The organism is Vibrio sp. 2096 (genome assembly GCF_033339595.1).
Classification (GTDB): domain Bacteria; phylum Pseudomonadota; class Gammaproteobacteria; order Enterobacterales; family Vibrionaceae; genus Vibrio; species Vibrio alginolyticus.
The window spans coordinates 114,210-229,552 of the sequence record NZ_JAWOUX010000001.1; the positions used below are offsets into that span (position 1 = coordinate 114,210).

Genomic DNA, 115,343 nt, shown 5'->3' on the forward strand with positions numbered 1-115,343 from the left:
CGGGAAAATTGAGAATAGCGGCGTCCGCTTCTTTCGGAGCTGCGTTACTCAGCCAAACATTGATCGAGTTTCGATTGCAACATCCACAAGTGAGTGTTGAAGTGATCTTCACAGAGACACCTCTCGACTTGATTGAGGCTGGGTTTGATATCGCATTCTACTTTACCGATACTCCCCCAGAGGGATACGTCGGCCATCAGCTACGCACTTTACACTGTAAACCGATCGCTCATCGCTCGTATTTAGCTGATAAACCAAATGTAAGTACGCCAGAGGAGCTTGGTGACTTAGAGCACATCCTTTATAAAAGTAGTGACTTGGTGTTAGACAAGTGGACGTTTACGCATAAGCAAACTCAACAGCAGTGCAGCATTGAGTTAGAAAGTACGCTGAGTTTTAATCTTGTCCAGTCCATGTTGGATGCTACTTTGACTGGCTGTGGTGTAGCCATGTTAGATGAATTTGCACTGGCTAAACTCGACCCTGCACAAAAAGAACAACTCGTGAGTTTGCTGCCAGAATGGCAAACGGATGCGATTTTGCCGCTTTATCTGCTTTACCCAAAACGTGAGCACTTACCAAGAAGAACGCGAGCGTTCATTGATCACTTTAGGAACATATATTCTGTCGGCGAATAGCGACAACAAACTTAGCAACAATTGAGGAAGCAAAGGAATGCGAAAACACTGTATTGCGATTGGCGGTGGGGGCTGGATGATGGGAGAGAATCCGAGCCCGCTCGATCAATACATTTTGTCTTTGTCTGGTAAGGAGAATCCAAACATTTGTTTTCTACCTACAGCCACGGGAGATGCCGATGAAGTGATTGAACGTTTTTACGATGCGAAGCTTAGTGAAAACGTGACCCATTTTCCGCTGTTTAAGTTTGAAGCTGGTTGGAAAGAAACGCTATTTGAACAAGACATCATTTACGTCGGTGGCGGTAATACGCGTTCGATGTTGGCCATTTGGCGCGAATGGGGAATCGATAGAATACTCAAGCAGTGTTATGAACAAGGCATCATCATTTGTGGCATGAGCGCTGGTGCAATTTGTTGGTTTGAGTTTGCGGTGACAGACAGTGATCCCGAAGCATACCAAGTTATGCGTTGTCTTGGATTTATTGACGGTTTGGCTGCGGCGCATTTTTCTCATGTAGGTGAGAAGTTCGAGGTTTTCCAAGCCTTTGCTCGTTCTCAACCGAGCATCACTTGTTATGGCATTCACGATTATGCGGCATTGCACTTTGTTGATGGAAAATTGTTAGCTACTGTCACCAGCTTCCCTGATGCAGGCGTGTTGGTTAAAACAGGTAACGAAGAAAACATATGGCGAGGGTGAGCTTCTTCAAATCAGCATTAAAGGCAATAACTACTGACCGGACACAGAAGAAGCTCATGGATTCAGCTAACTTACATTAAGTATCGTGCTTACAGCTCGTAACGTAGACCTAAGTGGTAGTAGCTTTCGTCTGCGTGCGCACCGCCAAACGAGACTTCTTGTCCATTGCTGTAGCCACGCGAGCCGTTACGATCAACGTAGTTTGTGTAGATAGAAGAACGAGGCGTCAGTTTGTATTGCACTTCTAGCGTTGTATCTTTCAGCTCTAGCTCGTCACCATCACTGTTTTCTAAAGAACGATAACCAGCACGCAGTACCCATTTGTCATTTACACTGTAAACCGCCGTTAGTTCCATCACTTTGTCGGTACTGGTTTGTGAGTAATAGCCCTCTAGTTCATCTTCCGAGTACAACGCACCCAACATCAAATCACCTAGGTAGTAACGCGTACCTGCACCCCAGAATGTGTAATCGGTGTCGTTGCTTTCACGTGCATCACCTTTATTCTTCTGCATCGCCACCACTGGTGCCAAGGTACCCAAATTTCCCATGTCTAGCGTATAACGCAGTGCAGTGTTGTAACCGTAGTCGAGCTCAGAAGTGTTGTTTCCTAAAATGTACGCGACAGAAAAATCGAAATTACCTAGGTTGTTTTGGTATTGCAGCGTGCCATCTTGACGGAAAACTTGCGTCGCGGTTTTGTCGACTTTATTCGCTTGGCGCGCCATAGAAACATCGGAAGAGGCGAATACATCACCAATGTCGGTAAACATAATCAATCCAGATGCCACGCGACCACCTGTAATGCGACCATAATTTTTCGCATCAATCCCCGCCCATACATAACGCGCGGTCAGAGACGGTTTGTCGTTTACTTGGTTTGCGTATTCAGCTGCACCCACTTGGTATTGCGCTTGGCCGATGATCGACGCGTACTCGTTGATGGTTTGTGAACCGTTTAAACCAATACGGCCATCAAACTCGCCATTTGCATCGCCGTGCTCGTCATTTTTACTGGTGACATTGAAACCAAGACGAGAGTAAATATTTAAAACTGACCCATCTTCTGCTTGATACAGCTGCGCTGCCATTGCGTTTGATGCCATCAATGTAGGGAGAAGTAGAGTCAAAATGTGCTTTTTCATGATTAACGACCTTTCATTTCTATTGTTTTAGATACGACAAAGCCCCTTCCGAGTAACGGAATAAGAAAAATTGTCGTGAAGTAGAGAGAGGGTGCGCCCTTGTTTGCCAAGGGCGCGAGCTAGTCCATTCCTATAGGGGAAGAATGATTTAGCTTAAATCGACGTCTTTGCAGCCAAAGAAGTAAGTCGCGAGGAAGCCGACGATGTAAGAGATAAGCAGGCCGGCAACAAACACCATCATGCCTGGGAAGATGCCATTTTCAGATGTCATGAGAGGAATCGCCACGATACCGGACGGGCCAAACACCGTATTAAGACCAACTGGTAAGCCAAGGTAAGAAACTAAACCGATAAAGAAGCCGCCCGCAGCACCACCAATACAAGCGGTAACGAATGGTTTTACGCGTGGTAATGTCACGCCGTAAATCAATGGTTCGCCAATGCCTAGAAGACCCGGAATAATAGCGCCTTTAACTTGGGTGCGCAGTAGAGCGTCTTTTTTGGCTTTGAAATACAGCGCCATTGACGCGCCAACCTGACCGCCACCTGCCATCGCCAGGATAGGGAATAGCGAGTTAAAGCCCTGTGCTTCCATCAATGCGAAGTACACTGGAACAAAACCCTGGTGGATGCCAAATACCACAGAAATTAAGAACAAACCTGCCAAGATTGCAGCGCCTAATGGGTTATCGTTCAAGTTGAGGAACAACCAAGACATCCCTTTAAACAGCTCGCCGCCGATCGGCATGATGATCAAGAAGGTTACCGCACCCATGATCAATAGAGTGATAACGGACGTTAAGATCATGTCCAGATCATCTGGCATGTATTGACGAACCTTACGCTCGACTTGTGCACCGATGATCGCTGCTAAAAGTACGCCGATAATGTTGCCGCGCGGATCAATCGCAAAGCCGAAAAACTCGTTCATGCCAGAGTAAATGCCGGATGTCGCCTCTGGGTTGTAACCCAGCACAAACAAAGAGGCGAGAATGGCACCATTAACACCAGAGCCGCCAAATGCTTGCTGCGCGTTGTAACCAATCAGAATACTTAGGAAAGCAAACAGACCCTTACCAAAGACTTTCATGTAGGCGATCAGATCCAACATAAACTGGCTTGGTGTCTGGTCGAGAACAAACATTTGTTCCAATAACGTCGCAAAACCTAGCAACAAACCAGCGGCAATAAAACCAGGGATCAACGGCGTAAAGATAGTGGCAAACTTGCTTAAAAAACGCTGAACCGCACTGGTTTGCTTACTCTTCATCTGTTTTTTCTGCTCGGCTGCGACGGCAGAAAGATCTTGTTGCGGCATATCTGCTTCTTCACTGTCACCAGAGGTTAAGCTGTCGATCAATTGATTCATCATCTCAGCCGCTTGTTGAGCTTTTCCGGGACCGAGAATGATCTGAAACTGCTCATCGCTTTCCACCACACCCATTACGCCGGGAATTTGCTTGATAACTGATTGATCAGCCAAGCCATTGTTGGCGAGCGATAAACGCAAACGCGTCATACAGTTACCACATTTGCTTACGTTGCTACTGCCACCCACTGCGGACAGCAACTGCGATACTGTGTTTGAAGTTATTTTTGCCATAGGGTCTATCCTTCAGAACTCGGATTATTTAGTTATTATTTAGTGCTGCGCGAATAAAGCCGTTGTGCGCGGCGAGGCGTGATTTGGCTTGTTCGGCATCCAAATCGGCCAAAATCATTAAGATGGCGGTTTTGCAGTGGCGACCGCAGGCATTTAATGCTCGCTCTGCTTCTTCTTTTGATGCGTCGGTTGCTTCCACAACAATGTTGGTTTGGCGTTGTATGAGCTTGGCGTTAGTGGCTTCTACATCCACCATTAAGTTGCCAAATACCTTACCGCTACGAATCATTGCGCCTGTCGTGAGCATGTTTAGCACCAGTTTTTGTGCGGTGCCGGCTTTCATGCGAGAAGATCCAGTGACAACCTCTGCGCCAACTATCGGCAGAATCGCGATGTCGGCCGCTTCTGCCATGGCACATTCTGGATTACAGGCGATAGATGCGGTCGTGGCTCCGATGGATTTAGCGTAGTCCAAACCACCTAGTACATAAGGTGTACGGCCACTCGCTGCAATGCCTACAACCACGTCATGCTTGGTGAGGTGAAGTGCTTTTAAGTCGTCTTGACCCATTTTCGCGTTGTCTTCTGCGTTTTCTACCGCTTTTAAAATCGCTTGATGTCCACCAGCAATTAAGCCAATCACCATATCTGGATGCGTGCCGTAGGTAGGAGGACACTCGCTTGCATCAAGAATTCCTAAGCGACCTGATGTACCAGCTCCCATGTAAATTAAACGGCCACCATTTGCAAAAGCTTGGGTAATTGCGTCAACTGTCTCTGCAATTTGTGGTAGCACCGCTTTTACCGCGAGCGGGACTTTTTGATCCTCTTCATTAATGACTTGCAGCATCTCGATGGTCGAAAGCGTATCGATCTCGGCACTGGCTGGGTTACGGCTTTCTGTCACCAATCTGCTTAAATCAATTTTCATGTTTTGCACTCTTCGTAATGTTCAATCTGAGGGCGATTTTATGGAATAAAATATTCAGGTTTGGTGATAAAAATCACACTTGAGGTTATTCTTTATGCAGGAGAAATTTGGAATAATGAGAGAAAATATACGTCTATTACATCCGGGATTAACTGTCTTGGTTAGAATAATCAGGGGGTTAAATCAAACGCCTATTATTTCTGTTTTGGAATAATTTATTTAAAGTTTTTGAGGTTTTTGTTGTGTCAGTTATCAATAGGATAGTCGCGAGGCGTACTCAGCTTTCGCAAAGCGGTCGTTTGGTTGGCGATTGGATTGTTGAAAACGCAGAAAAGGCGGCGCTGCTCACCAGCCAAGAACTTGCGGCGCAAGTAAAAGTGAGTCAATCGAGCATTGTGAAATTTACTCAGCGTATCGGCTTTAAAGGTTACAGCGAGTTTAAGTTAGCTCTGAATGAAGAGATTGGCCGTAAGCATGCGATGGGGTCGACACCGTTGCACAGTGATATTTTGGCAGATGATCCCATCGCGGTTATTTCACAGAAACTGGTGAAAGCAAAAACAGATGCTATGTTTCAAACCACCAATACGCTGTCTTACGAAGTGTGTCACCAAGCGGTGAAATGGTTGAGTGAAGCGCGTCGAGTGCAAGTGGTCGGGATTGGGGGCTCTGCACTGACCGCGAAGGATTTAAGCTTTAAACTGCTTAAACTTGGTATTACGGCGCTTTCTGAACAAGACAGCCACGTGCAGATTGCTGTTGCTCGTACCCTCTCTCCAGAAGATGTTCAGATCGCAATCTCGTTTTCGGGTGAGCGCAAAGAAATTCTCGTCGCGGCAGAAGCGGCAAAAGAGCAGGGCGCGAAGGTGATTGCGTTATCTGCGCCTGGAAGAAGTCGCTTGCGCGGTATTGCCGATATTACGTTTGATACGATTGCCAATGAAACGGAACATCGCAGCTCATCCATTGCTTCGCGTACCGCGCAAAACGTGATCACCGATTTGCTGTTTATCATCTTGGTTCAGCAAAGAGACGACAGTGCCCGTCAGTTGATCAGCGATATCAGTACCGACATCAAACAGATCCTCACATGATCGCTTGTTTAACAGCGGACTAGAGATCCGGATCGTGCCTCAGCAAAGCAATAAAAGCAGAGAGATGTTTTTCAATGGTGAGATCGGCAGAAATCGCGGGCAATTCCAACGTGATGCAAGGTAAATCACGTTCACTACACCAAGTGCCGAATGAGCCGGGTGTTTCGTAGTCGACATCGTCAACGATTGGCAGTTGGAACTGCTCGTGGAGCCATTTGGCAAGGTCGGAATGTTTGGGATCATCCACAAAAGCAAGCGGTTCATGAAACGACACCACAAACTTTGGCTTGCGCAGTTCAATCAAGTTAATTAATGCGCTAACTTCTGGCTCTAGCTGGTTTTTAGTGCCAGTTTTCACCTTTACGTCTCGAACGGGGGTGTGAGAACTCCATCGATACACTGTGCCATACTCAGTCCAATTTTGGGTTGGAAACGCGCGATTGAGATCCACTTGGTTTGCATTTGCACGTGTGCCTAGTTGGTTGCCGTCAGGATTCATTGACAGAATCACATCATGTCGTAAGTTATCAGCAGGCAAGCTTCTTAGCGCGCAGGACAAACCTGCAATCGAGGCCGTCTCGTCCCCGTGAGTGCCTGCCAAAATCAAACCTCGCGAAGCACTTTCGACTTGAGCCGGAAAATACAGTAATGGCGCACCAAGCACGGATTGACCGTATGATGTTGGCCGAATTAAAAATGCCGCTCTTTCCGTTCTTGGAATTAGACTCACCGTAATCTCCTGATTGATGAAGTAGTATCAATATCTAAGCTAATTACACCTAGCTAAACTGAACCGTTTAAACTCGTCAACGGTTGAAATGTTAATTGTGGCACTTGCTTCACAAGACGCGTTAGGAGAACGAAAAACGATATGGATTTTAAAAAACATTCAACGGCGTTGCTGATTTCCTCTTTATTCACCCCTTTTCTTGCTACATCAGTTGCTGCGGAGACCTTACCTAAAGGCATTCAACTTGCCACAGAACAGCATTTAGTACGTGCGAATGACGCAGAGGCGGCGACGCTTGACCCAGCGAAAGCCGAAGGTCTGCCAGAAATGCATGTGATTCGTGACTTATTTGAAGGGCTTGTGATTCAAGATCGTGACGGAAACATTATTCCCGGTGTGGCAGAATCATGGGAAACCAACGACAACCAAACCTTTACTTTTCACTTGCGCAAAGACGCGAAATGGTCGAATGGCGAGCCTGTGACAGCGGATGATTTTGTCTATTCACTGCGCCGAGCGGTAGATCCGAAAACCGCTTCTCCAAATGTTTGGTATCTCAAACTCACCAAGATCAAAAACATCACCGATGTAGCAGAGGGCAAAAAGCCTTTGGACGATCTCGGTATCAAGGCAGTGGATAAATACACCCTACGTTTTGAGTTGGACAGTCAAGTGCCGTACTTTGTTGCTATGACTGGGCACACGTCCATGATGCCAGTGCATCAAGCGACAGTGGAAAACCGCGACAAGCCGTGGAGCGATCCAGACCAATTTGTTAGCAACGGTGCATTCACATTGGATAAGTGGGTCGTGAATGAGCGCATTGAACTGGTTAAGAGTCCAAGTTACTGGGACAGCGCAGATACGCATCTAAACAGAGTGACTTACATTCCGTTTGAAAACCAAAACGCGTCGATCAATCGTTATGCGGCAGGAGAGTTGGATATCACGTCCGATGTGCCGACTCATATGGCGCAGAAGCTTAAACAAGATTACAAGCAGGCTTACACGGTGGTGCCATTACTGTGCACGTATTACTACGCGTTCAATACCACTCGTCCGCCATTTGATGATGCGCGAGTGCGTCAAGCGGTGTCGTACTCCATCATGCGCGATGTGATTACGAATGGTGTCACGCAAGTGGGCAACCTTCCTGCTTATACTTTTGCGCATCAGTACACCGCAGGGTTTGATGCGACGCCGCCTGAATACAGTAAGTGGAGTCAGCAACAACGTGACGAGAAAGCGCGTCAGTTGTTAAAAGAAGCGGGTTACAGCCAAGACAAGCCGCTCGATTTTAAATTGTTGTACAACACCAGTGAGGCAAACAAATCGATCGCGGTTGCGATAGCGTCGATGCTACAAAAAAATCTCGGTGCAAACGTGGAGTTAGAAAACCAAGAGTGGAAGTCATACTTAGTGGCGCGTAAACAAGGCAATTTCGATGTGATGCGCGCTTCCTGGTGTGGTGATTACAATGAAGCGTCTACTTTCCTGAGCTTACTTCGCTCAGGTTCCTCGGGTAACTTTGCACGTTACAGCAGTGAAGCGTACGACAACGCGATGAACAGTGCATTGGCTGCAACCAATGAGAAAGCGCGCCAAGGATTTTACGACCAAGCTGAACAGTTGCTGGCGACAGATATGCCCATCGCGCCAATCTATTATTACATGCAAGCACGTTTGGTTCGCCCTACGGTTGGCGGTTTTGCCAAGAACAACGTAGAAGGTCGTATCTACTCGAAAGACCTCTACATCAAGAAGTAGCGCTCAAAACAATCGATAAATATGAAGCCCCGAAGATGTATCTTACGGGGCTTCTTTTTATTGTTAGCGAGTGGAGAGCTTGTTCACGAGCATAGCGACTCGTTTGCCAAGATACTCCGCTGTTGCAACATCAGAAGCATGCAACTGACCACCTTCACCACCTTGTGCAACAATACCACCTTGTACACCATAACGATTCAGGTTTTGCTCCCCAGAATTGCTGATCTTATCCAACCCGACCCACATCATGCCGTGTTGGTTAGCGAGCGTTTGTAGATATTGTAATGTGCAAGATTGGTCGCCATTCATTGCCCCACCACTGGTAAAGCCAGCCGCGATTTTGCTCGCCCATTTTTGGTAATACCAAGATTCACTGCTTGCATCTGCAAATGCTTTAAACTGCGCTGCTACACCGCCCATATAGGTCGGTGAGCCAAAGATAATCGCATCACACTCAGCAAGTTCATCCATTAGTTTAGGGTTCACAAAACGTCCCTCAATAATCTCACTGCCTTCAATTCGGTGAGAGAGGATTTCACATTCATCTTGCTGCTTAATGCCTTGTTGTTCAACGCCTGCGGCAATCGCGCGAGCAAGCTGACCAGTAATGTCGGTTTTAGAGAAATAAATAATCGCAATTTTGGACACAATGGTTCCTTTTTTCATTGTTGATTTTTAATCGTGCGACTAAGGCTAAAACCTCAAGCTAAGTTGAGGTCAACACTAAAACTTAAAAAGAAGTGCATTAAAAAGCCGATGTAGATACATCGGCTTTTTAGTGGGTTATTTCTTTCTGCGAGTATAAATCCGAGATTTTACTTTACTTGGCTCTGGCTTGTTTTTCGCCAGCTTTAGCACTGCTTTTTGCAAAATCTGGTTGTTTGGGTAAGTGATTAAGTTTCCGTTGTCGTGCTTAATTAACACGTGAAACATACTGATTTCTTGAATCTCACCGCAGATGTCTTCATCTTTATCTACGACTTTAATTCGGTCACCCACTCGGTATGGGAAGACAAAAAAGATCAAAAAGCTGGCAGTGATGTTGCTCAGAATTGACCACTGCGCAATAAACGCCACACCTAATACGGCAAAAATGGACGATAGGAACAAAGACACATCGCCATAACCAATACCTGTGATAATGGCAAAAATAGAGGCGGTCAAAAATAGCAGCGCGACATTGAAACAGCGCTGAATAAAACTCAAACGAGCCTTTTTTACACCTTTCGTTGTTGCCAAATTTAGGATGGCTCTATTTACAATCCTCTTCAGGATGCGATACGCGATCAGGACAAAAATGCCCATCAATAGTTTGTAACCGAGGGAGCCCGTAGTGAAATACTGGCTCACTTGCTCTAATTGGATCCAATCATTCATTTCTTCATCTCGACGATATCTAGAAAGCGGCTTTTATAGCTGATTTTTTGCTGTAAGTAATCACAATTTTTCTTTACACCATTTGTCTCTGTGTTGAGGTACCACAGAGTACTATATAAGTTAATCAAAGACTTAGTGAGCATTACGAACTCTTTGGCTTCATTACTTATATTCAATCAAAGCTGACGTGATTTTGAAGAGAGCATTCTTTGAGCTGTATCCCATATCCGACATTCTATGATGCTAGTTCCTCATAAACGAGCTGAATATGACTTTTGTCCTGATAACCTAAGGTGTATTAATTGAAATAGCTTTTAGGGCGTTGAAAAATGGAAGAAGATGAAAAGGCGATTATGATTTTATTCGTGATTGTTGGCCTTGTACTCGTTTGGGTCGCGCTTGAAGAACTTAACTATCTCGGGCTCCCAATAAAATAAGCCCCGTTAAACATGAGTCAAACGGGGCCTTTGTCTTTTATCAATGTGAATTCAGGCTAGCTAACCGCACGCACTTTGCCTTGTTTCAAATCGTTCAGCACTTGCGCTTTAGGGCCATCTGCAATGATGCTGCCTTTTTCCATCACAATTACGCGATCAACGATGTCGAGCATAGACGTTTTATGCGTAATCAGAATCAGCGTTTCACTAGGTTTCAACTGTGCTAATTGATGCTTAATGTGCATCTCTGAGCGGTTATCCATCGCACTGGTTGGTTCATCCATGAGTAGAACAGGAGGACGACCCAAAAATGCACGAGCGATCGTGACTGCTTGACGTTGACCCCCCGAAAGCATTGCACCACCTTCACCAACTTGGCGTTCTAACCCCGCTGGGTCAGATTGCGTAAACGCAGTAACACCGGCACGATTCGCTGCGTCTAGTACGTCACGGTCATCGGTTAATGGGCGACCTAGCGTAATGTTGTCGCGGATAGAACCAAAGAACAGATTCGAATCTTGCGGCACACAACCAATATTACGGCGAATGTCGACATGATGCAGCTGTGCGATGTCGGTATCATCAATGCGAACATGACCTTCCGTCGGCTGATACAAGCCCATGATGAGACGCTCTAACGTGGTTTTACCCGAACCGATACGGCCTATGATCGCTACTTTTTCGCCTGGGTTAATGGTCAAGCTCAAATCTCGAATCGACGCCACCGGTGAATCTGGGTAGTGGAAGGTCACGCGTTCAAGTTCAATTTTGCCTTGTACTATTGGGCGGTGAATGTAACGTTTACCTTCTTCTTGTTCATCCGGCATTTCCATGACTTGATTGATAATTGTCATAGAAGACTTCGCTTGGTTGTAGCGCGTAGAGAGTAAGGATAACTGAACCAAAGGACCAATCGCGCGGCCGCTAAGCATGGTTGCGGCAATCAAACCGCCCATGGTTAAGTCGCCTTCTGCAATTAAGTAAACGCCTAGGATGATCATCCCTACGTTACTACTTTGCTGCACAAAACCTGCCGCGTTTTGAATGCTATCCGTAATTCGGCGGCTTTTTATATTCCAGTTCGCCATGTGCGCAACTGCCTCTTCCCAGCGGTATTGGAATTGGCTTTGCGCACTGAGCATTTTTACGGTTTCTAACCCAGCCAGGCTCTCTATCAAATTGGCATATTTTTGCGATGCTAGGCGTGAACCCTCCTCTATGGAGCGACGCAGCGGCCCTTGTATCAGTAGCGAGTGAATAATCAAAATGACCACGCCCACCATCGGTACATACACAAGATCGCCAGCCATTAGCCATATAATCACTAAGAACAGAATGGCAAAAGGCAAATCAATGAGAGCACTGACGGTCGCTGAAGTAAAAAACTCTCGAATAGATTCGAATTCTTGTAAATGGCGAGCGAAGGCACCGACCGAAGGCGGCTTCGATTCCATTCTAATCCCCATCACTTTGCTGAACAGTTTGGATGAAATCAGAATGTCAGACTTCTTGCCCGCCACATCAATGAAGTAATTTCTCAGCGACTTGAGAATGAAGTCGAACAGGAACACGACAAAGATGCCACTTGCTAGTACCCATAGGGTTTCAAACGCAAGATTCGGAACCACTTTGTCGTACACCAAGCGAGTGAATAGCGGAGCGGCAACCGCAAAGAGATTGATGAGAAGTGATGCGATTAAAACATCACGGTAGATGCGTTTTGACTGCCACAAGGTTGACCAGAACCAGTGGCCTTCGTTGGTTTTGAGCACTTCGGGAGAGCGCTCATCGAAACGGAATTGCTTTTTAACTAAAAAGTACCGACCAGTGTATTGCTCAAGTAGGTCTTCTAATGGAATAGAGATCGGCACCATTCCACTTTCTAGGGTGGTGACTTCGGCCTCGCGTTTCTCCATATTGATGCTGTTGAGAACGCAAGAGTCACCGCCTTTAAGAACTAAGATTGCCGGCAGAATTAGGCTAGAGATGCTCTCCAGCTCTGCGCGGTTTTCCTTGGCAACCAATCCGGCCCTTTCCGCTGCTCTTGGTAGCAAAAATGGGGTCAGTTTACCGTCAGATAGCGGTAGTCCGTTGACTAGCGCTTCTGGCGAGTTAGCTAACCCATAGTAACGGCTAACGTAGATGAGCGAATTCAGTAAAGGGTCTTTCATCGTTGATAAACCTTTTTATTCCTTGTCGACGATGAATCCTTGGAATACCTCAACAAAGTGTTCAGTGAGGAAATCCAACTGGATTTGAGTTTCGATACGCGATGCGATAGTCGTAATACCAAGGTTGTGGGCAGTACGAGAGATCGACGTTAGCGTGAATTTTTGTTTTTCGTCGTGCAAGTTGTGTGTGAATAGGTAATCGAGCTTCACATAGTTCGGGCGGAACTCTTGGATGTATTCCAAAGATTGGAAGTTACGTCCGTAGTTATCTACGCCGAACTCAGCACCTGATTGGCGAATGGCATTACATAACAGTGCTGTGTGGTGAGGCTGATCGATAAAGCATTCCTCTGGAATTTCAAAGTGTAGCTTAGAGGCCACTTTGGCGTGTTTTTCCAGCATGCTAGTTGTCCAGCGAATAAACGATGGTTGAGACAAGCTGCTTTGCGCGATGTTAATCGCGACTGGGTCATTAAGTTCACCACTTTCTAGCATCTTAATCATTGATTCAATGACATACTGGTCAAAGATGTTGGTGGCGTCTAACTGTTCTAGTGCGAATAGGTATTGATTCGCACGATACGTTTCACCATCTTTTTCGATGCTTGAAAATACTTCGTTGTGGAATACTTTACCCCATGTGTTTTTCGCAGCTTGGAAACGGAATTTAACCCAATCACTATGAATGGCTTCTTCAACCAACGCTTTCCATTGCTGTTTACCCATCAAACTAGAAGGTGTATCACTGCCAATGAAGCCGTATGGCTTGTCTGGTTGCGCTTTGGCTTTCGATAGTGCGTTGTCCACCATCGAGAGGATTTCAGAACGCGTTTTCTGATCTTTGCTGTGTGCAACCCCTAGTGACGCTTTAGGTTTTGCTAAGCCTGTTGGGTCAGTATTTAGGCCGTTCACACAATTGACGATGCTGTCCGATAAAATGCGTAACTCGCTCTCATCCATATGAGGGAAAAGCAAGCCGAACTCATCACTAGACAAGCGAGCAATAGTGGCACCCGGTACATCAATGGTGTTTTTCAAACGTTGAGACAGTTCTTTAACGTGGGCATCTGCGCGTTGGTAATCTTTGGTCTCGTAAATGTCCCCAATGTATTCAGCATGGAGTAGCGCGATACCCCCTTGCGTTTGCTCTGCAAGCCATTGGTCGATTTGGTTGATGTAGAATGAGCGGTTACCCAATTTAGATATAGGATCGAGGTAAGCCTGAGCACGCAGACGTTGCGCCTCTTTGGCTTGCTCTTTGAATGATAGCTCGATTTGAGCAGACATCATGTTAATGCCATCTACCACCGCGATAAGATCTTTGGTTCTTGGACGAGCAAGCGGTTCACCAAATTGGTTATTCGCGATTTCATGCATTTTATTTACGATGGCCGTTAATGGTTTTAGCGAGCGACGTAGGATGTATGAAATTGCCACTAAACCAGCTAGAAAAATAACACTGAATACAGACAGCAAGCCAATAAAACCTTGCCAGAGCTGCTCGTAAGCTGCGCCTGGGTGGCTAATGATTTCTACTTCGGCGAGCTGCATCCAACCACTGGTCACAACACGCTTATCGTGAATCGCTTTAAATAGATTCATGTCGATAAACCATTGTGGCACCGTACTTGGTTTAACTGGGTAGGTACGCACGATCTGGTAGTCAGAATCTAATGCTGTAAGACGAACAACGGAGTAGGTGCTGCCGTCAAACAGAGCATTAATCACGGACTCAACCGCGACTTTATCTTTGTCCTTTAGGTAAGGAGCCAATGCCAAACCTACGGTGTTAATAGTGTTGTTGACCTCTGAACGTTGCTGTTGCTCCAAGCTGTCTCGAGTCGTGTTGAATTGGATTACGAATACTGATGCCAACAAGAGTATAAAGACCGTAACCATCCCCACCACAAGCTTCTTATATAGGGTCATGTTTCTCACTCGTCATAGTTAATTTTAGGTTTATTTAACTGCAACTTACGTTCGCGCGAGCGTAAGTCATTCCAAAGGCTCAACCGTGATGCTTTCCCTGCCAGCTCTCCAGTGCTAGCAGATGACTTCATCAACCACAGGTTTGTACCATTAAAACTGTATATCGGTAGCAAGTCGCTACGCTTAGAGGCTCGGACAATGTCAGGATTGATATTATCGAGAATGAGCGGCTCAGAACTTGGGGTAGGGTAGTAAGCTAATACCATGTGAAACTGATTCAGTTCGATGGCTTTTACGTATATTAACCGCATCTTTGAATCTGGTATTCCTAGCTCGAGTAAAGAGAAGTACTTAGCAATAGTGAAATCTTCACAGTCTCCTGCGTTACTCCCTAAAAATTCGAGTGGCGTAGCCCAATAATCTGTCTTTCCCCACAGTTTTATGTCGTCAACGAAATACAGCTGATTAAAAAAGTCGTTAACGCCAGCGAGCTGTTCATGAGTCTCTAATTGTTTAAATAAGTCGAGGTTCTTTCGCCATGTATTTACGCGCAATCCCGCACGTTCGCCGTACACCGCTGTGACCGTATTGACCCATCGTTGTTCTTTACTGTTCAGCGCACCAAGTTGGAACGACAAACAACTTAAGCTGATTAATAATGTAACTTTACGCTGCAAATTGGATCGCATATTCGACTCGTATCACAAGTATACTCTTCTAGAGAGTTCGTCAGTGAGAAATAAGTGCTTTTTATTTAATCACTTATCGCTCAATACTCCCTATCGCGAGTACCTTAATGTGGTTTACTCCTTCAAGGCGTTCGTTTTGGCACTTAAAATCGGTTTAAGTAGATATTCCAAAACGGTTCGCTTCCCTGTGATGATATCGACCGATGCTGTCATTCCTGGAATGATTGGTAAATCTGCATCTTGACCAAAGTTTGTTTTTTCGGTGCGTACACGAACAATGTAGAAGCTGTTGCCTTCTTCATCTTGAGTGGTATCCGCGCTGATATGTTCCAACTCTCCCTCTAAACCGCCGTACTTTGTGAAGTCGTAAGCTGTAAATTTCACGATAGCATGAAGATCTGGGCGTAAAAATGCGATGTCTTTTGGCGCAATTTTCGCCTCTACCAATAGTGTGTCTTCTGTTGGTACGATCTCGACGATATCCATACCAGGTTGGATAACACCACCGACAGTATTGATGTTCAGTGTTTTGATTTTGCCTGTTACTGGCGAATTCACAACCGTTCGGTTTACTCTATCTTCCAAGCCCACCGCTGATTCAACCAAAGCAGATAACTGGTCTTGGGCGCTATTGAGTTTCTCTTGCTGTTCAGAGCGGAATTTGAGTGCAACATCAATACGGTTGAGCATGGATTCTCTAATCGCTGATTGCAATACGGGAATCTTGAGCTCACTGGACGTCATTTCACGACGGGTATCGTTGACTTGGCGCTGTAATTTGAGCAGTTCAATACGAGGAACAACGCCCTCGTCTGCCAAAGGTTTGGTGATATCGAGTTCTTTTTTCGCGTATTGGTAGCTTTGACGCAAGTTCCTTACTCGCGCTTGGATCTCTACCAAGTCCTGCTGCTTTTGCTGCACTTGTTGGTCAATAACAGAAAGTTGGTTGCGCAAATTATCTAGATCTTCGCGATATTCTGCTTTTTGACGCTGTGTGAGTTGAGGTCGAGTCTCTTCCAAGGTTGGTGGGAAGGTCAGTTTACCGTAATCAAGTAGTACACTTTGACGCCAGTTTTCCGTTTCAAAATCACGATTAACGGCAACACTGTTAATAGAAGCGGATAGTTGCAGCACAGATGCGGTAAGGTTGGCAACTTGTTGCTCACGTTCACGAAAATCTGAGCGAAAGCGGGTGTCATCGATAAGCAGTAACTGTTGGCCTTTTTCAACCAACTGACCTTCTTTGACCAAGATTTCTTTGACTAAGCCACCTTCTAAGTTTTGGACTACTTGTATCTGTGAGGAGGGAATCACTTTGCCTTGACCAACCGTGACTTTGTCGATTTCAGCCCAAGATGCCCAACCTATTGCTGCAATGAAAAATAGCACCATAACCCAGAGCATAAAACGCGCGCTGTTGGGGGTATTGAGGAGCAATGCTGCAGTTTTGTCATCAACAAAATCCAACTCTTCATCGTTGAGTTTGTTGTAGTTATCTCGGCTCATCACAGTCCCTGCTTATATAATTACGGATTATCTTTTTGATCTTATTATTATTAACCGATCGTGTCAGCATGCTCGGCTAATAAAATATGAGAAGAGGGTTATTCTCTCTTCAAATGAGCTTTCTTACACTTTCTAAATCAAACAAAAGCATAATTAGCGCCGGAGTATAGCTATTACGCCTTGAACTTGGCTTTATCCAACTGATGTTTTTTTAGTTTGTCGTACAAGGTTTTGCGTGATACCTGTAATTCTAGTTGAACCTCTTTGAGTCTGCCGCGATGTCTTTGCAATGCATCGAATAACAAGCAATATTCAAAGTATTCTGTGCGCTGAGTCATACTCTGAATTTCAAGACTTTTCTCACTGTTCCAATCTTCCATTCTAAAAGTATCTGGCTTGAGGGCACGAAGTTCAGCAAATTGGCGTAGCTGCTTAACGTTTTCTGGCCATTCGAGACTGGTGAGGTGTTTGACCTCTTCTAGGCTGATATGTGGCGGCTGTAACTGATATCGGCTCGCTGTGTGGCGCACAAAGTGCTTGTATAAAGGCCCTATATCTTCCTTTCTTTCATCGAGCGTCGGTAAGTGAATTAGAGTCGCCAGGGATTTTAGAGGTGGCTCGGCTTGGGTGGTCGCGCCAAAAACACGCTCAAGTTTTGGGTGCTTGAATAAGTATTCCCATTGCTCAAATGATACATGCTCTGCGCTATGTAAGTACAAACTGCAGTGGCGTTTTCCTTCACTTAAGCGGTGTATGGCTTTGTCGAGCGCTTCTAATGAAAGCTCATAGAGGTCTTCACCAGAAGCGGCGATTAGCTCACTGTCCGGTGTTGCATGTATGTCGTGGGCAAATTGTGCAGCGAGTCGCCGACCCGTACCATCTTGACCTACAAAAATGAGCGGCTGGCTTGTGGGCGCACTGATCAAGGCGCGACGAATGCTCACCATGGCCTTACTGTGACCAATCATTTTCGGACCAACATGAGTTTGCATGTCGAGCTCTTTCTTAAGCCAGATGTTTTCTTGCAACAAGTTCAGTTTATCGCTGGCATTGTTGAGCGATTTCATGAGCTGTTCCGTTGAAAACGGTTTTTCTAGAAAGTCGTACGCGCCGCTTTTCATCGCATCTACCGCGGTTTTCACATCTCCATGTCCAGTAAGTACGATGAATTGAAAGTGATCGTTTTTGCTTCGCAAAGTTCGCATAAACTCCAAGCCATCCATCACGGGCATATGGATATCGGTAATGATAATCGCAGGCATATTTGAGTCGATTACGCGTAAGGCTTCTACTGCGTTTGGTAAGCAGGTGACGTCTATCCCTTCAATCAGCAGGGCTTGAGACACGGCATCACGAATGTGTGGTTCGTCATCAACAAAGAAAACTGGGTTATTCATGGTCGTTTTCCACTTCTGGGGTACGTTTATTCTGATTGACTATTGGTAGCGTCACGATAAAGGTCATCCCTCCTGCTTGTTGTTCTGTGCTCTGATGTTTATAGGCACAGAGGGAGCCGTGATAGCTCTCTAAAATGCGTTTGGAGATGGTCAAACCTAATCCTAAGCCCTCTGGCTTAGTCGTAAAAAATGGATCAAAGATTTTTGCTAGGGCTTCGTCCGACATGCCAGGCCCGTTATCGGAAACAAGAATGTCGCAACTGTCATCATGACACTGAACAGCAATGGATATTTGCGGATCGATACAGTGGTTTTCCATCGCTTGTGCCGCGTTGTGGAAGAGGTTTATCAGCACTTGTTCTAATTCAACGCTGTGAATGGCCAGCTTCACATCATAGTCGATGGCCGGAACTTTTAGTGTTACTCCTTGCTTAATAAGCTTGTTGCTCAAAATGCTGGTGGCAGTATGTACCGCGTCGTGCAGTACTGAGATTTCATTGTGTGAATCGTGCGTGGCTTTCCGAGTAAAGACTTTTAAGCGGGCAATGACTTCCGAAATGGTGTCATTGAGTGTCAGCATTTTGCCCAAATTGTCAGCGACCATTGGGTATTTTTCCATTGCCAACAAACGCTGCGAGTTTTCGGTATAGGTTCTTAGTGCGGAAAGTGGCTGATTTATCTCATGATTAATACTGGCTGATAGCTCGCCCAACAGTGCCAATTTCGCGGCTTGCGTCAGTTCTTGTTGTGTTTGTTTAAGCTCTTGTTGGCTTTGCTCATATTGGCGGATGGTCTGTTGTAGTTTTTGGTTGGCTTCACTTAGCACTAGTGTCCGTTGCACTACTTTTTCTTCTAGGCTCACATTGAGATGGGCAAGGCGTGCTTTGTTAACTAGGGTTTGGAACCACGCTAACGCAATTAGAGCAATGAGCGCATATAAGATCAGGAAGACGATATCGGCCTGTAAAACGGCGGCAAGAACGCTGTTGTGGTTAATTAAGGCAACGACGCGAAACCCTTTATCCAATAAGTGTGTTGCGTATGCGAGGTAATTCGGTGATAGAAGCAATTGATTGTCATCAAACTCCGTGACACCAGTGTGTGCCGTTAACTCACCAAAATATTCGGGTAAGGTATCGCCATATTGACGCGTTTCGGTAAGTTCATTTATTGCACTCGATGACAGTGGGAAAAGTGCACGATAGCGCCAGTCTGGTAAATTGCTCATAAACACGACATTGTGTTTATCTGTAATGAGTACGTCAGTCGTGGTTTGCGAAAGGCGCTGTTCTAATTGCTCCAAGTTCACTTTTACTGTAATCACGCCAACGACTTCCTCATTTACCCACAGCGGAGATGAGAAGAAGTACCCACGTTTATTCGAGCGCACGCCTAATCCAACATATTGAGCGGGCTCACCGCGTCGCGCATTTTTAAAATAGGGGCGATAGCTAAAGCTAGAGCCAACAAACGTATCTTCTTGCTGAAAGTTACTTGAGGCTATGACTAACCCGGTGCGGTCATGAACGTAAATCGTATCGGCCAAACTTTGCTTCAACCAATCTGATAACAGTAGGTTGAGCTCTTGAGAGGGCGTTCCGCGCTCTACTGCTTTGAGTAGTCTTGGGTCGTGACTTAATAGGTTTGGTATCTGTTCAAACTTTGCCAGTTCGTAGTCCACTTCTTGTGACACTTGCGCGGCTTGTCTCTCTAGCTTTTGTTGCCATTGATCATGTTGGTATTGAGTTGCGTAATGATGAGTAAGCGCAAGCCCTGAAATGCCGCCGGCACACAGTAGCAGTAAAAAATGACGTAGGGCTTTGGGGTTGAGTAAGTTCACGATCGGCTCACTGGTTTTTTGTGTCATGGTATCAAATGACGCACTGTGATGCTGTGAGCGGCAACGATAACAAGCACAATGATGTCCTTGTATTTCCTCAGTATCGGGAGCACAATCGACAAAAACGAGTGAAGGAGTAAAGATGGAACTTGCTGATATTCGTCGTGAGTACACCAAAGGTGGGCTGCGTCGTAAAGATTTGAAAGCTGATCCTATTGATCAATTTAATCTGTGGCTAGAGCAAGCAGTTGAAGCGGGTTTAACGGACCCGACTGCGATGACAGTTGCAACGGTTGATGAAAATGGCATGCCGTTTCAACGCATTGTTCTATTGAAAAACGTCGACAAAGATGGTTTTGTGTTTTACACCAACCTAGGCAGTCGCAAGGCCCAGCAGCTAGAGCATAACAGCAATATTAGTTTGCACTTCCCTTGGCATCCGTTAGAGCGCCAAGTTCATATTACTGGTGTGGCTGAAAAGCTTACCGCCGTAGAGAATATGAAATACTTTACTTCTCGTCCTAAAGAGAGCCAGTTGGCCGCAATCGCGAGCAAACAAAGTAGCCGTATTTCTGCCAGAGGTGTGTTGGAAGGTAAGTTTTTAGAGCTAAAACAGAAGTTTGCTAAGGGTGAAATACCAGTACCAACCTTTTGGGGTGGCTTTCGCGTAAAACCAAAGAGCATCGAATTTTGGCAAGGTGGCGAACATCGCCTTCACGATCGTTTTCTTTTCTCCCAGCATGATGGAAGTTGGGACATTGATCGTTTAGCGCCATAGGCTTATGGTCCCTCATGAATAAACAAACACCGCCGAATTGGGGCGGTGTTTTTGTAGGTGGAAGCGATGTGAATTATCGCTCTCCATTCAACACAACCGATAATTGATGCTTAAGCAGCGTTTTGGGTACAACAGAGCCGTAGCCTGCTTCCATTGCTTTATCTATTAGCTCGTTCTTGCTGTTCGCTGCAAACTTATTACGTAAGCGTGCGACGTGACCTTCAACGGTTTTTGTTGATATGCCCATGACCTGAGAGATAAATTGAGGCTTTTTGCCATAGAGCAAGAGGAAAAGCGTTTCTTGCTCGCGGCATGTGAGCTTCTCTGGTTTTGGTTGTAAGTCAGAAAAACGAAAGATGGATTGTTGATTTGGGTTGGTACTGATAGCACGACAAACCCAATACCCGACTTCAATCACGGCAGTGTCGGTGAGTTCTCTTCCGTAGAAAATGGTGCCTACAATGTCGCCATTGTCATCTCGCCACGGTGTTTTAGTAAATATATGTGCTCGCCAGCGGCCATCTGGATAAGGGTGGATATCCAGAATTTTTAGTGACTCGCCAGTTTCGAGAACGTGTTTATCTTGGCGTTGAAATTCTTGCGCGCATTCAGTGGTTGGGCTGGCCATATCAAAATCAGTTTTACCCAAGCACTCCTCGGGCGATGTGTGCCCTAACAGTTCTGCGTATTCCTGGTTTACGTATAGGAATACCGAATCTTTATCTTTGCATCCCCAACAACCTGGTAGCTGTTTAAGGAGGGATTGTTCTATGGTATCGACTGAAATATTCACAAAAGGACTCACTACATACTGCTTATACCAATACAGAGACGTCCGTGTTATATGGCTCGTATTGATGTCGTTGCTAGAACACGTTCGTTGATTGGCGCTCAATCCAATTAAATTCATGGTGTTCGATGTTTTCGTCAGGTAGTCATTGACAACGACGAAATGGAACGAAGAGTTTAATTGGGAAAATGGTCTGTTTCATTACAGATATGTGCGCTCACGGATGTCCGCCTAATGTTCGGCTTACAACTCGTATCGTCCTTGATCATGCTTCCTACAACTCAGTTGTAATGTGGTTGACGTTCATATCACTTGTGAGTGAAAGAGCAGCACCTAAGCATATGAGAGGGACAGTGAGACAAAAGCTATGATATCAGCTTATGCCATTGTTTTCATTGTTGAGAAGCGAAAAAAAAGCCAGCCTGAAGACGGGCTGGCAACACAAGATATAATCTTGTCGACGTGTAGAAGAGGTTCTAAATTACCTAGCGAGGGTCTGCTAAGTAAGTTAGAGGTATCAATGAGATACCGAGAGCTTTAGATCGTATGTATCTTAAAGCTCGATAACTAATGTATTGAATCAGAGGCATATTAGTAAGGGGGGAAATCCCTCTATGTTGAGTTTAAGAGTGGGTTTCGATCCGTTTCAGGGACGAGTTATCTAATATGGAGCACGGTGTTTTACAAAATAACAGATTGTTCGGTAATAAGGATCTTTACATTGATTGATTATGTATACGTAAGGTATTGCCTATCTATCCGTTTTTGTTAATAAAATTGGTTGCTCACTGACCGTAAATTAACCTCGCATGATCATCGTTCCGGAACTATGATCATGTAAATGAACTTGATCATGCTGATTTGATCTTGTCGATTGAGTTGGGTAAAAGTTGCAACCCAACAAAGAAGGTATATGATGCGAAGACGTAAGCTGACCGTGTAAAGACGATTGTTTAAAATGAGTGACTCAGATAACCAAAAAATCCTTTCATATCAAGAGATTATGCTGCCAAAGCCGGCGGAGCTGATCACACTTCCGTCTTATATGGATTGCCACGATCATTCTTATACGCAGATCGTGATTGGTTTAAAAGGGCAAGCCGAATTTGAAGTGCGCGGGCGAGGTAATCTTGTCGGCCCTGGTCAAGGTTGTGTGGTCACCGCATGCTCTGATCATGCTTTCGGTGGCGTCATCAATCAATCGGATATTTTGGTGCTGAATATGCCCAAACCGACAAATGATGATCCTGAAATGCTTCAAAAAATCAATAACCTGGAGAGAGACCATGTCTACTTCCAGTTAGATAGTCAAATTCAGAAGCTGATACAGATGTTGGTTCAGGAAATGCGAAACCATCCGGATGACCTGCTGTTAAGTCGTGCGTGTAACGACACTGTGATTGCGTTAATGCAGCGCCATATCTCGGCATTTGAGACCAGTCGAAAAGAGTCGCGCTTTGATTTGGAGGCGATTGATCGTTACATTGAGCAGCACCTGAGTCATAAGATTAGTGTGGCTCAATTGGCCGGGCGAGTGTTTCTTGGGGAAAGTCAGTTCCATTGCTTGTTTAAAGAGCAGATGGGGATTACACCTCATCAATATGTTCTCGGAAAGCGAATCGACATGGCTCGTGAATTAATCGAGCAAGGTCACCTTTCTTTAGGGCAAATTGCCGAGTTTACTGGCTTCTCAAGCCAGAGTACTTTTACTCATACTTTTACTCGCTTACAGGGAATATCACCTTCCCGTTATAAAAAACAAGTTGGATAACAACGCGTTTTTTAGGTCAAATAATCATCAAATTAGAATAAAGCCATGCACTATGCATGGTTTTTTTATGTTTTATTCATGTGATCTATCTCTCGTTTTTTTAAATTCTCTGTTCTTTACAGTAGCTGATATGCCACTTGATCCTACATTTTCTCTTAGAACGAGCTCTTCACAAAAATCTTATTGATATTCTTGATATTTTGTTGTGAATGCAATGAAAAAATTAAAATTTACAACACAAAATATTACCTATTTGAATGTGACTATGTGGATGTTTTGTTATAAAAGCGAGTTTTTGGCAAAAATGTCGTAGTTTTTGACAAGTATTCTTATCGGCCTCAAAATACACTGCCAGCCATTGATAATCCTCGAAGCGGTTTTCGAGGAGTGAGATTGAGGAACACACATGTTTACAGCTACGAACGTGTTGACACCGGAATTTATCGGGCAGCCGCTTGATAAGTTGTGGTCACTGATCTCGCCATTATATATGGTGGACGAGTCTCAATGGCTAGAGCAACTATTGCCACTAGCGACGCCGACAGAGGATGAAAAATCGGCGATCACTACCCAAACGACCCACCTTATCGAAGCCATTCGTGCCGATAAGAAGTCAATCCAGATGATTGATGCTTTATTGCTGGAATACAGCTTAGATACTCAAGAAGGTATCTTGCTGATGTGTCTTGCAGAAGCATTAATGCGCATCCCAGATGCCGCGACAGCAGATTCTTTGATTAAAGATAAGTTGAGTGTCGCAGACTGGAAATCTCACCTGAAAAACTCTGACTCTGTGTTTGTTAACGCATCAACATGGGGCCTTATGCTAACAGGTAAAGTGGTTGGTCTTGGTGAGCAAGGCACCCAGAGCCCAGGTCAGGCTGTAAACCGTCTGGTAAATAAATTCTCTGAGCCCGTGATTCGTAAAGCCATGTATCAGGCAATGAAGATCATGGGTCACCAGTTTGTTCGTGGTCGTACGATCGAAGAAGCGCAGAAGAACGGTCGCCCAATGCGCGACAAAGGTTTCACCTACTCGTTTGATATGTTGGGTGAGGCGGCGTTAACTACAGCGGACGCGAACAAGTACTTCAAAGATTACCTAATGGCGATCGAAGCGGTGGGTCGCGAGACTTACGGTAGCGACACTAGTCCAGCGCCTTCGATTTCCATCAAGCTTTCTGCATTACACCCGCGCTACGAAGTCGCAAATGAAGAACGTGTAATGACAGAGTTGTATGACTCACTAATGCAGCTATTGAAACGTGCAATTGAAGTCGACGTTGCAATCACAATCGATGCAGAAGAAGCGGATCGCCTTGAGCTTTCCCTGAAGCTATTTGAGAAAGTGTACCGTAGCGATCTTGTGAAAGGTTGGGGCAAGTTTGGTTTGGTTATTCAAGCCTACTCAAAACGTGCGCTACCAGTCTTGGTGTGGCTAAATGCACTCGCAAAAGAGCAAGGTGACGTTATTCCTCTGCGTTTGGTTAAAGGCGCGTACTGGGACAGCGAAATCAAGTGGTCTCAACAAGCGGGTTATGCAAACTACCCAGTATACACTCGCAAAGAAGCGACGGACGTTGCATACCTAGCTTGTGCTCGTTTCCTACTTAGCGAAGGTGTTCGCGGTAATATCTACCCACAATTTGCAAGCCACAATGCTCACACAGTTACGGCAATTGCTGTCATGGCGGAGCACAAAGAATACGAGTTCCAGCGCCTGCATGGTATGGGTGATTCACTGTATAACCATGTTATGAAAATGTACGGTCAGCCAGTACGTATTTATGCTCCTGTCGGTAGCCATGCTGATCTTCTTCCGTACTTGGTTCGTCGTCTGCTTGAAAATGGTGCGAACAGCTCGTTTGTACACCGTCTAGTTGATGCGCGTTGTCCGATTTATGAGTTGACCCATCACCCTGTGGATGTGTTGACGGGTTTTGACACGCTACACAACGACAAAATTCCATTGCCTGCCGATATTTTCCCTGAGCGTAAGAACTCATATGGCGTCAACATCGACATCGACAGTGAAGCGAAGCCATTTGAAGCTCAGGTCGAAAGCTTCATGGACAACCAGTGGGTTGCAGGCCCGATGATCAATGGTGAACGCTTTGCCGAAAGTATGATCAAGGAAAATGCGGCTGAGATCATCACCGCACCATACGATCGCCGAATTGAAGTCGGCAAAGTGGCATTTGCAACTCTTGATCACGTTTCCGCTGCAATTGATGCGGCGCAAACTGCTTTCTCTGATTGGAAAACCGTTCCTGTTGAGCAAAAAGCGGCTTGTTTAGAAAAGCTTGCTGACTTAATGGAAGAAAACCTGGCTGAGCTGGTGGCGATTTGTCACAAAGAAGCGGGTAAAACGATTCACGATAGCATTGATGAAGTTCGTGAAGCGGTGGATTTCTGTCGTTATTACGCGAAACAAGCGCAAAACCTACAGCCATTTGAGCTAGAAGGCTTTGATGGTGTGAAACGCATTTCTAGCCGTGAAGGTCTTGGTGTGTTTGTGTGTATCAGCCCTTGGAACTTCCCGTTGGCTATCTTCCTTGGTCAGGTGACGGCAGCACTGATTGCGGGTAACACAGTGGTTGCAAAACCTGCTGAGCAAACAAGCTTAATTGCCGCTCGCGCTATTGAACTAATGCTTGATGCTGGCTTCCCTGCAGGTGTGATTCAGTTACTTACTGGTCGCGGCGCTGAGATTGGTCATGCACTGACTTCTCATGATGCTATTGCTGGTGTGGCATTCACTGGCTCAACGGCAACGGCGCAACGCATTAACGTTACGCTTGCGGAGCGCAGCGCGAAACCGGTTCCGTTTATTGCGGAAACAGGTGGCCAAAACGCAATGATTGTGGACAGTACTGCATTGCCAGAGCAGGTGGTGCGTGATGTGATTCGTTCGGCGTTTGCATCTGCTGGTCAGCGTTGTTCTGCCCTTCGTGTTCTATTTGTACAAGAAGATGTAGCAGACCGTATGATCAACCTGATTCAGGGTGCGATGAATGAACTGCATGTTGGTTTACCTTACCTACACAAAACAGATGTTGGTCCGGTTATCGACAGCAATGCAAAACAAAAACTCCTCGCTCACCTTGAGCAAATGAGCAAAACACAGACTAAAGTCGCTCAGCTACAGCTGGATGAATCGTGCCAGCATGGTGACTTTGTCTCACCAAGTGCGTTTGAAATCTCGGGCATCGATGTGCTGAAAGAAGAACAATTTGGTCCAATATTGCACATTGTTCGCTTTAAAGCGTCTGAATTACCGAACGTGGTTGCGCAGATCAACAAAACGGGTTTTGGCTTGACGATGGGTATCCATAGCCGTAACGAAACCACGTACCGTTGGATTGAGAAGCATGCTCGAGTAGGTAACTGCTACATCAACCGAGACCAAGTTGGCGCTGTGGTTGGTGTACAGCCGTTTGGTGGTCAAGGCTTGTCGGGTACTGGCCCAAAAGCTGGTGGTCCACACTACCTATTCCGCTTTACTCAACATCTTCTTGTTCAAGCAGAAAACGCATAAGGAGTCGCATTATGGTTCATCAGATCACCTATTTTAAAGATGCATTCTCTGCGTGGGAGCAGTGGAATCTGACTGATTTTGATTACAAATGCGAGCATGTTCTGGCATTTAAATCTGCACTAGAAGGGCAGCAGTCTACCGTTGCCAAAGTGGTTTCTTACCACTTGCAACAAGCATCAGCTCTTCTTGCAGAAACTCACCAGTTAGTTGGCCCTACAGGGGAAACTAACGAACTGTATGCCGCAGGACGCGGTGTGGCTTTGGTGATTTGTGAAAACAACATCGAGCCTGCTGATAATGCGTTATACAGTGCTTTTGCGATGATCACCTGTGCCTTAATTGCAGGCAACAGTGTGGTCGTTTGCAGTGACAATGCAGAGCTAAACCAATTGGTTAAGCAAGCTGTAGCGTTGGCAAACTTCCCATCTAACTTAGTCCAGGTTGTTGCGTACGATGCGTCTGCCCCGTTGCTTGAGAACGATGTACGTAGTGTGGGTTATGTTGGGCGTTCACAGGTTGAGCATGCGCTCAATCTTCAACTAGCTAAGCGTGACGGTGCAATCGTCGGCTTAGTTTCTGAAACGGATTTAGAGTCACCGAAATTGGCTCATGATCCTCATCTCTCGTTGCGTTTCATTACTGAGCGCACTCGAACGATAAATATTACCGCGGTGGGTGGTAACGCAACTCTACTCGAGTTGGGGAACGAAACTCACTAACCTGACTTGTAATGCCAATCTGGAGTAACTGGACTGAGAGCCGGTCCAGATTGGTTTTTTATACTCTGATGTATTGCTGAGACGGTAAAATATCAGGGCAGGCAAGGAAGGAAATAATTATAACGAGGACTATCTAATGATAGAAAATAGCTTTGCTATCACGTCCACTTTTGTGGCGTATTTACTGATTATGGTTGCTATTGGCGTTTACGCGTATAAGAGGACTTCCAATTCATCTGACTACTTCCTAGGTGGCCGTAGCCTAGGTCCGTGGCCTGCTGCATTATCTGCAGGTGCTTCAGACATGAGTGGTTGGCTGCTGCTAGGCTTGCCTGGCTATGCGTACGCTGCGGGTATCGAGGCCTTCTGGTTAGCCGGCGGTCTACTTCTTGGTACATGGGCAAACTGGCTCATCAGTGCAAAACGCCTTCGTACCTACAGTATCCAAACTGACGCGCTAACGTTGCCAGAGTTCCTGTCACGTCGCTTCAACGATAAGTCGAAGCTGATTCAGACAATCTCTGCGTTTTTCATTCTTCTATTTTTCCTTTTCTACACCAGCTCAGGTTTGGTCGCAGGGGGCAAACTGTTTGAGACGGTATTCGGTCTAGATTATACCTACGCTGTTATCATCGGTACGGTGTGTGTCGTTTCTTACACACTATTCGGTGGTTTCCTAGCGGTATCTTGGACTGACTTAGTGCAAGGTCTGCTAATGGCGGCTGCACTAATGATTGTTCCTATAGCAGTAATGGACGGTGGTTTAGGTCAGCTAAGTTCTGATCTACATGACATCAACCCAGAACTTGCAACGCTATGGAATGACGCGAAAGGCGAACCATTATCTGCGATTGCTATTATCTCTCTAGCGGCGTGGGGCCTTGGTTACTTTGGTCAGCCACACATCCTAGCGCGTTTTAAAGCGTCTCGTTCAAACAAAGATCTAACGACTGCACGTCGTATCGCAGTGATTTGGACGGCACTATCTATGGTCGGTGCAATGCTTGTTGGTCTTGTTGGTCTGGTTTGGGTTACGGGTCATCCGGGTACTCAACTAGAAGACGGTGAGAAGATCTTCATGCTATTGGTTAACGCAGTATTCCACCCTGTCGTTGCGGGTATGTTGTTAGCAGCAATCCTAGCGGCGGTAATGAGTACCGCTGACTCACAGCTCCTTGTTTCATCTTCAGCGCTTGCAGAAGACTTCTACAAGCAAGTATTCAAGCCAGAAGCGTCTTCTGAAGAAATCGTAATGATTGGTCGTATCGGTGTTATCGTTATTTCGCTTGTTGCGCTATTCCTAGCGATGACGCCTGATAGCTCAGTACTTGGTCTTGTATCTTACGCTTGGGCTGGTTTTGGTGCGGCATTTGGTCCTGCGGTTGTACTTAGCCTTTACTGGAGCGGTATGAACCGTAACGGCGCGTTAGCAGGTATTCTTGTTGGTGGTATCACTATCGTGGTTTGGAAGCAGCTAACTGGCGGTTGGTTTGATGTGTACGAAATCGTACCGGGCATCATCTTCTCTACGCTTGCTATCATTGTGGTAAGTAAAGCAACGGGCGGTGCTGCGCAAGACGTGTTAGACCAACACCAGTCGTTCGAGAAAAAACTGGTTGAACTAGACTAGTAACTTCCCGTATATGAACACAAAGCCCGCTATTTTAGCGGGCTTTGTTTTATCTGAAACTTAATTAACGTTAATGGTGGTAGCTTGAGATCAAAGCTTAGCATTGCTCGGTTAGATTGGAGTGTTAGTCGCGACGAATTTTGGCGTAAATAACGGTGTTACTCAACTCTCCCGATGTAGTCAGACGTTCGTTTCTGAGCTCTCCTTCGAACTCATAACCACAGCGTTCGGCTACAGCCCAGCTCTTTTGGTTGGTGCTATCAGCATGAATTGCGATTCTCTTGGCGCCCAAGTCATCAAACGCATAGCGCTCAACTTCGAGCACAGCCTCGGCAACATAACCATTGCCAACGGCAGCATTATCTAACCAATAACCTATCTCAAAGGATGGTACGTCGGGATCTCGAATCATCAAGCCGACCGCACCCAGTAAGCGATCGCTTTCCTTTTCAATGATGTAGTAACGCAGCTCTTCTTCGAAGTTTTCAAAGTTTGCGATGGCTTTCTCTGTCCCTTCTATCATCGCTTCTAATGTCAGCACATGAGGCACCCACGGCAGATAGACTTCGAGAGTCTTTTGGCTGCGAACGACAGCTTGATGCGCCTCTTCGGCTCGTTCTAAACAAGCAGGGATGAGTTTGAGACGTTTCGTTTCCATGCCGACTCTCCTATGGGTGAAAAATGAACGGAAAATCATTTAAACAGATGTACTTAGAATGATCTAGTCAACGCCGTCATATTATTCACTTGGTTTGCCAGAGAGAAACTGAGAGAATCGAACCGTTATCAAACCAACTAGGTTCATTATGAAACTTTTAGTAAGAAACTTGGCTCGTCACATGACCGAGCAAGATATCCGCAAATTATTCTCAGCGTACGGCAAAGTAGAACTGTGTTCGCTAGTGCTTGATCAAGACACGGGTTTGTCGAAAGGCTTCGGTTTTGTCATCATGCCGGACGAAGCAGAAGCCATTTCTGCTCTTGAAGCACTGAATTTGACGAACGTAGAAAAAAGCAAAATTCGCGTGAAAGTCGCACAAGACTAACACAGAGAAAAGCCAGCGTTATTGCTGGCTTTTTTGTCTTTCTATTTAGAGACCAAATTGGCAACATTCTAGAATGTCTTCTCTTTTCGTTTTAGCGAGATTGATCATCAATTCTCTCTTCAAGTTGTTTCATTAAATCCTTTAACTGTAGAGAATCGAAATTGTCTGAATTCGGCACTTGGTAAGCGTCGTTGACTGTGTAGAGCATCAAACTTTTGCTAGAGAAGAACTCTTTCTGTATTTGGACTTTGACAATGTCATCAAGAGGTAGACGGAAGTAAACCGTTGAGCCCTGGCGGTACTTCAAGGTGTTGGTGCTTGCATCGATAACTAGCGTTTTAGGATTGAACGCGCGGCGCGTGAAGTACGTTGAGAGCAGTTTCAATCCTATTATTGTGAGTGCTACGAGTCCAAACTCGACGATCTTGTCTGCTAGGTAGGAAAAATAGAACAGCGACAACAATACAGTTCCTAGCAAGAAAGGGTTGTTCTTGGGCAGATTTTGTGAAGTTTCATGGATGATCATCCGACATATTCCTCGACTTTATTCAGAAGCGACGAACGTGAGTTGGTAGACACAAACCTTTCGTTCTTTGCCTTGCATGCGCAATGTTTTGTCACCGATGTAAGGGATATTTAGTTTTTGGATCACCGATTTAGAACGCTGATTGTCCACCAAATGCATCACGGTTATTCCGTTTAACTCAAAGTGCATTCGAGCAAATTCGAGTAAGGCTTTGGAGGCCTCGAATGCATAGCCTTTCCCCCAATGTGGCACGCCAACCCAGTAGCCTAATGTACCGTAGCCCTCTTCGATACGCGGTAAACTCACTGCACCAAGTAACTCCCCGGTGTTTCGCAAGGTAATAGCGTACGCCACGCCTTGATGCTGCTGATACATCGGATCGTGCCTATCTATCCATGCTTGCGCCATCGGTCGCTCATAAGGATGAGGGATGTTTGCTGTCATGTCGGCAATTCGCTTATCTCCAGCGAGTAAAGCCACTTGTTGGCAGTCATCGATATTGAATGGTCGGAGGACGAGTCTTTCGGTAGTGAGAATCGGTTGTATCGTCATGCATTTCTTCCTTGATGAGACGGCTATAGCTGCTAGCAACTGGTTTGCGGGGTAAATCGAGATAACAAGGCGTCTCGAAAGCTCGATCTAGCCAGGCGTGTAGTTGTCATGCGCCTTACTAAATAATAAGCCCGAACAATTGCTTATGTGTAATGTGTCGTATTATTACACACATAAGCACGTTTGCTCATATTGATGGTACAAAAGTTGAGGTCTGACCAATGTCTCAGTTTTTTGATACTTTCGTTCAATTTTTTGAAGATAGGGCACAAAAAATTAAAGGAGCTTTTTAATTGTGGAATTATTTTGAACAAAATATGTCAATTGTCAGTAGGACGAAAAGTAGGGAGAAGAGAAATGCCGGATATATATTGCGCAGCTTGTAGAAAATCAACGCAACATAAAGTGATTATGAAGCGTTGCGAGCCTCAGTCTGTTGAGTCGTTAACAGGCAAAATGGTGAGTTTTACACAGCTGATGGCGAAATTTGTATCAGGTGAACATTATTACGAGATGGAGCCTCAATACTACTGCCGTTGTTGTAATCATCGTGCAATTGGAGAGGTTGTTCCACATCCTACACGGCATACATCGGCCGCACTCTAATTCTGAGTGATAGCCATGATTAATGGTTAAATAGGGCAGTGTTGCCCGAACGACATATCTATACAGGCGTGTCATGCGCTTTCAAATTTGCGACTCCGCGGGAGCCGCTAGGTTGCTTTTTCTCTTCATATCACGGTTACTAAGTGAGCGGCAATAATCATAGCTCTTTCCCTCCTTCGTTGTTTTCTGGTTATTCTCTGCTGAATTTCACATGCTGTGCATTTGATGGTTTGCAATTGTTTGAGCAACGATTAATGTGATGCTTTCTAAGTGGTTACAAGGAAGTGGGTTAATGAGTTATCAATTGGACCGGATTGATTTACATATTTTGAGAGTGCTTCATTCGAGAGGCAGAATTCCAGTTGTAGAACTAGCAAAGCTGATTAACTTAACGACTTCTCCATGTTCTGACCGTGTAAAGCGACTAGAAAAAGAAGGGTATATCAATGGTTACCATGCGGAGTTGAATGCGGAAAAGTTGGGGCTGGATGTGCAAGTATTCATCCATATTCGTTTAGACCAAACCAGTTTTTCTATTTTTGAAAAGTTTGCGAAAGCGGTGGAATTGATGCCTGAAATTGAAGAGTGCTACTCGCTCTCTGGAGATTTCGATACCATGATAAAAGTTCGTGTTAAGAGCATGAAAGCGTATCAGGAGTTTATGTCGAGCAAGTTAGGCACGCTTCCGGGCGTGATTCAAACTCGTAGTGAAGTGGTCATAGAAGAACATAAAACGGGATTTGGTGTTAATCCCGAGCTCCTTGGTTAGGCGAGGCATGTGTTGATCCTCCTTATTTAGCGTGGCTTGGTATATTACTTTTTTAATAAATCGGTGAGCGATTATGCCCCGATAAAGGTGCTGATAACGCCAATTAAACCACCAAAAACACCGCCCCAAACGACTAGCCAGCCAAGGTGTTGTTTGATCATCTTTTGCACCATTTCTTTAACTAATGCCGGTGTTAATTCGCTTAAACGTTGATCGATGATACCTTCAATGTTCTGCTTTATCTCATCCATCATTGCAGGAGATTCGAATTGCTCTTTCAGTGCTTCTTTGATGTTATCGCTCTTGCTCAACTCAATGATGGATTCTTGCATCTTTTCGACGAAAGGTTGGCGCATGGGTTGTAGCGCTTCCGAGCCGCCAAACATCGCTAGCATGCCACCAAACTGAGAGCCTTCAATTACTTCCACTAGGGAATCAAATGCTGGATTTAAATCTACTTTCTCAATTACTGGTTGAAGATCGATGTTCACACCGCCCGCCATTTCTTTATTCAAGAATCGGTCAATGTTCGCTTCAGTAAAAAACTGTTCCATCATCAGGTTTTTGATAGCCAGTTTAAACTCTTCAAATCGCGCGGGGATCACGCCAGAACCGTATAATCCAGGCACTTTCTCAAACAGCATATGGATGGCAAGCCAGTTGGTGATGGCGCCTGAGAACGCAAATAGCCCCGCATACCAAAGATAGTCGTTTTGTAATTGATGACCTCCAGCCATCAAAGCGATAGCGAGGACATTCGTTAGCAAACTTTTGTTCATAGTGACCAGTTATATGTGAATATCGGAAAGAATAAGTGGGCCTGATTCTATACCTAAGTCACATTGAGATGCTAGGTTTTGCCGTGATGAGTGACCGTGTTGCGAAGGGATAAAAATGGATGTACAGAAAAACAAAACCCGACAATCATTGTCGGGCCACTGCTTTTTCTTAGAAAAACTAAGATTCTATTTTTAATTTTAGATGCGGTAGATCTTACAACAAAGTTGGCATTTCCATCTTTCTGAGTAGCCGAATAGCTTGTCAGCCCAACTTGGTTTGAGTTGTACGATCTGCATTGAACCACATTTACACATAAGCTAATTACCTTATTGTTAATATAATAACTAAGCCATCTATTGAGTATAGCTGTTTCTCAAAAAGTGAAATGACAAATGAAGACGGCTCAATACTCTGTATTGTGTTCATTGCAATGGATACGCAACGAGGCGGTATATTAGCAGAAAAAGTGTGAGCTTTATCATGGAGAGTGTTTCATATATGAGAAACCACAATGGCTATATGAGCATCTAGCCATGGATTAAAATAAAAAACGGCGCTTAAAGCGCCGTTTTTATTGAGCTTATCACTCGTTAAGAAGCGTGTTGATTGTCTAGTTCTTCAGCGATAAATCCGCCAGTTTGATGCGCCCAAAGCTGGGCGTAAATGCCGTTATTCGCAATGAGTTCTTGATGAGAACCTTGTTCAACGATGCTGCCTTTATCTAGCACGATGAGGCGATCCATTTGTGCGATGGTCGATAATCGGTGAGCGATAGCAATAACCGTTTTCCCTTGCATTAATTCATTCAAGCTTTCCTGAATCGCCGCTTCGACTTCTGAATCCAGAGCCGATGTTGCTTCATCCAATACCAGCAATGGTGCGTCTTTGAGTAGCACACGAGATATTGCGATACGCTGACGTTGGCCGCCAGACAGTTTCACACCACGTTCACCAACTTGCGCATCGTATCCGACATTACCAAATGGGTCGGTCAGAGTTTCGATAAACTCATGGGCATGCGCTTGCTTAGTGGCTTTCAGCAAATCTTCTTCTGTCGCATCTGGATTGCCATACAAAATATTGTCACGAATTGAACGGTGTAGCAGAGAAGTATCTTGGGTCACCATACCGATCTTTGAACGCAAAGAGTCTTGTGTGACTTCTGAGATGTTCTGTCCATCGATCTTAATGCTGCCGTCTTCGACATCGTGGAAACGAAGTAACAAGTTCACCAAAGTCGATTTCCCGGCGCCGGAGCGCCCAACCAAGCCTACTTTCTCTCCTGGTTTGATGTTGAGATCGAGATGGCTAATTACGCCTTTGTTCTCGCCGTAATGGAAGCTTACGTTATCAAAGTGAATGCCTCCTTCAGTGACAACCAAGTCTTTTGCGCCTGGTTTATCTTTAATATCAATAGGCTTAGAAAGCGTTTTCATTCCATCGACAACGGTTCCCATGTTTTCAAAGAGGGCGCCAACTTCCCACATAATCCACATCGACATACCGTTTACGCGCAATGCAAGACTAACAGCAATCGCAATCGCGCCAACGCTGATGGCACTATCCAACCACAGGTAAATCGATAAAGCAGCAACGGAAAAGACCAAAATATAGTTTGAGATCTCTACAGCGACGTCGAAGCCGGTCACTAGGCGCATTTGACGATAGACCGTATTTAAAAATCCTTTCATGCCTTGCTCGGCATATTGGGTTTCGCGCTGGCTATGAGAAAACAGTTTGACGGTTTGAATATTGGTATAACTGTCGACGATACGCCCTGTCATTGTCGAACGTGCATCGGCCTGCGCTGAAGCGACGTCTTTGAGCTTAGGGACAAAATAGATTTGGATAGCGATGTAAGCGAGTAGCCAGACGATCATTGGGATCATCAAACGCCAGTCTGCCGTCGCTAACATAATGATCATACTGGTGAAGTAAACCGTAACATAAACAAATACATCCATAGCTTTCATCACGGTTTCGCGCACAGCTAATGAGGTTTGCATGACTTTAGTTGCAACTCGGCCTGCAAAATCATCTTGATAGAAGTTTAAGCTTTGATTGAGCAAATACCGGTGTGCAAGCCAGCGGATAGACATTGGATAGTTGCCCAATAATGTTTGGTGAACGAGCAACGAATACAAGATCACCAATATAGGCATGACAACCAGCAATAAGGCTCCGTAGAAAATCAAATCCGATTTGTTGTCTTGTAAGAACGTTTCTGGATTGCTGGTAGACAACCAATCAACCAATTGTCCCATGGCGCCAAACAACATTACCTCAACAACAGCCACAATTGTGGCCATCAAAGACATGATGATCAAAGGCTTTTCATAACCACGAGTGTAATAACGCAGAAAAGCGAACATCCCTGAAGGAGGCTGATCCGGTGTAGATTTGGGGAACGGCTCTGTAAAGCCTTCAAATCGTTTAAACATAACTCATCCTAAAGTTAAAACAGTGCCATTTGGGGTGGCTAAATCCATCGATTCACGCAGCTTTGGACGAAGCCGCGTGTATAAGGGTTTTTGGCTGCTCTCGAGAAAGCAGACGGATTGACGAGAGGGGCGAAAAAATAGTCTAACCGATTGTGTTTTAAATGTAACTAGTTGGTTATGGGTGTGGTTGTCTATGGTTCTGATTCTTATGATGAATTCTTATCATGTTCATCACGGTGCAATAAAAGCTTAAACCTGCAAAGTGACAATAAAATTTAGGGAAAAATGAACTTAATGCAGCAAAAATTACTTTTGGGCAATTAAATTAATTGTCAAAACAGCAAAACTGAAGTTAACAATAAATTTACAATCTCCTCATTCTAGTGATAAGGAATGTATTGGATGCTATTACACGAATCAGTGACCCAATTTGCTAATGGGAAAGAAGAAAGCACGCAAAGTGCTCAGCGCCAAACCGCAAACTGCGTAGTGATGGTGCCACCGAAAGAGTTTCGTTTTAATGAAGAAACCGCACAAGATAATGAGTTCCAACATAAAGTGTCACTCAGCCAAGAAGAAGTCTCACGTCGAGTAATGGCCGAGTTCGCGAGTATGGTTGCAACGCTGCGTCAAGAGGGCGTTCAAGTTGTTGAGTTTGATTATCCAACTTCAGATGTTGCGACGCCAGACGCGGTATTTCCAAACAATTGGTTTAGCACTACGCCAGATGGCACGTTGTACACCTTTCCAATGGCCTGTGAAAACCGTCAAAAAGAAGTACGTCCCGATGCGCTTGTAGCAGCACTAGCGCAAGCAGGGCGAGAAGTTCATCGACGCAGCAGTCTAACTGAATATCTTGACGAGCAAGCGTATTTAGAAAGCACGGGTGTGATGGTGTTTGACCACCTAAATAAAACGGTCTACGCCGCACTCTCACAACGTTGTGATCGTCTGGTTTTAGAAGATTACGCCGATCGTATTGGCTATGAACGAGTGATTTCTTTCCAAACTCGTTTGCCGTCTGGTGCGCCGATTTATCACACCAATGTGATGATGGCGGTTGGCGAACAGTTTTGCGTGATTTGTGACGAAGTGATCCCAGAATTTGAGCGTCGTTTTGTAATGAAGTCACTCGCCAAAGACAAGCAAGTCATCTCAATTTCGCTTGATCAGATGAACCAGTTCTGCGGTAACATTCTGCAACTGGAAACGATCAACGGCGACAAGGTGATTGCGATGTCGCAATCGGCGTACGATGCATTCTCACCTGCACAAAGAAAGCAATTGGCAACGCACGGTAAATTGCTGCCATTCGACGTTTCTACCATAGAATCTATTGGTGGTGGCTCGGTTCGTTGTATGTTGGGTGAGGTGTTCTTACCGAATCGTAAAGCTGTGCTTTAATAAACTGCACATTTCTTTTCAGCCGCAGTGAAAGGCTGACGAAGCGTTCTCTTCAAGGGTTTTTAGCCGTTAGCTCTGTGGCAGTACAGACTAACGGCTTTTTTGCGCTTTTTAGTTTTCTGACGATTTGCATAGGCGCCGCTTGGTTTAAGCGCCTAAAATAGGATGGTTCACCTAGCAGATTGTGGTAAAGTCCGCGCCTGCGTTTTACCGCATCTTCATTATTTTTATTGCTTCTTCAACCCAAAGTACAAGGTTTTCGTTAATGCCATTTTCTACTCTCTCATTGAGTTCTGAGCTGATTCACGCACTGCCAAAAGACTTCAAGAGACCGACCGATATTCAAGCGTTGGCCATTCCTGAGCTGTTGGCTGGTCAAGATCTATTGGCTTTGGCAAATACAGGCAGCGGCAAAACCCTTGCTTATGGTTTGCCTTTGTTGGAAAAGCTGAGTGTCAATCCAGAGCAAAAAGCGCTGATTCTTGTGCCAACGCGTGAGCTGGCAATGCAAGTGAGTGAAGCAATTAACCAAGTTGGTCAAGCTCTTGACCTCAACACAGTGTGTTTGTGTGGCGGCGTTGATAAAGAGCAACAACAGCAGGCGCTAGCGACAAATCCTCATATCCTTGTCGCGACGACAGGTCGTTTGGTTGATCTGGCAAACAACGGTTTAGACTTAAGCAATATCCATTACCTAGTGTTGGATGAAGCGGATCGTCTGTTGGATATGGGCTTTTGGCCTGACGTACAAAATATTGCGGGGCTTATTTCAAACCAGCGTCAAACCGCGATGTTCTCGGCAACGTTTTCAGATGAGTTGAAGGGTAAAGCGAAGCTGCTTATGCCGGCACCAAAGCAAGTTGCAGCGCATCAAGAAAACAGCACCAACCAAGATATTGCTGAAACGCTGTACCTCGTTAACAAAGGCAGTAAAACCAAGGCATTGATTGAACTGATTCAAAAAAACGCGTGGACTCAGGCATTAGTCTTTATTGGTGCGAAAGAGAACGCCGATGGCTTAGCGAAGAAGCTGAATAAAGCGGGCATCTCAACCAATGCGCTGCATGGCAATAAGAGTCAAGATGAGCGAGAAGAAGCACTGGCGCAGTTTAAATCTGGGCAAATTCAGGTGTTGATTGCCACCGATCTACTAGCGCGCGGCATTCACATTGAGCAATTGCCTGTAGTGATCAACTTTGAACTGCCAATGCATGCAGAAACCTATGTTCACCGGGTAGGACGCACCGCTCGCGCAGGCGAACAAGGTGTGGCGGTGTCATTGGTTTGTCATGGTGAAATGGACGCACTAAGCGCGATTCGTCACCTGACTCAACGTGCATTACCAGTGCAAGATATGGCAGGTTTTCCAGTAACGGATAAGCCATCAACTGGCGAGAGCAAACGCGCGCCACGTGATAAAAAAGCCAACCGTCGAACTCATGCTAAGAAGAGCATTAAGCAGTTTCAAGGTAAGTCGAAACGCCCAGCCCCGAGTGCGAAGTAAAACAAAAAACACGCTCTTGACGGCATAGTCGGTTCAGAGCGTGGCTTACAAATTTTACTTTTGAGTATTAACGGCAGTTGGGCCAATCAAGCGCATTTCCCAATCTTCGACTTCACCAGTTTCTAGACGGCGCTCGACCAGCTTGCCCCAAGACTCGACTAACGGCAGCTCAGACAGCTTAGTGAGTTCTTTTCTATCTAAACAGCCAGTGAAAACCGCGCCCATGATGCGAGCCAGTGGCCATTCTGGATAAGGTCTTTCGCACAGAATAATCTCGTCACCTGCACCGATATCGCCTTCTTCCAACACTCGGAAATACCAGCCTGTTCGAAGCGTATCTTGCAGTCTTCTCGCCATATCGTGTTGGTCAAAGCGTACGTTAAGTTTCCAACAAGGCATGCGACCTTGCGACACTTCCAGTAGTGTTGAGCCGATGCGAATTTTATCTTTCAAGCAAATCGTGGATTCGGTTACGCCTTCGGAGCTGATGTTTTCGCCAAAGCCGCCGGCGGATTGGAAAATGGTTCTTTCGCCTAATTCTTGTTGCCAGATTGGGTAGTGCTCGCTTGGGTAAATATGAAGCGCTTTTTGAATGCCACCATGAAAGCGTGGATCACCTTGCTCATCACTGATAAAACCGAGCTCTGTTGCATGCTGGCGCTCAGGCTGCACTTGTTTGTTGATTGCGCTTTGCGCTCCATGAGCATAAGGGACGGTTTTCCCTGCTAGCACAGCTTTTACGACGCCGATTTTCTTCATATAACCTCCTTATTATTTGAATGAGAGATAAAGTGTTTACCTTCATTCGCGATGCGGAGCATGATAGCCTAGTAAACTTGTGTCGGTATAGGGATGAAAAGACAACTAACAATGCTAACTCGCCAAATTGATTCGAAGTCAGGCGTCGTCACCTCCAATGAGATGATGGCCGCGAATTCCCATTCTCCTGTTTTAGTGAAAACCATCGACATGCCAAAAGGTTACATTGATGCGCTGCATCGACACACTTGGCATCAAATCATCTTTCCTATCAAAGGGTTATTGCAAACGCAAACGGAGCATTATCAGCATTTGGTTCCGCACACTTCTGCGTTATTTGTTCCTGCGGGTGTTCAACACGAGTCGATTGCTCTAAGCAACACGATATTTGTTGGCATTTACCTCAACCCTGAGTTTGGCGCAACGTACGAGCCACAAGTGAGAACCATTGCTTTAACGTCGTTTTTAAATGAGCTTTTACAAGAGATCCGCAGACAGTGTGAAGGTGAGACAAGCCACGAAGAAGTGCTGCATTTGCTGGCGGTGTTGCATGATCAAATTTTGAAAAGCAACGTGCAGACATTTCAGTTATTGCTGCCACAAGACAGACGACTAAAACTGATTTTCGAGCAATTGACTGACGAGCCCGCGTTAAGCTGTTCGCTAAAAGAGTGGGGGGAGAAAATTGGGGCATCGGAGCGTACTTTATCACGGTTGTTCGCCAAGGAATTCAACACTTCATTTCTGCTTTGGCGGCAACAAATTCGGCTAATTTACTCGCTTTCTTTGTTAGATGAATCGTTGTCAATCCAAGCCATTGCAGACCTAGTGGGTTATCAAAACGACTCATCCTACATCAAAGCATTTAAAGCCTATTTTGATATGACGCCACAACAGTTTAGAGTGAACGGCGCATCGCGCAGGTAGAAATACAGAGCTTCGACTTCACTTAATGTTTTTGAGTAGAAGTTACGAAACTTTCTTTTTTAATTTCAATTACATGGTATGAATAACAATGGCACCAACGATAAATACTCGAGTGAATCAATTCTGTTTTGGTCAACCCCAAACATCGCTGTCGTTGGAAAAAGAGCCCCTCAATCCGCTTGCTCAGGGCAAGGTTCGGGTGAGACTCGAAGCTACAAACATTAACCCAAGTGACTTGCTTTCCATTCATGGTGTTGGGCAATACCGCCGCGTTCACGTACCACCTCGCGTGCCGGGATTTGAAGCGGTTGGGCGTGTGGTGGAAGTCAGTGCAGTCGGTCAAACTGACCTTCAAGTTGGGCAAAAGGTGTTGGTGGCGATGAGTGGTACTTGGCAATACTACATAGATGCCTCGCCTGAGAATCTTTTTCCGCTACCTGAGAGTTTGGAGAACGGCTATGCCTGTCAGTTGTACATCAACGCGTTAACCGCGTGGGTGATCACCACTAAAGTAGCTAAGTTGAACAAAGACGATGTGGTGATCATCAATGCAGCAGGGTCAGCGATCGGTAAGATATTTGCCCAGCTCGCCCATTCACTGGGTTTTGCACTGATTGCTGTGACCTCAAAGCGAGACGAGTATCCGTACGATACCATTCCAGTGTTGGACGCGAAGAAAGACTTACAAGCGCAGCTGCAAACGCGCCAACTGCCACAACCAACGGTCGCTCTGGACGCGATAGGTGGTGAGGCTGGCACGGATCTCATTCGTGCCTTGAAAGAAAACGGCCAATACATCAACTACGGAACATTGTCGTTAACGCCTTATACGCCTGAGTTTTTTGAATCGATGAAGGCCAACAACATCGACTTTAGTACATTCTTTTTGCGGTATTGGGAAGAATCGGTAGGTAAAGGCGGGAGAAAGACGGTGTTCGCTGAAATGTTAGAACATTTTATTAGCAGCGACATAAAGTTAAACGTTGCATATGATCTGCCGTTAGAGGACTTTCAAACAGCGATTGAAATGGTTGAGCGACGCTCGTCAGCAGTGTCAGGAAAAATCATTTTGACGCTGTGAATTAAAGTGAGCCTGTTGAGAAAAGGGAGGATAAAATCCTCCCTTTTTTATGGGTTTACTTGTAATGATTGGGCTATTTTAGATGGAAGATTTGCTCTGTTTCGAGCGATGTCATCGCACGTACTTGACGCCAAATGTAATAAAAAATACCGAACATCATCAACATACTTGGGATGGCAATCATTGGGTAACTGTACAGCGTCATTTTCCCTAACTCTTCGTTAAAGGCAGCAGTACCAGAAGGGCTAGTCACAATCCAAGTCGCAAGGAAGTAGTTCATTGCAGATGAGAACGCAAAAGTACTTGCAAACAGGTAGTTAGAAGACATAAGGCAACGTTCGAACGCATCGGTTTTACCATTTTCTTTTAAACGTTGGTTAATCAACGCGAGATTCAACACTGTGTCATTCAGTACTAACTTCTGCATCAGTGGGTAGCGGGTAAACGTTGAGCCCAAAACCGCTAAACCGATCAGGCCAGGAATCAGGGCTTCTTTTAGTGCTAACCAGCGTATATCAAGCTCTAACAAGCCGATGCCACCAGTTAGTAGAACACTGATAAAGCCCAGAGCAGAAATAAAGTTAAATTTCTTGTTACGGACAAGGTCCATACCGCCATAAATGATAGGAAATAGCAAAGCGACAACCAGCGCCATTGCTGTCCCTAGATGCTCATCGCCACTAAACTTCATCAAAATGAAGGAAGGGATAAATACGTTGAAAAGGATTTCAAATAAGGGATTCGGCTTTTTCGCCGTCGTGTTACTCATAATGTTTTACTGACTCTACTCTATGTCGGCTGTTATTGTACTTTGACAAGAAGTGTTCATCTAGTCGCGCTTGATGTAAAGCGTTAAAGCGTCGAGTTGTGTAACGACTTATGAAATAGACCGGAGCATAGCCAGTTAGTTTACATGGTTGACTACTTTTTGTGTCTTAATGACTCTCCTTCTGTGCGATGATCTGATTACGCGCTCTGAATAATCGAGTCGCCACTGTGTTGTGGTTGAGCCTCAAGGCTTGGGCAATTTCATCATGATTCAACCCAGCCACTAAGCTCAAGAGCAACGGCTCTCGGTATTTGGGTTCGAGAATCATCATTTGTTTTTGAAGCCAATCTTGGGCCATGTCGTAGTCACTGCCAGGGTAGGTTTTTGTCTGTATTGCACACTCATCAATGTCGACAAAATCGTACTGTTTTCTATCAAAGCGCCGAGCATTCTCACGACGCAAAATAGTAATGAGCCAAGACTTCGCGGCGTTGGGGTCATTTAATTTATCAAAGAATCGCCACGCTTTCAGAAAGGTTTCTTGCGCTAAATCTTGAGCAAGGTGGTGATCTTTGCATAACCAATACGCGAGACGGTAGATCTCTTGGTATCGCTCTTTCGTCAGTGCTTCGTAACGTTTACGTTTTTCCATAGCATTAAGATAAAAAGTTTGGAGAGCACGTTGTGTCTGCCAGATGAACGACAACCCTTTTTATCGCTTTTACAGTGATAAAAAGGGTTGTTCGATTAGGAAGATAAATTCGAAGAGTTAACCTTCGAAATATCGAAGGGTGGCTCTGATTACTTTCTTACGCGCTTAAAATGGTTGGTTGGAAAAACGTGAGTACTGGATGGCATCTGCGACTTCCTGAGCTTTAGACTCTGAAGTCATAAGGTGAAGTAGCTTAAGAGCAGCTTGATAGCTAACTAGGCTACCGTTCGAAGTGATAACGCCATCATCAATGACAAAATTCTGGTCGACTTGTACTTTGACTGCAGGGTAATCTCTTTGAAAGCCGTTTTCACCTCCGGCCCAAGTTGTTGCTTTTTTGCCGTTTAAAAGGCCAGCTTCGGCTAACAAATACGCGCCAGAGCAATTACTTGCCATCCAATCTGCCGCCTTTGAGGTAGTTCTAATAAAGTGAATGAGATCTTTATTTTCGATTAGTGCATCCATGTCATAGCTGGATGTTAAAACCAATACGTCGAGTTCCGGCAGATCACCAATCCAAGCATCCACACCAATTTTTAATCCTTCTTCAGTGGTGATGGTTTTCTGATCGGAGACGGAAATGGTGAGCACGTCATAATCACTAAACCAAGTGAGACGACTTGCGACGCCAAAGACCTCTAAAGGCGCAGTAACATCAGAGGTCAGTACGCCATCGTAAACCAGAATACCAATTCGTTTATCTGCGGCATGTGCTGTTTGAAGCACCCCAAAGAATAGGACTAGTGTCGCTATCAATAGTTGTAGTGCATTCTTCAATCCGTTTTTACCCATGGTTTTTTCCTCGCTAACAGAGCATCAAGTTATTGAGGTCCATTATATTTAGGCTAATTAGTGATTGAAGAGCCACTTGGTCTTTACTAAAGTGAATAAAATTCATGAATAGAGTTCATTGGTTATATGGATAAGATACGGTCCCTACGATTTTTTATTGCCACTTTAGATGGCGGTAGTTTTGCTGCGGCTGCCAAAGTGTATGGCACTGACCCTTCGACCGTGAGTAAAGCCATACATCGTCTTGAAAGCGATTTGGGTATACAGCTTTTTCAACGTTCTACGCGACAGAGCCGCCTGACAGAAGCTGGTCGTAGGTACGCAAATACTGCTAGGTTTGTACTGGAGGAGCTGGCGGCATGTGAGGATTCATTAAAAAGTCACAATGATGCGCTTTCAGGGCAGCTTAAGATTAATGTGCCAGTCTCGTACGGTCGCCTCTATATTCGTCCTTTATTAAAAGAGTTTTGTCGCCGCTACCCTAACATCACTATCGATATTCATTACGATGACGCCTACGTTGATATTATTGAGCAAGGTATTGATGTGTCGATTCGCTCTGGTGTCGTTCACGATAGTCAATTGATTGTGCGTCAGCTCAGCCCTATCGATTTTATCATTTGTGCCAGTCAGGAGTACTTAGCGCGCCATGGTGTTCCGAGTGGCCCGGATGTATTCAATGACCATTCTTGGGTTCGTTTTCGTTTTAAACAAACGGGGAAACTGTTGCCGATTCGGATGCCAGAACCAGACGGTGCGAGTGAATATGACCCCGAAAGAAACTACATTGTAAATGATGGTGAATCCATGGCAGAGCTTTGCGCAGAAGGTTTAGGGTTAACTCAGATTCCTCACTTTATCGCGAGAGATTGGCTCAAAGCAGGGCGTTTAGTGCCGATATTTCCGAGCATGCGTCAAGCAGGAAATGGCGTGTATCTTCTCTATGCTAACCGGGAATATGTGCCTGCCCGAGTGAGGGTGTTCATCGATTTTATCACTCAAGCAATACAGGATATGGATGAAACGCCATTCCATACGTGGGCTGAAACGTTGCCGATTTACCAACCGAACCAAGGTGATTGAAAACTTCATGTGAGTCTTTGGTTAAAACACCCCAAGCCATATGGTGCTTTTATCGGTTTTTGTTAGGTTATTGTGCGTTATTATCGAAAAGCGCAGTTTGCTCTTCGTCACTCATAAAGGAAAGACAATGCCAACTAAGATCTTAGTGCCAGTTTTGGCTCTACTTCTCAGCGCATGTGGCGGCGACGGGGAGTCGTCAGCACCTGTAGAAAACGGCTCTCAAAACACAGGTTCCACATCGTCACAAGGTACATTTGCCGAGCAGATGCTCGCAGCGGTCAACAGTGCTCGCTCTACTACACAACAGTGTGGCGCAACCACCATGCCACCTGTTGGGACCCTGACTTGGAGCTACGATTTGGAAAGCGCCGCTTATCGACATTCAAGCGACATGGCGAACAGCGATTTCATGAGCCACACAGGCTCTGATGGCAGCAAGATGTCAGATCGAGTTAACGCAACGGGCTATGCTTGGAGCGCCATTGGTGAGAATGTCGCCGTAGGGCAAAGCACCATTAACGCCGTCGTTAATGCTTGGTTATCGAGTGAAGGTCACTGCCTTAATATCATGAGTGCGGATTTTGATCAGATGGGCGCGTCGCTTGTCGAAAATCACTCTGCACGTTACGGGTATTACTGGACTCAGGTTTTTGCCAAACAGCGCTAATGCGATAAAGAAGCCCGATAGATAAAAAATAAAACGCCAGCAGTCACTATCTGCTGGCGTTTTATTATTTACATCTCTTTTAGCTTGTCAGGTTACGAAGTTTTGGGTCATCCGCCAGGTATTCAACAAATTCAATCTCAAAACCTGCAGGGTCAACAAAATACACATTTTTGCGATATGGTTCATCAGCACCAGGTTGGGCAATCGGATAACCTGCATCGGTTAGTCTTTTGATGATTGCATCGACGTTGTTGGTCACATAAGCAAAATGCGCTAGCCCAACTTGGTGCCCGCTCAACTCGCGGTTTTCTCCTTCGCCATGGTCACTCATGGCTATGTATTGATACTCGTCGCCAAAATGTAGCCAGTTTCTTGGTTTGCCACTCCATTCGCCTTTACCTTCATCACGCACGTACCAATGTGGAAATGCAGTTTGGTAAAACTTCAGCATTTCAGGGATATCTTTCACGACTAAGTTAATATGTTCTAGTTGGATCATGATGTGCTCCTTTTTGTCATTTTCTAGCCAACGATGAATATGCTAATACCTCAAGTTAAGTTGAGGTAAAGGGCTTTTTTGATTTTATTTGTAGACGCCATTTATAAAGGTCAGGCAGCTGACACTGAAGAGTTGGCTCACACAGAAATCATTGAAACCTTGTGCAAGATTGGAAAGATGTTACATGATGGGGACTTCCAGTTAACCGTTTGATTTAAGTAAGCAAAAGATGAAAGTTTTTACACTTAATCATGATGTTGAGAATTTCCCTTTTTTACAAGAAACTCAACTAGAGATTTCTATACAATACTCGGATGGCGATTTGCGGGAGTTATGTGGTGAGCGTGTCGCTGATACTTGGATGATTATTGATTTGGAGTGGGTGAGTGATAACCACATGCTTACAACAAAACCTGATTTTGCAATCTGGCGTGCAGGCGAGTTTGCTTGTTCTGAGTCCGCATATAATCAAATAAACGAAGCTCTTGATTCCAGTTGTGAGTTTTTGCCATTACGCGTCGCTGGCGAGCGTTGGTATGCTATAAACATACTCAAAACTTGCGATGCCATTGATAAGGATCGCACTGTGTTAAATGTAAGAGCTAATGGTAAGCCAAGTCGTGTAAAGCGGTTTAAAAAATTAGTGTTGAGTAGTAAATCAATCAAATCCGGAGGCTTGTTCAGGATTGAAAATAACGGAAGCGGTGTTTACTGCAATGATGAATTAGGTGGTTTGTATGAAATTTACCATCGTTGTCAGCTAAAAGGCCTGATATTTGAAGCAGTAGAAACGAGTTAAAGCCCGCAATGTTTCACCCTAAGTGTATTTCGGCAGCTTTATTTTACGCTGTTATTTCTAGTAATAATTTGTTTCCCCCCCCCAAAAAAAAACAAAAAAGCCAGCAGTTAATACCTGCTGGCAAAGTCTTTGGGCTTCTAGGTTTTTTGATTTTATTTCTTGTTACTCATCGCTGTCACGGTGCCTCGATTGGTTTTCCGGGGAAGAAAACACAGCACCGTGCGCTTTGTGCTCAAGAAATTGGAGATTAACCTTGCTTACGGATTAGGTAGTCAAATGCGCCTAAGCTTGCTTTTGCACCTTCACCCATCGCAATGATGATCTGTTTGTAAGGAACGGTTGTTGCGTCACCTGCTGCGAACACACCTTCTAGGCTAGTATCGCCACGGCTGCCGACTTCGATTTCGCCGCGCTCAGATAGCGCTACTTCTGAATCTTTTAGCCATTCTGTGTTCGGTACTAGACCGATTTGAACAAAGATACCTGACAATTCAATCTCTTTGATTTCGTCTGTGTTGCGGTCTTTGTACTTCAAGCTTGTTACGCGAGTACCGTCGCCCACTACTTCTGTTGTTTGCGCCATCGTGATGATGTCTACGTTTGGTAGTGAGTTCGCTTTGTCGATAAGCACTTGGTCTGCACGAAGTACGTCTGCGAATTCAAGAACCGTTACGTGTTCTACGATACCAGCAAGGTCGATAGCTGCTTCGATGCCTGAGTTACCACCACCGATAACTGCAGTTTTCTTGCCTTTGAACAGTGGACCGTCACAGTGTGGGCAGTACGCGACACCTTTGTTACGGTACTCTTGCTCACCCGGAACGTTCATTTCACGCCAGCGTGCACCAGGGCTTAGGATGACACTCTTACTCTTCAGCGTTGCACCGCTTTCAAGTTGGATGTGAATCAAGCCATCTTCAGTGTGTGCTGCGCCCATTAGCTTCTCAGCTTGTTGCTCAGTCACGACGTCTACGTCGTATTCTTTTAGGTGTTCTGCTAGGTCTGTTGCCAGTTTTGGACCTTCAGTGCGTTTTACCGAAATGAAGTTCTCGATTGCCATGGTGTCCATAACCTGACCACCAAAACGCTTAGCAACAACGCCAGTACGAATACCTTTACGAGCAGCGTATAGTGCAGCTGCGCTACCACCAGGACCACCGCCGACAACAAGTACATCGTATGGGTCTTTTTCGCTCAGTGCTTTCGCGGCTTTCTCGCTCGCGCCGTCATCCACTTTGTTTAGGATTTCAGTCAGAGACATACGGCCTTGACCGAATAGCTCACCGTTCACGAATACGCTTGGTACGGCCATGATGTCGCGTTGTTTCACTTCATCTTGAAACAAACCACCGTCGATCATGGTTGCTTTTACTTTCGGGTTGATCGCCGCCATCATGTTGAACGCTTGAACCACGTCCGGACAGTTTTGACACGAAAGTGAAATGAAGATTTCTACGTCTAGATCTTTGTCTAGTGCTGCGATTTGCTCAATCACTTCTGGTTCTAGTTTGATTGGGTGACCGCCAGAATGAAGCAGTGCCAATACTAGAGAGGTAAATTCGTGACCCATTGGCAAGCCTGCAAAGCGTAGTGCTGTGCCTTTTGCTGGGTTAGTTACCGCCATCACTGGTTTACGTGCGCTTGCGTTGTCGTCACGTTCAACGGTGATTAGGTCGCTCATCTCTGCGATTTGGTTCGCTAGAGACAAAATGTCATTCGATGCTTTGCTTTCATCTAGACTAACCACTAAACGAACTTCTTCTTTTACATTAGCCAGATATTGTTTGAGTTGTTGTTGGATCGCTTGGTCTAACATAGTTGTTACTACCCTAAAAATATTAAAAGTGGTTACTGTAGATAAAACCTGAGGGGGAGAGAGCAAATCAGGCAGAAGGTCGTCAAGGTATCTAACCTGAAGTGCTCTCTAATTCAGTTCTAATCAGAAAAAGGAAATCGGAACTGATTAGAACTTAAATTTCAGTGGCTTAGATTTTGCCAACTAGGTCTAGTGATGGAGCTAGTGTCTCTTCACCTTCTTTCCATTTAGCTGGGCAAACTTCGCCTGGATGTGCTGCTACGTATTGAGCTGCTTTCACTTTGCGTAGTAGGTCTTCTGCGTCACGACCGATACCTTCAGCAGTGATTTCCATTGCTTGGATAGTACCTTCTGGGTCGATTAGGAACGTTGCACGGTCTGCAAGACCTTGACCTTCACGCATCACACCGAAGTTGTTTGTGATGTTGCCTGTTTGGTCGCCAAGCATGTAGTACTGAATCTTACCGATTGTGTCTGAGCTGTCGTGCCATGCTTTGTGAGTGAAGTGTGTGTCAGTTGATACTGAGTAAACTTCTACGCCACGTTTTTGTAGCTCTTCGTAGTGGTCTGCTAGGTCGCCCAGTTCTGTTGGACATACAAACGTAAAGTCTGCTGGGTAGAAGAAGAATACTGCCCATTTACCTAGAACGTCTTGTTCTGTTACTTCAACGAATTCGCCGTTTTTGTACGCTGTAGCTGCAAATGGTTTGATTTGAGTATTAATCATAATTTACTTTCCTTTGAATGTTTTAAGCTGAGCTGTTGTTGCTTTCGGAAAGTATATTCTCATCGGAGTGTGTTTAAGGAAAATCGCTTGTAACTATCCTATTGATAGCCATTTCCTATTTCACTTGATAGGGAAATCCGATGTAAGAGGGGTTCCTTTGATAGGTTTTATTGAAGATGAAGGCAGAGTAGCAATAGAGAATAGCGGTGATGACCTTAAGTGGATCGTCTGAATAAGATCGAAAGAGCCTGCATCTCGGCAGGCTCTTTCTAATAGGAAGTGGTGAAGCGGATGCTTCTATCTTGTTAGCTCAGATTGTCGAGCACTTTGCCACACAACTTCTTCAGCATGATCATTTCATCCAGCTCTAGGGTGATTTTACACATCATGGCGTTTGGCACCGACTTAGCTTGCTCTTTAAGGGCACGACCTTGCTCGGTTAGATTGAGTACGCGAACGCGCTCATCGGTTTCACTGCGACCACGCTCTACATAGCCTTTTGCTTCTAAACGTTTAAGCAGCGGTGTGAGTGTGCCTGAGTCCAAATGCAGTTGTGACCCCAATTCTTTCACACTGGCACCATCTTTCTCCCACAGCACCATCATCACTAAGTACTGCGAATAAGTCAGATCAAGCTCGTCCAGCAACGGGCGGTAAGCTCGGATCACTGCATTTGCTGCGCTGTAGAGCGGGAAGCAAACTTGGTTTTCAAGTAAGAGTTTATCGTCGTCGGTCATGGTGTTGTCGGTGTAACACTGGCTCATTGATGTTGCCTACCTGCTTACAGAGAAAGAGAGTTATAAAATAAATTGTGCACAATATAGTTGCAAACTATCTTTACTTCGATATAAGATTGCAAGCAATTAAATTGCGCACAACTTAAGTTAATAAGGACACTCGCATGACTACTCTATACAAAACTCAAGCTACCGCTTTGGCTGGTCGTAATGGTCAAGTAAAAACTGATGACGGTCTTCTCGATCTAGAGCTGTCATACCCGAAGGAAATGGGCGGCACAGGCGCAGCAACTAACCCAGAACAGCTTTTTGCGGCGGGCTATTCAGCGTGTTTTTCTAACGCGATTTTGCACGTAGCACGTGAAGGTAAAGTAAACCTGAAAAGCGCTCCTGTAACGGCAGAAGTGGGCATCGGTCCGAACGACAACGGCGGCTTTGCACTAACAGTGAGTCTAGCGGTAGAGCTAGACATGCCACAAGAACAAGCGCTAGAGCTAACGCGCATTGCACACCAAGTTTGCCCATATTCAAACGCAGTTCGTGGCAACATTGATGTGGCAGTAACGGTAAACGGCGAAGCAATTTAAGCGGTTCTTACCACGTTACAAAGACAAGAAAGCCTGCAAGTGCGCAGGCTTTGTTGATTGGTATGAGTCGAGAATACTTAACGCGACTCTAGCGGGTAAGAGCGGTAGCTCCGCATGCCGTAAGTACGCAGTGCATCGCGGTAGATACCAAGCAATTCGCCATCGCTGGCTTTGGCTAAGTCTTTCAGTGGCTTGTCTGGATAGCTCACTGTGTCAAAAGTGATGTCTTGCGGGCCAGTTTGCCAGCTTGCGATTTCAAACAAGGTTTGACCACGGCGCACGTGGCTCGCTGAGCTTATGATGGTCGCGTGTTTAATGTTATGACGCGCCAATGCGTAGCTGCTGAATAGGGCGTTGCCTACCGTGCTGGTGGCGTAGTTTTCTTCAATGATGCGATCTTTGCTGATGCCTTTTTCAATCAGCCAATCCGCCATTAATTTGCCTTCCGTTTTGTGGTTCTTCGGTACGCCTCCCGTTAATACGATCAACGCGTCTGGGTTTGCTTTTGCCATGGCTAGCGTGGTTTCCAAACGCTCAACCAAGATCTGGTGCATTGAACCATCTGGGTTCAGCGCGTATCCCAAAGTGACGATTGCGCCTTTGTCATCCAGTTTGCCTTTGTCGGCTTTTTCTTTCAGCGGCGTTGCAAGTACGCGGTCTACGGTGTCGAAGATGCGTTGGATGTCTGCGGCTTTACCTGCATTGAGCTTAGTGAGCGTCGCCATGTGTTTCGCTGATTCCGCTTGGTTGCCCTCAAAGCGTTGCCATACCGCTAAGTAAGCGTGCAAATCCACATCGTCTGGCGCAACAGAAAGGGCTTGTTCAAACAGTTCAATCGCGCGGTCTGCATTCTTGTTGTAGATCTGCGCGTTTGCTGCAGAAATCAGTAGGTCAGTACGGTACGGCTCAAGTTTGTAGGCTTCTAGTAAGCGGTCGGTAACAATCTCCATGTTGCTCGGCATTTTGGCGGTAAAACCCGCATGCGATATACGCGCAGGGGATTTGAATGCTTGTACCGCGTCGTTCAGTAGTTGGTCGACAACCTGACGTTTGGTGACGATCTGTGAGTAGTCGGCGGAAGATTGGACGGCAGCATCGTTAGCTGCGATAGAGTATGGGCCAGCAGTCAGCGCAATCACGCTACCAAGAGCAATGGCAAGTAAGTTCTTCTTCATGGAATGTCCTAGAGGTGCTGTAGTACCTAGTTTTTATAGTGCCTAGCGTTGTAGGTCGAATGGGGTCGATGGGATTTTTTCAGTCTAGGTTCGCTTCATGAATAATCTGTGAAATGAATCCCAACTCAGCCGAGCGAATGAACGCGCGTGGTCAAAACGCGAAGTAGGATCACGAAAATATTGAGGTATTCGTTCGTGTTCTAAGTAATTGGATTAAAAGATAAACAGCGTTTGGAAGAACGAATTTAAGCAACCAGAGTAAGAAATGACAAAGCCTGCAACGATGCAGGCTTTTGGTTTATTTGATGGCAGTGCAGAAGCTAACGTCTGCATGGTGCGTTTGTGGGTCGAAGCTGTGGTAAAGCTCAAAGCAAGGGCGGTCGTCGTTCTCAATACCGGATTCAATCACTTTGCTCATGACATCATCCCACGCTTTTGAGTATTGGCTCGGGTCAGTAATGTGTTGGCGCATCACCGCATATTGACCGCCGGGGAAGTCTTGCAGCTCAATGCCTTTCGGAACTTCGGTATCTTCCGGCACCATTAGACAGATGTCAGTACGGCACTTCTCGTCTGGCGTGATTTCTGGGTTGTCATGGTAGATGAAGATGCAGGTATTGCCTGCCAAACCTTTCATTCCTGCCCATTGATACAAGCGACCTGATGGCTCTTCATAGCCTTGGCCGTAAGGGCCGTTTACACGAATGTAAGCCAGTTTTGCTTTTTCAAAGTTCTGCGTTTCCATTGTCGTGCTCCATTTGGTGAGTTCAGAGCCAGTATATGAATCGCTTGGTGTTACTTCGTTTCCATTCTTGCGCAACGTGTGTCCAATCTTGCTGTTTCGTGCTAATTCAGAAAACTGCTGGTAGTTTTCGCAGTCACGAAAGGCCGTAGGTGTAACGCCATAATGTTGCTTGAAGGTTTTGGCTAAGCTCTGTGAGCTAGAAAATCCGTACTCTAGGGCAATGTTCAATACCGGTTGTTTGGATTTGAATAAGTCATCGGCGGCGGCTTCTAGACGTAAACGTCGAATGAAGTCAGCCAGTGTTTCGCCTTGCACGGCTTTGAAGGTGCGATGAAAGTGATAAGGGGAAAGGTTCGCCAGCGCGGCCACTTCTGGCAGGTTGAGTGGTTCATTAAAGTGTTGTTCTAAATAACGAATCACAGGAACCAGTCGTTGGTGGTAGTCGACGCGCATCGGGGGATTTCCTTGTTCTGTTCAGCTTGTATTCTCTGCTCAAAGCCTACCGCAATCCAACAAGCTTGCAAGGGAGCAGGGTGAGAAATGCGTGGCGAGATGAGCGTCAATCAGTCACACTCAACGAGCAGATGTTTAAGCAAAAACGTTGCGCTCATTATCTTTACTAATCGCTAGGACAATCATGATAGCTTGGAAACACACTCTGCCAGAGTACGAATGGCTCATTCATCAAGTTTGGTACTTGGAAGTGCCAGAGGGTGAAGTCATTGATCCCAAGCCGCACCTTATTCCAAACCCGCGTGCTCATTTACTCTTTACGCCACCAGAGCAAGGCTACAGCTACGACACGGGAGACACTAAGCTTGCTGGCAAAGGCTGCCACTTATTAATGGCTAACGAACATTTGCTGTTGTTGGAAGATGTGGCTCCCATCAAGCGTATCGGCATCACTTTTCGCCCTGAGGGTTTGTATGCCATTGAGTCACTTTTTAGTGATGCATCCCAAGTTAGTGCAATTAACCAATGCGAATGGTTTGAGTGGCTTAACGTGGCGTTTGATGAGCGCTTTCAACTGGGTCTATGGCAGTTAGAGTTGCAAGATTCACCACAATGTTTGCTGGACTATATCAAGGGACATTTAGATGCGTTAGATATCGAACCTTGTCGTACCAAACCGTTTTTGGCATCGCAAAAAGCGGTGTCCGTGATGGATGCTCAAGCGTTACGCTCACCTGAGTTAGCGATGGATATTGATGAGATAGCCAAACAGTGCGCTTGTTCTCGCAGAACGCTTGAGCGCAGTTTCAAGCAAGTGGTGGGGTTGAGCGTCAAGCAATACCAACAAATGGCACGTCTGGAGCAGATGATATTGACGCTCTACAAGCAACAAGAGGCGATTGATTGGGCGAGCTTCTCACAGCAATTTGGTTTCAGTGACCAATCGCATTTGATTCGTACCCTCAAACAGCAGCTAAGAAAAACGCCAAGCAAATACTTGAAAAAGCGTGACTTAACCATCGATATCTATGGCGATTTTGAGTCGTAATACATTGCTAATCAGCCCGAAAGTTGTCGCAAAAATCCAATTTTTCTCTTATCCGCTGGGCTACTATTTTCAGCAGATAACGAGGTAACACATGTCATATCAAAAACTAAAACAAGGCGAAGCCATCCCATTTAACGAATCGTTGACTATCCAGCTGATTCAAGGCTCTGATCTACAAGATATTATCGAGATGCTGAACGACGATAAGGTCAATCAATATCTGTTCTTCGCACCTGCTGACAACAGCCTATATGAAGGCTTCTTTGGCCCTATTATTGAAAATACGGCACAAGCGATCAAAGACGGTGTTTGGCCAGACAGTCCAACGTTCGTGATTCGTGACCAGCAAGGTCAGTACATGGGAATGTGTGCGGTGACCGCAGTGATGTTCTTAACTGGCAACTACGAAGTGGGTTATCAGTTACCTACTTGCGCATGGGGCAAAGGCGTTGCGACTCGCGCTTGCCAAATGATGACCGAGATTGGATTTACTGAGCTAAACGCCCATAAAGTCAGTGCGGATTGCTACGCTTCTAATGCTGGTTCTTACAAAACGTTAGAGAAAAATGGTTTTACTCAAGAAGGCCGTCAGAAAGACTACTACAAACGAGAGCAAGGCTTTGACGACAAGCTGTACTACGGCATGACAGCAGAGCAATTCGCGTCTTTAAATCGCTAATAATTAGCCAACAAAAAAGGCCGTTAACCCACATGCTCGGGTTAACGGCCTTTTCTATATTCAGCGCTAAATGGCTAACACTTAGTTGCCTTGGTTTTGGCTTTGAAGCTTCTCTTTTGCTTCTTCAACCTTTGAGAAATCCAATCCCAACTCGTCTACGGCTTCTTTGATTAGCGCAGGGTTTTGCATCACTTGCGCCATCAGCATTTGTAGCTTGTCTTGTGGCAAACCTAGTTGGCTGATGGTTGCCATTGCTGCGAGCGGGTTTTGCGTCAGAGTCTGGAAGATTTCGTTGATCTGTTCATCGCTGATGTTGTTCTCTTTCAGCAAGGCGATAATTGGGTTCATCATATTTCCTTTCAATCAGTGTATGACTTGGTTGCCAGTATTTGTTCTAGCAGAATAATTGGGGCTCCCGCGCAATATTTCAATACCCTGTTAGCTCCATGTAACCAGTCCCGGAATGAGAGCCATCAATACGCACTGGACCTTCCCAATAAGGCACAGAAAGTGGCATTTTCGCATTCGGGTTGAGTGCAGAAACCATAAGTTCGATTTGCTGGTTGGGAATCGACACTTGCCACTCGGTTGGATACTTTCGCCCTTGGATTTCGGTTTGCTTGGTTGCCTCTAACTGAATGTCTTTTTGTGGGATAGCAAGGCCGGAACCATCTTGCTGCATCAGCCTTGCGCTGGAGTAGCTGGCTGCTCCAGTTTTGGAATCACGCAATTGGAACACCACCAAGCTGGTTTCGCCACTCAATCTTAAGGCAAACCAGTCCCAGCCTTGTTGTGAGTCGAGTAAGAATTGCGAGCTCCACTCTCGGTCTATCCAACCTTTGCCGGATACTTGATGGTTTTTGCCGTCGATAGTGACCTCACCGGAGACTTCAATAAACGGTTGGCTGTAGTAATACGAAGCCACCTGACCATCGGCACTTTTGGTGCTGTAACCTTGCTCGCCTTGCTTTTGATAAGGTGCGCTGCTGGTCAGTTTTAGTGAGTAGCCAAACTGCTCTGAATTGGCATTTAGCGTGGCAGGGAAGAGGTCGTTGGTTGAAGAGGTCCACTGCCAATCATCGAGGTAAACACGAAATGGAGAGCTATCGACGCCGGCTAAGGACGCTTGAGCGCGTGACCATTTTTCATCTGCATAGTGTTTGTCGGTTGTCGTGACTGCGCTGTGCGCCATGTAGATTTGCTGAGTTTGCCACTCGGTTTTCTTCACGTCATCTTCGCCCGTTGGCGGCGCAGCAGCAAAGCGAAATTGTGTCCATTGAACGCCAAGTGGGTTGCCTTCTTCATCAATTAAGTTAGCGGTTAAGTACCACCATTCATGACGAAAGTTTGGGTGCGCTTGATGATCGGTAGGAAAGGTGAGTTCAACCCCTTTTTCTACGGGTGTGAATAGGTTGCTTTCGCTTTGCATATCTCCACTGCCCAGCAACGTGCCCATATTTTGCGTGCCCATATTTTTTTGTTGGGCATCTTCACAACCGAGTGGGAATAAGCTGCTTATGAGTAGAGTAAGTTTGCTTGCCAATCGAACCATCACAAGACCTCGCTTTGCAAACTGGAGACGACAGGCTTACTGACCAATCGCCACAGCGGAATCAAGGTTGCGATCACTGCCACCAAGATGGTGATTGCCGCAATGCTCAGCGCATCACTCCAATTCCACAGATAATTTAAGCTCCAACCAAAAGCTCGTAAGGTGACGATGTCTGTCAGTACATAACCCACCATCGCACCGAGGGGCAGGGCAATAACCAGCGTAAAACTGACCAAAGCGACGATCTGCCCGACCACCATGGTCATTAATTTACGACGGCTGACGCCAAGTGCATACAGCCTTGCAATGGCGGCTTTGCGCGCGTCGAGCAACATAAAACAAGCACTGAACAAACCAATCACCGCGACCATCAACGTCACGCCGTTGAGTGCGCGTGTAATGGCGAAGGTCTGCGAGAAAATATCCAACGCGATGGATTTGATTTGCGCCTGATCGTAGAGCTGACTTGGATGCAGATTCAATTGCTCGCGCAGTTGCTCGTATACGATTTGTGGGTCTCCTGATACTTTAATGCCAAGGCTTGTTGGCAGGTCGGTAAAGCCGCTCTCTTGCCATAATTTGGGTGCCAATAACACTTCACCGTTGGGTGAGCCGTAATCGTGGAATACCGCACCCACAAGCAGGTTCTTATTTGGAACGGCATCAAGCGTGAGCGCGCTACCCAGTGATAAACCCAGTTTGACCGCGGTTGGTTCACTGATAGCGACCAACTCACCTTGGTAAAAGCGTGACCAGAAGTTCTCCAAATGCGATTTGAACACCATGGTTTGTTCTAAGGTGTCTTTGTCTTTGGTACCAAGCAAAATCGGTAAGCCTTGCAGGTTATCGTCGACGTAGTATTGCTTGTGGACGGTCTCAACATTATTGAACTGCCCTAACGCGCGCTCTACATCAGCGATTTCTCCTTGGGCAGGGCTGACGTAAATATCGGCGTGTAGCCTTTGTTCTAACCACTGTTTTAAGGTGGATTCAAAACTGCCCACTAGCGTATTCATCCCCATATTGGCTGTAACGGCGAGTAGCAGTGCCATCATGGCGAGAGAAAGCGGAGAAATCAGCTCGCGCAACTCAGCAAAAAGATACTGCATCAAACCGGAATTGGTGCGTTTTTCACACCAATTGGCTAAGACGCTGAGTGTTTTGGGTAGATATAAAGGAATCGACACCACAAGCACGCCGAGCCACGCCATGGTGAAGCGGTGATGCTCACTCAACCATAACCCTGCGAGTGCGAGAGCCGTCAACGAAGCACCTATCACGAACAATTGGTTTTCGTTAGAGGCTTCCGGCGCTTGATAAAATCCGCCATGAGAGGAAAGCGGCTGGCGCACTCGCTGTTTAAAGTGCTGCCAACATGCCAATAGGGTGGCGGCTAACGTGAGCAGCAATGCTTGCGCCCACCATTGCCACTGCCAAGTGCCGGGCAGCAGTGTTGCGCCGTAAAGTTGTTCTAAAGTCAGTGCTACGGTCGGGTGCAGCCAATGGCTGAGCTGTATGCCCAACACAAAACCGAGGGAAGCGCCGATGGTAACGAGAAGAGTGAGCTCAACTAACAGCGCAGAGAACACAATGCTCGGCGCAACACCCGCTTGTTGAATTTGCACTAACAGCCGATTGCGTTTCAGCAAGCTGTACTTTACGCCGTTGTAAGCGATGAACAGCCCGACTAAAAACGCGAGTAAGCTCATTGCGGTGAGGTTGAGGTGAAAGCTGTCGGTCAGCGAACCAAGGTCTGTACTTTGGTTATTGGAAATCCATTGCCCTTGATCGCTAATCAGCTTCTGCCAATTTGCCTGCGTGTCTTTATCCCCTTTATCACCCGAATGGAAAACTGCAATGTAACTGAGCTGCCCTTGTTTATTGAGCAGTTGCTGGGCAAAGCCAATGTCCATCAACATTCGGCTACCTAACTGCCATTCGTCTGGTAGCACCACCACTTGGGTTGGAATGTCATCCAGAGTTAGGGTTTCTACTTCCCCTAAGTTTTGATGTTGAGATTGGCTCATCATCACGATCGGCTTACCGGCCAAAAGCTCAGGTAAAGGTAAAGCACTGTCGAACAAAGACACGTTTTGTTGGTTTTCTGACGAATAGCGCGAACGTGAGGAAATTGCGGCAATCAACTCACTACCTTGCACTGACCAGCGACGCCCTTGTTCGTCTCTCACTCGCCCTTCGATTACAGGTAGTGCTGCACTGAGCCCGTTTTGTCTAAGGGTGAAATAAAGAGACTCGGGCAGATAGTTTTGCCCTGCTGGTGGAATAATTAAGTTCTGAGCTTGTGCGCTAAGCTGCTCGGTAGATTCCGCATAACTTCGTTTGGCATTGAGGTTGATGGCTTGCACCGCAACGAATAAGGTCACAGCCAACACGATACCGATCAGAATCGCGGCGGCTTGCAGTGGCGCCTGCCGATAGTGCGCTGCAAACAGATTCAGGGCGAGTCGAGTATGAGTGAATCTGTTGTTTGATGGCTTAGTTTGCTTCATGGTGAAGCTCATGTTTGTTTACTTGATGGCTGTTCTGTAGCTGACTGTTATCCAATCGCAGCCGTGCTTTCATAAATTCAGCGCATTCATGGCTGTGGGTCACCAAGAGCACGGCGGTATTGCCTTGGGTGGTGATTTCACTGAGTAGTTTCATCACTTCTAACCCTGCTTTTTGGTCAAGGTTACCTGTGGGTTCATCAGCAAGTAGCAGTTTAGGTTTGTGTGCTAAGGCGCGCGCAATAGCGACTCGTTGTTGTTGACCACCGGAAAGGGTAGAAACATGTCTATCGAGCAGTTGGCTGATGCCCAGAGTCTCGACCAAATAATCGCACCAGTCGTTCCATTTCTGCTGATTCAAATGCAGAGGGAAGGCGATGTTTTGCTGCACGTTGAGCGGCGTTAATAGATTGAATTGCTGGAAGATAACACCGAGTTTTTGGTGTCGAAATTGGCTCCATTGTGGGTCTTTCCAAGCCGCTGTGTTATCGCCATCTAACCACAACTCACCTTCGGAAAGTGGCTCAAAGCCAGCGATGACATTGAGTAAAGTACTTTTGCCGCTACCACTTGCGCCCGTTAGCGCAACACTCGCTCCTGTGTTCAACGTGAAGTCGACGCCTTCTAACACGCGATGTGTTTCTTTGCCATCAACAAAGCTTTTGCTGGCGTGTTTGAGTGTGACAAGTGGGCTTTCCATTTCCTCTCCCTGTATTCAAAAGGTGTCGTTTCTTTTGGCAATCACTATTGCAGTTAGTTCTCTAGAAACTTTAGACAACAATTAGATAAAAACAGCGATTTACATCGAGTTTAAGGTCTGTTGACCTTTCGAGCTGATTTTTGCAGCGAATTGTTGGGTATTTGTGCAAGGCAGAAGCTTTGATGTGTAGTTAGCCTACATGAAAAAGCTGATAACGCAGGAGAAATGACCAACAAACGCTGCCCAAAGGGTTCGGCTAAAATCGTTCTATGCCTTGTTAAGGAGTATTTACTTAGGATGCTAGGCTACACACTCCTTGCCTCGCCTAAAACGATTTTACCTCGAACAAAACTTAATCTCGAAAGATAAACAGACCCTACTTTGTACTGAAAAGAAGAGGGAAGAGATTAAATGAGGAAGGGATATGACAGGCATTAAAAAAGCCCGAGTCAGACTCGAGCTTTCAAAGATATTAAGCGTGGTCAGCTTACACGTAGTACGCTTCAACTTCGCCTTTAAGCTTGATTAGCATTGGGTTACCGAAACGGTCTTTTGCTTTAGGAGAAGCAATTTTTACCCAACCTTCGCTGATGCAGTATTCTTCTACGTCAGTACGCTCTTGGCCGTTGATACGAATACCGATTTGGTGCTCGAAGCATTCTTTGATGAAGAATGGGCTACGTGGGTTACCCGCTAGGCGATCTGGTAGAGCTGGTTTAGCTGTATCTGTCATTTTGTGTGACCTAAATTCCGTAAAAAGTGCGCTATTGTAGTCAGTGCACTGTGTGTGTTCAAGATATGTTGAGAGTGGATGCGTTGTTTAACTTTCAAGTACCGCCTACAACCCTTTCAAATACTGCGCGTTGGCTGTTGGTTGAATCATGTCATTCAGCGTTTGGACGGCTTGTTCACTGTGATCTTCAAGTAGAGCTAAGAACGCGTCAATCAACTCAGGTTTGCTTGCTGAGACTTTCGTTTCTGTCTGGATATCACGCAGATCGATCAACACATCGGTAAACAATTGCGGCAGATCGTGCAGCACTTGCAGGTTTAAGACGTTGTGCTCGCTGTAGATTGAATTGTGGCTGCCTTTTTGTTTTTGTACCACGTAAGGATTGTCTTTTAAGTTGATGATAGACGTACGTTTATCACAGCGTTTCAAACAACCTTTGTTGACCTTAATCTTGCGGCATCCTTCGGTTTGTTGGAACAAACATTGGCGGCTCGTGAGTAGAGTATTTGGATGATAAATGCTGTAGAAGCAGCGCATGTTTTTCGGGCGCTTTATATGGCGCATCTGCTTCATATTCAGCTCATTAGAAACAAACGCGCCACTTGCCGCGAACTCGTCTTGAAGGCATTTAAACGCGTATGAGTTCACCGTGTTCAGTTGTGGGCCTGCCACCCAGCCTAAGCCGAGCTCTTTTGCGATCATGCCGACACCTGAGTTGTTGGTGATCAACAACTCAGGTTGGATGGTTTCCAAAAATACGCGCGCGGCGTGGTAGTCTTCGCCAATCAAAATGGCTGGGAACCAAGGTTTGAGCATTGGGTTGGCTTGGAACAATTCAATCATCGCGCTCAGTTCACCAGACAATCCCATTGGCAATTGATAGTAAACATCAACGTCGTGGTATTCGCACAGCATGGCTTCTTGTGCTGACGAGATCAGAACCGATAATTTTGGCGCACCTTGGCGAGGTTCTGGTTGAGGTAACGTTGGCAGAGTTGGCACATCAATCGACCCTTTCAAGCTGCTGCCGGATACTTGTGTTGAAGTGACATCGAACGACTTAGTTTGCTCTGCCACTTTCTCAATGATCGCGGTTTTGTCATCGTAGAGTTTCTTTTTCACCGCTTGTACATCATCAGCAGACTGGCATTGGTAAACCTTCGAAAAATGCTTTACAGCATGGTCGCGCGGGTTGTCGATGTACATCGCCTTGCCGAAATCACCTTGCAAAAATGCGTTGGAGAAATCACGGTTGAACACTGTGTATAACTCTGTGGTGTCTTCAGAGAGTTCCAAACCCTCGCACAAGCGATCAATCTGTTTACGCCAGTTATCGACCACGGTGTACACGTAGTGGGATTTCTTAATGCGGCCTTCCACTTTCAACGAATACACACCCGCATCAGCAAGCGCTTCCAAGTCCCCAAAGGCGGAGTTGTCTTTCATATTGAGTGGGTAGTTGTTGCCTGTTTTGGTCGTTTCGTACTGTTCGCGACAAGGTTGGCTACAGCGTCCACGGTTACCTGATGCGCCATTGCGAGCGGAACTGATGTAGCAAATTCCGGAGAATCCGATGCAGTATGAGCCGTGGACAAACACTTCCATCATTACGTTGTGCTCGCGACCAAATTGCGCCAGATGTTTTATCTCACTGATGTTAAGTTCGCGAGATAAGTTTACTCGGCTTGCGGTGAGCTGGTTGAGAAAGAGGATTTGGCCTTCGTTATGCGTGTTCAGTTGCGTTGAAGCGTGCACATCCAAATCGGGAAAGTGATGTTTGAGAATGTAGGCCAGACCGAGATCTTGTACGATCACGCCATCGATTTTGGTGGTGTTCAGTTGGCTGAGCAAGCGAACAATCGCTGGAATTTCACTTTCTAAAATCAGCACATTCAACGTTAGGAAAATCTTACAGCTGTGCTGATGGGCCAACGTTAACACGCCATTTAAGTTATCTAAAGTGAGGTTGGTCGCTCGGTTACGAGCATTGAAGCGGTCGAGCCCACAGTAAATTGCATCGGCGCCAGCGGCAATGGCGGCTTTGATGGAATCTAAATCACCACCGGGTGCTAATAACTCAAATTGATCGCGTGTCACTACTTTTCTCTTTCTTACTAAAATAGGCTGCAAATGTTACGTATTTCACGCTTTTGATGCTCAGCTAGTTAACGCTTTATTAATCTGAATCAATTAATCCGTGTTACACGGTCGACTCTTGAGTGGGTAGAGTGCAATTCGCGATAGCGGAATTTGACTTCTATAGTTTTCCTACACTTGGTTTTTCTATATCTAGTTTTCGACTCAGAGAGAGGAAGGGACGACAAATGAAAAAAGTAATCATTGGGTTGGTCGTGGCGTTGACGTCATTGAGTGCATTGGCTGGGGAGGGTGTGGTAACCGTTGCGAGCACGCATTCAGCAAAAAATACGGCGGATAAATTTGTCGCTATCGCGCAAGAAAAAGGGTTGAACGTCTTTGCGCGCATTAACCATCAAGAGAATGCCACGAAAGTCGATATGACGTTGCGACCAACCGAAGTTATCGTGTTTGGAAACCCTAAAGTAGGCACGCCACTGATGATCTGTGCGCAGGAAGTGGCGCTCGATTTACCCCAAAAAGTGTTGGTGTATGAAGATGCTGAAGGCAAAACGTGGTTAGCTTACAACGATCCGATGTATTTAAAACAGCGCCATCATATTGAAGGCTGCGACGAGGTATTGAACAAAATCAGCGGCGTGCTGGGCAATTTAACCAACGCGGCGGCGAAGTAGGGTGCAGTATTAGGGCTGCTTGTTATGTTGAAGAATAAAAAAGCCCCAATGATTGGGGCTTGAATGAAGCGAAGTATGCCGTTTAGAAATAGTGGAAGATCGGCGGTTCATGCATCAAGAAGTTTTGATGGGAAATGTTCCACGCATAGGCGCCCGCTAAGGTAAACACAACGTAATCACCAATATCGACGTGGGCGACGTGCTGATTGCGTGCCAGCACATCTTTGGGCGTACAAAGCTGGCCGACAAAGGTCGCTTGTGCATGCTGAATTGGGTGAGAAATCTCATGGTGTTGCTCGCTTTTCAGGATGACGAATGGATGGTCATGACTCTGCGCTGCTGGCGTGCGGAAGTGGTGAGTTCCCCCGCGTGCGATGACAAAGTTTTCGCCAAGATTTTGCTTAATATCCAGTACTTCCATCACGTAATAACCGCATGCCGCCGTGATGAAACGTCCGCATTCAAAACGCAGTGTCCAATCTTGCACTTGCTCTTTAGCGATGAGGAATTCCAACTTGTCGCAAAACTCCATCCACGGAAAGTGTTGCTCAGGGTTTTGGTAGTTGATGCCCATGCCGCCGCCCAAGTTGATCATCAGCTCACCGAGTTCAAACTCTTGTTGCCACGTTTTCACGACTTGGAAATAGCGCTGCATTAACGCTAAGTGACGTTCAACATCAAGCTGATGCGACATCAAGTGAAAATGGAAACCTTTCAGTGACACTTGCGGGAAATCGCGCAGCAACATTAAAGCATTACTCAGTTCGGACTCGTCCAAACCAAAAGGAGTTGGCTTGCCGCCCATCGCCAACTTGCTGAGCGTGATGTCGCCAATATCAATGTTCATACGCAAAAAGATCGAAGCAGGGCGGTTGAGGTGCTCGGTTAGTGCTCCAATGCGTTGTAGCTCGGTGAGGCTTTCGACATGAATTGCATCAACATCAAGCTCAATCGCTTTTTGCAATTCACTTGGCATTTTTCCTGGGCCACCGAAGATCAATGGCTTATCGAGTTGCTGCTGGTGGAGGTGTGTCAACTCCCCGCCAGACGCCGCTTCAAAACCATCGACATACGGCGCGAGCGTTTTGAGAATCGGGCCCGATGGATTGGCTTTGGCTGCGTAAAATAGCTCGACATTTTTCGGCAAAACGTGACGCAGTTGTTTGATGTGTTCTTCTAAGGCGTTTAGGTCATACACGTACGCGCACAAGGGGTGATTTTGCTGCTGTGCGAGCGTGTGAACTTGCTGGCTAACGTGTGTCGGTAGGGAGAGTGAATTAGACATGTTGCGCTCCTTTTTCGTGTTGCTGCCAAGGCGCGGCGACTTGGGTATAGCCCGACTCCTTATCGGCTTTTTGCATCAAACGCGTGGTGAAATTATTTTTGCTTGGGAAGTGACCGCCATTCAGCAACGCTTCTAGTTCCGGCTGTTTTCCATTCACTGATTGCCAACGCACAATGGCACTTTGCACCGCATTCCACAGCGTTTGCTCTAGTGGCTCATCACCTTCTGCGATGAAGAAAATCGCTTCGCTGATGTTGTTGATAAAGGTGCAGTATCCGATGCGATTCCAGCCTTGTTCGCGACTGTAGTAAACCGATTGTCGCGCGCGTTCAGACAAATCAGTTAATGTTTCTGCTGGCCAGAACTCTGGCAGTAATTTAGTGCCTTCCAAATCACGAATCCAAACACAACACGGCATCTCTTGCTCAAAGCCAATCAAGGTGTTTTGCAAATGCGGCTCAAACGCCACCCCGTGTTTGAAGTAGTAATTAAACACGCCCGGAATTAGGCAATGCAAATAGCGTTCAAACCACAGTGTCGCGATGTCGGAATAGCGATTTTGCGTAGTACGCGCTTTGTTTTTAAGGCGTTGAACAATGCAACTGTTGCCGTTTTTGTCGTAAGCAAACAGAGCGCCAGCGAGGGTTGGTTTTAAGATATCGACTTCGCTCAGCGAGAAATTTTCGCGATACAAAATCCCAAACGATTCGCGCGCTTTGGTGTTGTCATCCCAATTGCGCTCAGCGACACTTTCTAGATTCAACGTGGTGGCGTAAGGCTCCGTCATCACTTTAAATACGGGGTTGTGCAGCTGTTCGTTTTCTCGAATCGGTTTGAGAATCGACGTGAGCTGCACGGCGCTGTCGAGTTCGTACCACGCGTTTTTGCGCACGCAATTGGTTAATCGTACGTTGATGGAGAATTTCGCAAACCAGTCCATGTCTGGGTGGTAGAGGGTACGAACTGAAGAGGTCGGCTGCATCTTTTCACCACCTAAACCCAGTGGCGTGATCTTGCCTTGCTCAATGGCACGCTTCACGCTTGGGTTGCTCAAAATGGTGTAGCTTTCCCAAGGATGGCAAGGGTAGAGGGTCTTCTCATTGCTGGCGGTGTGTTGTGGCGCGAGCTGTTGTAGCATGCGCTGCGCAGGGTTAGCTTCTCCGTCTGAATTCAGCACATCAAGTAAGGACGTATCGACTTCAAACCAGTACAACGGGACTTGCGCGCCGACTTCTGGAGAAAACGCCAAGAGATCATCCATGGTGACGCCCGAACGACTTTTCGGGGTCGGATGGAAAGTATGCCCCCAAATCAGAGACTGTTCCGAAGCGATAAACTCGTTGTGATGCGATTTGGGCGCGACGTTGAGAAACTGCTCGGTAACCAGCACGCTATTTTCCAGTTGTTCGATCAGCTCATGGTTAAACGGGATCGCCAACACCTGCTTGAGATAGTTAAGCAAAAGCGTAAGAGTTTGCGTGGCATCCAATTTCGCCCAACCAGATCCCGGCATTTTCGCCCATGGCAGTTCTGCCAATTTGATTTTGCCCAGTTTGCTCGCGTAGTGAATCGGCAAAACCAGCACGCCATTTTGTTGAGAAAGATAAACGGCTACCCGCTGCTTGGCGGAATAGTTGCGTTTTAACGTTTGGGGTAGCGATGTCGATTGGTAGTGCCATTCCACTTGTTGATTCGGTAGCGCAAATTCACGTAAGTAACAATTAAGAACACCCATTATCGTGTTGAGTTGGGCTTTCTCACGGTTGAGCTGCACCTCATGTGCGCGCAACTCGCTAGTCTGAGAGGATTGAGTTTGTAACATGTTGATTTCCAAATTTTGAGTGGAGAACCAGCGCGATTAAGGTGATTACGCTGACTATCGCAGAAAGTAGGAAAGGAACCTCAAGTAGCCCCAAGCTAGAAATGAAAGAAGCGCAAAATCCCGCTGCCACGCCACCCCATTTGGACATGGCATCAAAGCGAGAAAATACTTTGCCACTGAGTTTGCGATCCAGATTGCTCGCAAGATGCTGATGCAATCCGTGATAACAACACACCATCGCGATGCCGAAGATAATTCTCGCAGCAATGAGTGCGGTTTCGGACGCAATCAAATGCAAGGCAGAGCTCACGGCAAGCAATGCAAACCCAAGCCATAACGTGCGCAGCGGTTGATGGCGATTCAACCCATCTGACAACACGTGAATTTTTCCTGCCAGCAACAGATAGACGCCATGCGGCAGTGCGTACAAAAAACCGATCCATGCGTGGTTAGTGATGCCATATTGCTGCACAAACGGCGAGAAGTAAGGAAAGGTCACCACCATAGAAAACGCAAACCCGAATTGAGCAAAGAAGATCCAACGAATGGCATGCATTGCGTTTTTCTGTGCAACCGGTTTTTCTTGCTGAGGTTCTGAGTTTGGCTTTTCGAGGTTTTGGTCGGCGGGTTTATCCGCTGGCAGTGTTAGCGTGATGCCCATAGCAATTAAAGGCAAAACGCATAACCACAGGTACGCGTTGAGCGGGTTGGTCTCTGACAAGCTCCAGCCGAGCCCAATGGGCGCAACGATCAGCGCCAAGCGAGCAGATAGTTGGGTTTTATTGAGTGACTTGCCGAGTGTTTTGGCTTCTTTAATTTGACTAGATAAGTAGCTGTTCGAGGCGGCCATGGTGCCGCCAAAGGTTCCTTGAACAATAAGACCAAACACAAACATGGCGAGGTTGTCTGCCAAGCCGCACAGCGCAAACCCTGCTGCAAGGCCAAGTTGCGCACGCAAGAGTGAGAGGCGGCGACCGTAGCGATCGGCAAAGTTGCCCCAAAATCGCGCCGCCAACGCAGTACAAAACGTAGGTAGGATAAACAATACCCCTGCCCAGTCCGCATCAATGCTTGCGCCTAACGTTGGCAACACGACGGGTAGAAATAGCGGCATACCTAACGCGGCAAACGCAGCGATAAAGTGGCACAACAACACACTGTAGATGAGTTTGGTCATAATCGTTTAACGTACGCTTTTTTTGATGGCTTCTAAGTAGGCGCGTTGCGCTTCTTCGTTAGAAAGCAGCAAGAAGTTCGGAGCCGACAAACCATAGAACTTATTGATGTCACTCGCGCCGGAGGCTTCTTTCGAGAGCAAACTGCCAGAGCTCAACAAGTACTTGGCGTACAAATCAGGCGCCTCTTGCAGTAACTCGCGTGCCAGTTTTGTCTCTAACCCTTCGCCTTCCAATCGGTTGAGTTGCTCTGCAATGCTTTTGGCCACGATGGCGTAAAGCGATGCTGAAGAGGCAATGCCCTTCGCTGCCATAGATTCTACAATCGCTGCGATATCCAGTTGCAGTGTGATGGTGGTAAACATCTGACCGAGCGCCAATTCATTGTCGACTTTGATGCGTTGGTCGAGCAGTTCATCGCAATCCACTGGAATTGTTTTTGCGCCGTGTTTTTCGGCAGCATGGTCTGTTGCAAAGCGGAAGCGCTCTGGCCAAACTCGCGCCGCGTCGTTGTCTTTCATCGCGAGCGTCATTCTGCCCTGTTGATCAAATGCAACGATGGCGTTTTGCTGGTTGGACTCCAATGCGATGCCATAACGAAGCCACAAGGTGAGGTGCACTTGGCATAATAGATCGACGTAATCTTGGAACCACGCCAGCGTATCTTGTTGATAGTAATGTTCTGCCAAATGTTCTAAGAACAAGCGGTCGTCAGGCATTGGGCTTGCTAGTGCTGCAACCGGAACTAACGCTTTGTCTTCGCAATGAGTAAGTGGGTACTCACGTACGATGTACGCGAAGGTTTTATCATCGCCGATGTGTCCACCGTGTTTTTCGTTGCAATGGAACAAGCGACTGTTTAAGTCGGCGTCCGTTTGTTCAAGGTGGCTGAGTAGGCGTTCAAACCAGTGGCCGTCATACAGTGTTGAAGGCTTGATTAAGCGAATATTTTTCGTGCCTAGCGATCGCATGATCAGCGGAACCTTGATGTGAATGTGCGGTGCCTCGTTGACGACCACAGTACGAACGGAAAGCGTCGGCGTCACGTCTAGATACGTTAAAGGCGTTTCTATCACACCTTCGGGTAAGGCTTCTAAAGATCGCAGGGTGAGCGGATGTGCAGGGAACAGAACGTGGCTCAGTGCAAAATCAGCAGGAAGCCCCACTTGCTCCATTGTTGGCCAGCAATCAGGTTGTCCGCTGGTTAATGTCACCAGTGATTTTTCAATCGCAATCCAATGCAGAGCAAAGCTTTGTGCGAACTCGGGCGCGTACTTAGCAAGGTCTTCATCGCTCAGGCCAAACTTCGCCCGCGCAGTTGGATAGTACGGGTGGTCAAGGTAAGAAGCGATCTGGTCGGCTAGCAGCAGTTTTTGATGCCAAGAACCAAGCTCGGATATTGGTTGAGAAATGTGGTCTGCATGATGATGAAACGCTTGGTCACACAGCGCTTTGTGTTTCTCTGCACATTCCAGTTCTTGAAGGTATCCCGCCAGCAACTCGTGAGAGCTCTCGTGCGCCAGTGTCGTTAGTAGCGCAATCCACTCTTTGTAATGCTGTTGATGCTCGACTTGGCCATTTTTCTCCACCCACCAACCTGGTGGTGTTTCGTCATTGGCGTGACCGTAGCGCCAGTGCTGCATGTAATACGTTGGCGCAACAGGTAAATACAACGTGAAATCAGAGTTGGCAAATATCAGCCAGACTTGCTCGTCTTGAGGAACAATTACCCCTTTTGGCGCGTCTCTACTGAACTTGGCCTTCGACAAAATGCCAAACATGTCTTCGCGCAAGCAAGTGTCGATCAATCGTTGCGTTAGATACAAAGCGTTGTCATTCATGCTGCCACCTCACGAGTCGGAGCTAGATCGAAATTGCTAAGCGCGTTCTGCAGCGCTTGGTCGAGGTTTCGCCCTGATGGTGAGACAATCGAAATTCGGGCGAGATAATCCTTATTGGAATAACTCTGTTGGAAGTGTTCTCCAGCGGTTTTTAGTACCTGTTGCTGGGTGATGATATCGTCATCGTGTTGGATGAACGACGTCGAACCTCCGTCAATCACACCACTGTGTTCCGCAACTACGTAGTGCACGTGCGCTGACCCATGAATTTGGTAATCGCCGTCCAATCTTCGACCCAGATGCAGACCCAAAATCGTGCTAAACCAACCGAAGGGAGCGAGATTGTTGAGCAAGAATTCGCGGCCATCTCCAATACTGCGGTAGTTAATTTCCACCAGAACCGGGCCATTTTCCGTAATAATAAATTCGCTGTGGCAAACTCCAAAACCAACGCCGAACGCTTTCAGTTGAGCCAAGCAAGCTTCTCGGTGAGCAATGCCGTTTGGTCCGTTCCAGTCTGCGGCGGTTTCGATAAAGTAAGGCGGCTCAGAGAGCGACACATCAAAACCGCCCACGGCGATAAGTTGGTTACCGTCTCCTAAAGTTTCGAGCGTAACCAACGGTCCTTGAAGAAACTGCTCCACCAGAATGGCGGCGTTTGGGTGCTTTTGCCAAAACGCCTCGCAGTAAGCATCGAGCTCGCTTTGGGAGTCACAGCGCTGTACATCTAAACTTGCCACGCCTTCTTTGGGTTTTGCTACGACAGGGAAGGCCATGCCTAATGCCACATTCGAATGGCGATGCAGCAAACAGCTTTGTGTGTTGGGTAAGGATTTTTCATTTAACACTTGTCGAGTTAAGTGTTTGTTTTTGGCCTTTAACGTGACAGACCAATCTTTGGATGGGAGGCCAAAAAATTGCGCGCAGATGGCGGTGGAAGTTTGTAAGTGATCACTATTGCTGAAAATAGCGTCTGGCTTTAATTCATGCTCCGTGATGGTTTCGATGAGTTCTAATGGGTTGAAGACATCACATTCTAGAATGGTATCCGGATTAAAGTGACTATCATGACTCGCCAACTCTAAATGGCTGAGCTTATGGTCGGTGATAAGAACGACGTGAAGGTCCATCGCTTTAGCTGCAGGCACAAAGCCGTGAGTGACTGCATCGTTAACGACATGACTTACGATAATCATCGTAGATTTCATGAGCTTTCCTAATTTTCTAACATTTTCTTCTAACGTTGATAAAGTCGCTCACGGTCGTCTTCCAATGTGCCTCTCTCGAGACGGAGGGCAGAAGTTTTAGTATTTATTGTTATGATATTTGGTTTTTTTTGTTGTTAGTTGTGTTTTTAGGGTAAATAAATATAGAGCATAAAATTAATATTGCAAATGGAAATAATATTTGTTCTTATTTCCATCCGTTGGCTTTATAACAACTAAACGGAATTATGGAATGAATAAATTATTGACCCTGACCCCCTTGGCGGTCGCGATTGGTTCTTCATTAGTAGCACCAAGCGCAGTGGCTTCAGAAGAGACGAACTCAACCCCATCAGCAACTGAAACGATTCAAGTCTTCGGTCATCAGTACGAAGGTTATGCTGAACACATGCCTCAATCAGGCACCAAAACCGATGTGGAATGGCTTGATGTGCCACAAGCGGTATCCGTAGTAACGAAAACAGAAATGCAAGACCGAGGCGCGGTGCGTTTAGTGGATGCGCTAGATGGGGTAGCCGGGGTCAATAACACCTTGGGCGAAGGCAGCCGCGATCAGTTCATGATCCGTGGTTTTGATTCACTCAACGATATGTACCGTGATGGCTTGCGAGATGACGGTACGTTGCAGTCTTACCGTAGCTTAGCGAACGTTGAACGCGTTGAAATTGTGAAAGGCCCTGCGGGATCTTTGTATGGCCGTGGTTCGGCTGGGGGCATCATCAACTTGGTGACGAAACGCGCTAACGGTGAGAATTTTACTCACGTAAACGGTAGTGTAGGCAGCAACAACCAATATGTTGGTCAGGTCGACAGCTCAATGGCGTTTACAGATAAGGTCAACGGGCGTATTAACTTGGAATACCGTCAAGCCGACTCGTACGTTGATCATGTTGATTCAAACGATTTCTTCATTGCACCGACCATTCGTGTGTTACCAGCGGATGGTCACACCATTGATGTTGACGTGGAATACGCCCATCAAGAATTAGTGCCATATCGTGGTGTGCCATCAAAAAATGGCAAGCCAGTTGATTTGCCAGTAAGCACTTACTTTGGCGGCACAAACGACTATCAGGAGTCAGACAGTCTCCGTATTGCGGTGGATTACGAATGGCGTCTGAATGATCAATGGGTATGGAACAACCGAGCGGCGTTCAACCATATCGAACTTGAGCAAAAAGGCACGCGTCAGGGCAAAGTGACGGGTAATGAAGTGTCTCAAACCGTCAACAACTTTGGTTACGATCCACGTACTACGACCACTTTACAATCTGAGTTGGTTTGGGAAACCAGGGACAATCAATTGATGGTGGGTGCAGATTTCAACCAGATCGATATCGACCTAACGTTGGCAAGTGACAAAACGCTTCCTCCGCAAAATATATACGACCCAGTCGTTGGTCCAACGCCTGATCCGGGCTTTAAGCCATTTCGTGACAATACCACCACCACAACAGGTTTGTATGTGCAAGACGTCTATACGTGGGGCGACCTTTCTTTGATCGGTAACGTGCGTTACGACTCGATGGAGCTCGAACAACAAAAAGCGGGCTCAGATAAGGAAAAGTTGGATGATGACAAAGTCAGCTACCGTGCTGGTTTGGTATACCGCATCAATTCCGACACATCCGTATACGCCAGTTTAGCGCGCTCTTGGCAGTTACCGTACGCTGGTATCTACATCAATCCAAAATTGGCGGAATTCTTCCACACCGACTTAAAAGAGGTGGGTGCGAAAGCGTACCTTTTGGATAACGCATTAATGTTGAATGCGGCACTGTTCCAGATTGATCAAGAGCAACCACAAACTAACGTGGACGGCGATGTGATCGATAAAATTGAAGTGCGTCACCAAGGCATTGAATTAGAGGCTCGCGGCCAAATCACCAAACAGTGGGACATCTCTGTTGGTTACAGCTACTTAGATGCGGAAGACAAAGCCACAGGCAAAAAGCCTAACGATGTATCAGACCACTTGTTCTCTCTTTGGAGCACTTACCAATTGGATGACAACTGGCGTTTAGGCGGTGGTGTGAAGTACGTGGGCGACCGTTACGCAGGTAACGACGAAGCCGTCGCACTTGGCGATTACACAACGGTGGATTTGATGGCGGCGTACACCACTGGTCGTCACAAAATCCAAGCGAACGCTTACAACATTTTGGATGAGAAATACATTCTTGGCGCAACAAACGGCACGTCTGGCTTAAACCAGATTGGCTACGGCGCACCAGCCGAGTTCATGCTCAGCTACGGATATCAGTTCTAGGCTTTTTGTGCGTAGTTAGCGCCTGTTAGCCGATTTTTTCCTCATATTGAGGATGTTTAGCCCCTAGAGCCTACGGGATGTATTCTGCCCGAGGCTCAATTTCTCGCAAAGGAGATCTTAATGTCTTACCAGAATTTGGATGGTAAAGTGCGTGTACGTGCTGGTTTGTCTACCACTTACAGTGTGCTTGCGATTGCAATCGCTTCTGCCACATCCATGAGCGCGGTTGCTGCTCCTGCTAAAAAAGAACAAACTACCACGATGGAAACCGTCGTTGTCACTGGTAGCGTGATTGGTAAATCTGAAATTGAAGACGTCAAAGAGTACCCAGGTGCTCGTACCGTCATTACCCGCGATCAAATCGAGAAAACCGCCGCAGGCTCGATTGATAACGCGCTACAGCGCGTGCCGGGTATTAAAGTTCAGGATGAAAGCGGAACGGGCGTATTGCCTAACATTTCCGTACGTGGTTTGAAAGCAAGCCGTAGTGGTCATGCTCAGTTCTTGATGGATGGTGTACCGCTAACACTTGCGCCATATGGTCACACTGGTCAGTCTATCTTCCCAGCAACACTGTCGATGCTTGATCGTATTGACATTGTACGCGGTGGTGCCGCAGTACAGTACGGCCCAAACAACGTCGGTGGTGTGATCAACTTAGTGACCAAACCGATTCCACACACGTGGCAAACTGAAATCAGTAACCGCCTTACCGTGTTTGATGGCGGTGATGCGCCGCTGAATGATTTTTACCTACGCACGGGCGGCTGGTTAAGCGACACATTTGCACTACAGTTGGAAGGTAACTTCCTAAAAGGTGAAAGCTTCCGTGAACATTCCGATACGGACGTGAAGAACTTCCAAGCCAAAGCACAGTGGCTACTGAGTGACACTCAAGAGATTCAAGCATTCCTGCAACGTTACGATGCTGAAACGCAAATGCCGGGCGCACTTTCGCCACAAGATTACGAGCAAGATCGTCACCAATCGAAATGTCCTTACGATGATTATGAAGGTAAGTCGACGCGCTGGAGTGTTAAGTACATCCACGATTTGCCATTTGCCGACAGTGCCGAGCTAGAAGTGCTAACGTTTGGCCATAAGTCAGAGCGTCTTTTCAAGTGGGGCTTTAACAGCGCGGGTGGCCATTGGGCGGATCCGGCTCTGCCAGCGACGGACGTTCGTACCTCTCCACGTGAATTTACCGTGTATGGTATAGAGCCAAAAATGGCGATGTACTTTGGCGAAGGTAAATCCGTTACTCAAAACTGGATCGTGGGTACCCGTTATGTTAATGAAGACATTGACTACAAACTCACTCAGACTCCAATCGCCGGTGGTGCAACCAGCGTTCCGCGTGATTGGCATCTAGATACGGACGCGTTTGCTGGATACGTTAGCAACGAAATTGGTTTGTTCAATGATACATTGAAGGTAACGCCTGGGTTGCGTGTTGAGTCGGTTCGAATGACGTTTACCGATCGTGGTAAAAAACAAACGGCAGACAACACCGTGACGGAATGGTTGCCAGGTTTGACGGTGGCATACAACTTAACTGACCAGTGGGTGACGTATGCGAACGCGCAAAAATCACTTCGTGCGCCACAAATTGCCTACATCCGAGGTTTGGGTGAAGAAGGTAGCGAACTGGCTTGGAACTACGAAGTCGGCGCGCGTTACACCCAAGATGCGACCAGCTTTAACGCTGCACTTTATCGCATCGACTTTGAAGATCAATTGCAATGGCAAAGCTCAACGCAGACCTTCGATAACATCGGAAAAACACTTCACCAAGGCATAGAGCTTTCTGCTCGTTACGTGCCTGAAGCACTACCTGCACTGAGTTTAGGCGCAAGCTACAACTATCTAGACGCTACGCTTGAAGAAGAAGGCGCGAATAAAGGTAATCAACTGCCTTACACCTCTAAGCATCAGCTTGGTTGGGATGCAACCTACGCATTTTACGGCATGGACACCACGCTATCGGGCTTCTACTTTAGTGATTCGTATACCGATAACGCCAACACCAGTGCCGAAGATGCAACTGGCGCAACGGGTAAAGTACCATCTTACATGGTGTGGAACTTCAACTTGGGGACGGATTTATACAAAGACGACAAAGGCAAGTTACGCATGAATGTTGCGGTGAACAACTTGTTTGACGAGGAGTATTACTTCCGCGGGATTGATACAAGCCCAGTTGGTCGGTACCCAGCTCCGGGACGCTCTTACACACTGGATCTGAACTATCAGTTTTAAGCGTTTCGTTCACCGAGTTTGAAAAGAAAAGTCGCCAATTTACCTTGGCGACTTTGCCGATCTTAGGTAATGGAAAACTCTTAGCACTGGAAAAAAGCAAGATGAAAAATAAAAAACAATTTACGATCAAACACTTTTCAACAGTTTTGCTGATGCTGTTGAGCTCAGCTTTGATGTCATTTAGCGCATTTTCTCAGGCGCGCAGCGTGCAAGATGAGCAAGGCACTTTTGAGCTAGAAGCGATACCTCAACGTATTGTGGTTTTAGAATTTTCGTTTGTCGATGCATTAGCGGCAGTCGATGTCTCACCTGTAGGCGTCGCCGATGACAACGATGCCACACGAGTCATTCCTGCTGTTCGTGCCAAGGTTGGTCCTTGGCAATCGGTCGGCATGCGCTCGCAACCGAGTTTAGAGGCGATTGCGGTGCTCAAGCCGGATTTGATCATTGCTGATGCAGAACGTCATCGCGCGATTTATCAAGATTTGCAGCGAATTGCGCCAACTTTGCTGTTAAAAAGCCGTGGTGAGACATATCAAGAAAATCTCGAATCCGCACACAAAATCGGCGTGGCAATTGGCAAACAAGCGAAAATGACACAACGAATTGAGCAGCACAAACAGACAATGGCGGAGTTCAAACAGCATTTTGCAACACAGGAAACCATTCAGTTTGGTGTGGTTTCTGACAAAGGGATGTGGTTGCATAGCCCGGTTTCTTACGCTGGGGGCGTTTTGAGTATGCTGGGCATCCAAAGCCCGCTGGCTCCATCTGAGCAAAAAGCGTATATCCCAACCAGTTTCGAACTTTTACTAAAAACCAACCCTGATTGGTTGTTAGTTGGACTTTACTCTCAACCAAATATTGTGGATGAGTGGCGCAAAAATCCATTGTTTAAGTTGCTAACTGCTGCGAAAAAACAGCAACTTGTTGAGGTTTCTCCTGAACTGTGGTCGTTAAATCGCGGCATGTTGGCTGCGGAAGAAATTGCCCGCAATCTTGAAGCGTTATTGGAGCGCTCATGAGTGCGGCGATAAGCTCGGAAAGCGCGTCTTCGGTTAGCAAATCGCATTGGAAAGCGAGCTTGTTTGTCTGTGCTATGGCGTTGTGTACGCTCTCAGGCTATGCAGCCTCAATGATTGGCTGGTCCAACTTTTCTTTGAGCGTTAATGATCTGACAAGCTATTGGTTTGCGTTTGATGAGGGCAATATGCTGCATCAAATCCTCGCGACGCTGCGTGCGCCTCGTGCCTATGCTGGGTTATTAATTGGCGCTTCGCTTGCGGTATCCGGAGTGCTGATGCAAGGATTAACTCGTAACCCTTTGGCGTCGCCATCCATTCTCGGCATTAATGCTGGTGCGGCTTGTTTTATGGCCTTGGCGTCCATCGGCGTACCATTCTTTAGTCAATTGAACTCAATCATCAACGCAGTACTCGGCGCGCTACTAAGTGGTGGTGCGGTCATGTTGTTGGGCGGTTTTTTTTCCGCGCGTTCTCACCCATTGCGTTTAGTGCTAGCGGGCATTGCCATCAGTGCACTGCTGATAGGGTTAACTCGTGCGTCGGTAATTTTGGCGGATGACATGGCTTACAGCGTGTTGCATTGGTTAACGGGTTCACTCTCTGCGGTAGATTCTGAGCAGTTGCAGCAACTGTGGCCTTTTGCGACTTTAGGTTTGGTGCTCGCCATGGGCTTAGCGCGAAACTTAAATTTACTCGCGTTGGGGGACGAAGTTGCTGTTGGGCTAGGTGGTAACATTCGTCTTACGCGATTTATCAGTGGATTATCGGTTGTGCTGTTGGCAGGAACTAGCGTAGCGATTTCTGGACCAATTGGCTTTGTCGGGTTGTTAGTGCCGCACTTGGTACGCCCGATTGTTGGTCACAACTATCACATTCTCATTCCGGTTTCCGCCTTGTGTGGCGCGGCATTGGTGACGTGGTCAGATGCTTTATCACGAGCGATTGCTTTTCCGGCTGAAACGCCAGTGGGCGTGATTACCGCGCTGTTGGGCACACCTTGCTTTATCGCGATTGCAATGAGGAAATCATCATGATGAATCAAACCAAACTGTTTGCATTAGTTGGATTGTTGCTGATTGCGTCTTCTCTCACGCTGTTTGTTGGTGCGGCGAACATGTCGGCTCAACAGGTTTTTGCATTACTGTTTTCTTTCTCTGACTCGGACTTTGTGATTCACCAATATCGATTACCGAGAATGTTGCTCGCCATTGGCGTGGGCACTGGGTTGGGGGTGTCAGGCGTTTTAGTTCAAGGCGTCATCCGTAATCCACTTGCCTCACCAGATTTAATGGGGATAAGCGCCGGAGCAGGACTGGCGGCTACCGCTTGTTTGGTGCTGTATCCGAATGCGCCAGTGGCAATGTTGCCGATGGTCGCCATGGCGGGAGGCTTGCTTGCTGCTGGCTTTATTGCTGTGCTGGCTTACTGGTCGAAACCAACACCAGCACGTTTGGCGCTGATTGGTGTTGCTGTCAGCGCATTTTTAGCTAGCGGTATCGATTTTCTTCTGATTGTGCACCCTATTGAAATCAACACGGCGATGGTATGGCTAACCGGCAGTTTGTGGGGACGAAACTGGCAACAAGTGCCGTTTATTTGGAGTGCTTTATTGCTGCTACTGTCATTGGCGTTTTGGCTGGCTTGGCGGCTAGATGTTATGGGACTGGGAGAAGAAAGCGCCACTACACTTGGCACGAAACCAAGACAGATCCAAATTCTTGCGCTGATTGCTGCCGTGCTATTGGCGAGCATCAGTGTGTCTGTGGCAGGCACGATCAGCTTTGTTGGCCTGCTTGCGCCGCATCTTGCGCGTTTGCTGTTTGGCCACAACCACAAGTTGTTGATTCCAGCCGCTGCAACCCTTGGCGCTTTGTTGGTGATTTGCGCCGATGGTTTAGCGAGAGGCTTACAGCCGCCAATTGAGCTACCAGCGGGAGTGCTAACATCTGTTATTGGCGCACCATATTTCATTTTTCTTTTGTATCGTTACAGAGGTTGGTAAGCATGTTACGAACGCAGAACTTATCCGTCGCGTACGGCAAACAGACCATCATTCCAGATCTCTCTTTGTCGATTCCTCAAGGTAAAATTACCGCACTAGTTGGTCCAAATGGTTGCGGTAAATCGACACTATTAAAAACCTTGGTACGCATCAATAAACCTGCTTCTGGCCAAGTGTTGTATGACGACAAACCACTAAGCAGCTACGGTGATAAACGCTTGGCGCGTTCGTTGTCTTTGCTGCCGCAGATTCTTGTCAGTCCTGAAGGTATTACCGTCAGAAAACTGGTCGAATATGGCCGCTCGCCTTATCTCTCTCATTGGGGCAGGTTAAGTCAACAAGACAAAGCCTTGGTCGAGCAAGCAATGCAAGATACTGGCGTGATTGAGTTTGCTGACAAGCCAGTTGAATCGTTGTCTGGCGGTCAAAGGCAAAGAGCGTGGATTGCGATGGTAATGGCGCAAGATACCGACGTAGTGATGCTTGATGAGCCAACCACTTACTTGGATCTCTCTCACCAAGTTGAGCTGATGAAACTCATGAGGCAGATGAACGACAAAGGCAAAACAGTGGTCGTAGTGCTGCACGATCTAAACCAAGCGTGCCGTTACTGCGATCATTTGGTGGTGTTGGAAAAAGGTCAGTTAGTCACGCAGGGAACACCGCAAGAGGTAATGACAGAAGGCATGTTGTCATCGGTGTTTGATTTACAAGCGAGAGTATTTAATGACCCAATCTCAGGCACGCCGATGTGTGTGGCGGTGTAGGTTTACGTCTTTGGAAAGCTATCTGCAATAAAAACGTCGATCCATAAAAACAAACCCCGCTAGTAACAAAGTTGCTAGCGGGGTTTGTTGTTTTTAAGAGCGTCCTTAATGTGGCGTTTAAGCCAGTTTAAACGTCGCCACTTTCGAGTTGAGATCCTCAGCTTGCGATTTCAGCTCAGCAGATTGATTCATCGATTCTTCGGCACCAACTACCAAGTGATCGGTCACATCTTTAATGGACGTGACGTTTTGCGTGATTTCATTGGTTACGTGCGTTTGCTCTTCGGCGGCGGTCGCGATTTGCGTTGCCATATCGCTGATCAGCGCAACGGCCGCGTTGATTTCATCCAGAGCCAGTGCTGCGCGATCAGCATCTTCCACCGAACCTTGCGCGAGCTGAGAGCTTGTATCCATGATGGCCACTGCGCGTTGTGTGGTTTGCTGCAAGGTCTCGATCGTCGAGCGAATCTCTTCGGTTGAGGTGTGTGTGCGTTGTGATAGCACGCGAACCTCGTCTGCAACAACGGCAAAACCGCGACCTTGTTCACCTGCACGCGCCGCTTCAATCGCCGCATTCAGAGCCAGTAAGTTGGTTTGCTCTGCGATGTCTCGAATCGTTGATAGCACGGTTGAGATGTCTTGCGCGTGCTGGTTGAGCTCACCGATGACAACGCTCGCTTGGTTGACTTCAGAAGACAAATTATTGATGGACGATTTGGAATTGATCACCAACTCATGACCGTTTTGTGTGCTTGCTGAAGAGTCTTGAGCGGCTTTAGCCGTCTGCTCTGCATGTGCTGCAATCTCTTGCGTTGCTGATGCCATTTCAGTCACAGCGGTCGCCACCATAGTGATTTCTTGTTGCTGATGGTTCAGATCGGAAACCGATTGATTCGCGCGAGTCGTGCTCAGCTCCGATTGTTGGCTCAGTTCTTCCGCTTGGTGACGAATGTGACCAATAAGTTGCTGCAAACTTTCAACGAACTGGTTGAAGTTTTCAGCCAGCTCACCAACTTCGTCACGGTTTTCTACTTTGATGCGTTGAGTCAGATCGCCGCTACCGTTGGCGATTTGCGCAAGCGCATTCGAAACATTGTAGAGCGGACGGAACAAGATGTTACATAGCAGGTTAAACAAAGCCACACAGATAACGACGACGATAGTGGTTGCGATGATTTGATCCCAAACTGCATCGTAAAGTGGGGCAACCAACGAGTTTTGATCTAACACTGTGACCGTTGTGAGTTTGGTACCCTCTATGTGGCGCGCGTAAATCACATATTCGGTGCCGTTAATAGAGACGCGACGCTCTGTACCTGAACGTGCGGCAGACGTAATGTCGTTGTTGTTGAGGCCCAGCTTGCTAACCGGTTGATTCAGCAGTTTACCGTTGTTATGAGTGAAAATATTGCCCTGTTCATTGGCAATAAACATATAACCTTCACCCGGTAGGATCACTTGGTTGAGACTGTTCAGGATATCACCGATCTCTACGTCAGCACCCAGAACGACGGTTTGACCATGCAATTGCAGGGCTTTACCGAGCGACACGACGTTAGCCCCCGTGGCAGCTGCGACGGTCGGGTTATCCATAAAGACTTTCGATGGGTTGGCGATTGCATTGGTATACCAACCCCACTTACGAGGATCGTTATTACCTGGTGGCAAAACCACCCCATTAGCGTTGTCTTGTGACCCGTCCGGGTAAGCGAGGAAAACGTTATCGAACGCGCCAGAGTCTCGGACTTGTTTCAAATGCGTAACCAGAGAACGTTTCTCTGAATCAGAAGAGAGTGAAGTTAGTGCGCGCTCTTTAGAGAGTAGCCAGTCCTTTACGTATTGATTGTAAGATGCGCTAGTGCTTTCTAGTCGCTGTGCGACTTCGACATCGAGCCTGTTTAATGAATCTCGAAAAGACAGCCCCTCTACCAGCACTCCCCCTAGAATGATGGCGGCACTGGCAGAGATTGCCAGTTTGTTTTTTAGTGATAGATTTTTGAACATAAAGCGAATAATAGATCTTTGAATAATAGTTGTTGTGTTTTTATTCTCATCAGTGCTCTCTGCGCTGTTGAATATGCAGCAGAAAGTCAGATTCGAATCTGTTCAATAATTATATTTTATTGCTCAAAATAAATACTGACTCCATGTCGCGAATTTGAGTTTTACATCAAATAAGCAAAAGGATTTGGAACGATATTATTTATGTATTTGTAAAGTAAGGATTTGTCGATTTTTGTAAATGAGAATTTATTTCAATAAATGGTGATCTTTATCACATTTGCGTGTCTGATAATCCATTAAAAATGTGAAGGTTATAGCACCGGATATATATTGATTAGCTTAATCATTGTTATGGGCAATCGTTATGCGCAGTATATTGTTAGTCCCCGCGTTATTAGTGTCAGGGTGTGCTCTGATACAACAGTCGACGCCGATTCAACCTGACGCCAACTGGCACGTGGACCAGTTATCGAACGGTATGAAATACCATCTTTATCCAACAGAAGACCAAGAAGTCTCGGTCCGTTTGGTGATGAATATCGGCTCATTCCAAGAAACATCTTCTCAAAAGGGTTACGCTCACTTTGTTGAGCATATGGCGTTTAATGGTAGTGAGCATTTTACCGGTAACGACGTTGTCAAACTTTTCGAGCAATCTGGTGGTAGCTTTGGCGCTGATATCAACGCTTTTACCAGTTATCAGCAAACGTCTTACCAACTTGACCTTGCGAATAATACGAAGCTAGAAGATGCCCTGAAGTGGATGAGAGATATCGGTAACGGACTTGAGTTTGCTCCTGAGCAAGTAGAGAAAGAAAAAGGGGTGATTCTCGGGGAATGGCGACGTGCCAATCCGGATGATAAGTCCTTTTCTATGCATGCTTACCAAGCCTCGATTGAAGGCACTATGTATGGTGAGCATGACCCAATTGGTACTCGCGAAGCGATTCAAAATGCTTCCTCAAGTAAGTTAAAGGCGTTTTACGACAAATGGTACCAGCCACAAAATGCCGAGTTGATTGTGACTGGTAATATCGACGTAGATTCACTGTCCAAGATTATCAAAAGCAAGTTCTCGAACTGGGAAAGTACCTCGGATACGGTAATAGAGAAGCGCCGTGATATTCGAGTGAACAACGAAAACAGAATCTTGCCAAGTAACACGATGGAATCACCAAGTCTTCATTTAGTGATTGAGCGTGGTCTAAGTGGCGGCACGACGATTGAGCAACAACATGAAGTGTGGCGTGATGAAGTCGCAACACAACTCATTCAACAGCGTTTGATCCGTGTACTCAGTGATGCCGCTGAACCTTTTCAATACGCTTATGCAGAGCCCTATTACTCTAACTATCAGCGTATGATGTCGGCAGGGATTTCGTTTGCACCAGATCGCCGCGAACAAATGCACCAGACTTTCATTCGTACCTTGGCGTCGTTGAGAGATTATGGTGCGACTCAATCCGAGTTAGATAGCGTTATGTCAAATTGGCAAGGTGAACTTGCAAATATTGATTCAGATTGGAGTCAGCGTAAGCCAAACAGTTACGCAGAAGCACGTGTTTTTCAAATTGGACAAGACAGTGTCAGCCAATCAAAAGAGAATTATGCCCAGAGTTTGGCAGAATTCATCAACAACGAGAATTTAGAGAGCATTAACACACAATTGGCGGCTTTGTTATCTCAGCAGCCAAGCTTTTTTATTGGTTTGGGGAAAAGCGAAACGTCAGAACAGTTCAATGGTGTATTTGCCGCTCTAAACAGTGCCTATCTTCAAACTGGCGAAAAACCGTTAGAGATGTATGACAAAGTGGATGGATTCTTAAAGCCTACCCAGGAAGGCAGCATCACGAGCATGCGTCAGGAAGCGGGTGGTTTTCAAGTCTATACGCTATCAAACGGTGTCGAAGTGTGGTTCCAAAAAGATACTAAAGCGGGTGGTCGAGCGTATATTTACTATGCGAGCCAAGGTGGTAAAGCCGCTGTTGATCCGACGTTGTATGCCGCTTATGAAATCGCAGCAACAACGGCAATACGCAGTGGGTTAGGGGCATTTTCTGGTTCAGAGCTAGATAGCTACTTACGCAAAAACAACATTGCGCTTGGCGCGATGCTTGATGCGACCAGTCACGGAGCACAAATTACGGCGCCAAATACGCACCTAACTGATGCTTTGAATGGACTATACAACCTAGCGACGGAGATTAAAGTCGACGAGCGCCAGATGGCAGCAGCGAAGCAAGAGTTTAAACAGCAGAGCGGCGCTTTTTTTGAATCACCGATGGGAAAACTGATTCAAAAAGCAAACGGCAATTCTTATTTGCCGGGTAGTCGTCATCGTATAGTGTCCAGTGATGATGTTGAACAAGTGACTTCCGAGCAGATACTAGCGGTGCATGAGCAACTTTTCAAAACCAATGATGGTTTTAAGATGGTTATTGTTGCAAACGTAGAGCCGGAAGAAATTACACCACTTTTGCGTAAATATGTGGCCTCTATCGAAATGAAACCGAGTCGTTCGATTGATTATCACGTTGCGTTTAACCCGGAAGTGCCGGAGCGAACTGTGGTTGCGGATGGGCATGAACCTTCATCGTTGTATGTAATGCGTTTGACTAATACGAGCGATTACCAACGTACGGCAAGAGACACGGTTATCGAAGATATTTTGCAACGTATTAGTAATGCACGTGTTTTGGATATTGTGCGAGAAGAGTCTAGCCTTGATTACAGCCCGAGCATTTACACCATGACACAAGATCGCGAACCCATCTCTGATTGGCTCTTGGAGTCTCAAGTTGAGCCCGAAGACGTGGCACTTTTAGAGAGTAAACTAGGCAAAGTGTTTGATGGTTTAGCGTCAAATATTACCCAAAAAGAAGTGGATACGGCCGCGAAACAACTGGCAGTCGCGATGCAAGGATTGGATGACAACCCAGCACAGAGATCATGGGCATATACTCGTTATTTGGTGCATGATTACGGCGTCGATGTGTTACTTGACGTTGAGAAAGTGGCTAAAAGTGTGACGTTAGATGAAGTGAAAGCGCATGCAAAATCAGCTTTTGGTCCACAGGCAAAACGCTCGGTGATGGTTTTAAATCCGGCCGAATAATCACGTAGTTTCTGACGAAAATCGTGGCAATAGTAATAAAAAAGACGGCGTGAAAGCCGTCTTTTTTAAGCACTTTAATCAGAGCGTTTTATGCTGATTTACGCGCAAGTCGCTTTTCATTGTTGGTGTTGTTTTCTTTTGTGTTCGCACTGTCTTGAGCCTTACCCTTTAACGTTACCACTTCCTTTTCAGGTAATTCGGCTGCTTCACCAAAGAATTTGCCACCAGGTTCAATGCTGAGGTTATTGCTCCAGATCCTACCGCTTACGCGTCCCTTGGCAAGCACTTGAATGTGTTCTGCGTGACAGTTTCCGTCCATCATGCCATTAATGATCAGCTGTTTAGCGTAGATTTCACCGTTTACTCGCCCGCTTTCTGCGACAACGAGAGTGCCTTCCACGTTAATTTGACCATCGACGATGCCATCAATCTGGACATCGTTTTCTACTTTGAGTTCTCCGCTAAGAGAACAGCCTTTGGCGATGAGAGTTGAAGCTGCTGAGCTACTCGTTGTTCCACTGTTTTGATTAAAGATTCCCATCGTATTCTTCGCTCCTTAGTAAAAATGTCTTCGAAATCATTAAGGCTCCAATCGACAAATGGTTTCGGATTCAGTGCTCGCCCAACAAATCGCACCTCGTAATGCAGGTGAGGGCCAGAAGAGAGCCCACTGTTGCCGGAAATTGCAATCAGCTGCCCTTTTTTGACGAACTGACCACTTTTTACTTTGAACGCTTTCAAGTGCGAATAAGAACTCGAAAAACCGAAAGAATGTTGCAGCCTGAGGAAGTTACCAGAGCCTTTATTACTGCGGCGGGTGACTTCCACTACCCCATCGGCAGGGGCATAAATTTTGGTGCCGATATTTACGGCAAAATCGAGCCCACGATGCATTTTGGCAACTTTTGTCACCGGATGGATACGCTTACCGAATCCGGAAGATAGCCGTACGTTGCCGACTGGAGAGCCACTTGGTATTTGGTTTAATAACACCATGCGAACGTTTGAGGTTATCGCCGCTGCATCGAGCCTAGCATCCAAGTTATTTGTCGAGGTATGTTCTCCAACCCCAAGCACTTTCTCTAATTCACCCAAACGTTCCGAAACAAGTTGTACCCGTTCTTCCCGTTCTGAAAGGTCATTTTCTAGCTCTGATTTAAGTGTTTTCAGTGTGCTGAGCTCTTCACCCATGGTGCGTGAATGCTCTGTCAATTCAGCTTGTTTTAACGCTGCATTATCAACGCGAGTGTACAAGTGATGAATTAAGATTACGGTCGCGGCCAGAGCAACAACAAAAAAAACGAAAAACGTTTTTATGTTGCGTTGCATCCTTTTACTGAAGTACCAATGTCTTGAGCCATTGATAGTTGATATAGAGATCGTCAACTGGTCTTTCATCGTCTTCTATTGCTCGTATTTGGTATACGTCTCGTCACTGAGTTAGTAGGAATGTAAGGAAAACGAGTAGGGACTGCCAGAGGCAAATTGGAAAGAAGTGTCAGGTCGTGAGGCGTTTTCAGATATTAGATAAAAGACTCAATAAAGATTTAATATTCTGCTGATTTTGGTCGTAATTACTCCAAATCGCTTCATTTAACTGAATATTATGATTTTTAAGGCGGTTATCCGAGAAATTGGATTGTGAATATTGCCAATAGCATCCGCACGCAATTCAACTTACTTCACGGTTTGCCTTATAAATGTTGGATAATTTATCAAACCGACATTCATTACATCGATAACTTGTTTATGATAGCGGTTGATATAAAGCACTATTCATTGGCTTTAAACCTAAGCGTTACATTTCGTTTAGGAACACATAACTATGACAACGGAGTTGGTCGTGAAAAAACTACTATTGGCTACAGCAGTGGTCGCAGCAGCAGGGGGCGCTGGCTACCTGTACCAAAACAATACTACCGCGAGTGATGCAGGCTCACTGTTAACGCAAGTTCCTGCAGATTCACTTATGGTGACGTATCAGACTGAACCTTTTAACCATTATAAATACATGAACGCATTCGGTACGGCGAATCAAGGCTCGATTGCAGAACTTTTTGCCGATGAACCACTGTCTCCACAACAGCAGTTTGCAGTTAACTTATTCGATGGATACCTAGAGAGTGCTGCGTCGCCAGAAACATTAAAAGCTTATTTGGGCACCGGGGAAAACATTAATCCTGTGTTGTACACAATTGGTATGGTACCGGTGTACAAAGTGGATATTGAAGACCCTGCCGCGTTATGGAAAACACTGGATCATGAAGAGCAGATGAGCGGCGCTAAGCATGAGTTGGTTAAGCTTGGTGAAGTCGAGTATCGTCGTTACGAGATGACTGATTCAATTGACCCGCAGGACGGTATTGGCTTGGTTGTAGCCGTGGTTGATAACGTGCTTACGTTAACGGTTGATGTTCCGCAACTGGGCGTTCAAAACCCGATTAAAATGGCATTAGGGCTTGAAGCACCAAGTCAAAATATTGCTGACAGTGGACGCCTTGAGGCGTTGCAAGCCAAATACGGTGAAAACAACAACTCTTTTGGTTACTTTGATCATCGCGAAGTGATTAAAGGTTTGACGACGAAAGATGGCAATATGTTTGCTCGTCAAATCAGCACGTTGGATGCAATAGATCCTGAACCAACTATTGAGGAAATGCGTTCACCAGCCTGCCATACTGAGCTTACTCAAGTTGCAGAAAACTGGCCTCAGTCCGTCGCGTTTGCAGAATACAAGATGAAAGGCGATCAGGCGTTCATTAAAGGTTCTTTTGTTGTTGAGTCCAACAATAAAGTGATTCTAGATGCGCTCAAGTCAATTCGTGGTGTATTGGCAGAGTCTAAAAGTGATAAGAGTTTCTTTAGTATGGCGCTTGGTTTAGACATTAATACGCTAGCGCCATCGATTGGTCAGATTTGGGCTGACTTGACCCAGCCTCAATATCAATGCTCTTTATTGACACAAATGCAGCAAGAGATGGGCGGCCAGAATCCAGCAGCCGCTGTAAGCATGGGGTCAGGCATGGTTAACGGCCTCAAAGGCTTAAGCCTGCAAATGTTTGATATCAAAGTAGATACTAATGCTCAGCATGGTGAAGTATTTAGCCAGCTAGATGGTATGTTGTCTCTTTCTGCCAATGATCCAATGATGCTTATTCAAACTGCGCAAATGTTCGTTCCTGAACTTGCTCAATTGCAAATTCAACCGGATAACCAACCTGTTAATGTCAGTGACCTATTAGAAATGCATACTGGCATGAAGGTGGACGTGTTTGCTCGTCTAAACGAAAACCATTTCACCCTTTACAGTGGTGATAGTGCTGCGGAAGCAAGCAAAGAAGTGATGGCGCAATCACTTTCTCCAAATGGCTTGTTCAGCTTTGATTTTGATTCAGAGCGTATTTTGGAAGTGTTAGAGAGTGCGTCGTCAATCACTGGGGAGCCGGTTCCGGATGATGTTGTCAAAAGCTTACAAGGCGAGCTTGTTGGTGGTATGACGATGGACGTGACAGACCAAGGTATTGGTTTTGAGTTTGATTACCGTGGTGCAACTAAACCTGTAACGGTTGCACAACAGTAACACATTGAGTAGAAAAAGGCGGCATATGCCGCCTTTTGTTATTATGTACCGCATTAAAAAGCGAGTGGGAAGAGCGACGCTTACTCATCTATTTGAGGATGAGAGTATTGCTGATATTCAGGTAACTCTTTTCTTAAGTTACCAAATGTCGCCCATGCACTTTCTTTTGAAAGTTTGTTGATCAGCCAGTTTGGCAATAGACCTCCGGGATCAGCAAACGCCTTGTATTCCACGAGTGTTGTATCGTTTGTGAGTTTTTGTAACTCCCAAGTCGCATCAACCGAGCGAATTCGAACATAACCATTTTGTTCAGCAAGATATGAGTCAGGTGCGCTTTTGATTTCTATGGTGAATCCCAGCTCATCGACCCAGTACTTTGAGTAGGTGACCATATCCCGATTTTTGGCAGGCCATGGTGCTTTAAACTGGGTGTAAACGATGTTCTCGGTGGCCGATATCTGATTTAAAACCCGGCTATGACTGGCATTGTCAATCCAGTTCGGGATGTTGTCACTGTCTTCCAGTAGCGTTAAAAATGCACCATAGCTGGTGGGTGTGAACATCCGGGCACGGATCTCAACTAAACCGTCACTATGTTCTCGGGAGTAAATTGTGATTCCATTCTTGTCACTCTCGAACTGCCAGTTCTCGTTGGCGCTCGCATCAGTACCAGCGGATATCAATGTGGCGAGTGTTACGGCGCCCATTCTTAAATGCAACATCATGTTAGTATCCGCCAACTTTTCCTAAATTTAAATTTATACGATTTGTTGTAGCTATAAGGACAATAGTATGTTTGTTGTTATTGTTCTGAAGGTTGCTCTGCACTAAAGCCACGTTGAATGTTGGTGAAGGTAAGCGATGCAAATATTACGATAACGATCGCTAGATGCCATGCTTGACTCAATCCAAGCTGCACCAGAGTTAAGCTGACCAATGAGGAGACGACCATTTGTCCACCACCAGACATTGCCGCTGCGGCACCTGCTTGCTTTTTATAAGGTTGCATTACCATCGCTTGTGCACAAGGTAGGGCAATACCATTACCCAAGATCATTAATAGCTGTCCTAGCATCAGAAATAGAGGCTCAACAGGGCAGAAAAATAACCATATTGCGGCAGCGAGGTGAAGAAATGGGGTGCAAAGCAGCATTTTTTTATTGCCAATAATTGGCCTTACTCGGTTACAAATCGTGGTACCACATAACATACCCAAAGCGGGAATGAGCGCCCACATCGCGTATTGAGCGGAGGTCATGCCAATTTGATCTTGCATGATAAATGGCATCACAGAGACTGTCGTAATCATTAAGCTGAAGTTTAACCAACTGATACTGGCGAAACTCATAAAGTAACGAGACGTAAGTAAGCTCTTGTATTGGAGTAACATTTTTCGGGGTGACGGAATGACAGAACGTTTTGTGATGGTTTCTGTGAACTTAAAGGCGATGATTACCCAGGCCAGCGAGACATAGCCCAATAGAGAAATAAACACCATACTCCAACCGAAGTGGAAGTTGATAAAGCCGCCAATCACAGGTGCAATAAGTGGCGTGATTGAAGCCGCCATGGCGATGTAAGACATTGCCACTGGGAGTTCATCCCCGCTAAATCTATCTCGAGTCGACGCCCTCGCGAGTACCGCGCAGCATCCTGTACCTAACCCTTGTAAAAAGCGCCCCATTACCATCCCTGTAAATGTGTCACTGAAGAAAATAATCATCAGCAGACCAGACATCGCGATGAGTAAACCGGTAAGTAATACTCTTTTTCGTCCTAAAGCATCTGACACTGGCCCGTAGATAAATTGAGAGGGGCCAAAGCCGAGCAAATAAATACTCACAAGTAGTTGAGCTTGGTCGAGGGAGATGGAAAAGTCTTTTGCTATCCATGGCAAAGAGGGCATGACTAGCCCCATGCTCAACTGGCCAACGCTAATAATAAGACAGGCGAGTAGTATAGTATGAAAGTTGATTGGGCGACTCATGACTGGTCTCCATTCAAACAACCTTTTTGGCGTCGTGATCTTAAGCCGCCTTCGTCATCCACTTCATTTAGCTTTGCTTTGACCCGCTTCACAGTCGATAGACTGACTTCGCATTGCTCTGCCACGTTTTGCAATGTGTAGCCTTCTAGCAGTAACGTTGCGATCTGTTGGTGTTTGGTTTTGTTTGCGGGGCGGCCGCGAAACTTCTGTTTCCATAATTCTGGCTGCTCTTTAATGGCCTGTCGCCCTTGCTCTGCGGCAAACAGGCGATGTTCAGTCTGCACTTTCCCATATCCAGATAACACTGTGAGTAGTGTTTGAGTTTGAACAGAACCTGGCTCAAAAGTTAGTGATTCACATACGGTTTTCAATGTTACCCCTTTATCGAGTAGCATTTTTATTGTGTTCAATGCTTGACTAAAGTCGCGACCAAATGCGGTCAGCCACCAGAGCACAATCGTATCCCCAGTTCTGACGGAATCGAGCAGTTGTAAGAATGCCTCTCTCTCGGTTGGAGGCATGCAACCACGAACCTTATCCTCAAAATGCTGAGCTTCGGGAGCAAAAGCTTTTAGAGTATTAAGGTGCTCTTGGTAAGCTCGATTTTTTGGCGAATAACGAGTGTAAAGATACGTGGTCATAAGGATTATGAGCCTTTTTTTGTTTGGTTCATATAGTGTAATAGCTCATAAATATACATGGGTTCATTAATGCTTACAACACTAAATGAGCCGTTTGGGAGTCAGAGGCAAATAAAAAAGCCAACCGAATGGCTGGCTATAGCTATTTAAGCTTTTGTTGTCTGGCGCTCGATTAACTTCACTGGCACCATCATTTTTACTAGGCTGCCGTTTTTCGTATTAATTTGATCAACAATGATCTTCACGCACTCGCGAGCGAGGCGACGGAAATCCTGGCGGAACGTGGTTAATTGATAGCTTAACCATTCTGTCTGAGGAATATTATCAAAACCAATGACTTGTAAGTCCTGAGGAATCCTCAACCCGCATTCTATACGGGCGATATCCATGACCGCCATCGCAAGGTTATCGGTTGCACAGAACACTGCTTCAGGCCGATTTTTGTCTGCCAGTATGGCACGGACTTTATCAAGTGAGCTCGCGTAGTCATAGCTGGCTTCAATGATGCGTGGCGTCTTGCCGGTTAGGTCTTCAAATTCAGAGCAGAAGCCGCTTTGGCGTTCGTCATTCGTAAAGGTTGGCACTTCTCCCGTCAAATAAACCGCGTTCTTCACGCCACTTTTGTGCAGAAGTTGCGCGGCTTGTTGGCCTGCTTCGTAGTTGTCACTGATAACGTAGCTACTCCTAGTACCTTCAACAACTCGTGCGTATTGAACAATTGGGATATTAAACTCTTCACATTCTTCATAAAGGGACTTATTGAAGGTTGCGGAAGCAGCAATGACACCATCGACGCGATACTGGAAGATATTTGGGATTGAGTGGCCCTCTTCTTCATCCACTTGCCATGGAATCAATACGGCAGAATAACCTTTTTTCTGTAACTCACTGGAAATTAATTGCAGTGTTTTCATATGGATAGGGTAATCCGCATCAGGAAACACCAAACCTATCAATTTCGATTCGTTTGTGGTCAGGCTACGTGCAAAGGCGTTAGGGCGGTAGTTAAGGGCTTTAGCCGCTTCAAAGACTTTTTGCTTGGTCTTTTCGGATACTGAGCTACCCGGAACAAACACGCGCGATACAGTAGATTGAGAGACGCCTGCCATCTTTGCCACATCTTTTGATGTGACTACGTGTTTAATTGATTTCATGAATAAAACTTAGTTGCCAGTAATTGAGGTCATAAGACTAGCATAAATAGGTACGTATTCATAAATGTTCTGACGGGGTATCCTAAGTAGAATAATGGCTTTGGAGTGTTAAAAAGCAAAATGTGGGTTAACCCATTTGGTTTGCTTTGAGCTAGCACTAGATCTAGAGCGTAGATACTGTCCGTTTGTTGGACGTACAGTATCTGCGTAAAGAACATTAATTTGCTTGTTTGACTGCAACTTTACGTTTTGGGGAGAGGAGTGAATACCCCATGTATCCGATGCAAGCGGTAGCGACAAGAATAGAGCAGCCACGCATAAAGTTAATCAGCATAGGAGCGTTGTCGGTAAACGCGTTGATCCCCCAAAGCATCACGATCGAGAATACAAACATCACTAGTAAGCCATAACATGGAGCATCGATTTTGCCGGGAACGACATACCAACCATCTTCCTTGATTGGTTTATTTAGACGAGCATATTCCGCTTGCTGGCCTTTCACTGTGTAAAGATGCATTTCATCTTGTTTACCCGTCAGGAGAAGGCTAGCAATGTAAGCGACAACGGCATTCACAAGGACGCCAATCACGCAATACCAAGGCCACGCAATATCGGTCGCAACGGCTACATACCAAATCACCAAGAAGCTAGCAGCAACGCCAATTAACAAGCCTTTTTCCGTAATGTGTTTTGAGTAGAAACCAAGGACGAACATACAGAAGCTCGCACCGACAAAGTAAGAGCCTGCCTTACTCAGCACTTCCAGTACCGAGCCTGTGCTGGTGGCAAACATGATCGCTGGAATGATGACCAAAATCGCCCACGCCACCGTGAAGAAACGCGATACCTTTAAGTAATGCTCTTCCGACTCGTTTTGCTTGTAGAAGCGTTTGTAAAAGTCAGCCACAGAAACGGTCGCCATTGAGTTAAATGCGGAATCGAGACTCGACATACTTGCCGCCAGAATCGCAGCGGCAATGATGCCCATCAAGCCTGGCATTCCATATTCACTCGCATAATGAAGAATGATGGTGTTGCCGTTTTCAAACTCTTTACCGTCGTAATAAGCGTTGAATAGGACGCCAAGCAAGATAAAGACAAAGTAAATAAAGAAGGCCACGTAGCCCATCATCAACATTGCCTTTTTCGCATCGCCCATGTTTTTCGCGGCCATACAACGTTGTACCATCATCTGGTTACCGCCATACACGGTGGTGTGGAACATCGTCATTGCGATAACGCCGGCCCATACAGTCGTTACTTGGCTTAGGTCAAAACTTGTTTGTAGGGCATCGGTCATTCCTTTCGCTTTGAGTTCTGCCATGACCTCCGTCATTGGAGCAGGCATGCCATTCCAAACGGCTTCAATGATGATGAATGCGCCAATAAATAAGATTACTGCTTGAATCACATCGGTCCAAATGACAGCCGCGATACCGCCCATTACGGTGTAGATAAGGGCAATTGCAGTGACGATCATGATGCAGTACATCACGTCGATACCAGTAATGAACTCTAAAATCATTGCTGTCGCGTAGAGTACGGCTGCCGAGCTCAATGCTTGTTTGATAAGGAAGATAAACGACAAAGTCAGTCGTGAAGCCTTGCCGAAGCGTCGTTCTTGATACTCGTAGATAGAGGTTAAACCGTTGTTGTAGAAAAACGGCATAAACACAGCCACGATGAAGAAGATCACCAGCGGATAATTGAGGTGAATCGCGATAACCGACAGGCCTTCTTTGTAAGACCAAGCTGGCCCACCAAGGAAAGACATGGCACTCACGTAAGTACAAACGACAGAAATACCGATCGCCCACCAAGGGATGCTCTTATCACCCAAAGCGAATTGGCTAGCTGAAGTTACTCGCTTACCAATCACCGCACCCAATACTAGCGTTAGGGCTATGTATCCCCCAAGGATGCTCCAGTTAAGTGCGCCAAACTCATGCATAATTAGGTCCTTCTAACTGTTCTTTCATTTGTGCAAACACGTCATAGCCAAGTTGCAGCAGGATATGAACGATGTCGATCGCCACCCAGTTTTCTTTCAGTAAATCGCCTTCGCGTCGCCAAATGTCCATAACGCGAAGTTCGATGTGTTTTCCTGTCGGGGCGAGACCGAGCCAGCCACTGTGACCAGTGTGAGTACCATGCATATGTGGCCAACCACCTGTGGATACGTAGTCATTTTTGGCCAAAAAATTGACCTCAATATCGACACTTCGGTCAGGGAAGGCAAACACAAATGGCGCTTGATGGTGGTTACGGAAACCTTTGATACCGCGCGTAGTACCAATACCAGCAGGGCCGTACCACATAAAGTCATTGTGCCAGTAGTTTTCTAAATCCATCGAGAAAAGATCTTTGCCATCAAAACGACCCAAGCAAGACAGCATATCTTCAACCAGCTGGGCGCTCTTTTCACTTTCTTCCAAAGACACAACAGATTGTTGAATACCGTTAGAAGTTGCAGGAGAAGGAACCAAGCCATCGTGACCTAAGCTTTTACGAAGAGGGTTGCAGCCTGCTTGATTCATCGCGTCGATGAAGTCTGGGATCATGTAAGATTCGGTGATTTGGTCGTTCTCCACACACACCATTTCGGTGTAACGCAAGTAGAGTGTTTTCCCTGTTGCTGGGATGCCAAACAGTGGTTGTTCAAATGTACCGATAAAGTAGCCGGTAGAGTTGTACCAAGTGCGGCCTTCGTATTCGCCGTGCATAACAATTATTGGTCGGCGCTCGGCGTCAGGCAAAGCATTAACAAGTGGTGAGAGGAAAGATTCGTGGGTTGCATCTGGGCCATTAAGATCGTTCACAGGGTGCGCCACGCACCATTTTACGTCAGGGTTCAAAGTTTGCAGAGCGGCCTGTTTTTGCTCGATGTCTGCGGCTTTGAAGTAGTTCTGGTAGAACTGTTCGATGATGTTGAGTGACATGTTGCTTCCTTACTGTCCGTGATTTTAATAAATAGTGTTTAGTCAGCCGTTAGCCTTGCTGAAGCAGGATTTGCTTCCAGATTGCGGTCTCGTCAAACAAAGTGAATTCGCGACGAAGACCCCAAGGGCCAAACTCAGCGTGGCTGATCCCCATGATGTAAACCTCTTTTCCTGAAGGCTTACCAAACATCCCATATCCCTCATGCTTACCGTGCAAAGACCATCGAATTGCCGCGCGTGGTGACATCATGTCGTCATCTCGGCCAATACGATGGTGAACGGTAAATTGAGCATTTGGGAAAGACGCACGAAGTGCCATCCAAAAATGATCGACTTCCGAGTGTGATAGGGCAGTTTGACCGCCAGTGTATTCGCCGATGCAAGCGCGGTCGTACTCTTTCGGTACTATTGAGAACTCGGCATTCATAAGGCTTCTGAGAATTGCTTCATATCGATGACCATATTCGTTGTCGTTGCCTACGCCCAAATAAGGTCCAGGAATGTCGACTTCAGGTGTGAACGGAAATGGGCTTGATTCCACGCCACCTTCAAATTCGATTTGTTGGCGTGCAAACTCTTCTGACGTCATGCCCAGTTGGTTCGCGATATCGGCTTGATCGCGAACCAACCATTCGTCATTGATTTGGTTATTGATAGCGTGGCAATCTGCGATAATACGGAAACGAAGTTTGCGGTTCGAGGCTTGCCCGTAGAAGCCGTTGCCACTGTGTGTTGCAGTAGAGATGATTCGATGAGAAGAAAGCATGCCTTGTTCCGGGGTGCCTGACCAAATGACGTCTTCGCCATATAGCGTGCGATCGGGAAACTCGGCCAGTGTCGCCATTGTTGCACTGATCACCCCTTCGTTTCCTTGAACGATAGAGAGTGGAGTACGCACAACAATGTCGGGAGAGTAGTAGTGTTCTAAGGTGTTTAAACCTCGGTCTTCCCAAATCTCTTTTGTGATACCAAGAATGTAGTCGGGAAAATCACGCCACTTTTCATCGAAGCCAACCATGGCCATAAATCACCTCCGTAATTGAATAATTATGTTTTGATTACGTATTCAAAATATATCATGTTGCCATTTTGTCAACGGATTGTTTTTTGATTGTTTAAATAGCGTGCTGATGATCAGACTTTTAACAATTGAGCGGAAAACAAACTAAAAAAGTACAGGAGAGATGGAAGCTATCTCTTATCGAGACGTGTTAATAAGAAAGGAGGTCAAAGTTTTTTGTATGAATTTCCTAATATCTTATTGTTTTTTAATCGCTTAATTTATTTTTATCTGTTTGAATGGAAACAAATGATTAAGCCAAAACTGATAATCATGCAGATCAAGGCACCCAAATAGACTTTATCGCTAATATTCAGCTATTTTGGTGTCAATTATCCTTATATCTTTCAAATTTTCCTTTTGCATACGAATGCTTAAAGGCTTTTTTATTAAATCGGAAGTAAATAACGAATAAGCCACTAGAAAGGTGTTTATCTAGTGGCTATAACAGTCATAAGCGCTCTATGAGTGCAACGATCAGGATAAAAGCGCAGGTAACGATAGCGAGATGGCAGGGATGAAGGTAATCAACATCAAGGCCACTATCATTGCCCCAATCCAGCCCATAATGGCTTTAGAGAGCGACTCTATCGGTACTTTGCCTACCTGACTTGCCATAAACAAGTTGGCACCTAAAGGAGGCGTAACAAAGCCAATGGCCAAGTTCACGATCATCACGATACCAAAATGAACGGGGTCCATGCCGAGTGCTGACGTTATGGGTAGCAGAATTGGCGTGAGAATAACAATGGCCGCCAGCGTTTCCATAAAGGTACCGACGAGCAACAACAGGACATTGATGCAAAGCAGTATCAGAAGTTTGTTTTCGGTAATCGATAGAATGAACTGAGCAATTTCAGTCGGCAGACGTTCTAGGGTCAATATGCGGCCAAACGTCACGGACGCACCCACAATGACGAGCACAGCGCCAACTAACAGTGACGACTCTAGAATGATTTTCACCACTTGCGCTGGTTTGAGTTCTTTATAAACAAACATGCCAAAGAATAAGCCATAGAGAACTCCGATGGCGGCTGATTCGGTAGGCGTGAAGATACCAGAATAGATACCGCCGAGAATGATCACGGGGAGTAGCATTGCCCAACTGGCTTCTTTTAGCGCATCAAGACGCTCTGCCCAGGTCGCTTTGCGCTCGTTACCTGTGTAGCCCCGCATTTTTGACACAATTAGACAATAGCCGATCAATACCATACCGACGACCAAGCCAGGAATGATTCCCGCCATGAACATCTTAGTGACGGAGACTTCAGCAGTGATCGCGTAGACGATCATCACCACAGAGGGTGGAATAATGACGCCAATTCCGCCGGAGGACGCGATTAAAGCACCTGCAAAGCTGCGGTCGTAGCCTTTCTTCACCATCGAAGGAATCATCGTCAGGCCGATAGCGGCAACAGTGGCAGACCCTGTACCAGAGATGGATGCGAAGAACATACACGCCACAATGGCCACGATACCAAGCCCGCCAGTAAAGTGGCCAAAGAAGACCTCCGCCACATGCAATAATCGTTTTGAGATCCCTCCTTGGCTCATAAGGTTACCTGCTAAGGTAAAAAGAACGACGGCGAGGAGAGGGAAGGAGTCGAGCCCTGTCACCAAGCCTTGTACTAAAAACTCGATGTTAAGGAATGGCAGGCTTAATATCGCGACCATACTGGCTGCCGCCAGAGCAATACCGACCGGAACGCCAATGAGCAGAAGCAGACCAAAGCTGCCAAACAAAAGTGCAGACGTCATGCGTTAAACTCCAATAGTCGGTTAGAAGTACGATACTTTGCTTTGATATGGCGATAGCGTTGGCGAGAAAAGCGAACTCGTTCATTGCTGGTGGAGCACGCGTTCACACGTTGATAAATGCTTGTCACTAGGCGCGCGCAGCTTAATAGTGCGCAAACTAAAACAGAGGCATACAAACACGCAATAGGAATTTCCATTGCGGGTGCAATCTGACCGAGTTGCAGGCTGCGGTTTATAACCTTAAATCCAAACCAGGCGACAGTGGCACTAAAGGCAAGGTAGATAAGATCAGAGACAATCAAACTGAATTGCGTCCAATTGCCCGGAAGTTTATCGATGAACACACGAATGCGGATGTGTCGATCATCTCGGATACAGTAGCTGATGCTCAGGTACATCGCCCATACGAATAAATAACGAGCCAGCTCTTCAGCCCACGCGATCGTTGCATCGAACAGGCGTAGGGCGATTTGCAAGCACAGTAAAGTTGTCATCGTTGAGATCGCGATAACGATAAGGGTTGGTTCTAGGTATTTGTCTAGTAAGCGAAACCACTTCATGTTCACCTCCAAAACGAGAAAGCACGACCTGTTGCCAGATCGTGCAAAAGAGTGGGAGTTATAGGCGTTCTATCTCGGCAATCACGTTGTCAAACAAGTCTTCACCTGTCTTGCTACGCAGATCTTGGTACACGGCTGCATTCATTTTTTCTTTCATGATGCTGCGTACCTCGTCTGGGACGATGTTAACCGTCATGCCTTTTGCTTCGAGCTCTTTGATTACTTCTTGGTTTTGCTTAGCGGCGAGCTCACGCTGTTTTGCGATGGTTTCTTTGCTTACTTCACTGATCAGCGCTTGTTGTGCGGCCGGCAGTGAATCCCAAAACGATTTGTTCATGAACAACACGTAGTTGGTGTATATATGGTTAGTTAAAGAGAGGTACTTTTGTGCCTCGTAAAAACGTTCGGCATAAATAGAGTAGATAGCACTTTCTTGAGCGTTAATCAGGCCTTGTTGTAACGAGGTGAAAATTTCTCCCCAAGACAGAGGTGTTGGCGCAGTACCAATAGATTTCCACGCGCTTATTTGAGTGGGGTTAGATGCCGAGCGAATCTTTAGCCCTTTCAGGTCCTCAATACTATCAATTGGCTGTTTGTTGTTGGTCACGCTACGAAAGCCGACCTCCATAAAGCCAAGTCCATGAAAGCCTTTTGATTCCATAGCATTCAACAATGGTTGTCCGATCTTCTCACTGTCGAGCGCTTTGTGTGCTTGCTCTTCGCTATCAAAAAGGTAGAACACGTCGAGCACGTTAAACTCTGGGACGTAGGGAGAGAGTAAAACTGACGCACCAAACGTCATTTGTAAGTTGCCTTGCTGTACGAGTTCAGTCGTCTCACGCACATCGCCTAGTTGTCTCGCCGGATAGATTTCAACTTCTATCTCACCGTTTGAGCGAGCTTCCACTTCTTGTTCGAAATAGAGCATTGCTTTGTGTACGGGAGAGGTTTCTTGACTGTCATGAGCAAGACGAATAACACTGGTTGCAAACGTATTCATACTGCTAAGTGCAAGCCCCAGTGCGGTAAGTGAAGTAAGGATTGCTTTCTTCATCGTTCTTCCTTGTTTCTGGTATGACCTGCCATGGGCATTCGTCGGCAAGTCACACAACTTTTTATGTTTTTATAAATTAGTTGAGCAATTCATATCCATTTTGCATACGAATCCAAAATAAAACATTAAAGCAACAAGTCAATAACAAGATTGATGAATTGATGAGGAATTAAATAACGATTGGTGAAAATTTAATCGTGATCACAGAAAATGCCTTACTCGAAAGCAAGACATTTTGTTTATGAAGAATGAATAAAAATGGATTTATTAAATGGTGCTACTACGTTCGATCAAGGTGCCTTGCTCGAAAAGGTATTCGCCAGTTGCATCCAGGTTGCCGTTGATTCGATTCATCAAGTCTTCAACCGCTCGTTTAACAATTTTGTCGACTGGTTGAGCAATGGTGGTCAAATCATAACTCGGCCATGCAGACATCGGAATGTTATCTACACCCATCACAGAGAAGTCTTGGGGGATCTTTGCTCCGGCTTGTCGCAAGCCATCCATCACACCCATGGCGAGGATGTCGTTTGCACAAAAAATTGCATCGGGTTTGCTAGTGTGCGACAAGATCGCTTTCGCTGCTTCTAAGCCTGCTTCAAAGCTGTACTTGGCTTGGATAAACGTTGGTGATGGAGCGCCGAGTTCTTGCAACTTTGAAGAGAAACCCAGCCAACGCTCTTCACTGGTCATGGAGCCAGCATCGCCACTGATGTAAGCACACTGTTTTGCGCCTTTCTGCGTTAAATACTCGGCTGCTTGTTGGCCCGCCAAGCGGTTATCAATACCAGAGCTGTTGGCATTAATGCCTTCGGCGTAGCGGTTGATCAAGCTTAAGTGAACGCCAAACTTTTCGCATTGGGCAAACGCGCGTGAAGTTAAACGGCTGGTGGCGATAACGAGTCCGTCCACTTGGTATTCAATGGCGCGTGAAATGGCGAGATCGAGGTCGTCCTTGTCGATAGGGCAAAGCACAACTTGTCCGCCTCGCTTTTGAATTTCGACAGCCAAAGCACGAGATTGCATGTCGTACATTGGGTTTGATTCGCTATCTAACGCAATCGCCACTAAGCCTGAACGATTCGAAATCAGACCTCGGGCGATGGCATTCGGTGTGTATCCGAGCTTAGCTGCGGCATCCATCACCATTTTGCGTTTCTTCTCGCTAATACTCGCAGTCGGGCTGAATGCTCTAGATACCGTCGATTGAGAGACGCCGAGCATCTTCGCGACGTCGATCGAAGTTACTTTCGCTTTAATGGTGATACTCCTTATTTAAGGCCATTGAACCTGCTCATACGTGCTGAGTGTATGGGCTAGGGGATTTCTGTGTCTAGAGCATTACATTGATAAGGCGTAAATATCAGAGAAAACTCAAGAATTCATCACATTTCTCTCTTGTTTGAAGCCATCAATGATCATTTTGTGTTCAGACCCAACACAAAAGAAGCTAACGCCGAGTTCACGCCATTCCCGAGCCTGTTGAGCCGTCGCGACAAACATGCCAACAGGTTTATTGGCGGCTCTGGCCGCTTCGATTACTCGCATACTTGCTTGTGCGACTTTCTCATCATGAACGCTATCAGCACCATAAGCGACAGTGAGATCAACTTGGCCAATGAAGAGCGCATCAATTCCTTCAACATTGGCAATCGCTTCAATATTTTCAACCCCTTGAGGGTCTTCAATTTGTGCAATGACAATCGTATTCGCACGGCTGTCTTTTAAGTGTTCAACCATGGGCTTAGTGGCGTATTGCGCTGCTCGACTGGAACCAGCATACCCTCGGCCACCTTCTCCGTAATGGCAGATTTTCGCCAGTTGCGTCGCTTGCTCAGCAGTACAAACATGGGGAATTTGTACACCCGCCGCGCCACAGTCAAGCGCGTTCAAAATGGTTGAAGGGGCGCTGTCTTGTACTCGTACCACGCACGCGAGGTCATTCGCTCTGGCCGCCATGATGCACAGATCAAGCGAGGAACGATCGAAAGGTGCGTGCTCTGCATCCAGTACCACAAAAGGCAACTCTGCCAGTGCCAATACTTCGATAATGTGAGGGTGAGGGGTTTTAACAAATGTACCTAATATCGTTTCTTGATTCAGACGTTGTTTAAAATTGCTCATGATTCTCTCCTTTGCAAAGGTATGCAAAAACTAACATGTAGAAATGTAAATGATGAGTAAAAATGATGTGATCTAAAACTCATTTTTGATTAAAAATTAAACTTAATTAAGGTCCTTATTACTTGCTTTTATTTGTTTAAACTAATAAATACAAAGGCTTAAGGAATGTTTTTGTGGTTTGTTGACTTAACTTGTCAAATGTTAATTAAGTGTTTAATCTGATTTTGCATTCGTATCCAAAAGCATAAAAATAACCGTTCGTCAGCCTCAATGTTCAAGGAGAAACCCAATGGCACGCATTTTAAAAAACGGAATCACTGAAGAAGCATCAGCATCAAACGACGCAAAAGTGCGTCAGATTGTTGAAAACATTCTTGCTGATATTGAATCGAAAGGTGATAGCGCTGTACGTGAGTTGTCTGAAAAGTTTGATAACTGGTCGCCGGAGCAATTCCGCCTGTCAGAAGAGCAAATCCAAGCCTGTGTGGATGCGCTTGATGAATCGACTCGTCATGATATCGAGTTCGCTCAGCAACAAGTTCGAAACTTTGCTCAAATTCAACGTGACTCAATGAAAGACGTCGAAGTAGAAACCATGCCTGGTGTGGTACTGGGGCATAAAAATATTCCAGTAAACAGCGTGGGTTGTTACATCCCTGGTGGAAAATACCCATTGGTTGCATCCGCTCACATGAGTGTACTGACGGCGAAAGTCGCGGGCGTAAAACGTGTTATTGCTTGTGCGCCACCGTTTAATGGCCAGCCGAATGTGGCGATTGTCGCTGCGATGGCAATGGCGGGTGCGGATGAAATCTATTGCTTTGGTGGTGTTCAGGCGGTAGGTGCAATGGCTCTTGGTACAGAGACTATTGCGCCAGTCGATATGATTGTAGGGCCGGGTAACGCATTTGTGGCAGAGGCAAAACGTCAGTTGTTTGGTCGCGTTGGTATCGATTTGTTTGCAGGGCCAACGGAAACCTTGGTCATTGCTGATGAGAAAGGCTGTGACCCGGAATTGGCAGCGGCAGACTTGCTTGGTCAGGCTGAGCATGGTTACAACTCTCCCGCTGTATTGTTGACCAATAGCGAAACATTTGCGCAAGAAACCATTAAAGAGATCGAACGTCAGTTAACCATTCTCCCAACGGCTGAAGTCGCGGGTAAAGCGTGGGCAGATTACGGACAAGTGATTGTGTGTGATAGCTACGAAGAAATGGTGGAAGTGGCAGACGATATCGCTTCTGAACACGTTCAAGTGATGACGGAAGATCCTAAATACTTCCTAGATAACATGACCAACTACGGTGCCTTGTTCCTAGGTCGTGAAACCAACGTTTCTTACGGCGATAAATGTATTGGTACCAACCATACACTGCCAACGAAGAAAGCGGCGCGATACACCGGTGGTCTTTGGGTAGGTAAATTTATCAAAACCTGTACTTACCAGCGTGTAACGGAAGCTGCGTCCCTCAAAGTCGGTGAGTATTGCTCTCGCTTGTGTGCACTCGAAGGTTTTGCTGGCCACAAAGAGCAAGCGGATATTCGTGTGCGCCGTTACAAAGGCAAAGTAGAAGAGGCGTAATATGTCGAAACTTGCCTTAGTCACAGGCGGCAGTGGCGGACTGGGTGCCGCCATTTGTCGCAAGCTAGCTGAATCGGGATATCGCGTAATTCTGACTTACAACAGTAATCATAAAGCGGCCGAGGATGTGCTTTCCTCGCTGCCACGTAACGAGCATCTAGCATTCAAATTGAACGTGGCAGATTCTAGTGCGATTGAACAGCTTAAACATCAAGTCAGTGAAATAAGCGACAAGCTGGATTTGTTGGTCAACTGTGCGGGGATGACGAAATTCGTCGCGCACTCTGATTTGCAAAGCTTAGATGACCAGCTGTTTGACCAAATATTCCAAGTGAATGTTCGTGCGCCTTTTGCCATGGTTCGAGCGTTTGAGCCTTGGCTTAAGCAAGCCAATGGTTGTGTGGTGAACATTACTTCTATCGCGGCACAGACTGCGATGGGGAGCAACATTGCTTACTGTGCAAGTAAATCTGCCGCGGAGAACATGACCCGTTCTTTAGCTCGCGCTCTGTCTCCCGAGGTTCGCGTTTTGGCTGTTGCTCCAGGGCTTGTCGACACTGAGTTTGTCAAAGGCTTGGATGACGCATGGCGTAATCAACAAGAACAATCCACACCGCTTAAGCGTTTAGCCAATGATGAAGAAGTCGCTCAAGCCGTGTACGCCGCGGCAGATCTTCTGACCTTCTCGACAGGCAATACCATCGCGGTTGATGGTGGGCGACCTTTAGGTCTGTAACACACTTTAGGTTTGTAACTAACTTTAGGTTTGTAACTAACAATTCAAAGGCTAGGTCCAAACAAGGACAACAAGGATTTACAATGACTCTACAATCTAAAATGAATAATAACCTGGTCCGCTACATGGAACTGATTCCGGGTACGAGTGCGTTTATTGATGCGCGCACGCCAGGCAGTGATCTCAAAGATAACTTTTGCATTATCGGTGCTGGGGTGGCAGAGAGCAGTCGTCAGCATGTTCATATTCGCGATACGGCGGGCTTTAACATTGGTGCCGCAGGCCAACCGCCGGGCATCAAAAATTCGTTGCACTCTCATCGTACCGCCGAGCTTTTCTTGGTGTTCAAAGGTCAGTTCCGTTTTTATTGGGGGAACGATGGAGAGCATGAGGCGGTGTTGTCTCACGGTGACGTCATCTCGATTCCAACCAATCTCTTCCGTGGATTTGAAGTGGTTGGCCGCGATTACGGCTTTATGTTCTCGGTACTTGGCGGCGACGATTCAGGTGGCGGCGTTATTTGGCATCCAAACGTTATTAAAGACAGTCAAGGTTATGGTTTATACCTCAAAGCCGATGGCACACTCGTGGACACCATTAATGGCGACCCGGTGCCACAAGAATCAGAATTGATGCCGCTGCTTACCGAAGAAGAGCTCGCGACCTTCGATACCTACACCGCAGAAGAGATGATGCCATTTGTCGCTCTGCAAAAAGATTATCGTGAAATCAAAGGCGATTTCGGCGGAAGCAACGTGAAACAATACGCCTTAACGGGTCATCCTTTGGCGAGTTATGACTTCCAAGTAAAGAGTGAAGATGAAGTGAGCATCATGGCTTATGAGCTTTCTGAAGGTGGCTCGATTCCTCAACACTGCCGAGAAGAAAAACAAGTGCTTATCAACTTTGATGGCGATACTGAAGTGGTCCTCACGCATCAAGGCGAACAAGCGAGTGTTGTTTTAACGCGCGGTGATGTGCTGAATGTTCCAGAAGGTGCGTCATACTCACTGACGAACTTGCGTGGTAATAGTTTGACGTATTGCATTCTTGGGTCTGATCAACCAAAGCCGCTGGCAGGAGAATAAAATGACGCAACCCACCTCGTTAGTTTGGCTACCCGGACTACTTTGTGATGGCACATTGTTTGAGGAAGTCAACCGAGCGTTGCCAAGTTGGGTTGAGCCTTCATGCCCGACGCTGGCCTCATTGCCGTCAATGGAACAGCTGGCGCAGAAAGTGTTGCAAGACGCACCGCAGGAGTTTGTCTTGGGTGGCCTATCAATGGGTGGGATTCTTGCCTTTGAGGTGTACCGTCAAGCGCCAAACAGAGTCAAAGGCTTGATCCTCATGGATACCAATGCAGCAGATGAAAAGCCAGAGGTGACACAAAAGCGTGATGCACTGGTTAGTCAGGCATTAAATGGTGAGTTTGAACGCATTACGCCTGACACTCTGATGCCTGTGCTGATTCATCCAAGCCGTTTGCAAGACAAAGCGTTAACTGAGCGTATAGAAGGCATGGCGGTCAATGTAGGTTTGGAGGCATTTGAAGCACATGCTAAAGCGTTAGCAACTCGCCCGGATGCTCGACCTTTATTGGCGGACATTCAAGCTCCTACGTTGGTGATAACAGGTAAAGAAGATAAGCTTTGTCCGCTAGACAATCATCTGCTTATGGAGAGATGCATCCCAAACGTCACGCTTCATGTTATCCCTGAGTGTGGGCATCTATCTACGCTTGAGCAGCCTTTAATTATTAGTGAAGTGATGACTACTTGGCTTCAAGATAACTTTGCTTAGTGTTGATAAGAACTTCATCACTCACCACCTTAAGGTTACTTGGGTATAGGTGGTGAGCGATGAGTATTATCAGAAGTAGTAGCGAATACCTGCCGCGAATTGATCATCACGGTTTTCGAATTTGCTGCCATCGTACTGATCTTTACCTAGGTCGAACTGGTATTCAGTCCAAACTAGGAATTTGTTCTTCTGGAAGTGGTATTCAAGACCAGGAATCAGCAAGTTACGCTCGTAGCCTTGTGTCTCGTCACCGCGATCTTCCATGTAGTTGTAGTTCAACGTTGGGCGTAGGCCGTTATCGAAGTGGTAGTAAGTGTAGATTTCGCCACCTAGGGTATCGAACATTACGTCCGTACCGCCTTGGCTCACTGCTTCCCAGTTTTCGCCAACGTGGAAAGTCGCACCCGCGTAGAAGCCACCGTTGCTGTAGTTTGCGCCCAATAGCATGATGCGCATGTTGTCGCCGTTTTCTACGCCAACCACGCTTGCGTCTAGATCCGCAACTTCATTCTGATGGTAAGCCGCACCAAGTGTTACGCCATCAACGGGTTTGTAAGTGATAGACGCACCCATGCCGTTGTTTAGTGAGGCTGTCGCATTGCCTGCTAGAGCAACATCTTCACGCGTGGTTTGGTAAGTAAAGCCGTAGCTCACTTTTTCATTGATTGAATTACGGTACGTAATTGAGTTTTCTGCACGACCAGCACCGGATGCGATACCCCAGTCAGCTAGGTTGTAAACACCTGAGCCACGAGTACCGAATACACGACCTAAATCGGTGTACCATGCTACGTCGTAGAAGGTAGACCACTGCTTAGTACCTGCAGCAATCTTGCCGTATTTTTCGTGATCAACACCTGCGTATAGCAAGCGGTCGTAAATGTTGTCGCCGTTCGCGCCAGAGTTGTAGCCCCATTCCGCGTGACCGAAACCAGTCCAGCCGTTATCCAGACCCATTTGGCCTTTCAAACCGAAACGTGAGCTGCCGCTGTTCCATTCGCCGTTGTCATCACCGCCACGGTCTTGGTAGCGAAGATCGAAACGGCCATCGATGGTTAGGCTGTCGCCAGCGTCATTAACAAAAGTGTGTGCAGCAAAGGCTGAGCTAGAAGTAAGCGCTGCTAAAATCACTGCAGAAAGGGTCGACTTTTTCATCATCAATCTCATTATTCAGGGCGCAGAAAGCCACCGTGCGTTCATGCCCGTTTTGAATAAGGGTTCTATCTTGAGGTTGTGCCCCATCCTTGAGGCACGAGTTGGGAGCATGTCACCTGAACCGAGAGGGGATTCAGGCAACATAAAGGCGGGTTGACAATCCGCCCCTAGGACTTCTTATAGAGAAGGGTTTAGGATCTGTTGAGTACGCTCGAACACGTCTAGACCTTGCTGTTTTAGCCAGTAAGGAAGGTCGATCAGTACCCAGTTCTCAGATAGCTTGTCGCCGTCACGGTAGTAAACGTCAACCACTTGCATGTCTGCACGTACTTCACCACCTGTCATACCTAGGAAACCACCGATTGGCGTGTTAGATAGGTTTGGCCAGCCGAAGAAACAAGAGAAGTTACCTTCTGCGAAACGACATACGTGGCCGTTAAACTTCTTGTCTTTTAGGTTGTTACGGAACGGCAATTGGTGCTGTTGTTGGTAACGAGGAATTGTGTAAGACGCACCGATACCACATGGACCGTACCAGATCATGTCTTTAGACCAGCTCTTCTCAAGAACTTCTGGTGGGCAACCCATAGCGCCGCTGTCGTTTAGTGCAGATAGGTCATCAACCATCTTGTTCACTAGTGCTAGTGTTGCTACGCCTTCTTCTGGTGCTGCGTCTTCGAACAGTAGACCGTCGTGGTTACGAGGACCAGGGTATACGAAGTGCTTACCTGTTGATGGTGGTAGTGGGTAACAACCCGCTTGGTCCATCGCGCCTAGAAGGTCTAGGAATAGGCCAGTCTTAGTGATCTTGCCGTTTTCAACACAGTTAAACTCTGCGTAACGGATGTTCATGATTTTGCCAGTTGGGCGCATGCCTAGGTATTCAGCGTCGAATAGACCCATGAAGTGACCCATGCTCATTACCCAGATTTCACCTGATGTTACTTCGTTCTCACCACCGATGAAGATGTCTTGACGACGCTGCATGCGAGTCATTGATTTCATCAAAGGAGCCCAGAAAACGTCAGCCGCTGCTTGAGCGCCTTGTTGCTCACGGAATGGGTAAACACCACGCCATAGGTAATCTTTTGAAGTATGTGCTTTTAGTACTTCTGCCACGTTCTCGTGAGTTGCGTTTTCCATTGCGCTGAAGTATTCACGTACAACGCGTTTTGCTTCTTGATATTTAGACATAATAAACTCTCTTATTTGCTGTCGAGTCGGCTTTGGGAACAGGACTCGAAATTAAGTTTTTTCATCCGGCCGGGGAGCCAGCCGGAGTTTTTGAAATTCAGTTACGCTTTTGCTGCTTCGGCTTTTTTGCTCTTATCGAACACGCCGCCTTTTAGTGTCTCTGGCAGTGATAGCCATAGAAGACCAGCAAGGATCCATACGATTGGTGAACCCCACATTGCGGTTTGTAGGTCGGTACGCTCTTGGATGAAGATAAGTACCATTGGTGCCCACATACCGAGGATACGACCACCGTGGAATAGCGCCGCGCCGTAGCTACGTAGGTGTGCTGGGAACAGTTCTGAGAAGTAACCACCCCATACCGCTGAAGAAGACAGGCCGAAGTTGTAAATCAGACCAAGTAGAGCCAGCATGTTTAGGCCGCCAATCACCATGTCGCCAGGTGCAACAAAGAAGATTGAAACCATGATGCCCGCGAGGATGAAGCCAAATGCGTTCACCTTACGACCGAACTTGTCAGCTACCCAACCCCAGAACCACGCACCAAACAGTGAACCAAATGCTGAGATAGAGAAGATGAGACCGATGGTTGCACCGTCGAACATACGTACATCACGTAGGTATGTGGTTACGAAGCCACCAAAGAATTGGAAACCGTAGAAGTTAAGGCCAGCCAGTAATAGACACGTTAATGTGATCTTACGGTAAGGCTTGCTTAGCATTTCGCCCCAAGAGCCTTTTTTCGCTGGTGCATCTGATTCTTCTGCTTTTGCTTGCTCTTCTTCACCGTAAGCGATCACTTTGCTGTCGCTAGGTAGTACAAAGATCATGACCACAGCGGCTGCCAATGGTGGGATACCACCAACAAGCATTAGGCTTTCCCATGGTGCATCAATGCTTGCAATAAATGCTGCATACGCACCCATTACCATCAGTGCTACAGAGAACATAGAAGACGCGAATGCCGTCAACTTACCACGTACTGTTGGCGTAAATAGGCCGATCATCAAGCTTACTGCCACGGTGAAGTAACCACCCAGTGACAAACCAATGATGAAACGCATTGCTGCCCATGTTGTGTAGTCGGTGAACATCATATTGATGATCGTTGCGCCACCGTTTAGGGCTGTGATGGTAATAAGAGTGGATTTCTTACCAAATTTTGTTGCGAACCAAGCACAGCTCAATGCACCGATAAGTGCACCAACCGACTGCCATGTATAGAACTGGGCAGTGTCTGACAGGCTAATACCATCATACGCTTCAACGATGTATGGGCGTACGTAGTCAATAATTACAAAGTTATAACAATAGAAAAAGTAACCAACCAGTATCGCTAGATAGGCAGCTACCCTTTGAATCATAGGAACTTCGCTCATGTGTCTTTTGGCATTCATGACCGATAAACCTCTATTTCACTTAGGATTTGTTGCTATTCAAACTTAAAGAACACGATCTTATTGGGATCATCTTCGATTTCGTGTCGTGGTGAATCATAGTTTTTTTAAGGTCATTAGATCCGTGATCAATATCAATTTTAAAATGAATGCGTACCCAATTGGTGGTTTTTAGTGATGGGAGTCTCATTAAATCGGTCTTTTTGGCATTTTTGAATATATAACCGTCTATATTGGTGATTATAGTCACATTTATGGCGGGATTATCGTTTAGATATGCTTTTTTAAAGTAATATCCAAGCACAAATAATTAGCACCCAGAATTATGGAAACCCTGAAATGGTTACGTACTCAAGTTTTGTGGTGATTGCGTTATACGTGTTAATCACCATATTAATCAGCTATTTAGTGAATGAGCGCTACAGCAATGGTGGCGATTTTTCTACGGGTGGAAAGCAATTTGGCTGGTTTACGGCAGGTGTTTCGATACTTGCGACTTACATTAGTGCGATGACGTTTGTAGGGATGCCTGGTTGGGTTTATAGCTCTGGTATGGAAGCGATGAGTATTCACCTTAACTATCCCATCGTTATCTTTTTCACTGTTATTTTCTTTGTGCCTGTCTTTTATAAGCTGGGTCTGACTTCGATTTATGAATATCTTGAGCACCGCTTTGGGGTGTATGCAAGAACCATCAACTCGATTGTGTTCATTGTGGTTCAATGTATATCTGCGGGTGTGATTCTGTATGCCGTGGCGCTGATCTTAGTGCAAGTTCTGCCTATCAGTATTTCTGAAGCCATTATCTACATCAGTATTTTCACCGCTTGCTATACCTATGCGGGCGGAATTTCCACGGTTATCTGGACCGATATGTTGCAATCTGCAGTATTGGTAGCAGGCAGCATCGCTATCTTTGCCATTCTAATGACAGAGATTAATGCGGCAGATTACCTTTCTCGTGATCACCTGAATATCATCAACTTAGACTTTGATTTGGGCGTGGATACCACACTCTGGGCTGGCGTGGTTGCCGTGAGCTTTTTGCATTTGAGTGTGTACGGCACCAACCAATTGATCATCCAACGTACGTTAGCGACGAGATGTGAAAAGACGGCGCAGAAGTCGATGCTGTTGTGTGGTTACGGTGCGTTTTTCGGGTACTTGTTCTTCGCGGTACTCGGTGTTCTTTTGAGTGTTTTCTATCAAGAGCAATCGTTTGAAAACAGCAATGAAGTGATTTTGGATTTTGTATTCAACCACACTAACCCTATTGTGGTTGGTTTGATCATTTCCGCATTGGCGGCGGCCGCAATGTCGACGCTGGACTCGACCTACAACTCAATGGCGACCGTCGCAACGTTCGATATCTACAAGCGTTTCGTTCGCAAAAGTGCCGATGATGAGCACTACGAAAAAGTCGCAAGAAAGATGAGTTTGCTCGCTGCGGCTATGGTGGTAGTGCCAGCTCTTCTGGCTGTATCGAATGAATCGGTACTCAAAACCATCGCTAGTCTGACTTCTATCTTTGTTGGTATCCGTCTGGGTTCATTCGTGCTTGGTTTATTCTGGGCGAAAGCCAATGAGAAAGGCGTGATCGTTGGCAGTATCATGAGTGTGATTGCGGTGTTTACTGCAATGTATCTCGACGTGGCTTGGCCGTGGTTCGCGCCAATTGGTACGTTCGTCTTCCTTTTGTTTGGTGTGTTAGTGAGCCGTCGTTGGGGCGCTGTGACTGCCGAGCAACAAATTTTTATCAATAATCAAAAACATCTTTTTGCAAAGCCAACCGCAAGCCATTATGGGCTGTTGGTGTTCGCCGTGGCGACCATCGCTGCTTGTATGGTTCTCCCTGATTGGCTTTATGCTGCATTGTCGTAATAGGTGAGTTTATGCTGTCCATCTTTGATATTTACAAGATTGGTGTGGGCCCTTCTAGCTCTCACACCAATGGTCCAATGATCGCGGGTTACCACTTCACTCGTTTGATTGAATCGAACTTGGCAAAAGTGGTTCGTATTCAAGTCGATTTATACGGCTCACTCTCGTTAACGGGGATTGGTCACCATACTGACCGTGCAACCATTTTGGGTCTGTTGGGTAACAAACCAGATACCATCAAAATCGCTTCTGCGAACAAAGCGATGCGCAAGGCGATTGAAGAGGGCATGATGTCTGTCGATGGCCGTCATGAAATCGAATTCAACTACAAAACGGACATGTTGTTCCATGAAGAGAACCTTCCTCTGCATGAGAATGGCATGACGATTACTGCGTTAGATGCGCACGGCAATCAGGTTGGGTTTGAAACTTACTACTCTATCGGTGGTGGTTTCATCGCAACGGCGGATGAACTGCAAAATGGCAGTGCGACTGCTCCCGTAGAAGTTGAGTTCCCATTCTCCAGTGCAGACGAAATGTTGGCACAGGCAGAGAAGAATGGCATGAGCCTTGGCGGCATGATTCTGAAAAACGAACAAGCGTTTCAGGATATGGAAGCCATCAATCAACGTGCAGAACAGATCTGGCGTGTGATGACGCGTTGCATGGAGCGCGGTTTCGAGACAGAAGGTATCTTGGATGGCGGCTTGAACGTGACCCGCCGTGCGCCTAACTTGCTGAAGAAGCTTGAAGCAAATGCAGCAATTGAAAACGATCCAATGGAAATCATGGATTGGATTAACCTGTTTGCTTTTTCTGTGAGTGAAGAAAACGCGGCTGGTGGACAAGTCGTAACGTCGCCAACCAATGGTGCGGCGGGTGTGATTCCGGCGGTATTGATGTATTACCATCGCTTCATCAAAGAGCTCGATACCAAACAGCTTAAAGACTTCCTTGCTGTATCTGGTGCGATTGGCATCTTGTACAAAACCAATGCGTCTATCTCGGGTGCCGAAGTGGGTTGTCAGGGCGAAGTTGGCGTGTCTTCTTCCATGGCGGCAGCTGGCTTGACCGCGCTACGTGGTGGCAGCAATGAGCAAATTTGTATTGCGGCTGAGATTGCCATGGAGCACTCACTAGGCATGACTTGTGACCCAATTGGTGGCTTAGTGCAAGTACCGTGTATTGAGCGTAATGCAATGGGTGCAATGAAAGCGATCAATGCATCTCGCATGGCATTAAAGCGTAATAGTAAATGTCTGATCTCGTTGGATAAGGTAATTGAAACCATGTACCAAACGGGCAAAGACATGAACAAGAAATACCGTGAGACGTCACTGGGTGGGTTAGCTTTGATTCACCTAGCGCCGCCTTGCGAATAATGAGTTAGGCACATCTAACCAACAAAAAAGCCGAAGCACTGAGATGCATCGGCTTTCCTTTTTTGGAGCGTTTATAACTTAGCTATGCGTTTGCTCACCTTTTGGTGTGCTTTGGTTTGGTTGATAGTGCAAAATCACCATCGAGGTGGGTGACAGCAAGACTTCGCCTTCAGCATGTCCTGGGTTGAGATTACGTACGTTTGTATCACAGATCGTCACCCATTCTTGCTTTCGCTCATTGGGGAGCTTAAAGCGCGCTGTGGCGTTAGTTTGGTTGATGAGGTAGACCAGCTCTTGCCCTTCTTTACCGATACCAAGGTGAAGTGCGACGGAGCTTAAACGGTTCCAATCATCGTGCTCCATTAAGCGACCGTCTGTACGGCGCCAGAAAATACGGTTGTTATTGCGGTTTTCGCCACTGAAAGCTCGGATAAATGGCACCATGTATTGATTTCGGTTGGCGACCATTTGTGACATCCATGCTTTGAAATGTTGCTTACGTTCTGTCTCTTCCCAGTTCAGCCAACTGGTTTCGTTATCTTGGCAATAGGCATTATTGTTACCGCCTTGGGTGTGAGACAGAACATCAGCAGTGAGAATGTGTGGGATACCGAAGGCAAACAGCAAGCTAGCAATAAGGTTGCGTTTTTGCTTTTCACGCGTGGCGATAATCATCAGATTTTCCGTCTCGCCTTCAACACCGTAGTTTTCTGAACGATTGTCACCGTGACCGTCGCGATTTTCTTCGCCATTGGCTTCGTTATGTTTGTGCTTGTAAGACACTAAATCTTGCAGTGTGAAGCCATCGTGATACGTGATGTAATTTACGGTGAGTTTGTATGGCCAGTTCGCTGCACTATAAATGTCACGAGAGCCCATTAATCGAGTGGCAAACTCTTTTAAATAGCCTTGATCACCGCGCCAAAAACTGCGGGAAATATCACGTAGTTTGTCATTACATTCGTTCCAACCAAATGGAAAGTTACCCACTTGGTAGCCATTTGGACCAATATCCCAAGGCTCGGCAATCAATTTGGTTTCACGCAAAATTGGGTCTTGCGCAACGGCTTTAAAGAAAGCTGCTTCTGGGGTGTAATCATCGCCCTGTCGACCTAACGTTGCAGCCAAGTCAAAACGGAAGCCATCGACTTTAAATTCGCTAACCCAGTAGCGCAATGTATCCATCACAAGGTTTAAGGCTGGTTGGTAGGTGAGATCCACTGTATTTCCGCAGCCAGTGTAATTGGCGAAGTGGTTGCCATGTTTGATGTAAAAACAGGAGTCGAGGGCTTTCAGGTTGAAAATTGTAGGCCCTTCACCACCTTCAGCAGTGTGGTTGTAAACCACGTCGAGAATCACTTCGATGCCGTTTTTATGCAATTCGCGAATTGTTGTTTTTAATTCCGTAACGGCGTCTTGTTCTGCGTAGCGCGGATCGGGCACCATAAAGAGATAAGGGTTGTATCCCCAATAATTGACCTTTTCCATCTCTAGTAGGTGAGGCTCATGCATGCATGCTGCGACAGGTAGCAATTGCAGCGTGTTGATGTTTTGCTGTTTGTAAAAGGCCAGCATTTCAGGTGATGCAAGACCTAAATAGCGCCCCTTCAGCTTGTCCTCAACCTCAGGGTGGCGTTGGGTAAGCCCTTTGACGTGCGTCTCAAACAACACCATCTCTTCTCTGGGTATACGCGGGTGATCCGTGTTTTGCCAGTCAAAATCATCTTCGATAACGACGCACTTCGGCATATCGAAACTTTTGGCTGGAGAGTAGGGAGGGTGATAGTGGAGGGCTTTATCTATTGATTTTGCGTACGGATCAGAAATTAACAGTGGCTCGTCCTTGTGGGAGACAAGATAACCGTATTTTTGCCCTGGCTTAATATCTGGAATAAAAGTATGACGTATGCCAGCGTATTCATTCGGTAAACCGTGAAGCTCGTAGCTGCCATCGTCTGCAAACAATGCCAGTTGAATGTCTTTTACGCCCGGAGCATGAATAGAGAAGTTACAGCCTTCTTTATTCAATGTTGCGCCCAGGGGGTAGGGGCGAGAGAGAAGTCGTGTCATCGGAGATACTTTATTTAATATTTATTGCTACCTTTAGGAAACTATAAGTTAAAAACTTTGTCTTACTAAGGTCAACCACCCTAAATATAAAAATATTCGTGTAATTTAATTACTTTATGTGACGGCTTAGAGTCAAAAATATGAAATGGCTATCACTTTGTAGCGGCTCAAAACCGAACAAACTTACTAATTCCTCCCTAGATTGGTGATCTGACTCGAAAAAACACCATTCGGTAAATTTTCTACTCCCTTCTCATCCCCCTTAAATTAGTTTAGGGCGGAGGAAGTCATCCTTGTACGCCTCGGGTAATCTCACAACTGTTGAAACAAACGGGGATTCGTTCCCATCTTACCTCTCTTTCTTTAGGTGTGTTTTTACTGCCTATATTCACCTAAAAGAGTGAGCAGGGAAGACAGAATTATAAATACCCTTAATGGAGTTAAGAATGAAAAAAGTAAGTGCAATTGCTGCTGCTGTAGCTGCAACTTTAGCTGCTGGTTCTGCATTCGCAGTGGATTTCCACGGTTACATGCGTGCTGGCGTTGGCGTGAACGCTGACGGTGGTCAACAATTAACATTCGAAAAGAACAAGATCGGTCGTCTAGGTAATGAAAGCGATATCTACGGCGAGATTCAACTAGGTAAAGAAGTTTACAACAACAACGGCAAAACGTTCTACGTAGACTCTATGGTTGCAATGACTTCTAACGGTTCAAACGACTGGGAAAGCACTTCTGCTAACTGTGGTTTGGATAACGGCGAAGTGAAATGTGTAGACGATGCACAATTCGCACTACGTCAGTTCAACGTTCAAGCTAAAGGCCTACTAAACTTTGCTCCTGAAGCAACGCTTTGGGCAGGTAAACGCTACTACCAACGTCACGACATTCATATCTCTGACTTCTACTACTGGAACATCTCTGGCGCGGGCGCTGGTGTTGAAGGTATCGAAGCTGGTCCTGGTAAAGTTTCTTTCGCTTGGGTTCGTAACGACCGCGGCGATATCGCAGACCCAGGCAACGATGGTGGCGCAACAAACGTAAACACTCTAGACGTACGTTACGCAGGTCTTCCTCTATGGGACAACGGCTCTCTAGAAATGGGCTTGAACTACGCAATTCTTAACGAAACTGACGCTGCGCCAAACGGCACTAAAGATGCGAAAAACGGCGTAATGTTCACAGCAGAATTGACTCAAGGTCTAGACGCTGGTTTCAACAAAACAGTGCTTCAGTACGGTACTGAAGGTTACTCTAAAACAATGGCATTCTACGGCGACGGTAGCTGGTACGGCGCAGAAGCTGACAACGGTGCATCTGGTTACCGCCTAATCAACTGGGGTGTAATCGGCATGGGCGACAGCTGG

The 115,343-nt window shown here is 46.3% G+C and carries 97 protein-coding genes (2 of these 97 cut by a window edge); 39 read left to right on the forward strand and 58 right to left on the reverse strand.

The window, feature by feature from the left end:
• Both R7Q41_RS00575 and R7Q41_RS00580 read left to right on the forward strand, forming a co-directional pair.
• On the forward strand, positions 1-638 hold the 3' portion of the coding sequence (locus R7Q41_RS00575) for a LysR family transcriptional regulator (protein ID WP_054729736.1). It extends 274 nt beyond the left edge of the window; the window shows 638 of its 912 coding nt (coding positions 275-912); its start codon lies beyond the left edge, outside the window; it ends in the stop codon at positions 636-638.
• Positions 639-675: 37 nt separating this feature from the next.
• The gene (locus R7Q41_RS00580) at positions 676-1,341 is read left to right on the forward strand and encodes a peptidase E (protein ID WP_042522286.1); all 666 of its coding nucleotides are present in this window, start codon (positions 676-678) and stop codon (positions 1,339-1,341) included.
• An 89-nt stretch (positions 1,342-1,430) separates the two neighbouring features.
• Here R7Q41_RS00580 and R7Q41_RS00585 read toward each other — a convergent pair whose 3' ends face one another.
• The 3 genes from R7Q41_RS00585 to murQ form a co-directional block, all read right to left on the reverse strand.
• Positions 1,431-2,486: a porin gene (locus R7Q41_RS00585; protein ID WP_054729733.1), complete on the reverse strand. Its 1,056-nt coding sequence runs from the start codon at positions 2,484-2,486 to the stop codon at positions 1,431-1,433.
• Positions 2,487-2,634: 148 nt separating this feature from the next.
• Positions 2,635-4,089, reverse strand: coding sequence for a PTS N-acetylmuramic acid transporter subunit IIBC (murP, locus tag R7Q41_RS00590; protein ID WP_025500819.1), 1,455 nt, complete (start codon positions 4,087-4,089; stop codon positions 2,635-2,637).
• Positions 4,090-4,117: 28 nt separating this feature from the next.
• Positions 4,118-5,020, reverse strand: a complete 903-nt coding sequence (gene murQ / locus R7Q41_RS00595; protein ID WP_017635657.1) for an N-acetylmuramic acid 6-phosphate etherase — start codon at positions 5,018-5,020, stop codon at positions 4,118-4,120.
• A gap of 242 nt (positions 5,021-5,262) precedes the next feature.
• Here murQ and R7Q41_RS00600 point away from each other — a divergent pair, with 242 nt between their 5' ends.
• Entirely contained in the window at positions 5,263-6,114 is an 852-nt protein-coding gene (locus R7Q41_RS00600; protein ID WP_258472187.1) for an SIS domain-containing protein, read from the forward strand.
• 19 nt (positions 6,115-6,133) lie between these two features.
• Here R7Q41_RS00600 and mpaA read toward each other — a convergent pair whose 3' ends face one another.
• Entirely contained in the window at positions 6,134-6,844 is a 711-nt protein-coding gene (gene mpaA / locus R7Q41_RS00605; RefSeq protein ID WP_318144295.1) for a murein tripeptide amidase MpaA, read from the reverse strand.
• 141 nt (positions 6,845-6,985) lie between these two features.
• On the opposite strand from mpaA, the gene R7Q41_RS00610 reads away from it, so the two are divergent.
• Positions 6,986-8,611, forward strand: coding sequence for an ABC transporter substrate-binding protein (locus tag R7Q41_RS00610; protein WP_213961652.1), 1,626 nt, complete (start codon positions 6,986-6,988; stop codon positions 8,609-8,611).
• 63 nt (positions 8,612-8,674) lie between these two features.
• Here the strand turns inward: R7Q41_RS00610 and R7Q41_RS00615 are convergent, their stop codons facing one another.
• From R7Q41_RS00615 to R7Q41_RS00650, 8 genes are all read right to left on the reverse strand, one after another.
• Complete coding sequence (locus R7Q41_RS00615; protein ID WP_318144296.1) at positions 8,675-9,259, reverse strand: flavodoxin family protein; 585 nt, start codon at positions 9,257-9,259, stop codon at positions 8,675-8,677.
• Between the two features lie 135 nt (positions 9,260-9,394).
• Complete coding sequence (locus tag R7Q41_RS00620; protein ID WP_042522270.1) at positions 9,395-9,988, reverse strand: mechanosensitive ion channel family protein; 594 nt, start codon at positions 9,986-9,988, stop codon at positions 9,395-9,397.
• 493 nt (positions 9,989-10,481) lie between these two features.
• Entirely contained in the window at positions 10,482-12,596 is a 2,115-nt protein-coding gene (locus R7Q41_RS00625) for a type I secretion system permease/ATPase (protein WP_005374556.1), read from the reverse strand.
• 15 nt (positions 12,597-12,611) lie between these two features.
• Positions 12,612-14,525, reverse strand: coding sequence for an EAL domain-containing protein (locus R7Q41_RS00630; protein WP_005383568.1), 1,914 nt, complete (start codon positions 14,523-14,525; stop codon positions 12,612-12,614).
• A 5-nt stretch (positions 14,526-14,530) separates the two neighbouring features.
• Complete coding sequence (locus R7Q41_RS00635) at positions 14,531-15,214, reverse strand: transglutaminase-like cysteine peptidase (protein ID WP_005374561.1); 684 nt, start codon at positions 15,212-15,214, stop codon at positions 14,531-14,533.
• A gap of 114 nt (positions 15,215-15,328) precedes the next feature.
• The gene (locus R7Q41_RS00640) at positions 15,329-16,720 is read right to left on the reverse strand and encodes an HlyD family type I secretion periplasmic adaptor subunit (protein ID WP_005374562.1); all 1,392 of its coding nucleotides are present in this window, start codon (positions 16,718-16,720) and stop codon (positions 15,329-15,331) included.
• Between the two features lie 173 nt (positions 16,721-16,893).
• Entirely contained in the window at positions 16,894-18,117 is a 1,224-nt protein-coding gene (locus tag R7Q41_RS00645) for a sigma-54-dependent transcriptional regulator (protein ID WP_053308003.1), read from the reverse strand.
• Positions 18,110-19,984, reverse strand: a complete 1,875-nt coding sequence (locus R7Q41_RS00650) for an ATP-binding protein (RefSeq protein WP_318144297.1) — start codon at positions 19,982-19,984, stop codon at positions 18,110-18,112. The genes R7Q41_RS00645 and R7Q41_RS00650 overlap by 8 nt, the downstream gene beginning before the upstream one ends.
• Positions 19,985-20,099: 115 nt before the next feature.
• On the opposite strand from R7Q41_RS00650, the gene pdxH reads away from it, so the two are divergent.
• The gene (gene pdxH, locus R7Q41_RS00655; protein ID WP_005374570.1) at positions 20,100-20,735 is read left to right on the forward strand and encodes a pyridoxamine 5'-phosphate oxidase; all 636 of its coding nucleotides are present in this window, start codon (positions 20,100-20,102) and stop codon (positions 20,733-20,735) included.
• 73 nt (positions 20,736-20,808) lie between these two features.
• Here pdxH and R7Q41_RS00660 read toward each other — a convergent pair whose 3' ends face one another.
• Positions 20,809-21,528 (reverse strand): PAS domain-containing protein, encoded by a 720-nt coding sequence (locus R7Q41_RS00660; protein WP_082240199.1) that lies wholly within the window; start codon positions 21,526-21,528, stop codon positions 20,809-20,811.
• A gap of 955 nt (positions 21,529-22,483) precedes the next feature.
• Between R7Q41_RS00660 and R7Q41_RS00665 the strand changes: the two genes are divergently transcribed.
• The 4 genes from R7Q41_RS00665 to putP all read left to right on the forward strand — a co-directional run bounded on the left by R7Q41_RS00665 (position 22,484) and on the right by putP (position 29,183).
• Positions 22,484-23,296, forward strand: a complete 813-nt coding sequence (locus R7Q41_RS00665; protein WP_025768702.1) for an AraC family transcriptional regulator — start codon at positions 22,484-22,486, stop codon at positions 23,294-23,296.
• 406 nt (positions 23,297-23,702) lie between these two features.
• Positions 23,703-26,834, forward strand: coding sequence for a bifunctional proline dehydrogenase/L-glutamate gamma-semialdehyde dehydrogenase PutA (gene putA, locus R7Q41_RS00670; protein ID WP_318144298.1), 3,132 nt, complete (start codon positions 23,703-23,705; stop codon positions 26,832-26,834).
• A gap of 11 nt (positions 26,835-26,845) precedes the next feature.
• Positions 26,846-27,553 carry a 1-pyrroline-5-carboxylate dehydrogenase gene (locus R7Q41_RS00675; RefSeq protein ID WP_262645781.1) on the forward strand — a complete coding sequence of 236 codons (708 nt, stop codon included), beginning with the start codon at positions 26,846-26,848 and terminating at the stop codon, positions 27,551-27,553.
• Between the two features lie 136 nt (positions 27,554-27,689).
• Positions 27,690-29,183 (forward strand): sodium/proline symporter PutP, encoded by a 1,494-nt coding sequence (gene putP / locus R7Q41_RS00680; protein WP_005374582.1) that lies wholly within the window; start codon positions 27,690-27,692, stop codon positions 29,181-29,183.
• 124 nt (positions 29,184-29,307) lie between these two features.
• Here putP and R7Q41_RS00685 read toward each other — a convergent pair whose 3' ends face one another.
• Positions 29,308-29,841: a GNAT family N-acetyltransferase gene (locus R7Q41_RS00685; RefSeq protein ID WP_170889920.1), complete on the reverse strand. Its 534-nt coding sequence runs from the start codon at positions 29,839-29,841 to the stop codon at positions 29,308-29,310.
• A 148-nt stretch (positions 29,842-29,989) separates the two neighbouring features.
• Here R7Q41_RS00685 and R7Q41_RS00690 point away from each other — a divergent pair, with 148 nt between their 5' ends.
• Positions 29,990-30,229, forward strand: a complete 240-nt coding sequence (locus R7Q41_RS00690; RefSeq protein ID WP_005374587.1) for an RNA recognition motif domain-containing protein — start codon at positions 29,990-29,992, stop codon at positions 30,227-30,229.
• Between the two features lie 91 nt (positions 30,230-30,320).
• Here the strand turns inward: R7Q41_RS00690 and R7Q41_RS00695 are convergent, their stop codons facing one another.
• A complete protein-coding gene (locus R7Q41_RS00695; RefSeq protein ID WP_318144299.1) occupies positions 30,321-30,755 on the reverse strand; it encodes a hypothetical protein in 435 nt (144 codons plus the stop codon).
• Positions 30,756-30,773: 18 nt separating this feature from the next.
• A complete protein-coding gene (locus R7Q41_RS00700) occupies positions 30,774-31,307 on the reverse strand; it encodes a GNAT family N-acetyltransferase (protein ID WP_085569453.1) in 534 nt (177 codons plus the stop codon).
• A 357-nt stretch (positions 31,308-31,664) separates the two neighbouring features.
• On the opposite strand from R7Q41_RS00700, the gene R7Q41_RS00705 reads away from it, so the two are divergent.
• Complete coding sequence (locus tag R7Q41_RS00705; protein ID WP_130545664.1) at positions 31,665-31,913, forward strand: hypothetical protein; 249 nt, start codon at positions 31,665-31,667, stop codon at positions 31,911-31,913.
• A 292-nt stretch (positions 31,914-32,205) separates the two neighbouring features.
• Positions 32,206-32,682, forward strand: a complete 477-nt coding sequence (locus tag R7Q41_RS00710; protein ID WP_005374595.1) for an Lrp/AsnC family transcriptional regulator — start codon at positions 32,206-32,208, stop codon at positions 32,680-32,682.
• Positions 32,683-32,753: 71 nt separating this feature from the next.
• Here R7Q41_RS00710 and R7Q41_RS00715 read toward each other — a convergent pair whose 3' ends face one another.
• Both R7Q41_RS00715 and R7Q41_RS00720 read right to left on the reverse strand, forming a co-directional pair.
• Positions 32,754-33,461 (reverse strand): DUF445 domain-containing protein, encoded by a 708-nt coding sequence (locus tag R7Q41_RS00715; RefSeq protein ID WP_005383549.1) that lies wholly within the window; start codon positions 33,459-33,461, stop codon positions 32,754-32,756.
• A 591-nt stretch (positions 33,462-34,052) separates the two neighbouring features.
• Positions 34,053-35,903 carry an ABC transporter ATP-binding protein gene (locus R7Q41_RS00720; protein ID WP_005374597.1) on the reverse strand — a complete coding sequence of 617 codons (1,851 nt, stop codon included), beginning with the start codon at positions 35,901-35,903 and terminating at the stop codon, positions 34,053-34,055.
• A 402-nt stretch (positions 35,904-36,305) separates the two neighbouring features.
• On the opposite strand from R7Q41_RS00720, the gene R7Q41_RS00725 reads away from it, so the two are divergent.
• Both R7Q41_RS00725 and R7Q41_RS00730 read left to right on the forward strand, forming a co-directional pair.
• Positions 36,306-37,307: an arginine deiminase-related protein gene (locus R7Q41_RS00725; RefSeq protein ID WP_033906610.1), complete on the forward strand. Its 1,002-nt coding sequence runs from the start codon at positions 36,306-36,308 to the stop codon at positions 37,305-37,307.
• 265 nt (positions 37,308-37,572) lie between these two features.
• On the forward strand, positions 37,573-38,811 hold the full coding sequence (locus R7Q41_RS00730) for a DEAD/DEAH box helicase (RefSeq protein WP_064355017.1): 1,239 nt from the start codon (positions 37,573-37,575) through the stop codon (positions 38,809-38,811).
• Positions 38,812-38,865: 54 nt separating this feature from the next.
• Here R7Q41_RS00730 and R7Q41_RS00735 read toward each other — a convergent pair whose 3' ends face one another.
• The gene (locus R7Q41_RS00735) at positions 38,866-39,570 is read right to left on the reverse strand and encodes an MOSC domain-containing protein (RefSeq protein WP_064355016.1); all 705 of its coding nucleotides are present in this window, start codon (positions 39,568-39,570) and stop codon (positions 38,866-38,868) included.
• A gap of 111 nt (positions 39,571-39,681) precedes the next feature.
• Between R7Q41_RS00735 and R7Q41_RS00740 the strand changes: the two genes are divergently transcribed.
• Complete coding sequence (locus R7Q41_RS00740; protein ID WP_171053537.1) at positions 39,682-40,497, forward strand: AraC family transcriptional regulator; 816 nt, start codon at positions 39,682-39,684, stop codon at positions 40,495-40,497.
• An 88-nt stretch (positions 40,498-40,585) separates the two neighbouring features.
• The gene (locus R7Q41_RS00745) at positions 40,586-41,578 is read left to right on the forward strand and encodes a zinc-dependent alcohol dehydrogenase family protein (RefSeq protein WP_318144300.1); all 993 of its coding nucleotides are present in this window, start codon (positions 40,586-40,588) and stop codon (positions 41,576-41,578) included.
• Between the two features lie 73 nt (positions 41,579-41,651).
• Here the strand turns inward: R7Q41_RS00745 and R7Q41_RS00750 are convergent, their stop codons facing one another.
• The 3 genes from R7Q41_RS00750 to R7Q41_RS00760 form a co-directional block, all read right to left on the reverse strand.
• Positions 41,652-42,347 carry a VC0807 family protein gene (locus R7Q41_RS00750; RefSeq protein WP_318144301.1) on the reverse strand — a complete coding sequence of 232 codons (696 nt, stop codon included), beginning with the start codon at positions 42,345-42,347 and terminating at the stop codon, positions 41,652-41,654.
• A 166-nt stretch (positions 42,348-42,513) separates the two neighbouring features.
• On the reverse strand, positions 42,514-43,044 hold the full coding sequence (locus R7Q41_RS00755; RefSeq protein ID WP_254901941.1) for a sigma-70 family RNA polymerase sigma factor: 531 nt from the start codon (positions 43,042-43,044) through the stop codon (positions 42,514-42,516).
• Between the two features lie 120 nt (positions 43,045-43,164).
• Entirely contained in the window at positions 43,165-43,851 is a 687-nt protein-coding gene (locus tag R7Q41_RS00760) for a DJ-1/PfpI family protein (protein WP_053350144.1), read from the reverse strand.
• A gap of 126 nt (positions 43,852-43,977) precedes the next feature.
• On the opposite strand from R7Q41_RS00760, the gene R7Q41_RS00765 reads away from it, so the two are divergent.
• On the forward strand, positions 43,978-44,934 hold the full coding sequence (locus tag R7Q41_RS00765; RefSeq protein ID WP_138939510.1) for a LysR family transcriptional regulator: 957 nt from the start codon (positions 43,978-43,980) through the stop codon (positions 44,932-44,934).
• 127 nt (positions 44,935-45,061) lie between these two features.
• Positions 45,062-45,601, forward strand: coding sequence for a CAP domain-containing protein (locus R7Q41_RS00770; RefSeq protein ID WP_169628474.1), 540 nt, complete (start codon positions 45,062-45,064; stop codon positions 45,599-45,601).
• 79 nt (positions 45,602-45,680) lie between these two features.
• Here the strand turns inward: R7Q41_RS00770 and R7Q41_RS00775 are convergent, their stop codons facing one another.
• A complete protein-coding gene (locus R7Q41_RS00775) occupies positions 45,681-46,100 on the reverse strand; it encodes a VOC family protein (RefSeq protein ID WP_005374615.1) in 420 nt (139 codons plus the stop codon).
• Between the two features lie 229 nt (positions 46,101-46,329).
• Between R7Q41_RS00775 and R7Q41_RS00780 the strand changes: the two genes are divergently transcribed.
• Positions 46,330-46,899, forward strand: coding sequence for an imm11 family protein (locus tag R7Q41_RS00780; protein ID WP_053350147.1), 570 nt, complete (start codon positions 46,330-46,332; stop codon positions 46,897-46,899).
• Positions 46,900-46,907: 8 nt separating this feature from the next.
• Positions 46,908-47,150 (forward strand): hypothetical protein, encoded by a 243-nt coding sequence (locus tag R7Q41_RS00785; RefSeq protein ID WP_318144302.1) that lies wholly within the window; start codon positions 46,908-46,910, stop codon positions 47,148-47,150.
• Here R7Q41_RS00785 and ahpF read toward each other — a convergent pair.
• The 3 genes from ahpF to R7Q41_RS00800 all read right to left on the reverse strand — a co-directional run bounded on the left by ahpF (position 47,147) and on the right by R7Q41_RS00800 (position 50,206).
• Entirely contained in the window at positions 47,147-48,715 is a 1,569-nt protein-coding gene (gene ahpF, locus R7Q41_RS00790; protein ID WP_005374617.1) for an alkyl hydroperoxide reductase subunit F, read from the reverse strand. The two genes, R7Q41_RS00785 and ahpF, sit on opposite strands and share 4 nt — an antisense overlap.
• 169 nt (positions 48,716-48,884) lie before the next feature.
• A complete protein-coding gene (gene ahpC, locus R7Q41_RS00795; protein WP_005374632.1) occupies positions 48,885-49,442 on the reverse strand; it encodes an alkyl hydroperoxide reductase subunit C in 558 nt (185 codons plus the stop codon).
• Positions 49,443-49,747: 305 nt separating this feature from the next.
• A complete protein-coding gene (locus R7Q41_RS00800; protein ID WP_045484297.1) occupies positions 49,748-50,206 on the reverse strand; it encodes a MarR family winged helix-turn-helix transcriptional regulator in 459 nt (152 codons plus the stop codon).
• A 137-nt stretch (positions 50,207-50,343) separates the two neighbouring features.
• Here R7Q41_RS00800 and R7Q41_RS00805 point away from each other — a divergent pair, with 137 nt between their 5' ends.
• Positions 50,344-50,766 carry an organic hydroperoxide resistance protein gene (locus R7Q41_RS00805; RefSeq protein ID WP_005374640.1) on the forward strand — a complete coding sequence of 141 codons (423 nt, stop codon included), beginning with the start codon at positions 50,344-50,346 and terminating at the stop codon, positions 50,764-50,766.
• 77 nt (positions 50,767-50,843) lie between these two features.
• Here the strand turns inward: R7Q41_RS00805 and R7Q41_RS00810 are convergent, their stop codons facing one another.
• Complete coding sequence (locus tag R7Q41_RS00810; protein ID WP_318144303.1) at positions 50,844-51,941, reverse strand: ElyC/SanA/YdcF family protein; 1,098 nt, start codon at positions 51,939-51,941, stop codon at positions 50,844-50,846.
• Between the two features lie 298 nt (positions 51,942-52,239).
• Positions 52,240-53,139: an AraC family transcriptional regulator gene (locus tag R7Q41_RS00815; protein ID WP_318144304.1), complete on the reverse strand. Its 900-nt coding sequence runs from the start codon at positions 53,137-53,139 to the stop codon at positions 52,240-52,242.
• Between the two features lie 184 nt (positions 53,140-53,323).
• Between R7Q41_RS00815 and R7Q41_RS00820 the strand changes: the two genes are divergently transcribed.
• Entirely contained in the window at positions 53,324-54,187 is an 864-nt protein-coding gene (locus R7Q41_RS00820; RefSeq protein WP_318144305.1) for a helix-turn-helix transcriptional regulator, read from the forward strand.
• A gap of 91 nt (positions 54,188-54,278) precedes the next feature.
• Entirely contained in the window at positions 54,279-54,866 is a 588-nt protein-coding gene (locus R7Q41_RS00825; protein WP_061035109.1) for a GNAT family N-acetyltransferase, read from the forward strand.
• Positions 54,867-54,947: 81 nt separating this feature from the next.
• Here R7Q41_RS00825 and R7Q41_RS00830 read toward each other — a convergent pair whose 3' ends face one another.
• The 6 genes from R7Q41_RS00830 to R7Q41_RS00855 all read right to left on the reverse strand — a co-directional run bounded on the left by R7Q41_RS00830 (position 54,948) and on the right by R7Q41_RS00855 (position 62,455).
• The gene (locus tag R7Q41_RS00830; protein WP_004746427.1) at positions 54,948-55,214 is read right to left on the reverse strand and encodes a DUF2999 family protein; all 267 of its coding nucleotides are present in this window, start codon (positions 55,212-55,214) and stop codon (positions 54,948-54,950) included.
• A gap of 79 nt (positions 55,215-55,293) precedes the next feature.
• A complete protein-coding gene (locus tag R7Q41_RS00835) occupies positions 55,294-56,418 on the reverse strand; it encodes a lipocalin-like domain-containing protein (protein WP_318144306.1) in 1,125 nt (374 codons plus the stop codon).
• Complete coding sequence (locus tag R7Q41_RS00840; RefSeq protein WP_318144307.1) at positions 56,418-58,928, reverse strand: ABC transporter permease; 2,511 nt, start codon at positions 58,926-58,928, stop codon at positions 56,418-56,420. Before R7Q41_RS00840 ends, R7Q41_RS00835 begins: the two co-directional genes overlap by 1 nt.
• The gene (locus R7Q41_RS00845; RefSeq protein ID WP_130545675.1) at positions 58,915-59,625 is read right to left on the reverse strand and encodes an ABC transporter ATP-binding protein; all 711 of its coding nucleotides are present in this window, start codon (positions 59,623-59,625) and stop codon (positions 58,915-58,917) included. Before R7Q41_RS00845 ends, R7Q41_RS00840 begins: the two co-directional genes overlap by 14 nt.
• A 487-nt stretch (positions 59,626-60,112) precedes the next feature.
• Positions 60,113-60,358 (reverse strand): DUF3297 family protein, encoded by a 246-nt coding sequence (locus tag R7Q41_RS00850; RefSeq protein WP_005374689.1) that lies wholly within the window; start codon positions 60,356-60,358, stop codon positions 60,113-60,115.
• 105 nt (positions 60,359-60,463) lie between these two features.
• Positions 60,464-62,455 carry a U32 family peptidase gene (locus R7Q41_RS00855; protein WP_318144308.1) on the reverse strand — a complete coding sequence of 664 codons (1,992 nt, stop codon included), beginning with the start codon at positions 62,453-62,455 and terminating at the stop codon, positions 60,464-60,466.
• A gap of 227 nt (positions 62,456-62,682) precedes the next feature.
• Here R7Q41_RS00855 and R7Q41_RS00860 point away from each other — a divergent pair, with 227 nt between their 5' ends.
• On the forward strand, positions 62,683-63,129 hold the full coding sequence (locus R7Q41_RS00860) for a DUF302 domain-containing protein (RefSeq protein ID WP_029796349.1): 447 nt from the start codon (positions 62,683-62,685) through the stop codon (positions 63,127-63,129).
• Positions 63,130-63,211: 82 nt separating this feature from the next.
• Here R7Q41_RS00860 and R7Q41_RS00865 read toward each other — a convergent pair whose 3' ends face one another.
• From R7Q41_RS00865 to R7Q41_RS00885, 5 genes are read right to left on the reverse strand one after another with little or no spacing between them, the layout of a single operon-like run.
• Positions 63,212-64,414: a type III PLP-dependent enzyme gene (locus tag R7Q41_RS00865; RefSeq protein ID WP_318108592.1), complete on the reverse strand. Its 1,203-nt coding sequence runs from the start codon at positions 64,412-64,414 to the stop codon at positions 63,212-63,214.
• A complete protein-coding gene (locus tag R7Q41_RS00870) occupies positions 64,407-66,236 on the reverse strand; it encodes an IucA/IucC family protein (RefSeq protein ID WP_318108594.1) in 1,830 nt (609 codons plus the stop codon). Before R7Q41_RS00870 ends, R7Q41_RS00865 begins: the two co-directional genes overlap by 8 nt.
• On the reverse strand, positions 66,208-67,413 hold the full coding sequence (locus R7Q41_RS00875; protein ID WP_005374702.1) for an MFS transporter: 1,206 nt from the start codon (positions 67,411-67,413) through the stop codon (positions 66,208-66,210). The genes R7Q41_RS00870 and R7Q41_RS00875 overlap by 29 nt, the downstream gene beginning before the upstream one ends.
• A gap of 6 nt (positions 67,414-67,419) precedes the next feature.
• Entirely contained in the window at positions 67,420-69,252 is a 1,833-nt protein-coding gene (locus R7Q41_RS00880) for an IucA/IucC family protein (RefSeq protein ID WP_318108596.1), read from the reverse strand.
• Positions 69,249-70,460 (reverse strand): ATP-grasp domain-containing protein, encoded by a 1,212-nt coding sequence (locus R7Q41_RS00885; RefSeq protein ID WP_005383468.1) that lies wholly within the window; start codon positions 70,458-70,460, stop codon positions 69,249-69,251. The genes R7Q41_RS00880 and R7Q41_RS00885 overlap by 4 nt, the downstream gene beginning before the upstream one ends.
• A 250-nt stretch (positions 70,461-70,710) precedes the next feature.
• Here R7Q41_RS00885 and R7Q41_RS00890 point away from each other — a divergent pair, with 250 nt between their 5' ends.
• The 6 genes from R7Q41_RS00890 (at position 70,711) to fecE (ending at position 78,800) form a co-directional block, all read left to right on the forward strand.
• Complete coding sequence (locus tag R7Q41_RS00890; RefSeq protein ID WP_206959515.1) at positions 70,711-72,747, forward strand: TonB-dependent receptor; 2,037 nt, start codon at positions 70,711-70,713, stop codon at positions 72,745-72,747.
• Between the two features lie 120 nt (positions 72,748-72,867).
• The gene (gene pvuA / locus R7Q41_RS00895) at positions 72,868-75,006 is read left to right on the forward strand and encodes a TonB-dependent siderophore vibrioferrin receptor PvuA (RefSeq protein ID WP_318144309.1); all 2,139 of its coding nucleotides are present in this window, start codon (positions 72,868-72,870) and stop codon (positions 75,004-75,006) included.
• A gap of 101 nt (positions 75,007-75,107) precedes the next feature.
• Positions 75,108-76,031, forward strand: a complete 924-nt coding sequence (locus R7Q41_RS00900) for a Fe(3+) dicitrate ABC transporter substrate-binding protein FecB (RefSeq protein WP_025768676.1) — start codon at positions 75,108-75,110, stop codon at positions 76,029-76,031.
• Between the two features lie 74 nt (positions 76,032-76,105).
• On the forward strand, positions 76,106-77,065 hold the full coding sequence (locus R7Q41_RS00905) for a FecCD family ABC transporter permease (protein WP_411978722.1): 960 nt from the start codon (positions 76,106-76,108) through the stop codon (positions 77,063-77,065).
• On the forward strand, positions 77,062-78,033 hold the full coding sequence (locus tag R7Q41_RS00910) for a FecCD family ABC transporter permease (protein ID WP_318108601.1): 972 nt from the start codon (positions 77,062-77,064) through the stop codon (positions 78,031-78,033). The genes R7Q41_RS00905 and R7Q41_RS00910 overlap by 4 nt, the downstream gene beginning before the upstream one ends.
• Positions 78,034-78,035: 2 nt before the next feature.
• Positions 78,036-78,800: a Fe(3+) dicitrate ABC transporter ATP-binding protein FecE gene (fecE, locus tag R7Q41_RS00915; protein WP_054700603.1), complete on the forward strand. Its 765-nt coding sequence runs from the start codon at positions 78,036-78,038 to the stop codon at positions 78,798-78,800.
• Between the two features lie 117 nt (positions 78,801-78,917).
• Here fecE and R7Q41_RS00920 read toward each other — a convergent pair whose 3' ends face one another.
• Positions 78,918-80,804, reverse strand: a complete 1,887-nt coding sequence (locus R7Q41_RS00920; protein WP_054575394.1) for a methyl-accepting chemotaxis protein — start codon at positions 80,802-80,804, stop codon at positions 78,918-78,920.
• 364 nt (positions 80,805-81,168) lie between these two features.
• On the opposite strand from R7Q41_RS00920, the gene R7Q41_RS00925 reads away from it, so the two are divergent.
• Positions 81,169-83,919 (forward strand): M16 family metallopeptidase, encoded by a 2,751-nt coding sequence (locus R7Q41_RS00925; RefSeq protein WP_213973068.1) that lies wholly within the window; start codon positions 81,169-81,171, stop codon positions 83,917-83,919.
• 88 nt (positions 83,920-84,007) lie between these two features.
• Here the strand turns inward: R7Q41_RS00925 and R7Q41_RS00930 are convergent, their stop codons facing one another.
• Complete coding sequence (locus R7Q41_RS00930; protein ID WP_080659230.1) at positions 84,008-84,460, reverse strand: bactofilin family protein; 453 nt, start codon at positions 84,458-84,460, stop codon at positions 84,008-84,010.
• Positions 84,364-85,317 carry a M23 family metallopeptidase gene (locus R7Q41_RS00935; protein ID WP_005374721.1) on the reverse strand — a complete coding sequence of 318 codons (954 nt, stop codon included), beginning with the start codon at positions 85,315-85,317 and terminating at the stop codon, positions 84,364-84,366. Before R7Q41_RS00935 ends, R7Q41_RS00930 begins: the two co-directional genes overlap by 97 nt.
• A 427-nt stretch (positions 85,318-85,744) precedes the next feature.
• Between R7Q41_RS00935 and R7Q41_RS00940 the strand changes: the two genes are divergently transcribed.
• Positions 85,745-87,499: a hypothetical protein gene (locus R7Q41_RS00940; RefSeq protein WP_017634495.1), complete on the forward strand. Its 1,755-nt coding sequence runs from the start codon at positions 85,745-85,747 to the stop codon at positions 87,497-87,499.
• 80 nt (positions 87,500-87,579) lie between these two features.
• Here the strand turns inward: R7Q41_RS00940 and R7Q41_RS00945 are convergent, their stop codons facing one another.
• From R7Q41_RS00945 to R7Q41_RS01000, 12 genes are all read right to left on the reverse strand, one after another.
• A complete protein-coding gene (locus tag R7Q41_RS00945) occupies positions 87,580-88,224 on the reverse strand; it encodes an START domain-containing protein (protein ID WP_149191699.1) in 645 nt (214 codons plus the stop codon).
• 77 nt (positions 88,225-88,301) lie between these two features.
• On the reverse strand, positions 88,302-89,486 hold the full coding sequence (locus tag R7Q41_RS00950; RefSeq protein WP_064376320.1) for a multidrug effflux MFS transporter: 1,185 nt from the start codon (positions 89,484-89,486) through the stop codon (positions 88,302-88,304).
• On the reverse strand, positions 89,483-90,127 hold the full coding sequence (locus R7Q41_RS00955; protein WP_054576561.1) for a recombinase family protein: 645 nt from the start codon (positions 90,125-90,127) through the stop codon (positions 89,483-89,485). Before R7Q41_RS00955 ends, R7Q41_RS00950 begins: the two co-directional genes overlap by 4 nt.
• Positions 90,128-90,273: 146 nt before the next feature.
• Positions 90,274-91,281 carry a LacI family DNA-binding transcriptional regulator gene (locus tag R7Q41_RS00960; protein WP_017820101.1) on the reverse strand — a complete coding sequence of 336 codons (1,008 nt, stop codon included), beginning with the start codon at positions 91,279-91,281 and terminating at the stop codon, positions 90,274-90,276.
• A 217-nt stretch (positions 91,282-91,498) separates the two neighbouring features.
• Complete coding sequence (locus tag R7Q41_RS00965) at positions 91,499-93,232, reverse strand: sodium:solute symporter family transporter (protein WP_005374733.1); 1,734 nt, start codon at positions 93,230-93,232, stop codon at positions 91,499-91,501.
• Positions 93,225-94,220 (reverse strand): ester cyclase, encoded by a 996-nt coding sequence (locus R7Q41_RS00970; RefSeq protein WP_017634491.1) that lies wholly within the window; start codon positions 94,218-94,220, stop codon positions 93,225-93,227. The genes R7Q41_RS00965 and R7Q41_RS00970 overlap by 8 nt, the downstream gene beginning before the upstream one ends.
• A gap of 49 nt (positions 94,221-94,269) precedes the next feature.
• Complete coding sequence (locus R7Q41_RS00975) at positions 94,270-95,244, reverse strand: ester cyclase (protein WP_064376319.1); 975 nt, start codon at positions 95,242-95,244, stop codon at positions 94,270-94,272.
• A gap of 513 nt (positions 95,245-95,757) precedes the next feature.
• Entirely contained in the window at positions 95,758-97,038 is a 1,281-nt protein-coding gene (locus R7Q41_RS00980; protein ID WP_041059739.1) for a TRAP transporter large permease, read from the reverse strand.
• Positions 97,035-97,598, reverse strand: coding sequence for a TRAP transporter small permease (locus tag R7Q41_RS00985; RefSeq protein WP_025768663.1), 564 nt, complete (start codon positions 97,596-97,598; stop codon positions 97,035-97,037). The genes R7Q41_RS00980 and R7Q41_RS00985 overlap by 4 nt, the downstream gene beginning before the upstream one ends.
• Positions 97,599-97,656: 58 nt before the next feature.
• A complete protein-coding gene (locus R7Q41_RS00990) occupies positions 97,657-98,652 on the reverse strand; it encodes a TRAP transporter substrate-binding protein (protein ID WP_213969248.1) in 996 nt (331 codons plus the stop codon).
• Between the two features lie 267 nt (positions 98,653-98,919).
• Positions 98,920-99,876 carry a LacI family DNA-binding transcriptional regulator gene (locus R7Q41_RS00995; RefSeq protein ID WP_005374746.1) on the reverse strand — a complete coding sequence of 319 codons (957 nt, stop codon included), beginning with the start codon at positions 99,874-99,876 and terminating at the stop codon, positions 98,920-98,922.
• Positions 99,877-100,026: 150 nt separating this feature from the next.
• Entirely contained in the window at positions 100,027-100,776 is a 750-nt protein-coding gene (locus tag R7Q41_RS01000; protein ID WP_213969249.1) for an HpcH/HpaI aldolase family protein, read from the reverse strand.
• A 289-nt stretch (positions 100,777-101,065) separates the two neighbouring features.
• Here R7Q41_RS01000 and hisD point away from each other — a divergent pair, with 289 nt between their 5' ends.
• From hisD to R7Q41_RS01020, 4 genes are all read left to right on the forward strand, one after another.
• Positions 101,066-102,358 (forward strand): histidinol dehydrogenase, encoded by a 1,293-nt coding sequence (gene hisD, locus R7Q41_RS01005; protein ID WP_005374756.1) that lies wholly within the window; start codon positions 101,066-101,068, stop codon positions 102,356-102,358.
• 1 nt (position 102,359) lies between these two features.
• Positions 102,360-103,094 carry an SDR family NAD(P)-dependent oxidoreductase gene (locus tag R7Q41_RS01010; RefSeq protein WP_053303921.1) on the forward strand — a complete coding sequence of 245 codons (735 nt, stop codon included), beginning with the start codon at positions 102,360-102,362 and terminating at the stop codon, positions 103,092-103,094.
• An 83-nt stretch (positions 103,095-103,177) separates the two neighbouring features.
• Positions 103,178-104,182, forward strand: a complete 1,005-nt coding sequence (locus R7Q41_RS01015; RefSeq protein WP_005374765.1) for a cupin — start codon at positions 103,178-103,180, stop codon at positions 104,180-104,182.
• 1 nt (position 104,183) lies between these two features.
• A complete protein-coding gene (locus tag R7Q41_RS01020; protein WP_064369576.1) occupies positions 104,184-104,897 on the forward strand; it encodes an alpha/beta fold hydrolase in 714 nt (237 codons plus the stop codon).
• 69 nt (positions 104,898-104,966) lie between these two features.
• Here R7Q41_RS01020 and R7Q41_RS01025 read toward each other — a convergent pair whose 3' ends face one another.
• The 3 genes from R7Q41_RS01025 to R7Q41_RS01035 all read right to left on the reverse strand — a co-directional run bounded on the left by R7Q41_RS01025 (position 104,967) and on the right by R7Q41_RS01035 (position 108,643).
• Positions 104,967-106,052, reverse strand: a complete 1,086-nt coding sequence (locus tag R7Q41_RS01025) for a porin (RefSeq protein WP_318144353.1) — start codon at positions 106,050-106,052, stop codon at positions 104,967-104,969.
• 177 nt (positions 106,053-106,229) lie between these two features.
• Positions 106,230-107,246, reverse strand: a complete 1,017-nt coding sequence (locus R7Q41_RS01030; RefSeq protein WP_053350178.1) for a nuclear transport factor 2 family protein — start codon at positions 107,244-107,246, stop codon at positions 106,230-106,232.
• Positions 107,247-107,347: 101 nt separating this feature from the next.
• On the reverse strand, positions 107,348-108,643 hold the full coding sequence (locus R7Q41_RS01035; protein WP_005374774.1) for an MFS transporter: 1,296 nt from the start codon (positions 108,641-108,643) through the stop codon (positions 107,348-107,350).
• Positions 108,644-108,982: 339 nt separating this feature from the next.
• Here R7Q41_RS01035 and R7Q41_RS01040 point away from each other — a divergent pair, with 339 nt between their 5' ends.
• Both R7Q41_RS01040 and R7Q41_RS01045 read left to right on the forward strand, forming a co-directional pair.
• Entirely contained in the window at positions 108,983-110,524 is a 1,542-nt protein-coding gene (locus tag R7Q41_RS01040; RefSeq protein ID WP_318144310.1) for a sodium:solute symporter, read from the forward strand.
• Positions 110,525-110,535: 11 nt separating this feature from the next.
• Complete coding sequence (locus tag R7Q41_RS01045) at positions 110,536-111,906, forward strand: L-serine ammonia-lyase (RefSeq protein ID WP_086047207.1); 1,371 nt, start codon at positions 110,536-110,538, stop codon at positions 111,904-111,906.
• Between the two features lie 78 nt (positions 111,907-111,984).
• Here R7Q41_RS01045 and glgX read toward each other — a convergent pair whose 3' ends face one another.
• Positions 111,985-113,976 (reverse strand): glycogen debranching protein GlgX, encoded by a 1,992-nt coding sequence (gene glgX, locus R7Q41_RS01050; protein WP_213969251.1) that lies wholly within the window; start codon positions 113,974-113,976, stop codon positions 111,985-111,987.
• Between the two features lie 446 nt (positions 113,977-114,422).
• Between glgX and R7Q41_RS01055 the strand changes: the two genes are divergently transcribed.
• Positions 114,423-115,343, forward strand: the 5' portion of a protein-coding gene (locus R7Q41_RS01055; RefSeq protein WP_005374784.1) for a maltoporin. 351 nt of this gene lie beyond the right edge of the window; only the first 921 of its 1,272 coding nucleotides appear in the window; its start codon is at positions 114,423-114,425; its stop codon lies off the right edge, out of view.

Bases quoted from the DNA above. Each gene is read 5' to 3' on its own strand.
- R7Q41_RS00580 (WP_042522286.1), top strand. From the start codon at position 676: ATGCGAAAACACTGTATTGCGATTGGCGGTGGGGGCTGGATGATGGGA.
- R7Q41_RS00585 (WP_054729733.1), bottom strand. From the start codon at position 2,486: ATGAAAAAGCACATTTTGACTCTACTTCTCCCTACATTGATGGCATCA.
- murP (WP_025500819.1), bottom strand. From the start codon at position 4,089: ATGGCAAAAATAACTTCAAACACAGTATCGCAGTTGCTGTCCGCAGTG.
- murQ (WP_017635657.1), bottom strand. From the start codon at position 5,020: ATGAAAATTGATTTAAGCAGATTGGTGACAGAAAGCCGTAACCCAGCC.
- R7Q41_RS00610 (WP_213961652.1), top strand. From the start codon at position 6,986: ATGGATTTTAAAAAACATTCAACGGCGTTGCTGATTTCCTCTTTATTC.
- R7Q41_RS00620 (WP_042522270.1), bottom strand. From the start codon at position 9,988: ATGAATGATTGGATCCAATTAGAGCAAGTGAGCCAGTATTTCACTACG.
- R7Q41_RS00625 (WP_005374556.1), bottom strand. From the start codon at position 12,596: ATGAAAGACCCTTTACTGAATTCGCTCATCTACGTTAGCCGTTACTAT.
- R7Q41_RS00630 (WP_005383568.1), bottom strand. From the start codon at position 14,525: ATGACCCTATATAAGAAGCTTGTGGTGGGGATGGTTACGGTCTTTATA.
- R7Q41_RS00635 (WP_005374561.1), bottom strand. From the start codon at position 15,214: ATGCGATCCAATTTGCAGCGTAAAGTTACATTATTAATCAGCTTAAGT.
- R7Q41_RS00640 (WP_005374562.1), bottom strand. From the start codon at position 16,720: ATGAGCCGAGATAACTACAACAAACTCAACGATGAAGAGTTGGATTTT.
- R7Q41_RS00645 (WP_053308003.1), bottom strand. From the start codon at position 18,117: ATGAATAACCCAGTTTTCTTTGTTGATGACGAACCACACATTCGTGAT.
- R7Q41_RS00650 (WP_318144297.1), bottom strand. From the start codon at position 19,984: ATGACACAAAAAACCAGTGAGCCGATCGTGAACTTACTCAACCCCAAA.
- pdxH (WP_005374570.1), top strand. From the start codon at position 20,100: ATGGAACTTGCTGATATTCGTCGTGAGTACACCAAAGGTGGGCTGCGT.
- R7Q41_RS00665 (WP_025768702.1), top strand. From the start codon at position 22,484: ATGAGTGACTCAGATAACCAAAAAATCCTTTCATATCAAGAGATTATG.
- putA (WP_318144298.1), top strand. From the start codon at position 23,703: ATGTTTACAGCTACGAACGTGTTGACACCGGAATTTATCGGGCAGCCG.
- R7Q41_RS00675 (WP_262645781.1), top strand. From the start codon at position 26,846: ATGGTTCATCAGATCACCTATTTTAAAGATGCATTCTCTGCGTGGGAG.
- putP (WP_005374582.1), top strand. From the start codon at position 27,690: ATGATAGAAAATAGCTTTGCTATCACGTCCACTTTTGTGGCGTATTTA.
- R7Q41_RS00685 (WP_170889920.1), bottom strand. From the start codon at position 29,841: ATGGAAACGAAACGTCTCAAACTCATCCCTGCTTGTTTAGAACGAGCC.
- R7Q41_RS00690 (WP_005374587.1), top strand. From the start codon at position 29,990: ATGAAACTTTTAGTAAGAAACTTGGCTCGTCACATGACCGAGCAAGAT.
- R7Q41_RS00695 (WP_318144299.1), bottom strand. From the start codon at position 30,755: ATGATCATCCATGAAACTTCACAAAATCTGCCCAAGAACAACCCTTTC.
- R7Q41_RS00700 (WP_085569453.1), bottom strand. From the start codon at position 31,307: ATGACGATACAACCGATTCTCACTACCGAAAGACTCGTCCTCCGACCA.
- R7Q41_RS00705 (WP_130545664.1), top strand. From the start codon at position 31,665: ATGCCGGATATATATTGCGCAGCTTGTAGAAAATCAACGCAACATAAA.
- R7Q41_RS00710 (WP_005374595.1), top strand. From the start codon at position 32,206: ATGAGTTATCAATTGGACCGGATTGATTTACATATTTTGAGAGTGCTT.
- R7Q41_RS00715 (WP_005383549.1), bottom strand. From the start codon at position 33,461: ATGAACAAAAGTTTGCTAACGAATGTCCTCGCTATCGCTTTGATGGCT.
- R7Q41_RS00720 (WP_005374597.1), bottom strand. From the start codon at position 35,903: ATGTTTAAACGATTTGAAGGCTTTACAGAGCCGTTCCCCAAATCTACA.
- R7Q41_RS00725 (WP_033906610.1), top strand. From the start codon at position 36,306: ATGCTATTACACGAATCAGTGACCCAATTTGCTAATGGGAAAGAAGAA.
- R7Q41_RS00730 (WP_064355017.1), top strand. From the start codon at position 37,573: ATGCCATTTTCTACTCTCTCATTGAGTTCTGAGCTGATTCACGCACTG.
- R7Q41_RS00735 (WP_064355016.1), bottom strand. From the start codon at position 39,570: ATGAAGAAAATCGGCGTCGTAAAAGCTGTGCTAGCAGGGAAAACCGTC.
- R7Q41_RS00740 (WP_171053537.1), top strand. From the start codon at position 39,682: ATGCTAACTCGCCAAATTGATTCGAAGTCAGGCGTCGTCACCTCCAAT.
- R7Q41_RS00745 (WP_318144300.1), top strand. From the start codon at position 40,586: ATGGCACCAACGATAAATACTCGAGTGAATCAATTCTGTTTTGGTCAA.
- R7Q41_RS00750 (WP_318144301.1), bottom strand. From the start codon at position 42,347: ATGAGTAACACGACGGCGAAAAAGCCGAATCCCTTATTTGAAATCCTT.
- R7Q41_RS00760 (WP_053350144.1), bottom strand. From the start codon at position 43,851: ATGGGTAAAAACGGATTGAAGAATGCACTACAACTATTGATAGCGACA.
- R7Q41_RS00765 (WP_138939510.1), top strand. From the start codon at position 43,978: ATGGATAAGATACGGTCCCTACGATTTTTTATTGCCACTTTAGATGGC.
- R7Q41_RS00770 (WP_169628474.1), top strand. From the start codon at position 45,062: ATGCCAACTAAGATCTTAGTGCCAGTTTTGGCTCTACTTCTCAGCGCA.
- R7Q41_RS00775 (WP_005374615.1), bottom strand. From the start codon at position 46,100: ATGATCCAACTAGAACATATTAACTTAGTCGTGAAAGATATCCCTGAA.
- R7Q41_RS00780 (WP_053350147.1), top strand. From the start codon at position 46,330: ATGAAAGTTTTTACACTTAATCATGATGTTGAGAATTTCCCTTTTTTA.
- R7Q41_RS00785 (WP_318144302.1), top strand. From the start codon at position 46,908: ATGTTTCACCCTAAGTGTATTTCGGCAGCTTTATTTTACGCTGTTATT.
- ahpF (WP_005374617.1), bottom strand. From the start codon at position 48,715: ATGTTAGACCAAGCGATCCAACAACAACTCAAACAATATCTGGCTAAT.
- ahpC (WP_005374632.1), bottom strand. From the start codon at position 49,442: ATGATTAATACTCAAATCAAACCATTTGCAGCTACAGCGTACAAAAAC.
- R7Q41_RS00800 (WP_045484297.1), bottom strand. From the start codon at position 50,206: ATGAGCCAGTGTTACACCGACAACACCATGACCGACGACGATAAACTC.
- R7Q41_RS00805 (WP_005374640.1), top strand. From the start codon at position 50,344: ATGACTACTCTATACAAAACTCAAGCTACCGCTTTGGCTGGTCGTAAT.
- R7Q41_RS00810 (WP_318144303.1), bottom strand. From the start codon at position 51,941: ATGAAGAAGAACTTACTTGCCATTGCTCTTGGTAGCGTGATTGCGCTG.
- R7Q41_RS00815 (WP_318144304.1), bottom strand. From the start codon at position 53,139: ATGCGCGTCGACTACCACCAACGACTGGTTCCTGTGATTCGTTATTTA.
- R7Q41_RS00820 (WP_318144305.1), top strand. From the start codon at position 53,324: ATGATAGCTTGGAAACACACTCTGCCAGAGTACGAATGGCTCATTCAT.
- R7Q41_RS00825 (WP_061035109.1), top strand. From the start codon at position 54,279: ATGTCATATCAAAAACTAAAACAAGGCGAAGCCATCCCATTTAACGAA.
- R7Q41_RS00830 (WP_004746427.1), bottom strand. From the start codon at position 55,214: ATGAACCCAATTATCGCCTTGCTGAAAGAGAACAACATCAGCGATGAA.
- R7Q41_RS00835 (WP_318144306.1), bottom strand. From the start codon at position 56,418: ATGGTTCGATTGGCAAGCAAACTTACTCTACTCATAAGCAGCTTATTC.
- R7Q41_RS00840 (WP_318144307.1), bottom strand. From the start codon at position 58,928: ATGAAGCAAACTAAGCCATCAAACAACAGATTCACTCATACTCGACTC.
- R7Q41_RS00845 (WP_130545675.1), bottom strand. From the start codon at position 59,625: ATGGAAAGCCCACTTGTCACACTCAAACACGCCAGCAAAAGCTTTGTT.
- R7Q41_RS00850 (WP_005374689.1), bottom strand. From the start codon at position 60,358: ATGACAGATACAGCTAAACCAGCTCTACCAGATCGCCTAGCGGGTAAC.
- R7Q41_RS00860 (WP_029796349.1), top strand. From the start codon at position 62,683: ATGAAAAAAGTAATCATTGGGTTGGTCGTGGCGTTGACGTCATTGAGT.
- R7Q41_RS00865 (WP_318108592.1), bottom strand. From the start codon at position 64,414: ATGTCTAATTCACTCTCCCTACCGACACACGTTAGCCAGCAAGTTCAC.
- R7Q41_RS00870 (WP_318108594.1), bottom strand. From the start codon at position 66,236: ATGTTACAAACTCAATCCTCTCAGACTAGCGAGTTGCGCGCACATGAG.
- R7Q41_RS00875 (WP_005374702.1), bottom strand. From the start codon at position 67,413: ATGACCAAACTCATCTACAGTGTGTTGTTGTGCCACTTTATCGCTGCG.
- R7Q41_RS00880 (WP_318108596.1), bottom strand. From the start codon at position 69,252: ATGAATGACAACGCTTTGTATCTAACGCAACGATTGATCGACACTTGC.
- R7Q41_RS00885 (WP_005383468.1), bottom strand. From the start codon at position 70,460: ATGAAATCTACGATGATTATCGTAAGTCATGTCGTTAACGATGCAGTC.
- R7Q41_RS00890 (WP_206959515.1), top strand. From the start codon at position 70,711: ATGAATAAATTATTGACCCTGACCCCCTTGGCGGTCGCGATTGGTTCT.
- pvuA (WP_318144309.1), top strand. From the start codon at position 72,868: ATGTCTTACCAGAATTTGGATGGTAAAGTGCGTGTACGTGCTGGTTTG.
- R7Q41_RS00900 (WP_025768676.1), top strand. From the start codon at position 75,108: ATGAAAAATAAAAAACAATTTACGATCAAACACTTTTCAACAGTTTTG.
- R7Q41_RS00905 (WP_411978722.1), top strand. From the start codon at position 76,106: ATGGCGTTGTGTACGCTCTCAGGCTATGCAGCCTCAATGATTGGCTGG.
- R7Q41_RS00910 (WP_318108601.1), top strand. From the start codon at position 77,062: ATGATGAATCAAACCAAACTGTTTGCATTAGTTGGATTGTTGCTGATT.
- fecE (WP_054700603.1), top strand. From the start codon at position 78,036: ATGTTACGAACGCAGAACTTATCCGTCGCGTACGGCAAACAGACCATC.
- R7Q41_RS00920 (WP_054575394.1), bottom strand. From the start codon at position 80,804: ATGTTCAAAAATCTATCACTAAAAAACAAACTGGCAATCTCTGCCAGT.
- R7Q41_RS00925 (WP_213973068.1), top strand. From the start codon at position 81,169: ATGCGCAGTATATTGTTAGTCCCCGCGTTATTAGTGTCAGGGTGTGCT.
- R7Q41_RS00930 (WP_080659230.1), bottom strand. From the start codon at position 84,460: ATGGGAATCTTTAATCAAAACAGTGGAACAACGAGTAGCTCAGCAGCT.
- R7Q41_RS00935 (WP_005374721.1), bottom strand. From the start codon at position 85,317: ATGAAAGACCAGTTGACGATCTCTATATCAACTATCAATGGCTCAAGA.
- R7Q41_RS00940 (WP_017634495.1), top strand. From the start codon at position 85,745: ATGACAACGGAGTTGGTCGTGAAAAAACTACTATTGGCTACAGCAGTG.
- R7Q41_RS00945 (WP_149191699.1), bottom strand. From the start codon at position 88,224: ATGATGTTGCATTTAAGAATGGGCGCCGTAACACTCGCCACATTGATA.
- R7Q41_RS00950 (WP_064376320.1), bottom strand. From the start codon at position 89,486: ATGAGTCGCCCAATCAACTTTCATACTATACTACTCGCCTGTCTTATT.
- R7Q41_RS00955 (WP_054576561.1), bottom strand. From the start codon at position 90,127: ATGACCACGTATCTTTACACTCGTTATTCGCCAAAAAATCGAGCTTAC.
- R7Q41_RS00960 (WP_017820101.1), bottom strand. From the start codon at position 91,281: ATGAAATCAATTAAACACGTAGTCACATCAAAAGATGTGGCAAAGATG.
- R7Q41_RS00965 (WP_005374733.1), bottom strand. From the start codon at position 93,232: ATGCATGAGTTTGGCGCACTTAACTGGAGCATCCTTGGGGGATACATA.
- R7Q41_RS00970 (WP_017634491.1), bottom strand. From the start codon at position 94,220: ATGTCACTCAACATCATCGAACAGTTCTACCAGAACTACTTCAAAGCC.
- R7Q41_RS00975 (WP_064376319.1), bottom strand. From the start codon at position 95,244: ATGGCCATGGTTGGCTTCGATGAAAAGTGGCGTGATTTTCCCGACTAC.
- R7Q41_RS00980 (WP_041059739.1), bottom strand. From the start codon at position 97,038: ATGACGTCTGCACTTTTGTTTGGCAGCTTTGGTCTGCTTCTGCTCATT.
- R7Q41_RS00985 (WP_025768663.1), bottom strand. From the start codon at position 97,598: ATGAAGTGGTTTCGCTTACTAGACAAATACCTAGAACCAACCCTTATC.
- R7Q41_RS00990 (WP_213969248.1), bottom strand. From the start codon at position 98,652: ATGAAGAAAGCAATCCTTACTTCACTTACCGCACTGGGGCTTGCACTT.
- R7Q41_RS00995 (WP_005374746.1), bottom strand. From the start codon at position 99,876: ATGCTCGGCGTCTCTCAATCGACGGTATCTAGAGCATTCAGCCCGACT.
- R7Q41_RS01000 (WP_213969249.1), bottom strand. From the start codon at position 100,776: ATGAGCAATTTTAAACAACGTCTGAATCAAGAAACGATATTAGGTACA.
- hisD (WP_005374756.1), top strand. From the start codon at position 101,066: ATGGCACGCATTTTAAAAAACGGAATCACTGAAGAAGCATCAGCATCA.
- R7Q41_RS01010 (WP_053303921.1), top strand. From the start codon at position 102,360: ATGTCGAAACTTGCCTTAGTCACAGGCGGCAGTGGCGGACTGGGTGCC.
- R7Q41_RS01015 (WP_005374765.1), top strand. From the start codon at position 103,178: ATGACTCTACAATCTAAAATGAATAATAACCTGGTCCGCTACATGGAA.
- R7Q41_RS01020 (WP_064369576.1), top strand. From the start codon at position 104,184: ATGACGCAACCCACCTCGTTAGTTTGGCTACCCGGACTACTTTGTGAT.
- R7Q41_RS01025 (WP_318144353.1), bottom strand. From the start codon at position 106,052: ATGAAAAAGTCGACCCTTTCTGCAGTGATTTTAGCAGCGCTTACTTCT.
- R7Q41_RS01030 (WP_053350178.1), bottom strand. From the start codon at position 107,246: ATGTCTAAATATCAAGAAGCAAAACGCGTTGTACGTGAATACTTCAGC.
- R7Q41_RS01035 (WP_005374774.1), bottom strand. From the start codon at position 108,643: ATGAATGCCAAAAGACACATGAGCGAAGTTCCTATGATTCAAAGGGTA.
- R7Q41_RS01040 (WP_318144310.1), top strand. From the start codon at position 108,983: ATGGTTACGTACTCAAGTTTTGTGGTGATTGCGTTATACGTGTTAATC.
- R7Q41_RS01045 (WP_086047207.1), top strand. From the start codon at position 110,536: ATGCTGTCCATCTTTGATATTTACAAGATTGGTGTGGGCCCTTCTAGC.
- glgX (WP_213969251.1), bottom strand. From the start codon at position 113,976: ATGACACGACTTCTCTCTCGCCCCTACCCCCTGGGCGCAACATTGAAT.